The organism is Cupriavidus sp. OV096 (assembly GCF_900115455.1).
Lineage (GTDB): Bacteria > Pseudomonadota > Gammaproteobacteria > Burkholderiales > Burkholderiaceae > Cupriavidus.
Map to the genome: position 1 here is coordinate 228,283 of NZ_FOWM01000004.1, position 115,343 is coordinate 343,625.

Annotated in this window: 98 protein-coding genes and 2 pseudogenes (2 of these 100 only partly in view); 30 read left to right on the forward strand and 70 right to left on the reverse strand. The window is 67.2% G+C overall.

All coding sequences use genetic code 11. The features are described 5' to 3' along the window. From BM115_RS11255 to BM115_RS11265, 3 genes are all read left to right on the forward strand, one after another. Window positions 1-385, forward strand: the 3' end of a protein-coding gene (locus BM115_RS11255) for an MFS transporter (RefSeq protein WP_092293692.1). The gene continues 1,079 nt to the left of window position 1, outside the view; 385 of the gene's 1,464 nt are visible here — the last part of the coding sequence; its start codon lies beyond the left edge, outside the window; its stop codon occupies window positions 383-385. A 301-nt stretch (window positions 386-686) separates the two neighbouring features. Beyond that, the gene (locus BM115_RS11260) at window positions 687-986 is read left to right on the forward strand and encodes a BrnT family toxin (RefSeq protein ID WP_092293694.1); all 300 of its coding nucleotides are present in this window, start codon (window positions 687-689) and stop codon (window positions 984-986) included. Between the two features lie 26 nt (window positions 987-1,012). After that, window positions 1,013-1,354, forward strand: coding sequence for a hypothetical protein (locus tag BM115_RS11265; protein ID WP_092293696.1), 342 nt, complete (start codon window positions 1,013-1,015; stop codon window positions 1,352-1,354). A gap of 17 nt (window positions 1,355-1,371) precedes the next feature. Here the strand turns inward: BM115_RS11265 and BM115_RS11270 are convergent, their stop codons facing one another. The 3 genes from BM115_RS11270 to BM115_RS11280 all read right to left on the reverse strand — a co-directional run bounded on the left by BM115_RS11270 (window position 1,372) and on the right by BM115_RS11280 (window position 4,744). Further along, window positions 1,372-2,334, reverse strand: coding sequence for a D-2-hydroxyacid dehydrogenase family protein (locus BM115_RS11270; protein ID WP_092293698.1), 963 nt, complete (start codon window positions 2,332-2,334; stop codon window positions 1,372-1,374). Window position 2,335: 1 nt separating this feature from the next. Beyond that, window positions 2,336-3,706, reverse strand: coding sequence for an MmgE/PrpD family protein (locus BM115_RS11275; protein WP_092293700.1), 1,371 nt, complete (start codon window positions 3,704-3,706; stop codon window positions 2,336-2,338). Between the two features lie 63 nt (window positions 3,707-3,769). Further along, a complete protein-coding gene (locus BM115_RS11280) occupies window positions 3,770-4,744 on the reverse strand; it encodes a Bug family tripartite tricarboxylate transporter substrate binding protein (RefSeq protein ID WP_092293702.1) in 975 nt (324 codons plus the stop codon). A gap of 327 nt (window positions 4,745-5,071) precedes the next feature. Between BM115_RS11280 and BM115_RS11285 the strand changes: the two genes are divergently transcribed. From BM115_RS11285 to BM115_RS11320, 8 genes are all read left to right on the forward strand, one after another. Beyond that, window positions 5,072-5,944, forward strand: coding sequence for a metal-dependent hydrolase (locus BM115_RS11285; protein WP_092293704.1), 873 nt, complete (start codon window positions 5,072-5,074; stop codon window positions 5,942-5,944). Beyond that, complete coding sequence (locus BM115_RS11290) at window positions 5,944-6,777, forward strand: ABC transporter substrate-binding protein (RefSeq protein WP_092293706.1); 834 nt, start codon at window positions 5,944-5,946, stop codon at window positions 6,775-6,777. Before BM115_RS11285 ends, BM115_RS11290 begins: the two co-directional genes overlap by 1 nt. A gap of 78 nt (window positions 6,778-6,855) precedes the next feature. Further along, complete coding sequence (locus BM115_RS11295; RefSeq protein WP_092293707.1) at window positions 6,856-7,911, forward strand: GGDEF domain-containing protein; 1,056 nt, start codon at window positions 6,856-6,858, stop codon at window positions 7,909-7,911. Window positions 7,912-8,123: 212 nt separating this feature from the next. After that, the gene (locus tag BM115_RS11300) at window positions 8,124-8,444 is read left to right on the forward strand and encodes a hypothetical protein (protein ID WP_092293709.1); all 321 of its coding nucleotides are present in this window, start codon (window positions 8,124-8,126) and stop codon (window positions 8,442-8,444) included. Between the two features lie 79 nt (window positions 8,445-8,523). After that, window positions 8,524-9,753, forward strand: coding sequence for a helix-turn-helix domain-containing protein (locus BM115_RS11305; protein ID WP_092293711.1), 1,230 nt, complete (start codon window positions 8,524-8,526; stop codon window positions 9,751-9,753). Between the two features lie 37 nt (window positions 9,754-9,790). Beyond that, window positions 9,791-10,429 carry a Vgb family protein gene (locus BM115_RS11310; RefSeq protein ID WP_092293713.1) on the forward strand — a complete coding sequence of 213 codons (639 nt, stop codon included), beginning with the start codon at window positions 9,791-9,793 and terminating at the stop codon, window positions 10,427-10,429. Between the two features lie 332 nt (window positions 10,430-10,761). Beyond that, window positions 10,762-12,552: a putative bifunctional diguanylate cyclase/phosphodiesterase gene (locus BM115_RS11315; RefSeq protein ID WP_092293715.1), complete on the forward strand. Its 1,791-nt coding sequence runs from the start codon at window positions 10,762-10,764 to the stop codon at window positions 12,550-12,552. Further along, window positions 12,549-13,997 (forward strand): HDOD domain-containing protein, encoded by a 1,449-nt coding sequence (locus tag BM115_RS11320; RefSeq protein ID WP_255370779.1) that lies wholly within the window; start codon window positions 12,549-12,551, stop codon window positions 13,995-13,997. The genes BM115_RS11315 and BM115_RS11320 overlap by 4 nt, the downstream gene beginning before the upstream one ends. 10 nt (window positions 13,998-14,007) lie before the next feature. Here BM115_RS11320 and BM115_RS11325 read toward each other — a convergent pair whose 3' ends face one another. From BM115_RS11325 to BM115_RS11365, 9 genes are all read right to left on the reverse strand, one after another. Then, window positions 14,008-14,979: a GGDEF domain-containing protein gene (locus tag BM115_RS11325; RefSeq protein ID WP_092293717.1), complete on the reverse strand. Its 972-nt coding sequence runs from the start codon at window positions 14,977-14,979 to the stop codon at window positions 14,008-14,010. Window positions 14,980-15,122: 143 nt separating this feature from the next. Further along, the gene (mdcH, locus tag BM115_RS11330) at window positions 15,123-16,049 is read right to left on the reverse strand and encodes a malonate decarboxylase subunit epsilon (protein WP_092293719.1); all 927 of its coding nucleotides are present in this window, start codon (window positions 16,047-16,049) and stop codon (window positions 15,123-15,125) included. After that, window positions 16,046-16,708, reverse strand: coding sequence for a malonate decarboxylase holo-ACP synthase (locus tag BM115_RS11335; protein ID WP_092293721.1), 663 nt, complete (start codon window positions 16,706-16,708; stop codon window positions 16,046-16,048). Before BM115_RS11335 ends, mdcH begins: the two co-directional genes overlap by 4 nt. 4 nt (window positions 16,709-16,712) lie before the next feature. After that, a complete protein-coding gene (gene mdcE / locus BM115_RS11340; protein WP_092293723.1) occupies window positions 16,713-17,537 on the reverse strand; it encodes a biotin-independent malonate decarboxylase subunit gamma in 825 nt (274 codons plus the stop codon). Continuing rightward, window positions 17,534-18,388 (reverse strand): biotin-independent malonate decarboxylase subunit beta, encoded by an 855-nt coding sequence (locus tag BM115_RS11345; RefSeq protein ID WP_092293725.1) that lies wholly within the window; start codon window positions 18,386-18,388, stop codon window positions 17,534-17,536. The genes mdcE and BM115_RS11345 overlap by 4 nt, the downstream gene beginning before the upstream one ends. Further along, window positions 18,385-18,696 carry a malonate decarboxylase subunit delta gene (locus tag BM115_RS11350; protein WP_092293727.1) on the reverse strand — a complete coding sequence of 104 codons (312 nt, stop codon included), beginning with the start codon at window positions 18,694-18,696 and terminating at the stop codon, window positions 18,385-18,387. The genes BM115_RS11345 and BM115_RS11350 overlap by 4 nt, the downstream gene beginning before the upstream one ends. Further along, entirely contained in the window at window positions 18,696-19,577 is an 882-nt protein-coding gene (locus BM115_RS11355; protein WP_092293729.1) for a triphosphoribosyl-dephospho-CoA synthase, read from the reverse strand. Before BM115_RS11355 ends, BM115_RS11350 begins: the two co-directional genes overlap by 1 nt. Then, on the reverse strand, window positions 19,577-21,235 hold the full coding sequence (gene mdcA, locus BM115_RS11360) for a malonate decarboxylase subunit alpha (RefSeq protein WP_092293731.1): 1,659 nt from the start codon (window positions 21,233-21,235) through the stop codon (window positions 19,577-19,579). Before mdcA ends, BM115_RS11355 begins: the two co-directional genes overlap by 1 nt. 138 nt (window positions 21,236-21,373) lie before the next feature. After that, window positions 21,374-21,967, reverse strand: a complete 594-nt coding sequence (locus BM115_RS11365; RefSeq protein WP_218158026.1) for a cytochrome P460 family protein — start codon at window positions 21,965-21,967, stop codon at window positions 21,374-21,376. Window positions 21,968-22,232: 265 nt separating this feature from the next. Here BM115_RS11365 and BM115_RS11370 point away from each other — a divergent pair, with 265 nt between their 5' ends. Next, window positions 22,233-23,180: a hypothetical protein gene (locus tag BM115_RS11370; protein ID WP_369823409.1), complete on the forward strand. Its 948-nt coding sequence runs from the start codon at window positions 22,233-22,235 to the stop codon at window positions 23,178-23,180. An 8-nt stretch (window positions 23,181-23,188) separates the two neighbouring features. Here BM115_RS11370 and BM115_RS11375 read toward each other — a convergent pair whose 3' ends face one another. After that, window positions 23,189-24,367 (reverse strand): GGDEF domain-containing protein, encoded by a 1,179-nt coding sequence (locus BM115_RS11375; protein ID WP_092293734.1) that lies wholly within the window; start codon window positions 24,365-24,367, stop codon window positions 23,189-23,191. Window positions 24,368-24,500: 133 nt separating this feature from the next. Beyond that, window positions 24,501-25,382: a LysR family transcriptional regulator gene (locus tag BM115_RS11380; protein WP_092293736.1), complete on the reverse strand. Its 882-nt coding sequence runs from the start codon at window positions 25,380-25,382 to the stop codon at window positions 24,501-24,503. A gap of 133 nt (window positions 25,383-25,515) precedes the next feature. Between BM115_RS11380 and BM115_RS11385 the strand changes: the two genes are divergently transcribed. Continuing rightward, window positions 25,516-26,940, forward strand: coding sequence for an aldehyde dehydrogenase family protein (locus BM115_RS11385; RefSeq protein ID WP_092293738.1), 1,425 nt, complete (start codon window positions 25,516-25,518; stop codon window positions 26,938-26,940). A 27-nt stretch (window positions 26,941-26,967) separates the two neighbouring features. On the opposite strand, the gene BM115_RS11390 is transcribed toward BM115_RS11385, so the two are convergent. Further along, window positions 26,968-27,624: a LysE/ArgO family amino acid transporter gene (locus BM115_RS11390; protein WP_092293740.1), complete on the reverse strand. Its 657-nt coding sequence runs from the start codon at window positions 27,622-27,624 to the stop codon at window positions 26,968-26,970. 73 nt (window positions 27,625-27,697) lie between these two features. On the opposite strand from BM115_RS11390, the gene BM115_RS11395 reads away from it, so the two are divergent. Next, entirely contained in the window at window positions 27,698-28,594 is an 897-nt protein-coding gene (locus BM115_RS11395; RefSeq protein WP_092293742.1) for a LysR family transcriptional regulator ArgP, read from the forward strand. 25 nt (window positions 28,595-28,619) lie between these two features. Here BM115_RS11395 and BM115_RS11400 read toward each other — a convergent pair whose 3' ends face one another. The 5 genes from BM115_RS11400 to BM115_RS11420 all read right to left on the reverse strand — a co-directional run bounded on the left by BM115_RS11400 (window position 28,620) and on the right by BM115_RS11420 (window position 33,870). After that, a complete protein-coding gene (locus BM115_RS11400) occupies window positions 28,620-29,894 on the reverse strand; it encodes a GGDEF domain-containing protein (protein WP_092293744.1) in 1,275 nt (424 codons plus the stop codon). Window positions 29,895-29,927: 33 nt separating this feature from the next. Then, window positions 29,928-30,692: a substrate-binding periplasmic protein gene (locus BM115_RS11405; protein WP_177219896.1), complete on the reverse strand. Its 765-nt coding sequence runs from the start codon at window positions 30,690-30,692 to the stop codon at window positions 29,928-29,930. A gap of 133 nt (window positions 30,693-30,825) precedes the next feature. Continuing rightward, window positions 30,826-31,734: a LysR family transcriptional regulator gene (locus BM115_RS11410; protein ID WP_092293748.1), complete on the reverse strand. Its 909-nt coding sequence runs from the start codon at window positions 31,732-31,734 to the stop codon at window positions 30,826-30,828. Window positions 31,735-31,800: 66 nt separating this feature from the next. Then, window positions 31,801-32,421 (reverse strand): hypothetical protein, encoded by a 621-nt coding sequence (locus tag BM115_RS11415; protein ID WP_092293750.1) that lies wholly within the window; start codon window positions 32,419-32,421, stop codon window positions 31,801-31,803. 126 nt (window positions 32,422-32,547) lie between these two features. Then, on the reverse strand, window positions 32,548-33,870 hold the full coding sequence (locus BM115_RS11420) for an MFS transporter (protein ID WP_092293752.1): 1,323 nt from the start codon (window positions 33,868-33,870) through the stop codon (window positions 32,548-32,550). A 149-nt stretch (window positions 33,871-34,019) separates the two neighbouring features. On the opposite strand from BM115_RS11420, the gene cyoA reads away from it, so the two are divergent. The 4 genes from cyoA (at window position 34,020) to cyoD (ending at window position 38,232) form a co-directional block, all read left to right on the forward strand. Beyond that, complete coding sequence (cyoA, locus tag BM115_RS11425; protein ID WP_092293754.1) at window positions 34,020-35,081, forward strand: ubiquinol oxidase subunit II; 1,062 nt, start codon at window positions 34,020-34,022, stop codon at window positions 35,079-35,081. A gap of 67 nt (window positions 35,082-35,148) precedes the next feature. Next, complete coding sequence (gene cyoB, locus BM115_RS11430; protein ID WP_092293756.1) at window positions 35,149-37,152, forward strand: cytochrome o ubiquinol oxidase subunit I; 2,004 nt, start codon at window positions 35,149-35,151, stop codon at window positions 37,150-37,152. After that, window positions 37,145-37,804, forward strand: coding sequence for a cytochrome o ubiquinol oxidase subunit III (gene cyoC / locus BM115_RS11435; protein WP_092293758.1), 660 nt, complete (start codon window positions 37,145-37,147; stop codon window positions 37,802-37,804). The genes cyoB and cyoC overlap by 8 nt, the downstream gene beginning before the upstream one ends. After that, complete coding sequence (gene cyoD, locus BM115_RS11440; RefSeq protein ID WP_092293760.1) at window positions 37,801-38,232, forward strand: cytochrome o ubiquinol oxidase subunit IV; 432 nt, start codon at window positions 37,801-37,803, stop codon at window positions 38,230-38,232. Before cyoC ends, cyoD begins: the two co-directional genes overlap by 4 nt. Before the next feature lie 36 nt (window positions 38,233-38,268). On the opposite strand, the gene BM115_RS11445 is transcribed toward cyoD, so the two are convergent. The 3 genes from BM115_RS11445 to BM115_RS11455 all read right to left on the reverse strand — a co-directional run bounded on the left by BM115_RS11445 (window position 38,269) and on the right by BM115_RS11455 (window position 41,696). Next, window positions 38,269-39,810, reverse strand: a complete 1,542-nt coding sequence (locus BM115_RS11445) for a methyl-accepting chemotaxis protein (protein WP_092293761.1) — start codon at window positions 39,808-39,810, stop codon at window positions 38,269-38,271. Window positions 39,811-40,046: 236 nt separating this feature from the next. Continuing rightward, window positions 40,047-41,309 (reverse strand): MFS transporter, encoded by a 1,263-nt coding sequence (locus BM115_RS11450; protein WP_092293763.1) that lies wholly within the window; start codon window positions 41,307-41,309, stop codon window positions 40,047-40,049. Window positions 41,310-41,462: 153 nt separating this feature from the next. After that, the gene (locus tag BM115_RS11455; RefSeq protein ID WP_092293765.1) at window positions 41,463-41,696 is read right to left on the reverse strand and encodes a CDP-diacylglycerol pyrophosphatase; all 234 of its coding nucleotides are present in this window, start codon (window positions 41,694-41,696) and stop codon (window positions 41,463-41,465) included. 281 nt (window positions 41,697-41,977) lie between these two features. On the opposite strand from BM115_RS11455, the gene BM115_RS11460 reads away from it, so the two are divergent. Next, the gene (locus tag BM115_RS11460) at window positions 41,978-43,027 is read left to right on the forward strand and encodes a phytoene/squalene synthase family protein (protein WP_092293767.1); all 1,050 of its coding nucleotides are present in this window, start codon (window positions 41,978-41,980) and stop codon (window positions 43,025-43,027) included. Between the two features lie 69 nt (window positions 43,028-43,096). Here BM115_RS11460 and BM115_RS11465 read toward each other — a convergent pair whose 3' ends face one another. From BM115_RS11465 to BM115_RS11475, 3 genes are all read right to left on the reverse strand, one after another. Then, window positions 43,097-43,408, reverse strand: a complete 312-nt coding sequence (locus BM115_RS11465) for a hypothetical protein (protein ID WP_092293769.1) — start codon at window positions 43,406-43,408, stop codon at window positions 43,097-43,099. A gap of 190 nt (window positions 43,409-43,598) precedes the next feature. Continuing rightward, entirely contained in the window at window positions 43,599-44,375 is a 777-nt protein-coding gene (locus BM115_RS11470; RefSeq protein ID WP_177219906.1) for a 3-hydroxybutyrate dehydrogenase, read from the reverse strand. A gap of 22 nt (window positions 44,376-44,397) precedes the next feature. Beyond that, complete coding sequence (locus BM115_RS11475; protein WP_092293773.1) at window positions 44,398-45,789, reverse strand: GntP family permease; 1,392 nt, start codon at window positions 45,787-45,789, stop codon at window positions 44,398-44,400. Between the two features lie 257 nt (window positions 45,790-46,046). Between BM115_RS11475 and BM115_RS11480 the strand changes: the two genes are divergently transcribed. Next, entirely contained in the window at window positions 46,047-47,549 is a 1,503-nt protein-coding gene (locus tag BM115_RS11480; protein ID WP_092293775.1) for a sigma-54 interaction domain-containing protein, read from the forward strand. Window positions 47,550-47,562: 13 nt separating this feature from the next. Here the strand turns inward: BM115_RS11480 and BM115_RS11485 are convergent, their stop codons facing one another. The 24 genes from BM115_RS11485 to BM115_RS11600 all read right to left on the reverse strand — a co-directional run bounded on the left by BM115_RS11485 (window position 47,563) and on the right by BM115_RS11600 (window position 80,377). Further along, window positions 47,563-47,973, reverse strand: a complete 411-nt coding sequence (locus tag BM115_RS11485) for an FKBP-type peptidyl-prolyl cis-trans isomerase (RefSeq protein ID WP_092293777.1) — start codon at window positions 47,971-47,973, stop codon at window positions 47,563-47,565. A gap of 78 nt (window positions 47,974-48,051) precedes the next feature. Then, window positions 48,052-48,684 (reverse strand): DotU family type IV/VI secretion system protein, encoded by a 633-nt coding sequence (locus BM115_RS11490; RefSeq protein WP_092293779.1) that lies wholly within the window; start codon window positions 48,682-48,684, stop codon window positions 48,052-48,054. Continuing rightward, window positions 48,681-52,058, reverse strand: a complete 3,378-nt coding sequence (locus BM115_RS11495; protein ID WP_092293781.1) for a DUF6531 domain-containing protein — start codon at window positions 52,056-52,058, stop codon at window positions 48,681-48,683. Before BM115_RS11495 ends, BM115_RS11490 begins: the two co-directional genes overlap by 4 nt. A gap of 8 nt (window positions 52,059-52,066) precedes the next feature. Then, window positions 52,067-52,333, reverse strand: a complete 267-nt coding sequence (locus BM115_RS11500; protein WP_092293783.1) for a PAAR domain-containing protein — start codon at window positions 52,331-52,333, stop codon at window positions 52,067-52,069. A 76-nt stretch (window positions 52,334-52,409) separates the two neighbouring features. Next, window positions 52,410-54,977 (reverse strand): type VI secretion system Vgr family protein, encoded by a 2,568-nt coding sequence (locus BM115_RS11505; protein WP_092293785.1) that lies wholly within the window; start codon window positions 54,975-54,977, stop codon window positions 52,410-52,412. Window positions 54,978-55,031: 54 nt separating this feature from the next. Then, window positions 55,032-58,958 (reverse strand): type VI secretion system membrane subunit TssM, encoded by a 3,927-nt coding sequence (gene tssM, locus BM115_RS11510; RefSeq protein WP_092293787.1) that lies wholly within the window; start codon window positions 58,956-58,958, stop codon window positions 55,032-55,034. A 12-nt stretch (window positions 58,959-58,970) separates the two neighbouring features. Continuing rightward, window positions 58,971-60,284, reverse strand: coding sequence for a type VI secretion system protein TssL, long form (tssL, locus tag BM115_RS11515; RefSeq protein ID WP_369823411.1), 1,314 nt, complete (start codon window positions 60,282-60,284; stop codon window positions 58,971-58,973). Continuing rightward, window positions 60,281-61,630, reverse strand: a complete 1,350-nt coding sequence (gene tssK, locus BM115_RS11520) for a type VI secretion system baseplate subunit TssK (RefSeq protein WP_092293789.1) — start codon at window positions 61,628-61,630, stop codon at window positions 60,281-60,283. Before tssK ends, tssL begins: the two co-directional genes overlap by 4 nt. Window positions 61,631-61,635: 5 nt before the next feature. Next, window positions 61,636-62,193 carry a type VI secretion system lipoprotein TssJ gene (gene tssJ, locus BM115_RS11525; protein WP_255370781.1) on the reverse strand — a complete coding sequence of 186 codons (558 nt, stop codon included), beginning with the start codon at window positions 62,191-62,193 and terminating at the stop codon, window positions 61,636-61,638. Window positions 62,194-62,268: 75 nt separating this feature from the next. Continuing rightward, window positions 62,269-62,751, reverse strand: a complete 483-nt coding sequence (locus BM115_RS11530) for an Hcp family type VI secretion system effector (RefSeq protein ID WP_092293790.1) — start codon at window positions 62,749-62,751, stop codon at window positions 62,269-62,271. Between the two features lie 115 nt (window positions 62,752-62,866). Further along, window positions 62,867-64,369: a type VI secretion system contractile sheath large subunit gene (gene tssC, locus BM115_RS11535; RefSeq protein ID WP_092293792.1), complete on the reverse strand. Its 1,503-nt coding sequence runs from the start codon at window positions 64,367-64,369 to the stop codon at window positions 62,867-62,869. Between the two features lie 28 nt (window positions 64,370-64,397). Continuing rightward, entirely contained in the window at window positions 64,398-64,934 is a 537-nt protein-coding gene (tssB, locus tag BM115_RS11540; RefSeq protein WP_092293794.1) for a type VI secretion system contractile sheath small subunit, read from the reverse strand. 163 nt (window positions 64,935-65,097) lie between these two features. Further along, window positions 65,098-65,661, reverse strand: coding sequence for a fimbrial protein (locus BM115_RS11545; protein ID WP_092293796.1), 564 nt, complete (start codon window positions 65,659-65,661; stop codon window positions 65,098-65,100). A gap of 32 nt (window positions 65,662-65,693) precedes the next feature. After that, window positions 65,694-68,372: a fimbria/pilus outer membrane usher protein gene (locus BM115_RS11550; RefSeq protein ID WP_177219897.1), complete on the reverse strand. Its 2,679-nt coding sequence runs from the start codon at window positions 68,370-68,372 to the stop codon at window positions 65,694-65,696. 99 nt (window positions 68,373-68,471) lie between these two features. Then, window positions 68,472-69,212 (reverse strand): fimbria/pilus periplasmic chaperone, encoded by a 741-nt coding sequence (locus BM115_RS11555; protein WP_092294366.1) that lies wholly within the window; start codon window positions 69,210-69,212, stop codon window positions 68,472-68,474. A gap of 62 nt (window positions 69,213-69,274) precedes the next feature. Next, window positions 69,275-69,826 carry a fimbrial protein gene (locus BM115_RS11560; RefSeq protein WP_092293800.1) on the reverse strand — a complete coding sequence of 184 codons (552 nt, stop codon included), beginning with the start codon at window positions 69,824-69,826 and terminating at the stop codon, window positions 69,275-69,277. A 151-nt stretch (window positions 69,827-69,977) separates the two neighbouring features. After that, window positions 69,978-72,686, reverse strand: a complete 2,709-nt coding sequence (gene tssH / locus BM115_RS11565) for a type VI secretion system ATPase TssH (RefSeq protein WP_092293802.1) — start codon at window positions 72,684-72,686, stop codon at window positions 69,978-69,980. 50 nt (window positions 72,687-72,736) lie between these two features. Next, complete coding sequence (locus BM115_RS11570; protein WP_092293804.1) at window positions 72,737-74,113, reverse strand: GlcNAc-transferase family protein; 1,377 nt, start codon at window positions 74,111-74,113, stop codon at window positions 72,737-72,739. Window positions 74,114-74,138: 25 nt separating this feature from the next. After that, window positions 74,139-75,176 (reverse strand): fimbrial protein, encoded by a 1,038-nt coding sequence (locus tag BM115_RS11575; RefSeq protein ID WP_092293806.1) that lies wholly within the window; start codon window positions 75,174-75,176, stop codon window positions 74,139-74,141. An 87-nt stretch (window positions 75,177-75,263) separates the two neighbouring features. Next, a complete protein-coding gene (locus BM115_RS11580) occupies window positions 75,264-76,340 on the reverse strand; it encodes a type VI secretion system protein TssA (RefSeq protein WP_092294368.1) in 1,077 nt (358 codons plus the stop codon). A gap of 14 nt (window positions 76,341-76,354) precedes the next feature. After that, entirely contained in the window at window positions 76,355-77,380 is a 1,026-nt protein-coding gene (gene tssG / locus BM115_RS11585) for a type VI secretion system baseplate subunit TssG (RefSeq protein ID WP_255370782.1), read from the reverse strand. A 4-nt stretch (window positions 77,381-77,384) separates the two neighbouring features. Further along, window positions 77,385-79,265, reverse strand: coding sequence for a type VI secretion system baseplate subunit TssF (tssF, locus tag BM115_RS11590; protein ID WP_092293808.1), 1,881 nt, complete (start codon window positions 79,263-79,265; stop codon window positions 77,385-77,387). A gap of 1 nt (window position 79,266) precedes the next feature. Next, window positions 79,267-79,791, reverse strand: a complete 525-nt coding sequence (gene tssE, locus BM115_RS11595) for a type VI secretion system baseplate subunit TssE (RefSeq protein ID WP_092293810.1) — start codon at window positions 79,789-79,791, stop codon at window positions 79,267-79,269. Beyond that, window positions 79,778-80,377, reverse strand: coding sequence for a TagK domain-containing protein (locus BM115_RS11600; RefSeq protein WP_092293812.1), 600 nt, complete (start codon window positions 80,375-80,377; stop codon window positions 79,778-79,780). The genes tssE and BM115_RS11600 overlap by 14 nt, the downstream gene beginning before the upstream one ends. Before the next feature lie 242 nt (window positions 80,378-80,619). On the opposite strand from BM115_RS11600, the gene BM115_RS11605 reads away from it, so the two are divergent. After that, complete coding sequence (locus BM115_RS11605) at window positions 80,620-81,276, forward strand: LuxR C-terminal-related transcriptional regulator (RefSeq protein WP_092294372.1); 657 nt, start codon at window positions 80,620-80,622, stop codon at window positions 81,274-81,276. On the opposite strand, the gene BM115_RS11610 is transcribed toward BM115_RS11605, so the two are convergent. The 3 genes from BM115_RS11610 to BM115_RS11620 form a co-directional block, all read right to left on the reverse strand. Beyond that, a complete protein-coding gene (locus BM115_RS11610) occupies window positions 81,273-81,950 on the reverse strand; it encodes a LuxR C-terminal-related transcriptional regulator (RefSeq protein ID WP_092293814.1) in 678 nt (225 codons plus the stop codon). The two genes, BM115_RS11605 and BM115_RS11610, sit on opposite strands and share 4 nt — an antisense overlap. Next, window positions 81,947-82,228, reverse strand: a complete 282-nt coding sequence (locus BM115_RS11615; protein ID WP_143093877.1) for a hypothetical protein — start codon at window positions 82,226-82,228, stop codon at window positions 81,947-81,949. Before BM115_RS11615 ends, BM115_RS11610 begins: the two co-directional genes overlap by 4 nt. An 88-nt stretch (window positions 82,229-82,316) precedes the next feature. Beyond that, window positions 82,317-83,273 carry a dihydrodipicolinate synthase family protein gene (locus BM115_RS11620; protein ID WP_092293818.1) on the reverse strand — a complete coding sequence of 319 codons (957 nt, stop codon included), beginning with the start codon at window positions 83,271-83,273 and terminating at the stop codon, window positions 82,317-82,319. A gap of 94 nt (window positions 83,274-83,367) precedes the next feature. Between BM115_RS11620 and BM115_RS11625 the strand changes: the two genes are divergently transcribed. Next, window positions 83,368-84,249, forward strand: a complete 882-nt coding sequence (locus tag BM115_RS11625; RefSeq protein ID WP_092293820.1) for a LysR family transcriptional regulator — start codon at window positions 83,368-83,370, stop codon at window positions 84,247-84,249. An 18-nt stretch (window positions 84,250-84,267) separates the two neighbouring features. Here BM115_RS11625 and BM115_RS11630 read toward each other — a convergent pair whose 3' ends face one another. The 3 genes from BM115_RS11630 to BM115_RS11640 all read right to left on the reverse strand — a co-directional run bounded on the left by BM115_RS11630 (window position 84,268) and on the right by BM115_RS11640 (window position 88,127). Next, on the reverse strand, window positions 84,268-86,061 hold the full coding sequence (locus BM115_RS11630; RefSeq protein WP_255370783.1) for an IlvD/Edd family dehydratase: 1,794 nt from the start codon (window positions 86,059-86,061) through the stop codon (window positions 84,268-84,270). 55 nt (window positions 86,062-86,116) lie between these two features. Then, window positions 86,117-87,115 carry a Bug family tripartite tricarboxylate transporter substrate binding protein gene (locus tag BM115_RS11635; protein WP_092293824.1) on the reverse strand — a complete coding sequence of 333 codons (999 nt, stop codon included), beginning with the start codon at window positions 87,113-87,115 and terminating at the stop codon, window positions 86,117-86,119. 184 nt (window positions 87,116-87,299) lie between these two features. After that, entirely contained in the window at window positions 87,300-88,127 is an 828-nt protein-coding gene (locus BM115_RS11640) for an alpha/beta fold hydrolase (protein ID WP_092293826.1), read from the reverse strand. A gap of 193 nt (window positions 88,128-88,320) precedes the next feature. Between BM115_RS11640 and BM115_RS11645 the strand changes: the two genes are divergently transcribed. Both BM115_RS11645 and BM115_RS11650 read left to right on the forward strand, forming a co-directional pair. Beyond that, a complete protein-coding gene (locus BM115_RS11645) occupies window positions 88,321-89,019 on the forward strand; it encodes a dienelactone hydrolase family protein (RefSeq protein ID WP_092293828.1) in 699 nt (232 codons plus the stop codon). Window positions 89,020-89,166: 147 nt separating this feature from the next. Further along, a complete protein-coding gene (locus BM115_RS11650; RefSeq protein WP_092293830.1) occupies window positions 89,167-89,784 on the forward strand; it encodes a PAQR family membrane homeostasis protein TrhA in 618 nt (205 codons plus the stop codon). A gap of 13 nt (window positions 89,785-89,797) precedes the next feature. Here the strand turns inward: BM115_RS11650 and BM115_RS11655 are convergent, their stop codons facing one another. From BM115_RS11655 to BM115_RS11670, 4 genes are all read right to left on the reverse strand, one after another. After that, window positions 89,798-91,306: a tripartite tricarboxylate transporter permease gene (locus BM115_RS11655; RefSeq protein WP_092293832.1), complete on the reverse strand. Its 1,509-nt coding sequence runs from the start codon at window positions 91,304-91,306 to the stop codon at window positions 89,798-89,800. A gap of 10 nt (window positions 91,307-91,316) precedes the next feature. After that, complete coding sequence (locus BM115_RS11660; protein ID WP_092293834.1) at window positions 91,317-91,823, reverse strand: tripartite tricarboxylate transporter TctB family protein; 507 nt, start codon at window positions 91,821-91,823, stop codon at window positions 91,317-91,319. A gap of 269 nt (window positions 91,824-92,092) precedes the next feature. Next, window positions 92,093-93,106, reverse strand: a complete 1,014-nt coding sequence (locus BM115_RS11665) for a Bug family tripartite tricarboxylate transporter substrate binding protein (RefSeq protein WP_092293836.1) — start codon at window positions 93,104-93,106, stop codon at window positions 92,093-92,095. A gap of 115 nt (window positions 93,107-93,221) precedes the next feature. Beyond that, on the reverse strand, window positions 93,222-94,427 hold the full coding sequence (locus BM115_RS11670; protein WP_092293838.1) for a pyridoxal-phosphate-dependent aminotransferase family protein: 1,206 nt from the start codon (window positions 94,425-94,427) through the stop codon (window positions 93,222-93,224). Between the two features lie 250 nt (window positions 94,428-94,677). Here BM115_RS11670 and BM115_RS11675 point away from each other — a divergent pair, with 250 nt between their 5' ends. The 3 genes from BM115_RS11675 (at window position 94,678) to BM115_RS11685 (ending at window position 99,975) form a co-directional block, all read left to right on the forward strand. Continuing rightward, on the forward strand, window positions 94,678-95,370 hold the full coding sequence (locus BM115_RS11675; protein ID WP_092293840.1) for a GntR family transcriptional regulator: 693 nt from the start codon (window positions 94,678-94,680) through the stop codon (window positions 95,368-95,370). Between the two features lie 98 nt (window positions 95,371-95,468). Next, a complete protein-coding gene (locus BM115_RS11680) occupies window positions 95,469-98,513 on the forward strand; it encodes an FAD-binding and (Fe-S)-binding domain-containing protein (protein WP_092293842.1) in 3,045 nt (1,014 codons plus the stop codon). A 211-nt stretch (window positions 98,514-98,724) separates the two neighbouring features. Further along, window positions 98,725-99,975, forward strand: a complete 1,251-nt coding sequence (locus BM115_RS11685; RefSeq protein WP_092293844.1) for a right-handed parallel beta-helix repeat-containing protein — start codon at window positions 98,725-98,727, stop codon at window positions 99,973-99,975. Between the two features lie 22 nt (window positions 99,976-99,997). Here BM115_RS11685 and rfbA read toward each other — a convergent pair whose 3' ends face one another. From rfbA to BM115_RS11735, 10 genes and pseudogenes are all read right to left on the reverse strand, one after another. After that, window positions 99,998-100,885 (reverse strand): glucose-1-phosphate thymidylyltransferase RfbA, encoded by an 888-nt coding sequence (rfbA, locus tag BM115_RS11690; RefSeq protein ID WP_092293846.1) that lies wholly within the window; start codon window positions 100,883-100,885, stop codon window positions 99,998-100,000. A gap of 36 nt (window positions 100,886-100,921) precedes the next feature. After that, window positions 100,922-102,217 (reverse strand): oligosaccharide flippase family protein, encoded by a 1,296-nt coding sequence (locus tag BM115_RS11695; RefSeq protein WP_092293848.1) that lies wholly within the window; start codon window positions 102,215-102,217, stop codon window positions 100,922-100,924. A gap of 12 nt (window positions 102,218-102,229) precedes the next feature. Then, the gene (locus BM115_RS11700) at window positions 102,230-103,504 is read right to left on the reverse strand and encodes an oligosaccharide repeat unit polymerase (RefSeq protein ID WP_092294374.1); all 1,275 of its coding nucleotides are present in this window, start codon (window positions 103,502-103,504) and stop codon (window positions 102,230-102,232) included. A gap of 6 nt (window positions 103,505-103,510) precedes the next feature. Then, the gene (locus BM115_RS11705; protein WP_092293850.1) at window positions 103,511-104,779 is read right to left on the reverse strand and encodes a glycosyltransferase family 4 protein; all 1,269 of its coding nucleotides are present in this window, start codon (window positions 104,777-104,779) and stop codon (window positions 103,511-103,513) included. After that, the gene (locus BM115_RS27470) at window positions 104,776-105,549 is read right to left on the reverse strand and encodes a glycosyltransferase family 4 protein (protein WP_369823417.1); all 774 of its coding nucleotides are present in this window, start codon (window positions 105,547-105,549) and stop codon (window positions 104,776-104,778) included. Before BM115_RS27470 ends, BM115_RS11705 begins: the two co-directional genes overlap by 4 nt. Window positions 105,550-105,912: 363 nt before the next feature. Then, window positions 105,913-106,926: pseudogene (locus BM115_RS11715) on the reverse strand (glycosyltransferase family A protein); the annotation flags it as partial. 22 nt (window positions 106,927-106,948) lie between these two features. Continuing rightward, window positions 106,949-107,959, reverse strand: a complete 1,011-nt coding sequence (locus BM115_RS11720) for a glycosyltransferase (protein ID WP_092293852.1) — start codon at window positions 107,957-107,959, stop codon at window positions 106,949-106,951. After that, on the reverse strand, window positions 107,956-110,211 hold the full coding sequence (locus tag BM115_RS11725; RefSeq protein ID WP_092293854.1) for a GNVR domain-containing protein: 2,256 nt from the start codon (window positions 110,209-110,211) through the stop codon (window positions 107,956-107,958). The genes BM115_RS11720 and BM115_RS11725 overlap by 4 nt, the downstream gene beginning before the upstream one ends. A 54-nt stretch (window positions 110,212-110,265) precedes the next feature. Beyond that, a pseudogene (locus tag BM115_RS11730) lies at window positions 110,266-110,862 on the reverse strand (sugar transferase); the annotation flags it as partial. Window positions 110,863-111,163: 301 nt separating this feature from the next. Next, window positions 111,164-112,693 (reverse strand): mannose-1-phosphate guanylyltransferase/mannose-6-phosphate isomerase, encoded by a 1,530-nt coding sequence (locus tag BM115_RS11735; RefSeq protein ID WP_092293858.1) that lies wholly within the window; start codon window positions 112,691-112,693, stop codon window positions 111,164-111,166. Between the two features lie 533 nt (window positions 112,694-113,226). On the opposite strand from BM115_RS11735, the gene BM115_RS11740 reads away from it, so the two are divergent. The 3 genes in view from BM115_RS11740 to rfbB are tightly spaced (at most 21 nt apart) and all read left to right on the forward strand, a layout consistent with a single transcriptional unit that may run on beyond the window. Next, the gene (locus tag BM115_RS11740; RefSeq protein ID WP_177219898.1) at window positions 113,227-114,282 is read left to right on the forward strand and encodes a GlxA family transcriptional regulator; all 1,056 of its coding nucleotides are present in this window, start codon (window positions 113,227-113,229) and stop codon (window positions 114,280-114,282) included. 21 nt (window positions 114,283-114,303) lie between these two features. After that, window positions 114,304-115,104: a 2OG-Fe(II) oxygenase gene (locus BM115_RS11745; RefSeq protein ID WP_092293862.1), complete on the forward strand. Its 801-nt coding sequence runs from the start codon at window positions 114,304-114,306 to the stop codon at window positions 115,102-115,104. A 17-nt stretch (window positions 115,105-115,121) separates the two neighbouring features. Further along, window positions 115,122-115,343 carry the beginning of a dTDP-glucose 4,6-dehydratase gene (gene rfbB, locus BM115_RS11750; RefSeq protein WP_092293864.1) on the forward strand. The gene runs 843 nt beyond the window's last position, so only the first 222 of its 1,065 coding nucleotides appear in the window; it begins with the start codon at window positions 115,122-115,124; its stop codon lies beyond the right edge, outside the window.

The window sequence follows — 115,343 nt, forward strand, 5'->3', positions numbered from 1 at the left end:
GACCGTGACCGGCTACGCCTTCCAGCTCGCCGCGCTGATCGGCCTGGCGCTGGTCGGCAAGCCCCACGGCGCCCCCGAAGTGGTCGCCGCCATCGCCTTCCTGGCCGTGTTCCTGCTGGGCCAGGGCTTCGGCCCGGGCGCGCACACCATGACCTACGCCTCGCTGAGCTACCCGACGTCGCTGCGCGGCGTGGGCGTCGGCTTCAACCAGACGCTGATGCGCGCCAGCTCCACGGCATCGCTGTTCCTGTTCCCGGTGCTGGCCGCCGCGCTGAGCACCAAGGTGTTCTGGGTCATCGCCCTGGCCCCGCTGGCCGGCCTGGTCGCCCTGCTGGCCATCCGCTGGGAGCCGGCCAACTACGACGTGGACGCCGAAGACTTCTGATTTGCCGATCCGCCCGCCGATGGGGAGCCGGTAGGTTCCCCACAGGTCTGCGCCAAAAAGAAACCCCACGCTTGAGAGAGCGTGGGGTTTTTACATTTTGGACACACACCGTGGGGTGTTGCCGACAGTGGGCATAGTGGCCATTGCCCATATTCTGTATATACGACAAGATGCCAACACAGCATCACTTCAAACCAGATCATTCCCAAGAAATCGCGTAAAACGCGACGCCGCGCCCCCTGACCACACGGTTAACTCGCCCAACAAGCGTATTGCCGTATATACAAATAGGGGGTAGCATTTGAAGATCGTCATCTCACCAGCCATCGCAAAGAAGCTTGTGGCGAAGCACGGCGGCATTCGCGATGTGGAGATCCGGCAAGCCTTTGCAAACCGGGTGGGGCAGATCCTCGTGGATGACCGCGAGGAACACGCCTCGGACCCGCCCACGCACTGGTTCTGCGCGAAGACGGACACTGGCCGCATGCTCAAGATCGTCTACGTCAGAAGGGACGACACTATTTTTCTCAAGACCGCGTATGAACCGGCACTGCCCACCGTGGCGTTCTACCGGCGCATGTGCCTGGCCGGGCGGTCATGAATCAACCTTTGCAACAGGAGTAGCACATGAGCAACGCCAAGAAAATTCCGGGAACCGTCGAAGCGTGGGAGCAGGGTGACCTCGGGGAGGACGAGGCACACGCCGTCGTCGCACCCGACGAATCCGCGGCACTGGACCGGGCGCTTGGCCTGCAGGCAGTGTCGATCCGCCTGCAAAAATCGCTGATCAGCGATTTCAAGTTCCTCGCCGAAGAGCACGGCATGGGCTACCAGCCGCTCATGCGCGAGGCGCTGCGCCGCTTTGCGGAAGCAGAAATGAAGCGCCTCGCGGTCAAGTACGCCAACGAACGGCGGCGTGGCGCGGCCGAGCAGGGGGACAGCAAGCCCAAGCGGCCGAAGGCGGCCTGACCAAGGTTTGGCGCGCTCTACGAACCGGCCTGCGCCTCCAGCCACGACGCCAGCGTCCCGACCACGCCCTTGGCGAACATCGTGAACACCGGCTCGCTGACAAACCCCGTGTGTGGCGTAACAACCACATCCGTACGCCCGCGCAGCGGATGATCGGCGGGCACCGGCTCCACGTCGAAGACATCCAGCGCCGCCATGGCAGGGCGATGCCGGTCCAGCGCGCGCGGCAGGGCTTCCATGTCGATCAGGGCCGAGCGGGAGGTGTTGACCAGCAGCGCGTCGGCCCGCATCAGCGCCAGCCGCTCGGCGTTGATCAGCCGCGTGGTTTCCGCCGTCGGCACCAGATGCAGGCTGACCACGCGCGAGGTGGAGAGCAGCGCCTCCAGGCTCACCGCCGTCACCCCCTCTGCCGCCGCGCGCTCGGGCGTCATGCGCGGGCTCCACGTCACCACTTCCATGCCGAGCGCCTTGCCGACACGCGCCACGCGCTTGCCGATCTCGCCCAGGCCGATCAGGCCCAGCCGCTCGCCGTGCAGCACGCCGGGCAGCGGCAGCGCCTCCGCCGGCCGCCAGCCGCCGAGCCGCATCGTCGCCATCTGCATTTCCAGCTGGCGCGTGGCCGCCAAAATCAGCGCCCACGTCATCTCGCAGGTGGACTCCTTGGACGGCCCCCATTCCGTATTGGCGACGGGGATGCCGCGCGCGCGCAGCGCCTCCACGTCGAGCGTGGTGTTACGCGTGCCGGTGAAGACCACGTAGCGCAGCCGCTCGGCCATCCGCAGCGTGGCGGCATCCAGCGGGGTGCGGTCCCGCACCAGCACCAGCACTTCCACCTCGCGCAGCACGGCGGCCAGCGCCTCCCCGCGCAGCGGGGCGTGGTGGAAGGCCACGTCCGCCTGCGCCTGGATGGCCGACCAGTCCGCCAGCCGGGTCAGGGCGCGCTCGTAGTCGCCCAGTACCGCAATCCGGGGGCGCGTCATGTTACGGACGCGCCAGCGCGGTAATGGTGCCGACGTTGGCGGTCTCGCCCAGCTTCCAGCAGGCATCGATCAGCTTGGCTACCTGCGCCGCGCCGAGCACCGGGTCGGCCAGCGCGTGGAACTTGGCGTCCAGGTTGGCATCGGTCATCGGGCGTTGCAGCGAGCCGATGGCGTGCTCCACGGTCACCGCGATCTCGCGGCCGTTCTTGAGCACGGCCTTGACGATGGAAGCGGCCTCGTCGACGTTCGCGTCGGCCGTCGCCACCACCTTGCGGCGCAGCGCCACCACGTCCTCACGGGTGACGATGTGGTCCGAGAACTCCTCCTCGGCGGCGCGACCGAAGATCAGGCCCGCCGCGCAGCCGTGGTAGACGCTGAACTTGGCGAGCAGGCCATCGGTCGGCTCCTTCTTGCCGGTCAGCTCCAGCACCAGCGGGTGCACGCGCAGTTCGATGCGCTCCACGTCCTCGGCCTTCACGCCCTGCTCGCGCAGCTGCACGCAGGCGTCGATGCTCGGGTGGATCACGATGCCGCAGGCAAACGGCTTGTAGGTATTGAACGAGATCTCGAAGCGGCTGCCCAGCTCGTCGGTAATCTCGTTCCAGTCGGTCTTGGCCGAAATCACCTGCATGAAGCCGCGCGGTGCCTCCAGCGCCTTCGCGCTCGACGTGTAGCCGTGCCGCGCCATCAGCGCCGACATCAGCCCGGCGCGCGCCGCGCCGCCCGGGTGGAACGGCTTGGTCATGGTGCCGAACTGCTCGCGCAGACCCACCGGCTGGGAAGCGGCGATGCCCAGCGCCATCGTCGTACGGTCCTCGTCCAGCCCAAGCAGGCGCGAGCAGGCTGCCGCCGCGCCCAGCATGCCGGTGGAGCCGGTGATGTGCCAGCCACGGTCGTAGTGGTCCGGGTACATGGCGTTGCCCACGCGGCAGGCCACGTCGATGCCCAGCACCACGGCATCGGTCACGGCACGGCCGCTGGCGCCAGTGTGCTCGGCCAGCGCCAGCACGGCGGATGCCACCGGGCCGGCCGGGTGGATGATGGTCTTCAGGTGCGTATCGTCGAAATCGAACGTATGCGAGGTAATGCCATTCACCAGCGCGGCGCTGGCCATGTCCACCTTGTCGCGGCGGCCCAGCACGGTGGCTTGCGGCGCCGGCTGCAGTTCCGCCACGGCGGCCAGCGCGGCCACGGCGGACTCATGCCCGGCGGCGCCCACGGCGCAGCCCAGCCAGTTCATGAAGGTGCGATGGGCTTCGTGGTCCACCTCGCGGCTCCAGCCTTGCGACGGATGCGTGGCCACGAATTTTCCGAGGATGCGCGTGACCGGCGGGGCGTTGTGGTCGGCGGCGACATGGGTATTGCGTGCCATGGGATATCAGTCCTTGTTCAGTGAATCGAAAAACGGGGGCTGGCTTGCAGGCAGCCGAGCCGGTCAGGTATCGAGATGGATGCCGCGGTCCTTGGCGAGCTTGCTCCAGCGGTTCACCTCGTCGGCGATATAGCGGCGGAACTGGTCGGGCGTCATCGGCGTGGGCTGGAGCGCCTCGGAGGACAGCTTGTCAGCCAGGTCCGGGCTCTTGAGCACCGTGTTGAGCGAACTGTTGAGCTTGGCGACGATATCGGCGGGCATGCCGGCCGGGCCGACCACGCCGTACCACTGCTGGGCGTCGAAGCCCTTGAGCCCGGCTTCCTCCAGCGTCGGCACGTCCTTGAGCAGCGGGTGGCGCGCGTGGCCGGTCACGGCCAGCGGCCTCACGCGGCCCGAGCGGATATGCGGCAGCGCGGCGGAAAGCCCCGGGAACATCGCCTGCGTCTGGCCGCCAATCAGGTCGTTGAACGCCGGGGCAATGCCCCGGTACGCCGCGTGGGTCATCTTCACGTTGACCTGCTGGGCGAACAACTCCATCGACAGATGCGTCAGCGACCCCGGCCCGGACGAGCCGTACGCCACCGCGCCGGACTTCTTCGCATAGGCGATGAACTCGGCCAACGTGGACGCCGGCACGCCGGCGCTCACCACCAGCACATTGGGCGTGCCGCCGATCATGCCGATGGCGGTGAAGTCCTTGAGCGGGTCGTAGGGCACCTTGCGGGTGGCGGGATTGGTGCCGTGCGTGGCGACGTAGCCCTGCATCAGGCTGTAGCCGTCCGGGGCGGCCTTGGCGGTCATCTGGCAGGCAATCACCCCGCCGCCGCCGGCCTGGTTCTCGACCACGATGGACTGGCCGAGCACGCGGCCCCAGCGGTCCGCCACGGTGCGGCCGATCAGGTCCGAGCCGCCGCCGGCCGATACCGGCACCACGTAGCGCAGCGGCTTGTTGGGAAACGGGTCTTGCGCCTCGGCAAAGCCGGGCATGGCGAGCAGCATCGCGCCAGCCTTGAGCAGGCTGCGGCGGGTGGCATTCATGTCTCCTCCACTTGCATGACACCGCGGGAAGCGTACCGGGTGCCTTTTTTTCGGGATGGGGCCGATGGCCGGCTGGGCCGGCGGGGCCCTGGCTTTGGCTGAACGCATCATGGACGCCCGCCGCGCGTCTGTGAATTGCAAATTTCCTCTCGATTGATGCATGGTGTGCATCAATGGGGAGTCGTCATGGTGCACCCTGAGTTGACACGGACCGGCGGCCTGCGAATACTCCACATCGCCAGCCCGCGCCCCGATCATGTCCATGCTCATGGGTGGCAGGGTTAGAGACGTCATTCACCGCTGTCACACATCCAAGCAAGGACGACCATGAAAAGACTCCGCACGCTCCTCTGTGCCGCCGTGGTGGCGGGACTCGCCGGTTGCGCATCGACCCTCTCCGGCACGGGCGCCGACGCGCCCAAGCCCACCGCGCCGGGGCAGATCACCGCCGGCAAGACCGAAGTGCTCTGGCTCGGCCAGGCCGCCATGCGCATCACCACGCCGGGCGGCAAGGTCATCATGATCGACCCCTGGCTGACCGGAAATCCCAAGACGCCGGCCAACTTCAAGCAGCTGGGCGCGCTCGGCAAGATCGACCTGATCCTGGTCACCCACGCCCACGGCGACCACCTCGGCGACGCCGCGGCGCTGTCGCAGCTCAACAACGCGCCTATCTGGAACGGCGGCGGCATGGGCCAGACCCTGGTCGCGCTGGGCATGGTGCCGGCGGCGATGTCGCAGCGCTTCAACAAGAGCGGCACGGTGGCACCGTTCGGGCCGCAGGGGCCGAAAATCACCGCCGTCCACGCCGAGCACTCGTCCGAACTGGTCTGGAAGAACCCGGCCACGAACAAGGATGAAGTGCACTACGGCGGTGAACCGGTCGGGTACATCATCGAGATGGAGAACGGCTTCAAGGTCTGGCACATGGGCGATACCGGCCTGTACGGCGACATGCGCATGATCGGCGAGATGATCAAGCCGGACCTGGTGCTGATTCCGATTGGCGGGCACTTCACGATGGGGCCGAAAGAGGCCGCCGTGGCCGTGCGCGACATGATCAAGCCCAGGTACGCCATCCCGATGCACTACCTGACCACGCCGCAGCTGGCCGGCACGCCGGCTCAGTTCACGGCCGCGCTGGGGGCCACCGGCACGCAGGTGATCGTGCCGGAGCCGGGCCAGAAGGTGGACTTCTGATGAACCGGACGCGACGCCTGATCGGCACCGCCGGCGCCGCAGCCATCGCGCTGGCGCTGTCCGGCTGTGCCACGCCGGGCGGACCGGCAGCCGCCGGCAACCCGGACGCACGCGCCGCCGCCACGGAACTCGGCGGCACTGGCAAGCTACGCGCCGCCATCAACCTCGGCAACCCGATCCTGGCGGGCCGGGCGGCCAACGGCGAGCTTCAGGGCGTGTCCGTCGACCTGGCCCGCGAGGCCGCGCGCCGGCTGAACCTGCCGCTGGAACTGGTGGCGTTCCAGTCGGCAGGCAGCGTGGTGGAGGCGGTGAAGGGGCGGCAGGTCGATCTGGCCTTCGTCGCCATCGACCCGGTGCGCGCGGCGGACATGGAATACACCGCGCCCTACGTGATCATCGAAGGCGCCTACCTCGTGCGCAACGACGCCGCGCTGCAGCGTAACGAGGACGTGGACCGCCCCGGCACGCGCATCGTGGTGGGCCGGGGCAGCGCCTACGACCTGTTCCTCACGCGCGAGATCAAGGCGGCCACGCTGGTGCGCGCGCCGACCTCCCCCGCCGTGACGGACATGTTCCTGGCCGAGCGGCTCGACGTGGCGGCCGGCGTAAAGCAGCAGCTGGAAGCCGACGCACGGCGCGTGGGCGGCGTGCGGCTGCTGCCGGGCCGCTTCATGGTCATCGAGCAGGCCATGGGCGTGCCCAAGGGCCGCACCGCCGCGCGGGCGTGGCTGAGCAGCTATATCGAGGAGATGAAGGCCAGCGGCTTCGTGGCGGCGGCGCTGCAACGGCACCGCATCGAAGGGGCGGGCGTGGCGCCGCCCCGGCAGCCCTGACGCTATCGCCAGTTGCTATCGGCCTTAATCGATTCCCCACATAATTCCCGGCTTCCGCCACCGCCCTTTTCCCTCTCCATGAGCCAGCCCGACCAGCCCGATCACCCCGAACACCCGCTCCAGGCCGCCTTCCTGCGGCACGAACAATCGCTGGCGCCGGCCGGGCGCATGGTCGGCGAGGACGACAGCGCCGTGTACCGCACGCTGCTGGAGTCCACCAAGGCCATTCCGTGGAAGATCGACTGGGCGACCATGGCATTCGCCTATATCGGCCCGCAGATCGAGGCGCTGCTCGGCTGGGCGCCGTCGTCCTGGAAGACCGTCAACGACTGGGCCGACCGCATGCACCCGGACGACCGCGAGGCCGTGGTGAACTTCTGCGTGGCGCAGTCGCAGGCGGGCACCGACCACGAGGCCGACTACCGGGCGCTCACGCGCGACGGCGGCTATGTCTGGCTGCGGGATGTGGTCCACGTGGTGCGCAAGCCCAGCGGCGAGGTGGAGTCGCTGATCGGCTTCATGTTCGACATCAGCGAACGCAAGCGCACCGAGGAACAGCTCGCCCAGTTGCAGAAGGAGCTGGAGCGGCTCTCGTTCACGGACGGGCTGACCGGCGTGGGCAACCGCCGCATGTTCGACACCGTGGTCGAACGCGAATGGGCCGCCCTGCAGGACGCCGGCAAGCCGCTGTCGCTGATCCTGATGGATGTGGATTTCTTCAAGGCCTACAACGACTACTACGGCCACCTGCAGGGCGATGACTGCCTGCGCAAGGTGGCGGCGCTGCTGGCCGATGCGGTGGGCGCCGAGCACTTCGTGGGCCGCTTTGGCGGCGAGGAGTTCGTGGCCGTGCTGCCGGGCACCGACGCGGACACAGCCGTGACGATTGCCGAGCGCTGCCGCACGATGATCGCCGACGCGGCCATCCCCCACCTGCGCTCCCCCTACGAACAGCGCGTAACGGCCAGCTTCGGCGTGGGCACCACGCTGCCGGTGCCGGGCGCGGAGCCCACTGCCTTCATCAACCTCGTGGACGCGCAGTTGTATCACGCGAAGGACAATGGCCGGAACCGCATCGCCGCCGTGGATCGGGCCGGCATGCAGGGCGAAGGCTTCCGGACGCACTCGCGCTGAACCTACCCCCAACGGGTGTTGGCGCACGGCCATCGGCACGCGCCGCACCTGTTGGCTGGCACCCGCCAGCCAGGCGCCCGATAGCGCGGTTTTGCGCCAGCCACGGCACATTCGGGCGAGATTTTCGATTGGCACGGCCCCTGCGTAGGAAGGGAGGAACGCGCGATTGCGTTCCTTGCCCTTCCTACCCTGTCCCAATCGGAGTTCGACCCATGTACTACCGCTTTCTTCCCTTCCTCATCGGCGTCGCCATCGCCACCGCCCTTGCCGCCCAGCTTGCCCAGGCCGCCAGCCCGCGTGACAGCCTGTTCGCCGGCGACAAATACGGCTACAACTTCCGCGTCGATTCGCGCGATGTCTACAGCGACGGCGCCCGTGGCCGCTTCGACGTCTACACCGACGGCGCCCGCGACGTGACACCGCCCTCGCGCGACCAGGACAGCTCGCGTTTCCTGTCGGGCATGGACCGGCGTGGGGTGTCCGCCGAGCCGTCACGCCAGTTCGACGTCTACACGGATGGCGCGCTGGCTTGACTGCCCCCCGCCTGCGCCAGCGGCTTGCGTAACTTGCGTGATAGTGTGCCGTCCATGACCCATTTCCTGGCGGAACTGGATGGACGCACTGATTACCGCCGCCGCGCGGGCGCTGGCGGCGGGTGACCCGCTCGGCGCGCTGAACCGCGTGGCCCTGCGCGAGGACGCGCCGGCGCTGGCGTTGCGCGGCATCGCCATGGCCCAGCTTGGCGATCTCGCGCGTGCCCGGCTGCTGGTGCGCCGCGCCGCCCGCGCCTTCGGCCAGAAGGAGGCCGTGGCCCGGGCGCGCTGCGTGGTGGCCGAAGCCGAGATCGCGCTGGTTTCCCGCGATCTCGGCTGGCCAGCCAAATCGCTCGGCGCCGCGCAGGCCACGCTGGCGGCGCACGGCGACCTCGCCAATGCCGCCCACGCCCGGCAACTCGAAATCCGCCATCTGCTGCTGATTGGCCGGCTCGATGCCGCCGAGGCCGCGCTCGCCACGCTCGACCCCACCCCCTTCCCACCCGCCTCGCGCGCCGCGCACGAACTGATCGTGGCCGGCATCGCCCTGCGCCGGCTGCGCACCCAGACCGCGCGCGAGGCCCTCGCCCGGGCCAGTCAGGCGGCGCGCCAGGCCGCCATTCCCGGGCTCTCGGCCGAGGTCGAGCAGGCCGTCCGGCTGCTCGACGCCCCCGCCGCGCGGCAGATCACGCCGGACGGCGACTGGCCGCTGCGGCTCGACGAGGTGGAGGCGCTGCTAGCCTCCAAGGCGCTGGTGATCGATGGCTGCCGTCATGTCGTGCAGGCCGACGGCACGGCCATCTCGCTGGCGCGGCGGCCGGTGCTGCTGACGCTGGCGCGGGCGCTCGGCGAAGCCTGGCCGGCCGATGTGCCCCGGGACGCCCTGATCGCCCGGGCCTTCCGTACCCGCCATATCGACGGCTCCCACCGCGCGCGGCTGCGCGTGGAAATCGGCCGGCTGCGCGCGATGCTGGGCGCGCTGGCGCGGGTAGAGGCCACCCCGGACGGCTTCGCGCTGGTGCCACTGGAGCCACCGCCCGCCCGGCAGGTGGTGGTGCTGGCGCGGCCGGTCGAGGAAAAGCACGGTGCCGTGCTGGCCTTGCTGGGCGATGGCGAGTCGTGGTCCAGTTCCGCCCTCGCCCTGGCGCTGGGCGCCAGCCAGCGCACCGCCCAGCGCGCGCTGGACGCGCTGGCCGCCGACGGCAAGGTTGAGGCGTTCGGCCGGGGCCGCGCCCGGCGCTGGCTGAGCACCCCCGTGCCCGGATTCACGACGACCTTGTTACTCCCCACCCCGCTGCCGAATCACTAGGATGAAGGCATGTTTCAACCAACGAGGGAATCCACCCATGAAACGACAGCCCGCTGAAATCCTCCGTGAATACGGCCCCTTCCCCGGCGTCGAGGCCGTCCACGGCGTCACCTACGACGGCAAGCGCGTCTGGTTCGCCTCGGGCGACGCGCTCCACGTGCTCGACCCGGCCACTGGCCAGACGCTGCGCACCCTCGACGTGACCGCCAATGCCGGCACCGCCTTCGACGGCAAGCACCTGTACCAGATCGCCGAGCGCCAGATCCAGAAAATCGACCCGCAGACCGGGGAGGTTGTCGCCACCATCCCCGCCCCGGGCGACGGCAACGACTCGGGCATGGCCTGGGCCGAAGGCACGCTGTGGGTGGGCCAGTGGCAGGCGCGCAAGATCCACCAGATCGACCCGGAGACCGGCAAGGTCCTGCGCACCATCGAGTCCAACCGCTTTGTCACGGGCGTGACGTGGGTGGACGGCGAGCTGTGGCATGGCACCTGGGAAAGCGAGGAAAGCGAGCTGCGGCGCGTCGATCCGGCCTCGGGCGAGGTGCTGGAGCGGCTGGATATGCCGGCCGGCGTGGGCGTGTCCGGGCTGGAGTCCGATGGCGCCGACCAGTTCTTCTGCGGCGGCGGCACGAGCGGCAAGCTGCGCGCCGTGCGCCGGCCACGGAAGGGCTGACAAACGGGGCTGAAAGCCCGCGGCGCACAAAGCGCCATTTTCGTTGCGATGTCAATCCCCCCACCGGCGCCCACCCCCGGGCGCCGCGCGCCTGTTGTAGCGGCGCCGACGCCGCGCATTCCTTGCCCCGCGCGGCGTTCAGCCTGATGCCGGCTCGTATTAGAATCGCCGGTGTCGATCCGTTCGGCATGCAACAGAACCAGTGGTCATGTTCCGGGTGCGGGAAGGCCCCGGACTGGTTCCGATCTGCCTGCCAGAACACGCGTTACCCATCGAGACCCACTCAACAGTTATCAGGCCAGCGTCCAAGGGGATTCCGGGCTGAGGAAGACATGACCTCGTTTGCATATGATGTTGCCCTGGCGCCGGAGCCCGCGGAAAGCGGGACTGCCGGCGACCGCCCTGCCGGGCGCGAGGCCTGGGCGCTGCTGGAAGCTTCCGGCGCGCTGGCCATGCGGGTCGATGTCCAGGGTCGCATCCTCCAGGCCACCGAAGCCACGGCTGACCTGCTCGTATACCCCCACGAATACCTGCTGCGCACGTCGGTGCTCGACGTCATCGCCCCGGAATCGCGCGATAGCGTGGCCGCCCTGCTCCAGGCCTGCGCGCGCGACCGCGCCGCCCGCCGCGAGCGCGTGCGCTTTGCCGGCGGCATCGGCGGCGGCTGGCTGGACCTGCGCATCGCGCACCAGCCCGGCGAGGGCAACACCCCGGCGAGCCTGCTGCTGTTCGGCCATGACGTCACGGACTGGGTCGAGAACGAGCGCCAGCTCAACGCCCGCGCCTTCCTGGACCCGCTGACCGGCGTCGGCAACCGGGCCTTCATCCGTCGGCGCATCGAGCAGTACATGGCCGGCGCCGCCAGCGCGCGCGTGCCGTTCGCCGTGGCGCTGATGGACCTGGACGGCTTCAAGAACATCAACGATTCGCTCGGCCACGAGTTCGGCGACGCGCTGCTCAAGGAAGTCGGCGCCCGCCTGCAGGACACCGTGCGCTCCCAGCAGAGCGTGGCGCGCCTGGGTGGCGATGAATTCGTGCTGATGCTCGATGGCCTGGAGTCCGAGGCCGAGGCCATCCGCATTCTCGAGCGCGTGATCCACGTCTGCCGCCAGCCCTTCCTGCTGGGCGGCTGCCATGTGCGGATCACCACCAGCATCGGGCTGGCCTTCTCGTCGGCCGCGTCCGGCAACGTCCAGCCGGAGTCGGAGTCGCACTGGCTGCGCCGCGCCGACCTGGCCATGTACGAGGCCAAGGCGCTGGGCAAGAACCGCTATTGCGTCTACTCGCCCGAGCTGGACCGCCGGCTGGACGAGCAGTTCCGCATCGAGCAGAGCATGTTCGAGGCGGTGCAGAACGGCGAATTCCTGCTCCACTACCAGCCCATCGTCTGGCCCGCCACGGGCGAGGTCTGCGCCGTGGAGGCGCTGATGCGCTGGGACCACGCGGGCGAGTTCATCCGCCCCGACGTCTTCATTCCCGTGGCCGAGAAGAACGGCCTGATCAAGCATCTGGGCGCCTGGGCGCTGCGCTGCGCCTGCGCCCAGTTGGCCGCGTGGGATGCCCAGGGGCTCCAGGTCGGCCATATGTCGGTCAACGTCTCCGCCGTGCAGTTCCTGCACCCGGGGTTCTTCGAGAGCGTGCGCAACGCCATCCAGGACGCCGGCATCAGCGCCGACCGCCTGGTGCTGGAGATCACCGAAAGCGCGCTGATGACCGACCCCAAGGCCGCCGAGGACCTGCTGATGTCCCTGCGCGCGCTGGGCCTGCGCTTTGCCGTGGATGACTTCGGCACCGGCTATTCCAGCCTCTCCTACCTGCGCCGCTTCCCGCTGTCCGCGCTCAAGGTGGACCGCAGCTTCGTCGCGGACATGGTCGATTCCCCGCATGCGCGCACCATCGTCTCGGCGGTGCTGTCGCTGGCGCGCGAGCTGGGTCTGGTCGCCATCGCCGAGGGCGTGGAAACCGACGCGCAGGGCGAGCTGCTGGCCGCCCAGGGCTGCAACCTCGTGCAAGGCTGGCGCTACGCGCGCGCGCTGAGCCCGCTCGACTTCGAGCAGGCCCTCGCGGACGGCCGCCTGATGCTGGGCCGCGACGAAGTGTTCTCGCGGCAGGTGGCTGGATGACCATGCTGCCCAAGGAACAATTCTTCGAGTCGCTGTGGACCCGCATGGCGCAGCAGGGGGACTTCCCGACCCTGCAGTACTGTGTCGACAACATCTTCCAGACGCTCAACGGCGATCTCACCGTGGGCGAGATGGCCACCAGCGTGCTGTCCGACTTCAGCCTGTCGCAGAAGGTGATCCGGCTGGCCAACTCGGCGATGTACCGCTCGTTCGGCGGCGAGGTCACCACGGTGTCCCGCGCCATCCTGGTGCTCGGCGTGGAGGCCATCAGCCACCTGACGCTGGGCATCCAGCTGCTCGACTACTTCCACGGCGTGGCGTCGCAGCGCCCGCAAGCCACCAAGGGGCTCCAGCGCGCGCTGGTGGCGGGCGAGATCACCCGGGCGCTGTCGCATGCGCGCGGCATCAACGAGGGCGAGGAAGCGGTCGTCTGCACGTTGATGCACCACATGAGCCGGCTGCTGGTGGTGTTCTACTTCCCGGACGAGTGGGAGCGCGTGGAGGCGATGTGCGCCACGCACCCGATGACCGAGAACGAGGCCTGCCAGGAGGTGCTGGGCGTCTCGATGGAGGAGATCGCCGAGGCCGCCGCGCGCAAGTGGCGCCTGCCGGGGATCATCGCCCATGCCATGAAGCCGCGCCTGATGTCGCCGGACACGGTGCTGGAAACCCATGCCGACTGGCTGGCCGCCATCGCCCATGTCTCGGCCCAGGCCGCCGCTGCCATGGTGCGCGACGGCACGCAGGAGTCGGTGCAGGACCTGCTCACCGCCCACGCCAAGATGCTGGGCCTGACCACCGGCGACGTGGCGATTGCCGTGCGCCAGGCCGATTCGCTCAATACCTCGATCACCCGCGCCGAGGCCCCGGCCGAGGCGGCGGCGCCCGCCGGCGCCAGCAGCGATCCGGAAGACATGCTGCGGCGGCTGCGCCAGGGGCTGGACGAGGTGCGGCGCGAGGGCGCCGGGCTGTCGGTGTCCCAGCTGGCGCCGATGGTGCTGGAAACCACGATGCGCGCGATGAACTTCTCGCGCTGCTTCCTGATGATGCTGAACCCGGCCACCAAGCGCTTCCACGCGCGGCTGGGCTTTGGCGAGGGCATGCGTGACAAGCTGACGGCCCTGTCCTTCGAGGAAGGCTTCGTGCCCGACGTGTTCCACTTCGCCGGGCTGGCCGACAAGCCGCTGCTGATCGAGGATGCGTTCGACCCGAGCATCGCCCACCGGATTCCGCGCTGGTACCGCGACGCCATGCCGGACGCGAAGTCGATCCTGCTGGCGCCGGTGCGCATGCGCAACCGCTGCATCGCGCTGATCTATGGCGACTGGGGCGCCACGCGCTGCGCCTGGGAACTCGGCGAGCCCGAACTCAATGCCGTGGACGAGTTGATGCGCGAGATCGCCGCCGGCGTGCTGCGCGCCGCGCCGCAGCGCGCGGAGCCCTAACCAGCCTGAATCAGTGCCGCGTGGCCTTGCGCTGGGCCTTGTCGGCGTACATCGCCGCATCGGCCTGCGCCAGCAGCTCATGCACCGTGGCGTGGCGGGACGGATCGAACTCGGTCAGCCCCACGCTGAAACGCAGGCGGTAGCCACGCGCGTTCTGCGCATTCCACGCATCCACGTTTCGATGCAGGCGCGCCAGCGCCTCGCCACAGCCGGCGGCATCGGTATTGGTCAGCAGCGCGGCGAATTCGTCGCCGCCGAGCCGCCCCACCACATCCGAATCCCGGAACGCCTGCCGCAGCGCGGCACCGAACGCGGTCAGCGCGCGGTCGCCCTCGGCATGGCCGAACTGGTCGTTGATCGGCTTGAAGCCGTCCATGTCGAAGAACACCAGCGTGGCCGGCCGGTCCAGCCGGCGGCACAACTCGATGGCGTGCTGGCTCAGCACCGTGAAGCCGCGCCGGTTGGAGAGCGCGGTCAGTTCGTCCATGCTGGCCAGATGCACGGCGGCCAGCTCCTGTTCGGCCATGCGGGCCAGGTCGTGCAGCAGCGCGCGGTCGTCGTCGTCGAAGGTGCGCGGCTGGCGGTCGATCAGGCAGAGCGTGCCGAGCTTGGTGCCGTTGTGCGCCACCAGCGGGCAGCCGGCGTAGAAGCGGATATGCGGATCGCCGGTGACCAGCGGGTTGTCGTGGAAGCGCGGGTCCAGGCGGGCGTCGGGAATCAGCAGGATGCCGTCGCCGGCAATCGCGTGGCCGCAGAACGAGGTGTTGCGCGGCGCCTCGGTCTGGTCCAGGCCCTCGCAGGCCTTGAACCACTGACGGTTGGCATCGACCAGGCTGACCACCGCGATCGGCACGTCAAACAGCCGTTTGGCGAGCCGGGTCAGGCGGTCGAACCGTTCCTCGGCCGGGGTGTCGAGGATGTTGAGCGATCTCAGCGTGGCGAGACGCAGGGTTTCATCGGGCGGAATCGGGGGCGGCTGCATGGGCGGTTCCTGAGCGCGCGCCGGGCGGGTCCCGGCGGCTAGGGATCGTGCCTGTGTTAACGGCCAAATCGTACGCCGCCTGCAGGCTTGCCGCCCACGTGCACACCGATTGTTTCAATTTTTTGCGAGGTCGGGAGCACCTTCTATTCGCCCCGGCTGGCCCGGTCCATCAACACGCGCACACTGTCCGCCCGCGTCTCGGCACAGGCCACCGCCTCCGGCAGCACCATGCCGGCGAGCCGCGTCAGCACGTTGCCGGGCGGCATCTCCACCGCCAGCCGCACACCGCAGGCGCGCGCCAGCAGCATGGTCTCGTGCCAGCGCACCGGCAGCGCCATGTTGGCGGCGAGATCCGCCGCGATGCGTGCCGGGTCGCGTAGCTCGCGCGCGGCGCTGGCGCTGAACAGCCGCAGCGTGGGCCGGCGCAGCGTGACCGGCGCGAACGCCTGTGCGAGGCTCGCGGCGGCATCGTCCAGCAGCGGGCAGTGGGACGGCACGGCGATCGCCACCCGCTTGGCGCCATGCGCACCGGCCTCCTGCGCCAGCGCCGCCACGCGGGCCATCGCCACGTCCGCCCCGGCGATGACCAACTGCGTCGGCGCGTTGAAATTGGCCACGTAGACCGGCAGACCGGTCGCCCGGACCCGCGTCACGATGGCTTCCAGCGCCGGGGCTTCGAGCCCGAGGATGGCGGTCATGCCGAAGCCCTGCGGGTAGGCGTCCGCCATCAGCCGGCCCCGCAGCGCCACCAGCCGCACCGCGTCGTCATAGGCCAGCGCGCCGGCCACCACGGCCGCCGCGTAGGCGCCAATCGACAGCCCGGCCACGGCCTCCGGCCGGGCGCCGTCCGCCATCAGCGCGCGCGCCGTGGCCACGCCCGCCGCCAGCAGGCAGAGCTGGACCGATACGGTGGATTCCAGGCTGTCGGCGGTGTCGAGCGCCATCACGTCATGGCCCAGCGCGTCGCTGGTCTGGGCGAGCGTCTCGTGCACGGCGCGATGGTCGGGCAGGCTGTGGAGCATGCCGGGGCGCTGTGCGCCTTGTCCGGGGAAGGTCAGCAGCGTGCTCATGCCGTCTGCCACGGGTCCGTGCAGCGCACCGGGCCGGTGGCGGTCTTCAGCAGCACGCGGCCGCCGGTGCGCAGGCGCTCCAGCAGGGCAAAGCCGCCGTGAGGCGTGGCGATCTGGATATCGAGCCGCGTCTCCTTGCAATCGTCGATCAGCGCCGCCAGCCATTGTTCGTCGGCCTGAGCCAGCGGCGCGGCGGCGTCGATCAGCAGGTCCACATCGCTGCCGGGATGGAGCACATCGAGCCCGGACGCGAGCGTGAACCCGGCCGCGCCGGTCACGCCCCAGTGCAGGCCGCGCGCATCGAGCAGCGGGGCGATCCGCGCCAGCGTGCGCAGCGCCGGGAGCGCCAGTCGGCGCGGGTGATCCTGCCAGCGCGCCGCCCCGGCGATGGCGAACGGCGACATCACCCGATCGCACTGGGACGCATCGATCCACGTGGCGTGGCGCTCCTCGCGCCGCCGGCCGCGCAGCCCCACCGGGATGCAGCTATCGCGCGGCAGATCGCGCGGCAGATCGCGCCGCACCACTACGGGCGCCACCGCCAGCCACGTGGCATCGACCCACGCCGGCAGCGGCTGGCTGGCCGCGAACGCCGGGGCGTCGCGCAGCCAGATCAGGTCGTGCGGCTGGAGTGGGCGGGGGAGCGGAGCGTCCGGCACGGTGTCATCCCTGCCACTGCCGGGCGAGCACTTCGCGCACGCGCGCCGATGCCTGCCGATTCTCGCCGCCCAGCCGGCTGCGCAGGTCGCGCTCGGGGTCGGCGTCGATATCGGCCAGCGCAGCTTCCAGCGTCGTGCGCACCGTGGCGACGTCACCGGCTTCGGGCGCCTCGGCCCGGGCGACCGGCACGCGCCGCCACAGCAGGCCCAGCGTGGCGTAGTTGTCGATGTCGTAGGCCATCGGCGGTACGGTGGCCGCGAAGGCTTCGAGGTCCTCCACGCTGCGCATGGTGATGCGCGCCGCCGCTTCCTTGCCCATCGCATGCACCTGCACGCCGGGGTCCGCCAGCGCGACGATGCGGTTGGCCTGATAGCCGTGCGCGAGGAAGGCGCCCGACATGGCCTTGCCCACCAGCAGCGCGATCACCGGATGCCCCTGCAGGCGCGCGGTGGCGTAGGCATCCGCCGCGCTGGCCAGCGACTGGTGGATGCCGAACGCTTCCTCGCGCCGGCCGTAGGCCTGGCTCGGGGTATCCACCACGGCGACGATGGCGCGCTTGACCGGCGCGTCGCGGTCCGCCTGCACGGCGTCATGGACGGCGCGCGCGAGCGTCCAGCCCTCGCGCAGCCCCACCTCGCCATGGCGGGCGCGCGGGAACGGGCTGGCGGCATCGGGCACCACCGCGATCCAGCGCACGGGCCGGCCCGCCAGTTCGCCATCGGCCACCTGGATCGAGGCCGGATAGTCGGTCAGGCGCGATGCGCCCTGGCTCAAGGCGGCGAGCCAAATGGCGCCCCGGGAGTTCGATTCAGTCGATTCGGTCGTCATGACGGTTCTCCAAACACGGCGCGCACGGTGGCCGCATCGGCCTGCCGCGCGGGGTCATAGTCGGCCAGCCGCTGCAGATAGGACGCATACGCGGCACTGCGCGGCGGGGTGGGTGGCTGATTGGGCGGCTCGGCGACGAGGGCCGCCACGGTGGCGCGGATCGCCGCGCTGTCATCCTCGACATAGCGGTCCGCCAGCCCGGTAGCGATGCGCTGCTCGCCGCCGGTCAGGCTCCAGATCAGCGGCCGGTCGCGCGAGTCGTACTCGGCAATGCCGGCCTCCTGCTCGATCACGGCCGGCCCGTTCAGGCCCAGCCGCGCCTCACGCGTGACCACCAGCGTGCTGCACAGTCCGGCCGCAATCGACATCCCGCCGAAACACCCCACCTGCCCCGCAATCACGCCGATCACCGGCTGGTAGCGGCGCAGATCGACGATGCCCGCGTGGATCTCGGCGATGGCGGCGAGGCCGAGGTTGGCCTCCTGCAACCGCACGCCGCCGGTCTCGAACAGGATCACCGCGCGCGTCGGGGTGCCCTGTCGGTTGTCCTGCGCGGCCAGTTCCAGCGCGCCGGCAATCTTGGCGCCGCCCACTTCGCCCAGGCTGCCGCCCTGAAAGGCGCCTTCGATGGCCAGCACGACGGTGGGATGCCCGTCGATGGTGCCCTTGGCGACGATCACGCCGTCATCGGCCTGCGGCACCACGCCCTGACGCGCGAGCCAGGTCGAAGTCAGGCCGTCGAACGGCCCCGCCAGTTCGCGGAAGGTGCCGGGGTCCAGCAGCGCATGGGCGCGCGCGCGGGCGCCCAGTTCGACAAAACTCTCGCGCGACAGCAGTGCGGGCTGGCTCATGGCTGCCCCTTGCTGTCATCCAATGCCTCGAACGCCTCGGCCAGCCGCATGCCGACCACGCCCGGCGTGGCGCCGAAGTCGTGGATGCGGATACGCATGGCGGCGCGCGGCTCGGCGCTGAAGACGCGCGTGAGTTGGGCGTCCCAGACGCGGCCGTAGCCGTCCACCGAGGTGGTCACCTGGATCGAGGTCTTGCCGGCGTCGCCGGGTTCGATCATCACTTCAAGGTCGCCGGAACCGACCACGCCCACCAGCACGCGCTGGCTGGCCGGTGCGCCGGCGGGATATTCGAACTGGAGTTGTTCCATTATCGGTCTCCGTGGGGGAGCGCCGGCCCGGTGGGCAGGCGATCGAGAAATAACGTGGCGGCGAGCAGGTCGGCGGCGCCGCCGGGGGAGGCGTTGCGCGCCAGCATGCCGGCTTCGAGCCGATGCAGCAGCCGCCGGCCCGGCAGCGTGCCGATGCCGCCCGCCGCCAGCACGGCAGCGGCGCCGGCCTGCATCGTGGCCAGCCCTTCGCGGCCGGCGCGGGCCAGCACGCAGGTATCGTCGAGCCCGGCCATGATCGCCAGCAGCGCATTAACGCGCGCGGTGGGCTCCGCATCGCCGCGCGCGCGGCTGGCGCGCAGCGTCGGCAAACCCCGCTGCACGACATGCGGGAAGCCGGCCTCGGCCTGCCCGCGCGCGCCACCTACCTGATACGCCTGCCGCGCCAGTTCGCCCTTGTTGCCGGTGTGCGCGGGGCGATGCCGGTCTGGCAGCCGGGCGATGGCCCCGGCCGCGTCGGCCACGGCGTGGGCATCCGCACCCTCCGGCAGCAGCCCGGCGGCGCCGGCCAGCAGGCCCAGGCACCAGATCGCGCCGCGATGGGTGTTGACGCCGCCGGTGGCGCGCAGCATCGTCGCCTCCGCCGCGCGGCCCAGCGCGCCGAGTTGTTCGCGCAGGGGTCGATCGACGCCGGAGGATTCCCGCCCCGCCTCCGCCATCGCGGCGAAGCCGCCGCGCAGGCTGCGCGCGGACGCCACCATCAGCGCCAGCGTCAGGTCGCGGTGGGCGCCGCTGCCGCGCGCATCCACCAGCCCGGGCTTGGGCGACAACGTCGCCTCGTCGATCAACACCGCTTCGGCCAGCGCGCCGATGGCGCCGGCGCGGTCTTCGGTGAGCGCTACCGCATGGATTGGGACGGCCATCACCAGCTCCGGAAACGTGCCGGCGGCTCGTACAGCCCGCCCGACCACTCGACCAGATCGGCCATGCTCTTGGCCGCCAGCAGCGAGCGCGTGGCATCGGCGCGATGCACGCCGAGGTCTTCCGGCAGTGCGATCAACCCGTCGCTGCGCATCTGGCGCGTGGTGGCCGGATCGTGGCGCATGCCAATCGGCGTGACGCCGGCCACCGCCGCGATCATCCGGCGGCGCTGCTCGATCGACGTCGCCTTATATAAATAGGCGATGCCTTCCTCGGTCAGCACGTGCGTGACGTCATCGCCATAAATCATCACCGGCGCCAGCGGCATGCCGGCATCCTTGGCCACCTGCACAGCGTCCATGGACTCCACGAAGGTCGGCTTGCCGCCCGCCTGGAAGGTCTCGACCATCTGCACCACCAGCTTGCGGCCCCGCGCGAGCGGGTCGTCAGTCTCGATCAGGTCGAGCCAGGCCGGGGTGGCGTGGCGACGTCCGCCCGGCTGGTGGCCCATGTTCGGCGCGCCACCGAAGCCCGAAAGCCGGCCGCGCGTGACCGTCGACGAATGCCCGTCGCCATCGATCTGGAGCGTGGAGCCGATAAACAGGTCCACCGCATACTGGCCGGCGAGCTGGCAGAAGGCCCGGTTGGAGCGCATCGCGCCGTCCGCGCCGGTGAAGAAGACGTCCGGCCGGGCCGACACGTAGTTCTCCATGCCCAGTTCGCTGCCGAAGCTGTGCACGCTCTCGACCCAGCCCGACTCGATGGCCGGGATCAGCGTCGGGTGCGGGTTCAGCGTCCAGTGCTTGCAGATCTTGCCCTTGAGCCCGAGCGATTCGCCGTAGGTCGGCAGGATCAGTTCGATGGCGGCCGTGTTGAAGCCGATGCCGTGGTTCAGCGACTGCACCTTGTGCCGCTCGTAGATGCCACGGATGGCCATCATCGCCATCAGCACGTGCACCGGCTTGATCAGGCGCGGGTCGCGCGTGAACAGCGGCTCGCAGAAGAACGGCTTGTCGGCCTGCACCACGTAGTCGATCCACGAGCCGGGGATGTCCACGCGCGGCAGGTCGGCCGGGTCGTCCACGATTTCGTTGACCTGGGCGATCACCAGGCCGTCGCGGAACGCGGCGGCTTCCACCAGCGCGGGCGTGTCCTCGGTGCTGGCGCCGGTGTAGAGGTTGCCGGCGCGGTCGGCCTTGTAGCCGGCAATCAGCACGATCTGTGGTGTCAGATCCACATACAGCCGGGCGTACAGCTCGATATAGGTGTGGATGGCGCCGACTTCGAGCAGCCCATCCTCAAGGAACTGCGAGATCCGCACGCTCTGCGTGCCGGCATAGGCGAAGTCGAGCTTGCGCGCGATGCCGCGCTCGAACAGGTCCAGATGTTCGACGCGGCTGACGCTCGGAATGATCATGTGCAGGTCGTGCACGGTGGCCGGGTCTACCTCGGCCAGCGCACGGGACAGGAAGTCCGCCTGCTTCTGGTTGTTGCCCTCGAGCACCACGCGGTCGCCCGGGGCGGTCACGGCTTCGAGGAAGGGGACGATGTTGTCGGTGGCAACCACCTTGCCATCGGCCAGCCGGGCGCCAAGGCCCTGGCGGCGGCGCTTCTCAACGCGGCGGGTGTCCCATTGGCGGGGAGTGGGGGAATCTGGCATCGCGGCTCCGGACATGCGGCATGACTGTCGATGTGGGCCACGATACGCCGGGGGCCATGGTCAAACAATGACACCCGGCGGCGGATCGTTACGGTGAGAGAAATGACGGGGCCGCCACTTCCCTCTGTCCGGGCTCGGCTAGTTGCTGTTAGGCGGATCCGGGGCGAAGCGGTTGAACACATAGTCGCGGTTCTTGACGACCGTGTGGCAGGCGAAGCAGGCCTGTTGCTTGGTGGCGTCCGAGGGCTTGCCGTCATCGAACTGCACGTAGCCCCAGCCGCCGGTGGCGGCGTACTTGGTCGAATCCCGCACCATGAACTGGAGGCCGTTCTTCGGGTGCCCGGCCACGTGGGACTGGGCCTTGCCGAAGGCTTCCGCGCTCTCCGCCAGCGCGTCGTAGCTCCAGGCGAGCCGGGCGATGATGGCGCCGTCGGGCAGCGGGTACTTGCCGCTGCGCAGGGCCACGACCGCCGCCTCGTTGCCGAGGATGGCGCGCAGGTCGTCGGTGGCGCCTTCCTCGCGGGCCACCGAGATCAGCGTCCACGCGCGGTAGCCGGGCGGGATCTTGTCCGGCACGGCTACCTTGCTGAGGTCCTGATTGGCTATCTTGGCGACCGGCTTGGCCGCCTGCATGCTGTCTTTCCCGGCGGCTTCCTTCGCCGTCTCCGCCAGCCCAACGCCCGCGCCAGCCAACGCCGTCACGGCCAGCGCCATCCCTACGATTTTTTTCATGGTTTGTCCTCCAGTGTGCAGGCGCCATCGTCACGCCAATCCGCCGCGCGGCATTGAACAGGCGGTCGGATTTGTCCGGAATGAACGTTGCGCAGCGTCGCGCCGTTTGCGCCACATCAAGCACCGAACTTTCTTAACGGCCGCGCAAGAAGTTTTACTTCCGCCGACTGGGCGTTGCGGCGATCATGACCGCGTCCTTGAATCCGGCCAGGAAGAGGTAGCGATGCGCGCCCATGGCATCCTGAATTCCGCGCGATGTGTGGTGATGTTGGTGATGTTGGCGATGATGGGGATGGTGGGCCTCGCCCCGGCGCCGGCCCACGCCCAGACCGGCCCCACGTTCGGCATCGTGGGCGCCAACGTCCAGAAGCAGGCCAATGCGGTGCTGACGCTGATGTCGTTCGCCGTGGTGCCTGACCTCGCCTCCAGTTCGCTCTCCATCAGCAACACCAGCACCGACAACCCCGCCCTGACGCTCTGGCAGCTCGGCGGCGGTTTCACCTTGAGCCAGTCGTTCCCGCTCTACCTGGAGGGGTCGATTGCCTACAACCGCTACGACCCGACCTTCGTGGCCTCCAACGGCCAGGAGACCCGCAAGCTGCCGACCAAGTGGAATACCTTCGCGGGCACGGTCGGCGTCGGCTGGGATTTCCCGCTCATCGACAGCAAGGAACTGGTGTTCCGGCCGATCTTCAATGCCTCGATCGGCCGCGTGGCCAGCGACCTCTCCGTCGCCAAGTTCGCGGTGGAACATGTGACCGACCAGGAGATCGCCTTCCTGGACAACGGCGCCATGAACGCCTACGGGCTGGGCGGGTCGGTGATGCTGGACTGGGAAAGCCACCGCAACGAGCGCGATGTCGATGTGGAGCTGCGCTACACCAACATCTACCTGCGCAGCTTTGGCACCACGGGGGGCATGAACGCCTCCGCCGCCGCCCAGACCGCCAGCCTCTACGCCCGCTGGCGCGCGCCCACCGGCCTGCGTGCGCTGGACCGGCCGGTGCGCTATGTGCTCGAACTGTCCCACTCGCACTACTTCGGCAATCAGGCCGGCGCGCTGGGCTTCAGCCAGCTCACCACGGTCGGCACCGGGCTGGAACTCGACACCAGCGCACATGAAGTATTCGTCACCCGCATCCGGGGCGTGTTCCGCTACGTCTTCGGCAACAACGTGCACGGCCTGTCGTTCGGGCTGGCGGCCAGCTTCTAGGGCCCGGCTCAGCGCACGGCGGAGCCCTCGGCGGTCCGCGCCACTTCGAGCCGGTTGCCGCCGAGCGATTTGGCGCGATACAGCGCCTGGTCGGCGGCGGCCAGCGCGTCGGCCAGCGGCGGCACCTCGGTCTCGAAGTGGGCCAGCCCGATGCTGACCGTGGCCGGAATGCCGAGACCGAGGCCGTGGATCTGGTGCGGGATGGTGTCGGCGAAGCGCGTGGCCACGGCCTCGCCGAGCGCCCGGGCGCGGCGCGCGTCGTCGCCGGTCAGCAGGGCGGCGAACTCCTCGCCGCCGATGCGCCCGAGCAGCGCGTGCGGCCCCAGCACACGCCGGGCGATTTCCGCGAACGACTTCAGCACCTGGTCGCCAGTCTGGTGACCGTACACGTCGTTGACGGCCTTGAAGCGGTCGAGGTCGAACGCCAGCACGGCCACCGGCCGGCTCCCTTCGCCACCGAAGAGGCGGGCGCCCTGCTCGAAGAACCAGCGGCGGTTGCCCAGCCGGGTCAGGTAGTCGGTCTGGGCTTCCTGCAGGAGCTGGCCGTGGGCCTCGTCACGGATCAGCTTGAGCAGCGCCATCGGCAGGAGGACCGAGTACAGCACCCCTTCGTAGACCGTGAGCTTGCTGGCGGCGGCCTGCATCGCCGGCCCGTAGGCAGAAACCAGCCACGGCAGGATCAGGGCCCGCGCGAAATAGACCACGGCATGGATGCCCGCCACGACCACGATGATGTGGCGCGAACGGAGCGCCTTCATCGCCTCGCAACGCAGCATCTCGCGCGCTGTCATGGCGCTGATCAGCGCGATCGGCAGGGCGCTGACGTAGTTCCACATGAGGTCCAGCCGCTGCGCGCCCCAGCCGGCCCACACCAGCGCGTCCACGATCAGTATCCCCACCGACGCCACGCGATACTGCCGCCCGCTCAGCGAAGCGATGCCGCCGAGGACCAGCAGGTACCCGGTAAGGATGACGAGATTGCTGACGGCGGAGCCCATCGCCCCGGGCACGCTGCGCCGGACCAGCACCAGCGCGCAGCCGATGGCGAGCGTCGTGAAACCGGCCGCGAGAATCCGCAGCGTGCGGCTGCGGCGGGGATTGGTCCGATGCTCCCAGAACGTCATGCCGGCACTGGCCAGAAGCGTCCCGATGGCGAGGAGATAAAGGGTGAGGAGGTCTACGTACATCCCAAATGTAAAGACATTGCGCCGACGCATCGCGCCGGCTGCCGAATTTTACGTGGAAACCCGCCCGCGGGATGGTGCTTGATACGCCGGTGATTGGTGTCTATTCGGTGCCTGTTCGGTGCCTGTGCGGTGCCTACTCGCGGATCAGGTCGATGAGCGCGCGCAGGCCGGCCGGCACGTGGCGGCGGCCCGGGTAGTACAGGCACAGGCCATCGAGCGGCGGCGTCCAGCCTTCCAGCACGCGCACCAGCGTGCCGGCCTGCAGGTCGGCGGCCACGTTCCACTCGCTCAGGTAGGCCAGCCCCAGCCCGGCGCGGGCGGCCTGCTGCGTCAGGCCGGGCTCGTCGAGGGTCAGCGCGCCTTTGACGTCGACGCGCACCGCCTCGCCATGCCGCGCGAATTCCCACTGGTAGATCGCCCCGCTCGGCATGCGCGTGCGGATGCAGGCGTGCGCGTGCAGGTCGGCGGGCGTGCGCGGCGGCTTGTGCCGGGCGAAGTAGTCCGGGCTGCCGACCACGGCGAAGCGCTGGGTATCGCCGAAGGGCACGGCGATCATGTCCTGCGGCAGGGTTTCGGCGAGGCGGATGCCGGCATCGAAGCCGTCGGCGACGATGTCGATCAGCCGCCCTTCCGTGACGATATCGAGCGTCATGGCCGGATAGCGCTGCAGGAAGGCGATGAACAGCGGCATCACCTGCCGCGCGGCGCCCGCCGAGGTGTTGATGCGCAACTGGCCCGACACGGTGTCGCGCAGGCTCCCCGCCTGCTCGATCGCGCCCCGGATCGTGGACAGCGCCGGCGCGATGCTGTCCACGAACTGCGCGCCGGCCGCCGTCAGCGACACGCTGCGGGTGGTGCGATGGAACAGCCGCACGCCGATGCGCGACTCCAGCGCCGCCACCGCGTGGCTGAGCGCGGACGTGGAGACGCCCAGCTCCGCCGCTGCCGCCCGAAAGCTGCGATGCCGCGCCACCGCCAGCACCGCCTCCAGTTCACCGAGGCCCGAGGATTTCATTGTCCTGATTTCTTCATCATCACATCCCGCATTGTATGGCTAGTCAACACAATGGCGCAGGGCTATCTTGTGCTTCAGCCCGCGTTTTTCGCGCTTTGCTTAAGATGCTTTTCCGCTACCCCGGAGACCCACCATGCAGATCATCGACAAGATTTATATCGACGGTGCCTTCGTCACCCCGCACGGCGACGAGATGTTCGACCTGTTCAATCCCGCCACCGAACAGGTGATCGGCCAGGTGCGCCTGGCCGACGCGCAGGACGCCCGGGACGCCATCGCCGCCGCCAAACGGGCGTTCCCGGCCTTCTCCCGCACCAGCCAGCGCGCGCGCGTGGACCTGCTGAAGCGCATGCACGCCGCCGTGCTGGCGAAGGAAGACGAACTGTACGAGGCGATCACCGAGGAGTACGGCGCGCCGGTGTCCCGGGGCCGCTGGATGGCCCGGCATGCGAGCAACGTGCTGATCGACGCGGCCAATGTGCTCGAGCAGTACACGTTCACGCGCCGCGTGGGCGGCGCCGAGGTGGTGATGCAGCCGATGGGCGTGGCCGGGCTGATCACGCCGTGGAACAGCGACGCGGGCTTTATCTGCGGCAAGCTGGCTGCCGCCGTGGCCGCCGGCTGCACCGCCGTCATCAAGCCGAGCGAGATGAGCGCGATGCAGACCCGCATCGTCACCGAGGCGCTGCACGCGGCGGACGTGCCGCCCGGCGTGTTCAATATCGTCACAGGGCGCGGCGATGTGGTCGGCGCCGAGATCAGCACGCATCCCGATGTGACCAAGGTGTCGTTCACGGGCTCCACGGCGGTCGGCAAGACCATCCTGCGTGTGGCGGCGGACACGCTGAAGCGGGTGACGCTGGAGTTGGGTGGCAAGTCGCCCGTGGTCGTGCTCGACGATGCGAACTTCGACGAAGCCGTGCCGATGGCCATGGACGCCGGCTTTATGAACAGCGGGCAGGCGTGCATCGCCGGCACGCGGATTCTGGTGCCGGAACACCGGCTTGCCGAGTTCGAGGCGCACGTGCGCGACATCGTGGCGGCCACGCAAGCCGGCGATCCGCGCGATCCGCAGACGACGGTTGGGCCGATGGTCAGCCAGAAGCAGTGGGAGCGCGTGCAGCGCTATATCCGCATCGGCATTGACGAAGGCGCGCGGCTGGTGGCGGGCGGCGAAGGCCGGCCGGAAGGGCTCGACGCGGGCTGGTTCGTGCGCCCGACCGTCTTCAGCGATGTGACCAACGACATGACGATTGCGCGCGAGGAGATCTTCGGACCGGTACTGTCGATCATTACCTACCGGGACGAGGAGGAGGCCATCGCCATCGCCAACGACACCAGCTACGGCTTGCAGGCCTACGTGCTGTCGGCGGATGTCCAGCGGGCGCACGCGGTGGCATCGCGCATCGAGGCCGGGCGGGTCCTCGTCAACACGCTCGCCCACGACCCGGCGGCGCCGTTCGGCGGCCTGAAGCAGTCGGGCATTGGGCGCGAGTACGGCGTCTATGGGCTGGAAGCGTTCCTGGAGACCAAGGCGGTGCTGAACGTGCCGGTGTAGTCAGGGGCGCTGTCATGGCGGGCGGGCTCAGCCCGCCCAGGCATGGCGCACCAGCAGCGCCGACAGAACGAACATGGTGATGCCGACCAGCCCGTCGAGCACGCGCCAGGCCTTCGGCCGGGCGAACCACGGGGCGAGAAAGCGCGCGCCAAACCCGAGCAGCCCGAACCAGCACAGGCTGGCGGAACTGGCGCCCGCCACGAACCAGCCACGTAGCGCGGCCGGCTGCTGGGCGCCGATGCTGCCCACCAGCAGCACGGTATCTAAATAGACATGCGGATTGAGCAGCGTGAAGGCCGCCGCCTGCGCCAGGATCGCGCCTCGGCTAAGACTCTTCGCACCCTTCTCCCCCTCCGACGCCTGCAGCCGCTGCGCCTGCCCCGCGCGCCGCAGCGCCCGCCAGCCATAGACGGCCAGAAAGATCGCGCCGGCCAGCGCCAGTAAGCGCGCAAGGCCCGGGCGCTCGCCCAGCGCCTGGGCCATGCCCATGACGCCGGCGGCAATCAGCAAGGCATCCGCCACCGCGCAGAGCAGGACCACGCTGCCCACATGCTCCCGGCGCAGGCCCTGACGCAGCACGAACGCGTTCTGCGCGCCGATGGCGACGATCAGGCCGAAGCTCAGGGCCAGGCCCTGCAGGGCGACGGATAAAGGGAGCGAAGGAGTGGGCAGTGCGGAAATCATGCGCGCAGCTTGCCTGCTCTGGAAAATGTAGACAAACTATCTTTTCTTCATTCGATGTAGTTTCGCTAATCTCATGCTCGATTACGCCGCCCTGTCCGCCTTGGCCGCCGTGGTGCGCGAAGGCAGCTTCGAGCGTGCGGCCCGCGCGCTGCACGTGACCCCATCGGCCATTTCCCAACGCATTCGCCTGCTGGAGGAGCGCGTGGGCTGCGCGCTGGTGATCCGCGACCAGCCCTGCCGGGCCACGGAAACCGGGCGCCGCCTGTGCCAGCACGTGGACCGCGTGCGGATGCTCGAACATGAATTGCAGGGGACGTTGCCGTCACTTGCGGCGGAGGGGCTGGCGCGGGTGGCGCTGCCCGTCGCGATCAATGCCGACAGTCTGGCGACGTGGGCCGCGCCGGCGATTGCGACGTTTGCCGCGCAACATCCCGTCCTGATGGAGGTGGCGGTGGACGATCAGGACCACACCACCGAATGGCTGCGCAGCGGCGCCGTGCTGGCTGCCGTGACCGCCGCCGCCCGCCCTGCCGCTGGCTGCGAAAGCCGTCCGCTGGGCGCCATGCGCTATCTGGCGGCTGCCAGCCCGGCCTTCGTGCAACGCCATTTCGCCGCCGGCGTGGGTGCCGGCAGTCTGGCGGCGGCGCCGAGTCTGGTGTTCAACAACAAGGATGCGTTGCAGGCGACCTGGGTGCGGCGCCTGTGCCATCGGCATGTGGAACTGCCCCGGCACACGCTGCCCTCATCGCAGGCGTTTGTCACGGCGGCCGTGGCCGGCATGGGCTGGGGCCTGCATCCGCAGAGCCTGATCGCCCAACATCTCGCAGACGGCGCGCTGGTCGAACTCGTGCCAGACACCCCGCTGGACGTGCCCCTGCACTGGCACTACGCCCGCGCGGCATCGGCCTTGATCGACGGCCTGAGCCGGGAAGTGATGGCCGCCGCCCGGACCGGTCTGTTACCGCCCTGACCGGCCCGGCGGCGGCTTTCCGCTGTTACGGCGTGGTCACGCCATCGTCGGCGAACTCGACCCGATTCCGGCCGCGCTCCTTGCTGCGGTACAGGGCCGTGTCGGCGCGGGCGATCATGCCGTGGATGGTGTCGCCCGGCTGCACGCAGGCCACGCCCAGGCTCGCGGTCATCCGGCCCGTCACCGCGAAGTCCTGCTCGGCCAGCGCATTACGCAGCCGGTGGGCGAAGTACACGGCGTCCTGCAGGGCAGTATCGGCGCAGATCAGCAGGAATTCTTCGCCGCCCCAGCGCCCGAGGGTGTCCGTCGGCCGCTTGACCGCCATGATCAGGTCGGCGATCTCGACCAGCACGCGGTCGCCCACCTGATGGCCGTAGGTGTCGTTGACCGACTTGAAGCGGTCCACGTCGATCAGCAGGATCGAGAACGGCTTGCCTTCGACACGGCTGCGCGCCAGCGCGCCGGCCAGTGCATCGTCGAGATGCCGCCGGTTGAACACCCCGGTGAGCTGGTCGGTCTTGGAGAGCGCCTCAAGCAGGCGGTTTTTCTCCATCAATTCCAGTTCCGCCTCCGTGCGCAGGGCAATGATCAGCCGGAGCCGGCGCAGGACCGAGTTGAAGCCGTCGATCACGCTATCGAACTCGGTGCGACCCAGCCGGGCAAGTTCGTCGAGATGGTCGCCATGGCTGGAGGACAGTTCGAACAGCGCCTCCCGCAGATGCTCGAGCGGCCGGAACACCATCCGCAGGCCGAAGGTCAGCAGGATGACCAGCGCTACGTCGATCACGGCGACCTCGGTGATCCCCTGGATCATGGCCGCGCGCTGGGTCTTCTGCATGGTGTCGCGCGTGAAGCGGACCACGGCCGTGCCGATGGCCTGGCTGCGCCGCTCGGCGTCGATGTCATCCGGGGGATAGAGCGTGACTTCCGCCAGCACGTCATGCCCGCTGGCCGCGCAGAATGGCCCGGCCGGGGCGGCGGTGGCCGTGCGCTGCACCGCCGCGTACACCTCCTCCCGGTCCGGGGAGAAGACGCAGGCCTCGGTGACCTCGGGATGGATCAGCGTGGATTCCAGCTGCGTGCGCAGGGTCCCCACGTTCAGCGCCCAGGTGGGCGCGGCCAGGCTCTGCTTGAGGCCGTCCAACACCTCGCCACGGGTCCGCTCGAAGCGCTGCTCCAGGTCCTGGTGCAGCAGCCATTGCCGATGCATGGCGAACGCGCCCAGCGTTGTCGTGGTGGCAACGATGAACAGCACGATCATCCTGTTCCGGATCGAACGAACCGGTGGCAGCAGTGGCATGGAATGCGCAATCCTGAGGGGTCGCGGCGCGGGCTATTGGTCCGCCGCCTGGTCGAACAATTGCCGGAACCTGGCGAGTTCCGGGTGCGATTCCTCGTACTTCTTGCTGAATCCGACGTGCACGGTCTCGGTCTTGATGGTCATCGCCCGCCGGGACTTGTAGCGCATGCGCTCCGGAATGCCCTGCGCTTCCAGCGTGACCAGCGCCTCGTTGATGACCACGGTGGGATTCACCACGCAGTCGATCTCCTGCACCAGCATCTTCTTGACCAGGTCGTGGAACTCATGCCCCTCCACGAGCTGGATCTTGCCCTCACGCGCCAGCTGGAAAAAGCGCGGGCCGGGGGCGAGGTAGCCGCGCTGGTTGCCGAACTTCAGCCCGGCGAAGTCGTCCGGATAGCGATGGAAGGTGCGGCCCTCGATCGAATCGCGGTTGCAGTGCACCGCCACTTCCTCGCTATAGAACGGCTTGGAGTGATTCAGGAACGGCCGCTCCCTGGGCCGGTAATAGACGCCGAGCACGCCGGCGCTGTTGCCGTTCCGGGCCTCCTCCACCACCCGCGCCCAGGGGGCAAAGCGGACCTGCACCTTGAATTCGGGAATCCGCTTCAGGACGCGATTGATGTTGTCGATATAGGCGCCCTTGGGAATCCCGTTTTCCTCGTAGGACTGGGGTCGCTGGCCGGCCTCCGAGTACAGAACGATGGTGGTCTGCGCCTGGGTGGGCGCTGCAGGCGGCGCGGCGCGGGCCTGGGCGGCGGCCTGCGCGTGCCAGATCCCCAGCACCAATGGCGCCATTACGGCGATTCGTCGCGCAGACAGCATGATTTCCATGGGCACCAAGGGATTGACACGCCAGTACAACGGCATTCTCCCGTATTTATTGACGGCGGTGCGGCCCCCTCACAAGGGGTATTGCCTCCCGGAAACCCTAGGCTTTCATTAGCATCCGGCACACGGCGGCCAGGCCGAGCAGGTTCGGATCACGCTCCCGGCGGCGCAGGAAACTCAGGCCGATGGACTGCTTCATGTCGTATTCGGCGGTCAGGGGGACAAAGGCGACGTTCTTCGCGAACACGTCCCGCACGCGCCCGGGCAGCAGGGAATAACCGATGCCGCCGCCCACGAGGTTCATCAGCGAGAAGATGTCCCCGACCTTCATCACCACGTTGGGCGTGAAATCTGCGATGCGGAACGCCTCCATGAAGCCGCTCGATGTCACAAAGCCCTCGCCCAGCGACACGAACGGCTCGTCCCGGCAGACCCGCAGGTCGATCTCGGGCAGCGTGGCGTAGTGGGAATCGGCCGGGGCGGCGAAGAAGATGTCGTCCTCGAACATCGGAATCGACTCGATTTCGGCGTCGGGCTCGGGCAGGGCCATCAGCGTGGCGTCGATGGAGCCCTGGCGCAGCTTCTGGAGCAGGTCGGCGTTGGAGCCGAGCACGAGTTCGGTCTGCAGCTCCGGGCGGCGCATCTTGATGCCGATGACCACCTGCGGCACGGTCTTGATGGTCAGCGAATAGAGCGAGCCGATCTTGAGCTGGTCGGCGGAGTAGCCGGCGGCCTCGCGCGTGACGCGGATGCCGTCGGACATCGTCTTGAGGACATCTCGCGCCACATCGGCCAGCACGTGCGCGGCCTCGGTCGGCAACAGGTTGCGGCCCTCGTGGCGGAACAGCGCGCAGCGCATGCCGTCCTCGAGCGAATGGAGCGCCCGGTGCACGCTTACCGGGCTGATATCGAGCGCCTCCGCGGCCTTGGCCAGGTTGCCGGTCTCCATGAAGGCCAGCAGGGCCTCGAGCTTGCGGAACGTGATCTCTTCACTGATGCGCAGGGGCATGGCGGCGGGGGCGACGGGAGGGTCAGGGGGTCGATGACGCCACCATGATACGCCGCCCGCCTCGCGCTATTCGAGCGCCGTGCCCTTGGCCTGCGGCGCGTCCGCGGCATCGGCCGGGACTTCTGCTGCCGGCTCAGCCTGCCCTTCTGCCGGTCCCTCGGCGGCCTGCGCCGGCGGCTCGACCTCATCCTTCGGCACGTAGGACGGATCGCGCGCCCAGCGGTTCAGGTCCTTGGCCAGCGCCACCGCGCTGCGGTTCAGGATCGAACAGGTGCCCTTGAACCCGCCCCAGAATCCGCCGATGGACCAGCGGTTCAGCTTGACGTGGCGCGCCACCTTGCCGCCTTCGATCAGCTCGGCATTCACCGTGATGGCCTTCGGGCCGGTCCAGGCCCCGCCGCCCACGCCCAGGACGTGCGTGATCTGGAGCCGCATCACCTGGGCCTCGCCGGCCTCCGCGCCGGCGGCCAGCTTGCCGTCACCGCCCTTGTTGCGGCGGCGCAGGACGTCCGACACACGCGTGGCCAGCATCGACTCGATCTGGCATTCCTCGCGGACCTTGTCGACCACGCCGGCGCCGGGCGCATAGGTAACGGGGGTTTCCAGCAGGACTTGAGTGTTGGCGGCCAGGGCAGGCGCGCACAGCAGCGCGCCCAGGGACACTGCGCACAGGGACTTGGAAGACATGGAACGAGACTGAGGATGGATCGCGAGCCGAAGGGTATCAGCGCGCCGGCCGCCACGCCTCAGTGGTTAGTGGGGTGTCGGCGTGGCGCAACGGGTGGCGATGGGGCAGGTCGTGCCCCATCGGCGCTACACCTCGTCGTGCGTGCCCAGCGCCTTGTTGATCCGCAGCGCCACGAGCGTGCCGACGGCACCGGACAGCAGGTACAGGCTCACTGCCGCCAGCCCGAACAGGGACGACAGGCCCAGCGCCACCAGCGGCGCGAAGGCCGCGCCGAACAGCCAGCCGAAGTCCGTGGTCAGTGCGGCGCCCGTGTAGCGGTAGCGGCGGTCGAAATTCGACGTCACCACGCCCGCCGCCTGCCCGTAGGACAGCCCCAGCAGCGCAAACCCGACCAGGATGAACACGTCCTGCCCGGTCTGCCCGCCGTCGAGCAGCCATGGGGCGAACAGGCTGAAGATGCCGATCAGCACCGCCATCACCGCCAGCGTGGTGCGGCGGCCGATACGGTCCGCGATCCAGCCCGACAGCAGCGTGCCGATGAAGGCGATGAAGCCGCCCACGATCTGGATCGCCAGCATGTCCGTCACGCCCTGCGCCTTGTGCAGGAGCACCCAGGACAGCGGGAACACCGTCACCAGGTGGAACAGCGCGTAGCTCGCCAACGCCGCGAAGGCGCCGAGGAAGATGTTGAAGCCTTGCGCGTTCACCATCTGCAACGTGCTGATCGGCTCCAGCTCGCCTTCGTCGAGCAGTTGCGTGTACTCGTGCGTCACCACCAGCCGCAGCCGCGCGAACAGCGCCACCACGTTGATGGCGAAGGCCACGAAGAACGGATAGCGCCAGCCCCAGTCGATGAATTCAGCCGGTGTCAGGCTCGCGTAGAGGAACAGGAACAGCGCGCCGGCGATGATGAAGCCCGTGGGCGCGCCCAGTTGCCCCACCATCGCGTACCAGCCGCGCTTGTGCGGGGGCGAGTTGATGGCCAGCAGCGACGGCAGGCCATCCCACGAGCCGCCGAAGGCAATGCCCTGCAGGAAGCGGAAAAACGCGAGCAGGTAGATGGCGGCGCTGCCGAGCGTGGCATAGGACGGCAGGAAGGCGATGCCCACCGTTGCCGTGCCGAGCAGGAACAGCGAGGCCGTCAGCTTGACGCCGCGCCCCCATCGGCGCTGAATGCGCATGAACAGCGCCGTGCCGAACGGCCGCCCGATGAACGCGAAGGAAAAGATCGTGAAGCTGTAGAGCAGCCCGGCCAGCTCACTGGCGAAGGGGAAGTAGACCGATGGGAAGACCAGCACCGAGGCGATGCCGTAGACAAAGAAGTCGAAGTACTCCGACGCGCGGCCGATCACGACGCCGGTGGCGATTTCGGCGGGCGCCACCTGATGGTGACCTTCCGCCGGAGGTGCAGTCGGCGACGCGCGGTGCTGATGGGTCAGGCTGGCCATCCTTGAGATCTCCTTCGCGAGCGAGAGGCATGTCAAACTGCACTCAAAGTCATCCACTGACAAGAATAGCGCCTAAACTGCCATAGGAAATCGAAAAGATGATTGCGTCGAGCGGCGCTCGACGTTCCTCAAACGCCACTTCCGCAACCATGCGACCCTTCGATTCTGCGGCTCGGCCGCTCAAAGTGACGGGAAGACTGCTTTTGCGTGTTGGTGCGTTCGGCCTGCTGGCCGCGCTCGCCGGTTGCAACGCAGTGCTTTTTTCGCCATCTGGCGAGTTGGCCGTGCGCCAGCGCGACCTCATCATCATCGCCACCCTGCTGATGCTGCTGATCATCGTTCCGGTGATCATCCTGACGCTGCTGTTCGCCTGGCGGTACCGGGAGAACGCCAACAATCCCCACTACAACCCTGACTGGGACCACTCCACCGTGCTGGAGCTGGCCATCTGGGCCGCGCCGCTGCTGATCATCATCGCGCTGGGCGCCGTGACCTGGGTGAGTACCCACCAGCTCGATCCCTACCGCCCCCTCACCTTCATCGACGGCAAACGTGCCGTCACGCCTGACACCAAGCCGCTGGTCGTGGAAGTGGTGGCGATGGACTGGAAATGGCTGTTCCTCTACCCCGAGCAGGGCATCGCCACGGTCAACGAGATGGCCGCGCCGGTGGACCGGCCCATCGCGTTCAAGATCACGGCCACCTCGGTGATGAACACCTTCTTCGTGCCCTCGCTGGCGGGCATGGTCTATGCGATGCCCGGCATGGAAACCAAGCTGCACGCCGTCATCAACAAGGCCGGCGTCTATGATGGACTCTCGGGCAACTACAGCGGCGAAGGGTTCTCGCACATGCGCTTCAAGTTCCACGGGCTGTCAGACGGCGATTTCGACAAATGGGTGCAGCAGGTGAAATCGGGCGGCACCGCGCTCTCCAAGGATGCGTACGTGAAGCTGGCCGAGCCGAGCGAGCGCGTGCCGGTGCAGCGCTATGCCAGCGTCGAGCCCGATTTGTACAAGCAGATCCTGAACCGCTGCGTGCTAGGGGGAACCTGCATGGCGGACACGATGGCGCTGGACCGCAGCCGCGGCAAGTTCGACCCGTCCACCTATGTCTGCACGGCCGGCAATACGGCTGGCGGCGCGGCGGGCGAGGCGTCCATGTTCGCCTCGGAACCCGCGCTGAACGACGGCAGGCGCTTGCTGCGGTAGACGAAGCGCCGCCGGACTCGTAATCTTTCGCCAATACTCAGCGGCCTGCTGGCCCAGGTGACACAACATGCCCGAGCGTTCCGATCTCGCTTCGCCGATCTTTGGCCGCCTCTCCTGGGAGGCCATTCCGCTCCATGAACCGATCCTGCTGGCGACGTTCGCCGTGGTGGCGCTCGGGGGCCTCGCCCTCGTCGGCGCGCTGACCTACTACCGGGTCTGGGGCTACCTGTGGCGCGAGTGGTTCACCAGCATCGACCACAAGAAGATCGGCATCATGTACGTGATCCTGGGCATCGTGATGCTGCTGCGCGGCTTTGCCGACGCGATCATGATGCGCATCCAGCAGGCCGTCGCGTTCGGCGACAACCTCGGCTACCTGCCCCCGCACCACTACGACCAGATCTTCACCGCGCACGGCGTGATCATGATCTTCTTCGTGGCGATGCCACTGGTCACCGGGCTGATGAACTTCGTCGTGCCGCTGCAGATCGGCGCGCGCGACGTGGCGTTCCCGTTCCTGAACAACTTCAGCTTCTGGATGACCGTGGGCGGCGCGATACTGGTGATGATGTCGCTGTTCGTGGGCGAGTTCGCGCGCACCGGCTGGCTGGCCTATCCACCGCTGTCCGGCATCCTGCACAGTCCGGACGTGGGCGTGGACTACTACATATGGTCCCTGGAGGTGGCCGGGGTCGGCACATTGTTATCGGGGATCAACCTGCTCGTCACCATCGTCAAGATGCGCGCGCCGGGCATGACGCTGATGCGCATGCCGATCTTCACCTGGACCTCGCTGTGCACCAACGTGCTGATCATCGCCGCGTTCCCCGTGCTGACCGCCGCCATCACCATGCTGGCGCTGGACCGCTACGTCGGCACGAACTTCTTCACGGCGGACCAGGGCGGCAGCGCCATGATGTACGTGAACCTGATCTGGATCTGGGGCCACCCCGAGGTCTACATCCTGGTCCTGCCCGTGTTCGGCGTGTATTCCGAGGTGGTAGCCACCTTCGCGCGCAAGCGGCTGTTCGGCTATGCGTCGATGGTGTACGCCACGGTGGTGATCACGGTGCTCTCCTACCTGGTGTGGCTGCACCACTTCTTCACGATGGGATCGGGCGCCAGCGTCAATTCGTTCTTCGGGATCACGACGATGATCATCTCGATCCCAACCGGCGCCAAGATCTTCAACTGGCTGTTCACGATGTACCACGGGCGCATCAAGTTCGAGGTGCCGATGCTGTGGACCGTCGGCTTCATGGTCACCTTCGTGATCGGCGGCATGACCGGCGTGCTGCTGGCGGTGCCGCCCGCTGACTTCCTGCTCCACAACAGCCTGTTCCTGATTGCCCACTTCCACAACGTGATCATCGGCGGCGTGCTGTTCGGGCTGATGGCCGGCATCACCTACTGGTTCCCGAAGGCCTTCGGCTACAAGCTCGACCCGTTCTGGGGCAAGTGCTCGTTCTGGTTCTGGCTGGTCGGGTTCTACGTGGCGTTCATGCCGCTGTACTGGCTGGGCTTCCTCGGCGTGACGCGCCGCATGAACCATTTCGACGATCCGTCGCTGCAGCCGTGGTTCCAGATCGCCGCGCTGGGTGCGCTGCTGATCGCGCTCGGCATCGGCTGCTTCATCATCCAGCTGGTGGTCAGCTTCATGCGCCGCGAGCAGCTGCGCGACACCACGGGCGACCCGTGGAACGGCCGCACGCTCGAATGGTCCACTTCGTCGCCGCCGCCGCAGTACAACTTCGCGTTCACGCCGATGGTCCACGACGCCGACGCCTGGTGGCAGATGAAGCAGCTGGGCTACCAGCGCCCCGACCAGGGCTTCATCCCCATTCACATGCCGAAGAACACCGCCGCCGGGATCGTGCTGGCGGGCCTGAGCACCCTGTGCGGCTTCGCCCTGATCTGGCACATCTGGTGGCTCGTGGTGGTGTCCTTCGCGGCGACGATCATCTCCGCCATCGTCCATACCTTCAACTACAAGCGCGATTACTACATTCCGGCCGATGACGTGGTCCGGACCGAAGCGACGCGCACCCAACTGCTCGCGACCCATGGTTGAATCGACGATGCCCCTCTCGCACGGCGGCCCGGGCACCCACCCGGCCGCGCCGCTCGACCACAACTACCAGTTCTACGTCAAGGAAGAGGTCCACGCGGAGAACGGCACGCTGCTCGGGTTCTGGCTCTACCTGATGAGCGACTGCCTGGTCTTCGCGTGCCTGTTCGCCTGCTACGGCGTGCTCGGGCGGGAATACGCGGGCGGCCCCACCGGGGCGGAGCTGTTCGAGCTGCCGCTGGTGGCCCTGAACACCACCTTCCTGCTGCTGTCGTCGATCACCTACGGCTTCGCCATGCTGCAGATGCAGGTGCGGCGCAAGGCCGGCACGCTGATCTGGCTGGCCATCACGGGCGTATTCGGCCTGGCCTTCCTGTTCGTGGAGCTGTACGAGTTCGCGCACCTGATCCACGAAGGCGCGGGGCCGCAGCGCAGCGCTTTCCTGACGTCGTTCTTCGCACTGGTCGGCACGCACGGGCTGCACGTGACGTTCGGCATCATCTGGCTGGTCGTGCTGATGTTCCAGGTCAGCCGGCACGGGCTGATCACCGCCAACAAGCGTCGGCTGATGTGCCTGTCGATGTTCTGGCACTTTCTGGACGTCGTGTGGATCGGCGTCTTTACCTTCGTCTACCTGATGGGAACGCTGCAATGAGCGTGCACGACAACACCCTCGGCGACCACGCGGACGCGCATGGTCATGGTCACGAAGAAGAGATCGGGCCGCACGCCACGCTGGGCGGCTACCTGACCGGCTTCGTGCTGTCGGTCTTCCTGACCGCGATTCCGTTCTGGCTGGTGATGGGCGATGTGTTCGACAAGACTTCGACCACGGCCGTGGTGATCCTGCTGCTCGGCGCAGTGCAGATCGTCGTCCACATGATTTTCTTCCTGCACATGAACGCGCACTCGGAAGGCGGCTGGAACATGCTGTCCCTGATCTTCACGCTGGTGCTCGTGGTCATCACGCTCACCGGCTCGCTCTGGGTGATGTTCCACCTGAACAGCAACATGATGCCGTCGATGCAGCATTCGGAGAAGCTGCCGGGCCCGGGCGGCATCACGCCGCCCAAGGCCCCTTGATACTTCTGATACTCCTGCTGCCGCTCAGGTGTCCACTTAGGCGGCCAGGCGGAAGGTAGACACGGCTTCCTTCAGGCGCTGGGCCTGCTCTTCGAGCGAGCCCGCCGCCGCAGCGGCCTGCTCCACCAGCGCCGCGTTCTGCTGCGTCACGGTGTCCATCTGCGTGACCGCCAGGTTCACCTGCTCGATGCCGGCGCTCTGCTCGGCCGAGGCCGCGCTGATTTCCCCCATGATGTCCGTCACACGCTTCACGGCGCTGACGATCTGCTCCATGGTCTCGCCGGCGCGCGCCACCAGTTGCGAGCCGCGCTCCACACGATCCGCCGAATCCCCGATCAGCGACTTGATTTCCTTGGCCGCCGTGGCCGAACGCTGCGCCAGGCTGCGCACCTCGCCCGCCACCACCGCGAAGCCACGGCCCTGCTCGCCGGCACGGGCCGCTTCCACGGCCGCGTTCAGCGCCAGGATGTTGGTCTGGAAGGCGATGCCCTCGATGACCGAGATGATGTCCACCACCTTGCGCGAGGACACGTTGATCTCGTCCATCGTGTGGACCACCTGCCCCACCACGTCGCCACCCTGCGTCGCCACTTCCGACGCATTCACGGCCAGCGCGCTGGCCTGCTTGGCGCTGTCGGCGTTCTGGCGGACGATGCTGGTCAGCTCCTCCATGCTGGAGGCCGTTTCCTGCAGCGACGACGCCTGCTCTTCGGTACGCTGCGAGAGGTCCGTGTTGCCGGCCGCGATCTGGCTCGTGCCCGTGGCAATCGCCTCGGTGCCGTAGCGCACTTCGGTGACGATGCCGAGGATGTTGTCGTTCATCTCGCGCAGCGCTTCGAGCAGCTGGCCGGTCTCGTCGTGGCTATCCACCTCGATCTGGCTGGTCAGGTCGCCCGCCGCCACGGTGCGCGCAAAGCCCACCGCACGGTGCAGCGGGCGCGTGATGCCGATGGTCAGCCACCACGCAAACGCCACGCCAATACCCAGCGCCACCACGCCCAGCGTGATCAGGCCGTTACGCGCGCTGCGGTAGATGCCGTTGATTTCCTCGGCCGTGCTGTCGATGGCCGCGCGCTGGATGTCCAGCAACTTCTGAATCTCACCCAGGTAGGCATCGCCGGCCGGCACGAATTCGGTCTCGAGGACCTTGTTCGCCTCGTCGGTCTGCCCGTCCTTCTTGAGCTTGGTGATCTTGTCGCGCGAGTCGTTGTACGGGTTGCGCACAACAAGAATGCGCTGGAACGCCGCCTTCTCGGCCTCGGACGTCATGACCGGGTCGAGCTTCTCGCGCAGCTTGGCGATCGCCTCGACCGAATACTTGGTCTCGGCCGCGAAGAAGGTGCCGAGCGAGGGGTCGGCGCTACGCGCCACGGCGGTCGTGCGGCGCACGCTCGCGTACATCAGCCGGTACCAGTCACTGACCAGCCGTTCCTTGGCCAGCGGCTGCTGCATCATTTCGTGCGTGCGGCCGGCCACTTCCTGGAGGCGCAGCACGCCCACCACGGTCATGAGGGTGGATAGCATCAAGACCACGCCAAAGCCAATGCCAAGGCGAACACCAATACCAAGATTCTTCATTTCTTCTACCTGATTGCACACTGGTGGGTGACCGTGCGCGCCCGCATGGCGCCCGGCCGCTCTCTCTTCGGTGCCCCGTCGCGCGAATGAACGCACGACCGGACATTGGATGGCTTAACGGCATCGGGTAGCAGAAGCTTGAGAAATTTCTCAGGGAAAACGCGCATTGCGGACGTTGCCCGCCCGTGGGCAGAGGACATCCCACATCGCGGAACGCAGCGCGGTCCTGTCGGGTTCTAGCGCGGCTGGGCCGCGACCGAGGTCCGGCTGAAGGCGTACGGCACCAGCGCCAGCGCTACCAGTACGGCCGCCGTGAGAAAAATCGCGCCGTAGGTATCGCCTTCCGCCCATTGGCGCGTGTGGCCGACATTGGCGATCAGCCCGAAGCCCCAAGAGGTCAGCGCGGAACCAAGGAAGACAAAGGTATTGAGCACGCCCAGCCCGCGCCCGCGCGACGGCGCCGGAATCAGCGCGCGGCCCTGGGCCATGACCAGCGGATGCAACATGCCGATGGTCGACACCAGCGCCATCAGGCCCACGCCGGACACGATCCCGCTGTCCGGCCAGGCCCACAGCAGCAGCCCGCCCACCATCGACAGGGCGCCCCAGCCGAAGATGGTCGCCTTCAGGGACGTGCCGCGCACCAGCACCGGCAGCAGGAAGGCGGTCAGGAAGCCCGCCAGGCTCAACAGCGTCAGCGCCACGCCGCGCGTGCCCGCGTTGAGATGGTAGACATCGGCCAGATACGGCCCGCTCCAGGCATTCCGGAACGCCGTGCCGGCGGCCATCGCCACGCACATCGGAATCAGCAGCCACAGCGAGCCCATGCCGAGCAGCCGCGCGCTATCGGTCAGCATCGCGCCCATCGGCACATTGCGTGCCTCGGCGTGGCCTTCGTCGCGCACCACGCGCCAGACGCCGTAGCAGACGGCCGCCATGCAAATGGCCGAGAGCCCCATCGCCGGCCGCCAGCCCACATGCTGCGAGGCCCAGCCCAGCGGGGCCGTGGCGCACAACGCGCCAACCATCCCCAGCGCGTTGGATCGGCTGACCACGCGCATGTACTGTTTTTCCGAGAGTTGCTCGGACGCGTAGTGGAGCAACCCCATGAAGACCGGCGCGCAGGCCAGACCGAGGCCCATCTGGGCGAGCATGGCGACCGTGGCGTTGGGCGCCGCCGCGAACGCGACGCCGGACAACGCGCCCACGCCGAGCAGCCACGCCGTGGGGCGGCCCACGCCGAAACGGTCGAACGCCAGCCCGACCGGAATCTGCGCCACCGCGAAAGCCAGGAAAAAGCACGACGACAGGGCCCCGTAGCCCGCGGGCGACAGTTGGAAGTCGTGCTGGAGTTCAGGCGCGATCACCGCGAGGCAGCTGCGATAGAACTGGCTCAGGATGAAGGCGAACGTGAGAAACGTGATGCCGCGCCGGGTCGTGGCGTCGGGGGTCGTGCTGGGGCTTTCCTCGGGGAAAGTCGAAATATGAGGGCGATGCAACGCGATGACTCGTGGCTGTCGGGGGGCAGCCGGCCATTTTACGCGCGCGGTTCGCTCGGTATTCGCAGGAATGCAATAAATCGTGCGAACTACGGCACGCCATTCCGCCTGGCGAAACCTGGAGAGCAGCCTAAGGCCTCGGCGCCCTGGACATCAGCGGGCCGAGCGGCCGCCGTAGAACGTTCCCGTGCGCGGATTGGAGATATGGTACGCCTGGCTGATCGCCCAGCGTTGCGCGGCCAGAAAGGCTTCCGGCTCACGTTGTGTCCAGGCGCTGACCATCAGCGGCGAGGCGTCTTCCTCGGTGTTAGGGTAGACGGCCGCCCGGTGCACCGCCGCCCTGTCGGGCGATCCGGGAATCGTCGTGGTTCGAATCGTGACTTGCATCAACGCAGTTCCTAGAGCCCAGATGCCGAAAATTATGCGCGGATCGGCGTGACATTGCCATGACCACGTGATGACAGCCACGCGCACATGTATGGTGCACGCCCCATTGGTGGGGACTGCCGCGCCGGCGCTGGCTTTGCGGGTGGTGTGGCGCCGTGTTGACGTGGTGCGCGCGCCACGCCGACGCCATCCTGGTGTGGCCCGGGCGGCTACAATGCGCCTGCGCCGCATCCGGGCCCATTCGGCCCGCTCATCCCGCCTCCACCGCTTTATGCCGTTTTATGCCAATTCCTGACCGGGTTTTCCTGCTCGGCCCGCTGCTGAAGGGGGTGTCCCGCTCGTTCTACCTGACGCTGCGCATCCTGCCCGCCGGCATGCGCGACCCCGTGGGGCTCGCCTACCTGCTGGCCCGCGCGGCGGACACCATCGCCGATACCGCGCTGATTCCCCCGCCGCAGCGGCTGGACCTGCTGCTGGGGCTGCGCGCCCGCGTGAACGGTGCCGATGACGGGGGCGAACTGGTCCGCCGGCTGGCCGCCGAGGTCGCCAGCCAGCAAAGCCTGTCGGACGAAAAGGTGCTGCTGGAGTCGATCGGCCCGGCGCTGGACGTGCTCGACCAGTTGCCCGAGGCCGACCGCACCGCCGTGCGCGGCATCGTGACCACGCTGACCGAAGGCATGGAATTCGACCTGCGCACCTTCCCGGACGAAGGCTCCCGGCAGGTCGCGGCACTGGCCACCATGACCGATCTCGACCGGTATACCTATCTGGTGGCCGGCTGCGTGGGCGAGTTCTGGACCACGATGACCTACCGGCATCAGCCGGGCACGCTGCAGGCGCCGGCCGAACTGATGCTGCGCCGGGGCGTGCGCTTCGGCAAGGCGCTGCAGATGGTCAACGTGCTGCGCGACTGCGGCAAGGACCTGCGCATCGGGCGCTGCTACCTGCCGACTGAGTTGCTGGACCGGCACGGGCTGTCGTCGGCGGATCTGCTGGACCCGGCCAACAGCCGCCGTGCCCGGCCGATGCTGGCGGAGGGCGTGCGCGTGGCGCTCGACCATTTCCGCGAAGCCATCGCCTACACGCTGGCCATCCCGCGCACGGCCGTGCGGCTGCGGCTGGCCTGCATCTGGCCGATCCTGATCGGGCTGGAAACGCTGCTGTTGCTGGTGGACAACGACGCCTGGCTCGATCCGGCGCGCGTCTCCAAAGTCCCGCGCGGCAAGGTCTACCAGGTGCTGGCGGGCAGTCTTCCGTGCGTGATGATCGATACTGCGCTGCGGGGCTGGATGGAAGGGCTGGTCTCGCGCATCGAGGCTCGTCTGGCCTGAGGGTCGACGTCCCGCCAAAAAACAAACGGCCCGCACTCGGCGGGCCGTTTTCATCTGACGTGCAAGCCGTTACTTCGCGGCTTCGGCCGGCGCCTTCTTGGGCGCCTTGGTGGACTTCTTCGTGGTGCTCTTGGTGTCGGTCAGCGCCGACCCCGTGCTCTTGGCACCCTGGGTGTACGGATCGAACTTGTCGCCAGCGCGCGCGGTATCAGGTACGTAGCCATCCTTGTTGGTGGCACGAGCCGGATCCGGCACATAGCCGTCCTTGTTCGTGGTCCGCATATTGTAGTCGTAGCGATCGGCGGGATTCGCCGGACCTGCCGCGAGCACGACGCCCGGAACCAACGTTGCAATGGCCAATACCATGGTGATCGACTTCATCGATGCCTCCTGACGGAATGTGGAAGATCGCGCGTCCAGGACGCACGTGCCAAGGTTAAGCCTATCCCGATGGGCGCCAAAGCGCCATGGCATTCGCACGTGAATTGTTGTAAAGCACTGGCGCGGCGCAGCAAGGGCGCGAGCGCCCTCACGGCCACCGCCGCCCGCTTTTTGACCGCTTTTTGCCCCCTTATTGGGCAGTCCAGCCGCCGTCCGCCGCCCAGGCGGCGCCACGCACTTCGTCGCCCAGCGGCGAGCACAGCATCGTCACGATCCCGCCCAACTGGCGCGGCGTGACGAACTGCCCGGACGGCTGCTTGTCCGCCAGCAGCCGGGCCTGCGCCGCCTCGGCCGAGATGCCATCCCGCGCCGCGATGTCCGCGATCTGCTGCGCCACCAGCGGCGTCAGCACGAAGCCCGGGCAGATCGCATTGCACGTGACGCCGGTACCGGCCGTCTCGAGCGCGGTGACCTTGGTCAGGCCCACCAGCCCGTGCTTGGCCGCCACGTAGGCCGACTTGCCCGCCGAGCCCACCAGCCCGTGCACGGACGCGATATTGACGATGCGACCCCAGTTCCGTGCACGCATGCCGGGCAGCGCGTGGCGGATCGTATGGAAGCTGGAGGTCAGGTTGATGGCGAGGATGTCGTCCCACTTCTCCGCCGGGAACGCCTCCACTGGTGCCACGTGCTGGATGCCAGCGTTGTTCACCAGCACATCCACGCCGCCAAAGCGCGCCTCCGCCGCGGCCACCATCGCCGCGATCTCGTCGGGCTTGCGCATGTCGGCCGGATGGTGGATGGCCTGCACGCCGGTTGCCGCGAGGCTGGCCAGCGCGGCGTCCACATCGCCGAAACCGTTCAGGACGATATTGGCGCCAGCCTCGGCCAGCGCCTGTGCAATGCCCAGCCCGATGCCGCTCGTCGAGCCGGTCACCAGGGCGGTCTTGCCTTGCAAATGGGTCAGATTGTTCATGATCGCGCCTCGCTCAGACCAGGCCGGTCATGTAGTACACCGCGATGACGAAGAACACCGCCAGCGTCTTGATCACGGTGATGGCGAAGATATCGCGGTACGACTCGCGGTGCGTGAGGCCCGTAACCGCCAGCAGCGTGATCACGGCGCCGTTGTGCGGCAGCGTGTCCATGCCGCCGCTGGCCATCGACACCACGCGGTGCAGCACTTCCAGCGGAATCTGGGCGGCCTGCGCACCATGGATGAAGGCGTCGGACATCGCAGCCAGCGCGATGCTCATGCCGCCTGAGGCCGAGCCGGTGATACCGGCCAGTGTGCTGACCGAGATGGCCGCGTTGACCAGCGGGTTGGGAATGCTGCGCAGCGCATCGCTAACCACGAGGAAACCCGGCAGCGCGGCGATCACACCGCCGAAGCCGTACTCCGATGCCGTGTTCATCGATGCCAGCAGCGCGCCCCCGACGGCGCCCTTGGTGCCTTCGGCAAAACGCTCCCGCACGGCGCCGAACGCGGTGACGAGCACCACCACGATGCCCAGCAGCAGCGCGCCCTCGACCGCCCAGATGGCCGTGACGCTCGCCACCTTGGTCTCGATCGGCTTGGCCAGGCCCGGCAGCGACACGCTGTTGGCCGGCCCATACCAGAGCGGGATCATCCGCGTCAGCCAGAAATTCGACACGCCCACCACGAGCAGCGGCAGGATGGCCAGCAGCGGCGGCGGCAGCTTGCCGCCTTCCACGCGCTGCGGCTCGTTGAGCAGGTTGGTGCCGTAGCCCTCCCCCCGCGCAGCAGCCGAACGGCGGCGCCACTCGAGGTAGCTCAGGCCCACCGCGATGATGAACAGCGAGCCGATCACGCCGAGGATCGGGGCGGCCCACGCCGTGGTGTTGAAGAAGTTCGACGGGATGATGTTCTGGATCTGCGGCGTGCCCGGCAGCGAATCCATCGTGAACGAGAACGCGCCCAGCGCGATCGCCCCCGGCATCAGCCGCTTGGGGATGTTGCTCTGGCGATAGAGTTCGGCCGCGAACGGGTAGACGGCGAAGACCACCACGAACAGCGACACGCCGCCATAGGTCAGCAACGCGCAGACCGCCACGATCACTGCATTGGCCCGCGAGCGCCCGATATAGCGGATGGCCGCGGCGACGATGGACTCGGAAAAGCCGGACAGTTCGATCACCTTGCCGAACACCGCGCCGAGCAGGAACACCGGGAAATAGAGCTTCACGAACCCGACCATCTTCTCCATGAAGATGCCCGTGAACACCGGCGCCACGGCGGACGGATCGGTCAACAGTACGGCGCCAAGCGCCGCCAGGGGTGCAAACAGGATGACGCTGTAGCCGCGATAGGCGGCAAACATCAGGAACGCCAGGGCGGCGATCACCACGACAAAAGACATGAGGTCTCCAGAATTTGTTCTTGAACCGACGCTGCTGAGCGGCCATGGAAGAGCCGTCGCGCGCGGATTGCCCCTGGCTTGTCAGGCATCGGGGGCGGCTTGAGTTCGCAGGATGTGTGCCATACGCCATACGAGGCGAATGCATCACTTATTGACGTTTTTGTCTCGATTCATGGATTCATACCTGCTATCGACGCATGCAAATCTCGCTTGTGAGACACTCGCCGTCTCCCCATCGAGACAACGAGATCGGCAGCATGCAGAAAATAGCGGAGCCGGGCGGTGCCCTGCTGCTGGACTACGACTACGTGGCGCGTCGCGCCATGGCCTCGCTGTTCCGCACGTTCGAGAATTTCAGCGAAGGCACGTTCGTCGTGGACGACCACGCGCGCGTGGTCTGGATCAACAAGCGCTACGCGGCGCGCTTCGGGTTTTCGAACCCGCAGGAGGCCATCGGCCGCGACTGCGAGCAGGTGATTCCCAACAGCCTGATGCGCGAGGTGGTGACCACCGGCAAGCCGATCCTGCTCGACATCCTGGAGACGGACAGCGACACGATGATCGTCACGCGCCTGCCGATCAAGGACGACGATGGGCGCACGATCGGCGCGGTGGGCTTCGCGCTGTTCGACGAACTGAAGTCGCTGACGCCGCTGTTCGCGCACTACTCGCGCGTACAGGCCGAGCTGGCCGCAGCGCGCCGCTCGCTCGACCAGGCCCGCCGCGCGAAGTACACCTTCGCCAGCTTTATCGGCACCAGCCCGGCGGCGCAGGAGGTCAAGCGCCAGGCCCGGCGCGCGGCGCGCGTGGAGTCGCCGGTGCTGCTGCTTGGCGAGACGGGCACTGGCAAGGAGTTGCTCGCGCATGGTATCCACGCCGGCTCTACGCGCGCCGAGCAGCCTCTTGTCACCGTGAACGTGGCGGCCATTCCCGAGACGCTGCTGGAGGTCGAGTTCTTCGGCGCGGCGCCGGGCGCCTACACGGGCGTGGACCGCAAGGGCCGCATCGGCAAGTTCGAACTGGCGGACGGCGGCACGCTGCTGCTCGACGAGGTGGGGGACATGCCGCTGATGCTCCAGAGCAAGCTGCTCCGGGCGTTGCAGGACAAGGAATTCGAGCCGCTCGGCTCCAACCGCATCGTGCGCGCCGATGTGCGGATCATCGCGGCCACGTCGGCCGACCTGCCGGCGCTGGTCGCGGCGGGCAAGTTCCGCGCCGATCTCTACTACCGGCTCAACGTCCTGACGATCGAACTGCCGCCACTGCGCGAGCGGCGGGCCGACCTGCTGTTGCTGGCCAACGCGATCATCGAGGAACTGTGCATCAAGGCCGATCGCAACCCGCCCGGGCTGCGCCAGGACGCGTTGCAACTGCTTGGGGAATATGACTGGCCCGGCAACGTGCGCGAGTTGCACAACGTGCTGGAGCGTGTCGTGATGCTGTGCGACGAGGATTCGATCGACGCGACCACTCTCGCCCCGCTGCTGGACCGCCGCTTGCCGGCGACCCTGCCGTCAAGCGTACCAGCGAGCCTGGAAGCCCCCGTCGCGCCGGCGAAGGTGACGACGGTTGTGCCGACGGCACCCGAACCCCCGCCGCAAACCTACGCGGCGGCGATGGCCGGCTTCGAGGCCGCCTTCCTGCAACAGGCGCTGGACGCCTGCGGCGGCCGGGTGGCCGACGCCGCCACGCGGATCGGCATCAGCCGCGCCGCGTTCTACAAGAAGCTCGCGGCGCTGAAGCCGGCTTCGGTGACCTGATCAGGCGACCTGATCAGCCGCCGATGCCGAGCAGTTCCACTTCGAAGTTCAGCGTGGCGTTCGGCGGGATCGTACCCGGCACGCCGCGTGCACCGTAGGCGCTGGCCGACGGGCAGGTCAGCTTGGCCTTGCCGCCCACTTGCATCTTCTGCACGCCCTCGGTCCAGCACGGAATCACGCGATTCAGCGGGAACGAGATCGGCTGGCCGCGCTTGTACGAACTATCGAACTCCGTGCCATCGGTCAGCGTGCCACGGTAGTGCACCTTGACGGTATCGGAAGCCTTGGGCGAGGCGCCCGTGCCCTTGGTCACGTGCTGGATCACCACGCCGGACGGCAGCGTCTCGGAAGCCGGTGCGGCGGCCTGGGCAACGCCTGCGCCAGCGAGCGTGACGGCGGCAAGAATCAGGGAAAGAGTCTTCATGGGAATCTGTCGTGTCAGTGTGTTTGGAAATTGGCGCCGGCAGCGCGCGCGAGGCCAGCCGGCAGTGTACCCGAGGCATCATCCGACCACGAACAGCCCGACGATGAAGTACGCGAGCGAGAGCGACAGCGCCAGCGCAACCAGCACTACGGCAATTCCTCGCCATGGCATCGTGCGGCGGCGCCGCTCCGGGTTGGCGACCGAAGCTGGCATCGTCTCCTCCGCCTCTGCCGGTACGAGCGCCGGCCGGACGCGCGGCGCGGTGTCTGGCAATGGCGCGCCGTGCTCGTCCCGCAGCCCCCGGGCGACCAGCGCCGCGATCACCGCCAGTGCGTGCGTGCCCATGTCCGGCGCTTCACGCAAGCGCAGGATCCACGTCCGGCATTGCTGCCCGGTATCGGCGCTGCCGTAGTACTCGCGCAGCAGGCTGTCCTGCAGCCATACGCCCCGGCAACTGCCCGACGCGCCCTGCACACGACTGCCCGCCTGATCCAGCGCGGTGCAGAAGCAGTAGTGCACCGCCTGCACGGCGTCGACCGGCAGGTTCACCGCGTTGCCCGCCCGCCGCAGGTGGACGAGCTGTTTGCGGGACTCGCGCTTGAGCCATTCCATCCGCGCCATCGACTTCAGCTCCGGCGACAGTTCATCGAGGATGCGAAACAGCGGCTGGGCGAGATGGAGCAGGAGATTGCCTCCCCAATAGTGGGTCATCCCCAGTCCTTCTCTGCGCCGGAGGCGATCATGGCGTGCCGCCGCGCGGTATCCGCCACGGTCCAGTAGTCGTCCGCCATGGCCGGCCCTTGCGCGTGCGGCGATGGCGCCGGCTTCGCCGTGGGTGCCCGGTACGCATAGGGGTTGACGCCATCGCCGCCGCGACGGTCCGGGCTCAGGTAGCGGCCGATGTCGGGGTCATAGACACGCCGGCCGTGCCAATGCAGCCCGGTTTCGTCATCGGCGAACTGGCCCGCGAGCCGCAGCGGCTGCCCGCCGGCGACTGCCGGGCCATCTTGGGCCAGCAGCCGGCCCAGCGCCGTGTAGCGGCCAGACCAGACCTCCGCGCCCGCCTCGTCGGTCAACGCCACGGCGGTGCCGGCGACGTCGGTCTGGTAATGCAGGAACCGCATGGCCCCGGGCTGGCCGGCAGCATCGAGCGGCTGGTCGATGCAGGTCAAGGGCACGTCGCCGCCAGAGCCTTGCCCCGCCGGCACATAGAGATAGGTCCGTACGCGGTCTGCCTCGAGTATCTGCCGCAAGGTGTCGTCGTGCCAGACGAAGCGCGTGATGCGCGGCGGCGTGGCTGGCAACGCGCGGCCCGGCGCCTGCCGGACCGTCACAGTCCGCTCGATGCAACGGCCCAGCGCGTCGTACTGGTAGCGCACGAGCCGGTCGCGCACGCGCACGGCAATCAGGTGGCCTTCGCCGTCCCATTCCAGTGCCATCGCGTCGCGATTGCCTGACTTCGCTATGACCTGCCCCCACGCGTCGTACTCATACCGCCAGCCCGCAAATTCGGTCAGCCGGTGATTGTCACGCCGCACCGGACCCACCAGGCTCCGCGATGGGTCTATCTGCGTGCCCGCGCCGTCCCAGCTGAAGCGTTCAATGCCGAGATCGTCGGTCACGCGCCGCAGCAGGTTGCCGCTGCGGTCATAGTCGAGGTGGGTGGTGCCATATCGGTGATCGACGGTCTGTACTACCTTGCCGCCAGCGCCGTAACTGACCGCGCGCCAGAGCCGAAGATCTTCCGGCACGATCTCGCGCTCGGCGGTCTCGCTGTGCAGCACCGCGCGCCACCACAGCGGCGCGCCGATGGCGTCGTAGCCCGTATAGGTCAGCAGGTCGCCCTGCATGCGAACCACTTCGCGCTGCATGGGGTCGAAAGCAAACTCCGCGACGTGCTGGCCGTCGATCCCGATCAACGTCACCATCCCCGTGTCGTCGCGCGTGATCTGCACGGTCTGCTGTTGGGGCAGCAGCACCCCAATCAGGCGACCGGCGTCATCGTAGCCAAAGCGGAGCTTGCTGTGCGGGCCTTCCTCGGACAAGGGCTTGCCCATCTCGTCATGCGTGTAGCGGACGGCTGTCTCGACGATCCCCAGCGCCTCGCCCTCAGCGGTGGGCGTGCGCGACACGGCCTGGAGATGACCATCGGCGGCATAGTCGAACCGATACCGACTGTGCGTGGTGTCGCGCCCCACGAGACGGCCAAGGGGATCGTACGAGTACACCTCGCGCCGCACCTGCCCGCCGGCACTCGCTGTCAGCGTGGCGAGCGCGCCGCTGTCCGTGTAGGTGAAGTCCTGCGTTACGCCGTTCTCGTCGGTCGACCGGCTCGGACGGCCCACAGCATCCCATTCGAACGTCTGGACCGCCCCATTGCCGCTCGTGGTGCGCACGCGCCGGCCGTGCGCGTCGTAGGCATGCGCGATTGCGTGCCCCTCTTCGTTGATCTCGCGCAGGACACGACCGCGCCCATCTCGCTCCCACGCCCGGCCCTGGCCGTCGGCGCCGACATACTGGGTGCGCTGACCGAGCGCATTCCAGTCATGACGCTCATCGCTGCCATCGGCGCGCGTCAGCTGGAGCGGCCAACCGTGGCCGTTGCATTCGAAGCGTGTGATGCCGCCCGCCGCGTCGCACAGCGCGGTGACTCGGTTGTCCGCGCCATAGGTCAGGTCGAAGGTACGGCCCTCCGCATCGGTCTGCCGGATCACCCGACCGGCGGCGTCCCGCTCGAATTGAACCGTTGCACCGTCGGCGCCGGTGCGACGGATGATCCAGCCGTGCGCGTCGTACACCGTGGCCACTTTGCCTTCCGGCGTATTGTGCTGCGTCGGCTGGAGGCTGTCATCGCGAATCCACGACCAGTTCTGGCCGGCGGAATCTTTCACCATCAGCGGCTCGAGCGTGCTGAAGGTGTAGTGGGTCTGGCGCCATCGGCCGGCGGAATCGGTCTCCTTGACCACGCGCGAGAGGTTGTCCAGTGTGAGCACGATCCGACGCTCACCCGGCAGTTCCAGCGCGACTGGCCAGTGCGAGCGGCTGTACTGGAACGCATACTGCCGGCGATCGAAGTCACGGAAGCCGACCACGCAACCGCGCGCGTCGTAGCGCCAGCGCGCCGTGTGCCCGAACACATCGGTGACGTCGCAGGTGCGCGATGCAGTGTCGTATGTGAACTGTTCGCGTGCCCCGGCATCGGTGCTGCGCTCGACCACACGCGCGCGGTCTCCATCGGCCTCCCATACGTAGCGTGTCACGCCGCCGAGAGCGCCGACTTGCTCGACCATGCGCCCGCCGCGGTAGCCGTAACGCCGGGTCGTGGCACCCGTGCGGTCCTCGACCCGCGCGAGCCGTTCGTCATCATCGTAGTGATAGTGCACGAGCATGCCGGCAGGCCCTGTCCCTACACGCTCAATGGCGGACAGGCGCCGGCTGTCGCCGGCATAGTGCATCTGCAAGACGTCACCGCACGTGCTGCCAAGCCGGTCCAAGCGTCCCGAGGCATCCCGGATGCAGCCGATGCGTTCGCCGGCATAGTCCTCGATGTACTTCAGCCGCGCGATGCCTTGCGCGTCGAACTTCTCGAAGACGCGATAGCACGGCGTGAAATCGGCCACGACCATCGTGCCGTCCGACAGGCACGCCAGGTGCAGCCGTTCGGACAGCACTGTCACGCGCGTGCCAGGCTGCGGATCGGGCACGTCGATCGTGCGCCCGTGCTCATCGGCGTAGATCAGCCGATCGCCCTGCCGGTGCAGCGTCACCTCCCAACGCACGCGCCAGCCGACGCCCAGCGCCCCTTCCGCGGCCAGTGCGCCGGAATAGAAGCGCGACCAGCGCAGCGGCAGGCGCGCCGGCAGCGTGAAATCCGTCTCGTGCGCCGGGAGGCAGATCTTGTCGCCAGACAGGACATCGATCTCGCCCCACAGCAGGCCGGACAGCGCGCGACGAACACCGTACCGCGCCGCCATCTCCGCTTCGTGACCATGGAATCGCCCGGCAAAAGGACGCGTTGCCACGGCATCGAGTTCCTTCGCCCGGAGCAGGTCGAGCAGGCTGCCCAGTTCACTGATGGCCGACATGTCCGCCCTCAACCCCCGACGAATACGTTAGGGGAGCCATTCGCGACTGGCGCGCCGCAGCCGGACACGCCGCCGACCATGGAGGCCGGCATGTTATTGATGAATACCGTGGACGAGCCTTTCGCCAATGATCCGCCTCCGTGCAGCGAGCACGAACAACTGCTCCCGCACGCGATAGCGGCGGGCACCCCGTTGATAAAGACATTGCCGGATCCCGACGTGATCGACCCTCCGTGGCCGATCGCGTCACCCAATCGCGCAGCTGGCGTTCCCATATGTGCTTCCTTTCAGAATCGAGTGATGGCCCGGTGACGGATGTCACCGGGGCGAGCAGATTCTCGCCTTCCGCCGTTATGGCTCTGGCGTCGTTGGCGTCGGCGTCGGAATCGGCGGCGTCGGTGGGGGCGGGGTGGGCGTCGGCGACGGTGGCGTCGGTCCGGTTGGCCCAGTCGGTCCGGTTGGCCCAGTCGGCCCGGTTGGCCCAGTCGGCCCGGTTGGCCCTGTCGATCCGGTTGGTCCAGTCGCGCCAGTTGGCCCTGTCGACCCGGTTGGCCCTGTCGACCCGGTTGGCCCTGTCGACCCCGTTGGCCCTGTCGACCCCGTTGGCCCGGTTGGCCCGGTTGGCCCGGTTGGCCCGGTTGGCCCGGTTGGCCCGGTTGGCCCTGTTGGCCCTGTTGGCCCTGTTGCCCCGGTTACGCCGGTTGCCCCAGTTACGCCGGTTGCGCCAGTTCCCCCCGTTGCTCCAGTCGCCCCCGTTGCGCCACTCGGCCCCGGCGGTCCCGGTATCTGCTTGGCATTGGCGCGGGAGCCGAGGCCGAGCATGGGCACCACAATCGGTACCGACGGTGCGGCCAGGCCGATCGCGAAGAAGCCACCGCCACCGCCTCCGCCGCCGCTCTTCTTCTTGCCGTCGCCCGGGTTCAAGTCCAGTTGCGTGCCCTGGATGACAATCTTGTTGCCCACGAGCTTGATCGTTCCGTCGCTGGCCATCGACAGCGACGATTCCCCGCAGGTCAGCGACAAGGCCGAACCGGCACTGACGGCCATCGCCTTGCCGATGCTCACCAGATAGGCGCCGCCCACCGAATAGGTCGATGCCAAAGCCACGTTGACCGCCGATATGCCACCGATGCTCATGGAATAGGCAGCGCCGACGGTATGGACCGATCCGCCCGCCACGTTGGTGGCATACAGTGCGCCCACGCCAAGGTTGAAGTTGGCACCCACGCCCATCGCCAGGTCCATACCGACGGTTTTCGTCTCGTTCCGCTTCGTCAGGCTGACCATGTCGCGCTCGGCCTGCTGGTAGAACTCCTCCATGCCGGCCTTGTCCTCGAACCGGACGCCGTTGTAGTTGTCCGGCCCGCCACCTGGCGTCTGGCTTTTGAAGCCGCTCTTGGTGGCGCTGGCGGGCAGGTCCCAGGGCGGCTGCGTCGCATTGTTATAGAGACTGCCAGTGACCAGCGGCCGATCCGGGTCGCCATTCATGAAGTTGATAATCACCTCATGGCCGACGCGCGGGATATAGATGCTGCCGAACTTGGCGCCGGCCCAGGCCTGCACCACGCGCACCCAGCATGAGTCCGACTCGTCGTTGCGCGCGTAGCGGTCCCAAAGGAAACGCACCTTGATGCGGCCGAATTCGTCAGTCCAGACCGTGGAGCCCGGCGGGCCGACCACGATGGCCGATTGCGGACCGTGGGTATTGGGCTTGGCCGTCGTGCGGGGCATGCGGAACACCTCGCTGGTGGGCTGCACCTCAAGCTCGTTCCGGCATTGGTACTGATAACCGGCTCCCGATTCGTCGGCAACCTCCGTCAGCATCAGTGTCGATTCCACCACGAGATACTCGCGGTTCGCCCCACGGTGCGCATGACGGGCGAGCACGAAGGTCTCGCCACAAGCCACGCCACGGACGTTCCCATGGCCGAACGCGCGCACACCTTCCGCGCGGGCCTCTTCCATGCGGACACGACTGATCATGTCGCCATGACGCGCGTCAGTAAAGTCACTCGGCCATTCGAACACGTCCCGGTCGGCCCATGTCGTGCGGCGAGGCTGCTGATTGGCTTGCAGCAGCCTCGCCCGCGAACGTGTGAAGTCGTAGTCGTCCACTTCCACGCGGCCGGTACGCAGCGCCTCATGCACGGAGAACGCCGCGATGTGTTCGATGTCGATCTTGTCGTCGTTCGGGTGGTATTCGATCTGGTGATAAGACTCGCTGCGCACGCGGCGGTGCGCACCGATGTGGTCGCACAGCACGAGCCGGTGTTTGCCGTCCGAATGCTCGAAGAACCAGTAGATGCCCCATTCCTCCATCAGCCGCTGGATGAAGTTGAAGTCCGTCTCGCCATACTGGACCTGGAACTTGCGCGGGTCGTTGCGCTCGGATTCGCTCGTCAGCGCGTACTTGCCCACGTCGAGCCGCTTCTCCACCGGGTAGGGATAGTCAGCCAGAACGTCGTCGATGATCTCGAGTACGGTCTTGTCCTGGTATATCTTGAAGTCGTTGGTCAGCGTGGCCAGCCACAGCCAGGGCCGCAACACCACGCGATAAACGTTGTACCGCCCCTCCTGGTGCAGGTAGCCGGCAGAGACCACAAGCCCGCTGATCTCGCGCGTGCCGCGCCCCACCTGCTCGCTGGGCGCCTTCCCGCTTCCGTCGATCTGGATCGAGAGCGTCATCTCCTTGCCGACCAACGCCTTCAGGTCAAGGTTCGCGCTCGCCGCCAGCGGCAGCTGGTAGTCGTCCGGCGTGCGCAACTGCACCTCGTACTCAAACAATCGGCCAAGCCGCTCCGTGCCATGGACCTGCAGGAACTCAAGGGCCGGCAAGCCGGCCACCTTGGGCATGGCGGCGCTGCGGATCGCCACGGTACGATTCTGCGAGGCAACGCCGTTCAAGAATTCAGTAGCCATTTCTTCCCTATTGCAATCACCAGTCTGTTTCCATCGTCGTCGGCACGGCCGGCGCTACGCGCCTTTCGGGCAGGCGAAACCCCTGAGAAGCTGGCCGGACAACGCATTCGCGTGCCCGCCCGTCACGAGTTCCAGTGCGGCATGGCGGTCGTCGAATGTAAAATCCACGACCATGCGGCTGGCCGAGGCCGTGCCAACTGGCCGCCCTCGGTCGATCAGCCGGAACAGCGCCCACGGACCCGATGTCACGATCGTCGACGTGTCGGGCCGGATCTTCGGGCTGGCCGACATGCCGGCCACCGCCCCGCCGCGTGGGCCCGGCCATCCGAGCTGGAATGTCACGACCGGGCCATGTGCATAGCGAATCTGCTGGCCGTCGATGTCGAGCGAGAGTTCCAGAATCTCGGGGTCGAGATTGGCCACCCGGGCGTCGACCTTCCACGCCATGCGCTTCCCGCCCGATTCGCGGAAGAACGTCTCGCGGATGGCCGCAGCCCGTTCGAACGGCTCCAGGCTCGGCCCGTGGACGGGCGGCATGCCCGGGCTGAGCGCCTTGTAGCGCCAGGGCCGCGAACTGGTATCCACGTTCGGCGCGAGCGTCCGGGTGAAGAAGGCATCCAGCAGGCCATCGGCCGCGAAGATGTGGTGGAAGTCTTCAATGTCCACATCCTGGCTCGCCCCTGCCACGAACGGATACTTGCCCGCGATCGCCCGGCGGCACGCCGCACCGACCGATGATTCGAGTTGGGATGCCAGCAGCGTGCCAACGCCCGCGTTGACCTTCTGCGTCACCTGGACCGATATGCCGGCCAGCACGGCGCGGAATGGCGCGGGGAGCTTCTCGGCTTCCAGTTGCAGCATCGTGCCGATGTCGACCGCCGGCGGCATACTGTTCGCCGCAAGCGCGGCGCCCGCCACGGAAAGCCGGGTGTACTGCTCACCCAGCAGCGCCATGATGCCGCCCAGCTGGAGCGCATTGCCACCGGAACCGGCCGCCGCCACCGGCGCGCTGGCGGGTGTCGTGCCGGCACCCGAATCGGCGTGCCCGGTCACCACTTCGCGCAGCGCTGCAAAACGGTTGTCGACCAGATCGCGCTCCACGCGGCGCAGCCGGTTCGTGCCGCCAAGCGCGGATGCAGCACTGGCAGCCCGTGTCACCGTATGGAGCCGCGCGGACATGCCAGAGGCCGTGACGACCTTCTGCGCGGTATTGACGCCATCATCCTCGTCATCCGCGACCGACAGCGATGTCTCGCGTATTGCCGTACGGGCCAGTCGTGCCAGCGGGGAATCCGCTGAAGACAGAATGCGCAGGATCTGAAGATCGAGCACAGTTGAACCACCCTGCTCCGCCGCGTCCGGCATCGCGGGCCGCACGCTTTCCAGGAAACGCTGCCAGTAGTTGGCGTAGTCGATCAGGTATTGACGGCGGATGTCCTCCGCCAGCGGCGAACTGGCCATCAGCGTGGCGACGTCCTGGCCGTAGCCAGCCTTCGCCTGCAACTCCGTACGCCCCATGATCCAGGCATCCGCAGGCTGAGCCTTGACAAGGAAGTGCGCCAGCCGCCGCGCGAATACCTTGTGGTAACCATCGTATGTGTAGAGGCCGGGCACGCCCTGCTCGAGCAGCGCGCTGTCCGCGAGCGTCAGCACCGAACCGGCCTGCAACCCCGCAGCGCGCGCCAGGGTGATCGGCTCGGGCGCCTCCTTGGCCATCTCCGCCATGGCTCGTTCATAGAGCCGTCGCGGCGCCGGGTTGCTGCTCAGGTAGCGACGCGCGCGGTCCACGAGCAACGCGTTTTGTGGCGTGCTCGGCGACAGGTCGTCGCCATCGAACAGCGCCTGAAGGTGCTGGCGCATCCGATGGGGCTCGCCGAACGCCGCGCTGCTGTCCGACTGCTCCCAGTCCTTGAGCACCCACGCCTTGAACACTGCGGCGTCGAAGTGCTTCCTGTCGTACAGCATCAGGTAGGCCGTCAGGGCGCTATAGACGCCATCGGGGTCACCAGCCTCCATTCGCGCATCGAGCGAATCCTCCAGACGCCGTACGACATGCGGCAGCAGCATCTGGCGCAACAGGATGGCGTAGGTGCTCCCCGAGGCATCCATGACGGGGGGTGCGGCGTAGAGCCCGTACCGATAGTCGAAGCCAGGATTGGCGAGATCGAGCTGCCCGAGGTGCGGCAAATCTGCCGACGCATTCAGCATGCCGGGCAAGGCCGTCGGCTCGCGCCGCTTGCGATAGCCCTTGACCCGTTCGTCAAGCGCGGTCACCTTCGCCTCGATGGCTGTCAGATAAGCGTGATTGTTCTCAAAACTCGTGGTGAGCGCATAGACCAGCCAGCCACACACCACGACTGACGCCAGATAGCTCGCTGCGCGCATCGCCCGGAAGCGGAGTTCCCAGCGCTGGTTCGGCCGAACCAGGTGTGCTTCCGGCACGATCACCTGCTGGAACAGGTTGTGCAGGAAGTAGCTACGATAGCCGGACATCTCGGCGCCCGCGGCACGCGAGGCCTCCGCCTCCGCTCCGGTTTCACTGGGCACCGAGCGGACCCCGCCGCCGCGCAGCCGCTGGAGCAGCGTGGTCTTATCGGCGGCAATCGTTACGTCCGACTGCATTGCGCTCGAGAAGTACACGCCGCGCAGGGCACTGTCGATCTGCGTGCTGTCGTAGCGTGAGTCCATGAATACGAGCGACACCACATCGAGCACCACACCGGCCAGGCAGCCGAATTCCGCCGGCAGCGCGTAGAGACGCTTGCGACGTTCGGTCTCGTACTCCTCGATCAGCCGATTGTTGACGCCCGCCTCCAGGCGGTCGACAAGCACCCCGACTTCCTCGACGCACCGTTCACGCAGATCATTGACGCGACGTGCCGCACCGTCTTCCGGAGCGGAGACCGCGATGCCCCATACCTGGGCACGCCCTTCCGCCGTCAGTGACTGGAAGTACTCGCTGAAGCCTGGCAGCACATCGACCTTGGTCACGAGCACATACACCGGGAAGCGAATCCCGAGTTCCTTGCGTAGCTCGGTCAGCCGGGTGCGCAGCGTGGCCGCGAGAGCGATCCGCTCATCGGCCGACTTACCCAACAACTCCGAGGCGCTGAGTGCCAGCACCACGCCATTGACGGGCGCGCGCGGCCGGTGCTTGCGCAGCAGGCCCAGGAAGCCCATCCACTCCGTCTTGTTGCGCTCGGGGTCCTCCGTCTCGCCGGCGCGATGATCGGCATAGCGGCCGGCCGTATCAATCAGGACCGCCTCATTGGTAAACCACCAGTCGCAATAGGTCGTCCCCTCCGGCGCCTTCAGCGAGACGGCATTCATCTGGTCCGCCTCCGGGAACTCGAGCCCGGAATTCAGGGCGGCAATGGTCTTGCCCGCCTCCGGCGTGCCCAGCATCATGAACCACGGCAGGTCGTAGAGCTGGCGGTCACTTTCGAAGTACCGCTTCAGGCCAAGCCCGTGCCCGTGAATACGCCGGATATGCTGGACAGCCTTGCCGACAATGGCGCCAAGCACGTGCAGTTCCTCGCGCGGCCGCGCGGCCGCGTCATCGGACGAGCCGAAGATGCGCTTGACTAGGGCCTCGTTGTTGCGCAATGCGCCCCACAGACGCCAAGCGCCGTAAACCCCATAGGCAATGACGATCAGCACGATGCAGATCGTGCGCGTGCCGTAGGAGGCCAGTGGACGAACCTCGCCGAATGCGAGGAGCGGGCCGAGATGCCACAGCAGCACGCACAGGGCGGCCACGGCGAGCGGGCCATACGGCCAGCTACGCAGCCAGCATACGTACAGCGCGACCAGCATTACGATGGCCGTCACCCGTAATGACAGATCGCCAAGAGGATGATGGGCACCGAAGGCGAGCCAGGGGCCGAGGAACCAGACGGCGAGCCCCAGCGCCACGATGGCGAGGAATGCCAGCATCGCCTTCGAGAACAGGGGAGAGAAGAAGGTCTTCAAGTTATGCATGCTGCTTCCGCGCTACTGCGTCACCATGACTTCCACGCGCCGGTTGCGGGAACGTCCTTCCGCCGTGCCATTGCTGGCCACGGGTTGCGCATCGCCACGGCCATGCACCGCGATACGATTCGCGGGCGTACCGCCCGACTCCAGAATCTTCGCGACAAAGGCCGCGCGCTTCTCGGACAACTGCTCGTTGCTCGCAAAGTCCCGCGAACGGATCGGCAGGCTGTCGGTATGGCCGGTGACGACGACCTGGCCGCCCACGCGGGCCACCTCTTTCGCCACCTTCTCGAGGGTCGGGTACATGTCTGCACGAACTTCGTTCTTGCCGGAGGCAAACATCGAATCGCCCTTGAAGATGACCAGGCTGCGTCGCTCGTCCTCATCCACGCTCACGAGGCCGCGCGTGACCTCGTCCTTGAGCAGGATCGAGAGGCGGAGCCGCGCCGGAGCCTGCACTGATCCACGCGGAATGCTATGGATGCGCGCATTTAGCGCGCTGCCGGCCGTGAGCAACTGATATTTGTACCAGGCGAACAAGCCGAACACGATCACCGCGGCCACTGCGGCCAGGCTCCATGGCGGCACGCCGCGCAATGCGCGCAGGCGCCCCGCCTCGGCGGGCTTCCAGCGTGGGGAGAGTTCGACCGGCACTGCGTCGCGGGCGCCGGCGACCAGCGCAGCAAGGCGATGCCGCACCTGCTCCAGATGACGCCGGCCATCCTCGATCACGCTATACCGGCCCTCGAAACCCAGGCCAAGGATGCGGTACAGGATCTCCAGCACGTCAATGTAGGTTTGCGGATCAGCAGCCATCCGGCCGATCAGCAGGAATACCTTCTCACCACCGTCGTTCTCGCCTTCGAACGCAATCAGCAGGCTGTTACGCGCCCAGGCACCGCCGCCGCCCCATCGTGTACGGTTTGCGGCTTCGTCGAGCGCCGTGCACAGGCAGTAGCGCACCGCCGCCATATGCGTCCAGTGGAGGTTGGCACGCTCACAGAGGGTCTGGAAATGGTCCACTTCGCGCGCGAGCAGCAGGCGCAGCGCGCGGATCTCTTCCTGCGATGCCATCGTCGCTGGCATGTCGGCCAGCAACCGCAGTAACGGGCTCGCCGCTTCCATGAGCGGATTCCTGGCTAGCTGCACCGTCTCGAGCCGCCGTTCGGCGTCCACCGGCGGATCGAACGCGAACAGCACTTCGGCCTCCACCGGCGACGTACCATCGCGCGGCACCGCCACTTTTGCGCCCGATGCCGTCTGCACGTCAGTCACGCCACCCTCCGTGAGAAACGCGAAGTCGTCCGACGATTCAAGATTTCCGGCGCTCACTTATGACGCACTCCCCACAGTTCCAGCTTCAGCTCGGGGAAACTGCCGGCGATATGCATCGCCAGGGCACCCTGCTGAGCGATCTGGTCCCAGAACACGCCGGTCCGGGACAGCTCGAAGTAGACGTAATTCGCATTGAACGGAATCTGGCGCGGCGGCACGGGAAGCGCCAGCATCTGGAGCCCCGGCAGGTGCGAACGGATCAGTTCCGGCAGGCGCTGAGGCTGGCTGATCTTGGCCTGTGCGGCGAACTGTTGTTGCAGGACGTCTGGCGACATCTGCGCACCCACGGCAAGCACAAGCGTCTCGAAACTGGCCAACTCAGCGGGCAGCATTGTCGCAAGGCGAATGCCATGCGGCTGCTCCACGAGCGGAATCGGTTGCGCGCCACGTATCAGCACCTGGTTCAGCAGGTGATGGACCTCGGTTACTAGCGGATACAGGCTCTCAAAGAGTCGTGCATGGTCGTAGCCCGGCGCAAGCTCGGGCCGCCGCGTCTGCGGACGCACAAAGGTCGCGAGGTCGCCGGACAGCAAGAGCAGCGCGCGGTAGAGCTCGACGGGCGAGGTCTCGCCGATCTGCCCGATGTGTTCGAGCAACGGCTCATGGCGGTTGAGCACCTGCAACAGCAGATAGTCGGCGACTTCGGCTACGGCACCCGTGCGCCCATGGCTGCCTGACAGCCGGTTCGCCAACGCATCGGCGCGTAGCTTCGCCAGGCCATGCAGCTGCGTCACCCATTCCCGCAACAAGGCGTTGGCGCCAAAGTGCACAACGGGCGGGATATGGTCGCGCTCATGGAGGACGACAGAACCGTCGGGCTGCAAGCTCTGGATGCGCGCTACGGCGATGCCGATCCAGGACTGGCTCAGTTCCTTCTCAGGCAACAGCCGCAGCCGCAGGTTAGCCATCTGGACCGGCTTCGGACCTTGGCCGATCGCATTTGCATCGCGTAGCGCTTCGTCAAAGGCAAGATACCGCGCCAGCGACCCCGCCTGCTCCTCGAAGATCGTCTCCTCGGTGTTGGCAAGGCGTAGCGGCACGGCGAGGTAGATCAACTGGCCGAGATGCTCGGGAGTGATCGTCAGCGGCGGTGGCGGTGGCGCCTCCGTTGGCGTGTCGAACGGTGTGCCATCGGGAAAGATTCCCGATCCGCGTTTGATCGCCAGCTTGCCGAAGGACAATGCACTCTGATCGATCTCATACTGGCTGAATCCCCATGAGAACGGACTAAGCGTTGTCACACACCGCTGTGCGACATACTCGAGATAGCGCTCTTGCTGCTGAAACAGCTGAGGGCGCAGGAATAGTCCTTCACTCCAGACGATCTTATTGTGATAGCTCATGGCAATCAGTTGACCTCAGTAATCGAAACAGCTTGATCGCGTGCCTCGATCTTCAGGGCGACAGTCCTGTCGGGCACCACCGCGCGGTACCAGGCTGCATCGGGTGCCTCGGGCAGGCGCCACGTGGCGCGCCATACGGACTTGCCTAGTTCGCGGTAACCAACCAGCACGCCGATCGCTGTTGTGGCCGGATTGGATTTGCGTTCGATACGCTCGTCGGTGCCGGGCCGCATGATGAACTCGTCGACAGCAAGCAGGTCGGCGGCAAGCACCTTCTTGTCTTCGTTCTGAAGCGTAAAGAAGTCGGCGCTATCGAACGCCGCAGCGGACTTCAGTTCGTAGACGCGCACCATCACCGGCGCAGCGCGGCCTTGTTCATCGCTATTCAGGTTCCCGCTCGTCTCGATCAGGAGCTTCAACTGCAACGGCTCTTTCCGCGTCGGTGCAGTGCTGCATCCTTGCAAGACCAGGCATACCATCAGCAACAACCACCCGATCGCCATCCACCGAGTGGCGCGGGTGCCGGCCATTCCGGTGGGAGTCAGATCAAAGCGCATGGACATGTTCGATTCGGTTTGGCTGCACGCAGTGCAATCCGGCCGCCGAATCGCAACCGGATTGCACGACAACCAGGAGGGTCAGGCCGTGTTCTTCTTGACGTCGAACGTTGCGGTGATCACGCCGCCGCTGCCGCCCTGCGCGTTCTGCACCACGTATTCCTGCTTCAGGCGGGAGAACGACAGACGCACGATCTCGCGCGGACGAGCTTCGTCGGAGCTAAGGCCAGAAGGGCTCACCTGCGTCACCAGCAGGTCGTTCATCGTGAACTTGATGTACTCGAGCGGGCTGCCGCCGGCCTTGCGCACCACCAGACGAGCCTCGTCGATATGCTTGCCCAGCAGGCAGTACTGCACGAGATTCGGGCTGGCACGGTCGATATAGTGCTCGAACTGCAGGTCATCGACAGTGGCCTTGCCAGCGCCGCCGCCAGAGCCGGCGTGCATGTTCGATTGCTGGCTGACGCTCCACGACCAGCTCAACACCTCGATCTCGCTCTTGTGGACGCTATCCTCGGACTCGCCATCGATGCCGTTGATCTTCAGGAAGATGTCTTGTGCCATAGTGAGAATTTCCTTGTTCAGTAGATATGACTTACCCATGGCGGGCTTGTTTGACGAGCCCCCGCCCTGACTCGGAGTAGCGTTCGCAGGCGCGACGTACGCCGCGCCACGATGCTCAGGCGGCAGCCTTCACCAGCGGCAGTTTCGCGACGAGTCGCAGCGATACCGTCAGGCCCTCAAGCTGGAAATGCGGACGCAGGAAGAACTTGGCCTGGTAGTAACCGGGATTGCCCTCGACATCCTCGACCACCACCTCCGCAGCGGCCAGCGGACGGCGCGCCTTGGTTTCCTGGCTCGAATTTGTCGGGTCGGCGTCAACGTAGTTCATGATCCATTCGTTGAGCCATTGCTCCATTTCCTCGCGCTCCTTGAACGAGCCGACCTTGTCGCGCACGATGCACTTGAGGTAATGGGCAAAGCGCGAGCAAGCGAACAGGTAGGGCAGGCGCGCCGACAGGTTGGCGTTGGCCGTGGCGTCCGGGTCGTAGTACTCGGCAGGCTTCTGCAGCGACTGCGCGCCGATGAACGCCGCGTAATCGGTATTCTTGCGGTGAATCAGCGGCATGAAGCCGTTCTTCGACAACTCGGCTTCGCGGCGATCCGAAATAGCGATCTCGGTCGGGCACTTCATGTCCACGCCGCCATCGTCGGTCGGGAAGGTATGGCAGGGCAGGTTCTCGACCACGCCACCGCTTTCCACGCCGCGAATCAGGGTGCACCAACCGTAGCGCTTGAACGAGCGGTTGATATTCACTGCCATCGCGTAGGCGGCGTTCGACCACGCGTACTTCTGGTGATCGGAACCGTCGGTTTCTTCCTCGAAATTGAATTCATCTACCGGATTGGTGCGCACACCGTACGGCAGACGGGACAGGAAGCGCGGCATGGCCAGGCCGATGTAGCGCGAATCCTCCGAGGACCGCAGCGAATTCCACGGTGCATATTCGAGGTTTTGCGTGAAGATCTTGGTCAGGTCGCGCGGGTTGGCGAGTTCCTGCCACGAATCCATTTGGAGCACTGACGGCGAGGCACCGCTGATGAACGGCGCATGCGCGGCCGCAGCCACCTTTGCCATCGAGCCGAGCAGGTCGACGTCGGCTGGCGTGTGGTCGAAGTAGTAGTCGGCCACCAGGCAGCCGTAAGGCTCGCCGCCGAGCTGCCCGTACTCTTCCTCGTAAATCTGCTTGAACAGGGAGCTCTGATCCCACGCCACGCCCTTGAACCGCTTCATCGTGCGGCGCAGCTCTTCCTTCGAGATATCCATGAAGCGGATGCGGAGCTTCTCGTCGGTCTCGGTATTGGTAACCAGGTGGTGGAGCCCGCGCCAGGCGCTTTCCAGCTTCTGGAAGTCCTCGTGGTGCAGGATGAGGTTGATCTGCTCGGACAGCTTGCGGTCAATCTCGCCGATGATGGCCTCGATGCTCTTGTAAGCATCGTCAGACATCGTCACGGCATTGGCCAGCGCCTGCTCCGCAAGGGTCTTGACCGCGTTCTCGACGGCCTCGCGCGCCTGCTCGGTCTTCGGCTTGAATTCCTTCGTCAGCAGCGCATTGAAGTCGGATTGCCGGTCGAGCGTCTGCGCCGTCGCGGCCTTGTATTGCGTGTCACGTGTTGCCATGTCTTGTACTCGGTTGCGGTTGCGGTCCTTACTGCGCCTGGGCCTTGTCGTCGGCCTCGTTCGCCGCTTCGGGGCGCGGTGCCTTGGCCAGCGCGTTCAGCAGCGCGGGATCCTTGAGCACCTGTGCAACCAGGCCCTCGGCGCCGGACTTGCCGTCCATGTAGGTCTGGAGGTTGGCAAGCTGCGTGCGAGCCTCGAGCAGCTTGGCCAGGACATCGACCTTGCGGGCGATGGCAGCAGGCGAGAAGTCATCGATGCTCTCGAAGGTCATGTCCACCATCAACTGGCCCTGATCCGACAGCGTGTTCGCCACCGGGAAGGCTACACGCGGCTTCATCGCCTTCATGCGCTCGTCGAAGTTGTCGACATCGATGTTGAAGAACTTGCGGTCCGCCACTGGCGGCAGTGGATCCACCTGCGTGCCGGACAAATCGGCAAGCACGCCCATCACGAATGGCAACTCGATCTTCTTTTCCGAGCCGTAGATCTCGACGTCGTACTCGATCTGCACGCGCGGCGCGCGGTTCCTCGCAATGAACTTCTGTGAACTGTTGGATGCTGACATGGAATACTCCGTCGAATGCGTGATGATGTGGGACTTGCCGTGAGAACCGCGGCCCCCTTTCCGGCCACAGGGCCTGCGAGAAGCATGTTAGGTCTCGGGGCAGGCGCGGGATATAGGAAACGTTCGAAAGTTCCGAGTCTTGTCAGAAGTTTCTGAGCTAGCGTCAGCGCACCTCAATGAAGTACCAGGTGCCGGCCGTCACCGACCCCGGAGTTGTGGCTCCCGTCGCGTAGTACCGCGCAATGAATGAGAGCGACATCAACCCTGTCGAGGACATCGGAAACATCGGAGTCGTGGAGTCATCGCCTACCGCGATCGGCGTCCCGTCCGCCTTGAGCAGTTGCACCTGGACGTTCTGCGCGGTGCCACTGGATATCAGTCGCCCATCGATCTTCCTAAAGGTGACGAACGAGACTGCCACGGGCTCTTGGCCGCCCTCGCATACCAGGTTGATCGTGAACGCGGTGTCGCCCGCTGTGTCTCCGGCTTTTTTTAAAGCAGCGGTGGGGATGCTTGGCAGCGTGACGCTTTGCCGCACTGCCCCTGTGTGGCGGCAGGTTTGCGTAACGTACTTCCCCGTGAAATTCAACGCGACCGATGGTTTTGTGCCATCCGCGAAGGCAGGGAAACACAGCACGGTCAGGCTCGCAGCCAACGACGTCCGCAGCTTCCGTGGTGAGCACCTCAGCGTCTGCTGTGTGACGGGCAACTTCGCGTGCATCTTCATTCTCGGGGATCTCCACTCACATCGATTCCGCTTCAGCTCGCCGCTGCCACGCAGCGCAGTATCAGGCGCGTGGCCGAGTCACCGCCCCCGCCCGCACCCGCGCCAGCAGGCATCTCGTACGGGAGGTCGCATGACTCGTTCGTCAATTCGCCCCACCGCGCACGCAGTGCGCCCCTGCCCGCCAGACCGCGCAGGAACGCCAAACCACCCTGCCCCACGATCCCCATCGACTTTCCGTCGGCGGCGAACAAGGCGGTGCCCAGCGGCAGGGCCTTGCCGGCCGCGTCATGCATGGCCACCAGCGCCGCTTTGCCTGTGACGGTTGGCATCTTCACGAGCACAAGGGCGTTGAGGCGCGGTACGACCTTGTCACTGGAAGTCTCCAGTTCCACGTCATCTGGCAGGTCAGTCGGGTCGATCGCCACCCGGTTCACGCGGTAGGGCGTCAAGGACGGCAGCAAGGCATAGCCATTGCCGTCTATGCGCGCGCCTTGACCGTTGACAATCCGCCCGCCTTCCGCGCCCTTGGCTTCGACCAGTGCGGCAGCCTGGCCAAGCGGCGGCCCCAATGTGACGCCGCCAGCGTGCACGACCATGCTGCCGTCCGCGTTCAGGCCGAACTGGCGGCCCTGGTTCCCGATGGAGGCGTTCGCGGCGTATGTGCCATAGCGCGAGCGATAGGTGGCGTTGCCACCGAGCAGATTCGTTTTGTCGCCAGCGCTCGATGTCCGTTGGGCGTTGATGCCGTACGAAATGGGCGCTTCCCCTGCAGTGGACCCATTGAGGCTGGCCTGGAAGGCGCTGTCGCCGTTGGTGTCCACTGTCAAATTCGTCGACACGGAATCGAACGGACCGCGATCCACCGCGGAGTTGCGGCCGAGGGAGATCGTCAGGTTCACGCCGAACAGGGTATGTCTGGCGCGGTTTTGGTCGAACGACTGCTGCGCGTAGATCGTGTATCCAACCCGGCCGCGCCCGCCGCTGAACCCAGCCTGATACTGGGTATCTCGTCCGCGACGGCCATCCCAGTAGTCCTGCGTGCTGCCTGAGAGATACACGGAGCCCATCGTGCCGAGCGGCTGATTGATGCTGAGCTGCAAGCGGTTGCGCGTGCGATAGCTCATCAGGTTGCCGGCGGGATTCCGCACGTTCCGCGCGTAGATGGCGTCGCGCAGGCTGTAGAAGCCATTTGTCGAATATCGATAGGCACCTAGCAAGACATTCGTATCAATGCCGGGAATGCGTTTGCTGTAGCTGACGCGCCAGCTGCTGCCCGTATGCGAACTGCTCGGTAGTTCCGTACGCGCCATCGTCACATCCGCTGAGACTGCCCCGATCGGCGTGTTGACGGCGAGGCCAAGCAAGCCTGAGTTGTAACCCTCGGAGCCCAGGACACCCGTATAGCCGGTCAGCATATTGTTCAGGCCGCGCTGGATGGTTGCTTGCACCACCCATGGCTCATCCTGAACCAGCTGGTCGCGGTACTGGCCTGCGGACACGTTGAACTTCGTGAAACCGGGGCGCAGCAGGTTAGGGACGGCGGCAAAGGGCACCAGAAAGGTCTGGCGCCGCCCATCCGCTTCTTCCACCGTAACGCGCAGATCTCCGCCGTAGCCGATCGCCGGTAGGTCGGCGAGTTCGAACGGCCCTGGCGGGACGCTCGTCTCGTAGAGAATGTCGTTGTTCTGGCGGACGATCACGCGCGCATTGCTTTCCGCCACGCCACGTACGATGGGCGCGTAGGCACGCATCGAGTCGGGCAGCATCCGGTCTTCACTGGATACCTGAACGCCCCGCACACTGAACGAATCGAAAACTTCACCGGTCGTGAAGCTGTCGCCGAGCGTCAGGCGGCTGCGCCAGGACGTGATGTCTCGCTCGACGTAGGTCGCCAGGTTATTCCAGCGCATGCCGCCCTGGCTGCTGTTCCAGTCAAGCGTGGAGCGCTGGCGAAAGCGCCATTGGCCCAGATTCAAGCCCAGTTGCAGGCCAAGATACGCACTGCTCATGTCGGCGCCAGATTGATTGGCGCTGTATGTACTGAAGTTGTACTGGAGAAGCCCCGCCTTGATGCCGGCGTCCCACAGGGCGGGGCTCACGTACCCGTATGGCGTCTGCACCATGCTCGCCTGGGGCACGGTGATACCGAGTTGCAGTTCCGCGATGTCGAGTTCGACCTGTGCGTCAGGCACAAGGTCCGTCAGTCGGATGCATTGGTCCGCTTCGCTGAAGGCAGCGTCTTCTGCTGCGTGACGGGATTGGGCGCCGGCGTCGTCCGCGCTAGATCGAAGCGCCTTGTCAACATCGACGCCAAGACCGCGCAGCGCCGCGATGGTGAAGCAAGGCTCCGCCACGTCACTGTCTGCCACGGCGACAAACTGAACTTCGCGCTGCCCCTGCGATTTTCCATTGAGCGACAGATCCACGTCGTATACGCCGGGCGGCACGGGGTTGCCATTCGTGAAGCGGGAAATGCTCACGACCTGGCCGTTCAGGAACGCTGGATTGAACTGCACCGAGGCGAGCTTGGGCCGATGACGCCGCTTGCTTCGCTCCCGCGGTCCCGTCTTGAGCGTTTCAATTTCCTCGATCGGTACGCCACCTGGCTTCGATTGCACTGCTTCTGCATCCAGCCCGTAGCACACAAATGCGCCAAGGACCATCATCGTCCGTGCCAACGGACGCACAGCCAAACGATGCCTGGTGCTCATAGAAACATTTCGCCTTGCTTTGATGTGATCACGCCTACTCAGCGGCAGCATCAGCGGCTGACGGCGACTACGAGAAGCGCCCTGGGTTGCCTGCTGGCGTTACTGGACCGCGGCGACGTCTTCGACCGTCGCGCCGAAGTCGTTGATTAGGGAATAGGTGATTGCCGTACCGCTTGGTGGGGAGACATTGCGGTCCCCGACTTGGGAAAGCTCGACACTGCCAAATGGAGGGACCATCTGGGGCTGGTAGCTGATGTCGGCGGTGCCGGCTTTGGCCGACACGCTGTCGAGTGACACGTGGTAGCCGGTTGGATTCCCAACCCGCAGCACCTGCTTGCCTTCGGCATTGCGCGCGGCCGTCCAGGTCAACCCAGCACGCCCGGCGGATGGGTCGTCGCGCAACGCGGCAGGTCGATAGAAGAGCTTGATGCGCGTGCCAAACGCAAGCTGGAGCATGTTCCTGCTATCGGCATCCACCGGCTTGGGCGGAATTTCGAGGATGTTGAGCCAGTAGACCGTCTCACGGTCCGCGGGCATCGCCTTGCCCGTGAACTTCACCCGCAGCGTCTGGCCCTTGCCGCCTTCTGCACGGAATACCGGCGGCGTGATGATGAACGGTACGTCGAGCTTCTCAACTGGAACGGACGTATCGCCATCGTCGATCCATGCCTGCACCAGTACCGGCGTGTCCTCGACATTGTTGAGCCGCACGGAGACTTGGCGACTCTTTTCCGGGTAGATCACCCGGGTACCGGTAATGACAATCGCGGCTTGGACCGGTATCGACACCAGTCCCACTGTGGCCGCAATCAGGAAGGAGAGCCATCGCCAGACATGCATCATTGATCTCCACGCGCTTGAGCGGCTGGCCCGCGAGCGGGCCAGCCAATCTGCCGCATGCCTTAGTTGTAAGCCAGGGTAAAGTTCGCAGTGGTCGAAACCATGCCCGCAGACGTTGCACCGGTCGCGTAGTAGCGGCCGCCGTAGTGCAGCGTTGCGGTACCGACGGCGTCTGCGGCCGTCCGCGCTACCTGAATGGGCTTGCCGCTGTCGCCCAGACGCAGCACCGCGCCGTCGTGATCGAGCAACTGCACCTCAACGTTGCCTGCGGGCGTGGCGGTGGCGAGATTGCGGGCGTTCCCGGTTTCAGGATTGAGGTTCGTGATCTCCCAGTGCGCCGATACGCTGTTCACCCCGACCGGGCAGTTCTCGACATTGATGCTGAACGGCCTCGAGCCGGCGGTATGACCCTTTGTTGTCAAGCTGGCAATCGAGATGGCTGGCAACGTCACGGTCTTGTTGCGATCACCGGCAGTGATCGAGCAGGTCTGCCCCGTCAGCCGGCCAGCGAAATTCACCTGACCCTGCGCGACAACGGCCTGCGCGACAGCGCTCGATGCGGCGCCCATCGCGAGCAATGCTGCGACGGCAACCTGGAGTACTTGCTTATTCATGAAACGTCCTTCCAATTGAGATGCGGATTCAGTCCTTCCGCTGTTGCTGCAAACCGGCGTCGACCAACCTCGGATCCCGCCTCACTTCACGACGAACGCATCGTACAAGCCAGCATTTCCGGCGCATATATGACTCGTACGAAAGTTCCTGTCAGTTCTGCGACAGACCTTCGGCCGCACGCGCGTTCAGGCAAAGCGCCTTCGCCGGCGCCAGCTCGGCGTCGACGATATCGACTTCGATATGCGTCAGCACGGACCGCGATGCGACCGATTCCAGCCAGAGCGCAGACAATCTCGGCAGGATGTGCTGGTCGATGAAGCCGATCAACGCACGCGCGCCCGTCTCCTGTACGAGGCAACGCGCGATGACGTAGTCGACGACCGTTGGGCTGTAGTGCACCGCGATGTCGTGATGGTCCTGCATGCGCTGCACGACGCGGTCGAGGTGCAGGCGGACGATGTTCGACAGCGACGCATGCGCCAGCGGGCGATACGGCACCACGGTCACGCGGCCCAGGAAGGCGGCCGGGAAGGCGCTCAGCAGCGCCGGCATCAGCGCGTCGCGCAGCGCATCGGGTTCGGGCACGTCAGAGGCATCGGCATGAAGATGCGAGATCAGTTCGGCGCCGACATTGCTTGTCAGCAGGATCGCCGTGTTCTTGAAGTCGATGTAGCGGCCATCGCCATCCTCCATGTATCCCTTGTCGAAAACCTGGAAGAACATTTCGTGGACGTCGCGATGCGCCTTCTCCACTTCATCAAGCAGGACCACCGCGTAAGGCCGCCGCCGCACCGCCTCGGTCAGCACGCCACCCTCGCCATAGCCGACATATCCAGGCGGCGCACCCTTGAGCCCGGAGACGGTGTGCGCCTCCTGGTACTCGCTCATATTGATCGTGATCAGGTTTTGCTCGCCGCCGTAGAGCGCTTCCGCCAGCGCCAGCGCCGTTTCGGTCTTGCCGACGCCGGACGGGCCCACCAGCAGGAACACGCCGAGCGGCTTGCCGGGGTCGGTCAGCCCGGCGCGTGCGGTCTGCACCCGTTCGCTGATCCGATGCAATGCGCTCTCCTGCCCCATCACCCGATTGGCGAGTGTGGCCGGGAGGGCCTGTACGGCGGCGACCTGGTTAGTCACCATCCGTCCGGCGGGGATGCCGGTCCAGTCGGAGACGACCTCGGCGACAATCGCCTCGTTGACCTCGGCAAACACGAGTGGCGCCTCGCCCTGGAGTGCTGCCATGGTTGCTTCGCGTTCGCGCAGCACCTCCATCGAAGGCAGCGGCTCCCACTCGCCATCGATGCCTGCCTCCGCTTCCGCGCCGCGTTCGATCCGTTCGCGCGCGGACAGCAACGCCTGCGCGGCCTCCCGCTGTGCATCCCACCTTGCGGTAATGGCGGCTTCCTCGGTTTCCAATCCGTCGATGCGAGCCCGTACGTCGTCCAGATTCCCGTCGACTTCGAGCCCGATGCGCGCTTCGCTCTCCAGCAGGTCAAGTTCGGCGCGCGCAGCCAGCAACTGCTGCTGCACGTCCTGCAACTCCCGTGGTCGCGTTTGTTGGGAAAGACCAACCCGCGCACACGCCGTGTCGAGCAGGCTGATGGCCTTGTCGGGCAGTTGGCGGGACGGAATGTAGCGGTGCGACAACGCCACCGCGGCGCGGATCGCGGCATCGAGTACCACCACGCCGTGGTGCCGCGAGAACGTCTTCACCAGCCCGCGCACCATGTCGATGGCCGCCGGCTCCTGCGGCTCGTGGACCTGCAGCACCTGGAAACGCCGCGTCAGCGCTGGGTCTTTCTCGATATGGCGCTTGTACTCGGCCCACGTCGTCGCCCCAATCGTCCGGATCGTGCCGCGCGCGAGTGCCGGCTTGAGCAAGTTCGCGGCATCGCCAGTGCCAGCCTGCCCGCCCGCGCCGATCAGCGTGTGGATCTCGTCCACAAACAGGATCACGGTCCCGGCACTCGTCTCCGCCGCGGCCAGTACGCCTTTGAGGCGTGCCTCGAACTCGCCCTTCATGCTCGCGCCAGCCAGCAGTGCGCCCACATCCAGGCTCAGGACCCGCGCGTCGGCCAGCTTCGACGGCACATCAGCCCTAACGATGGCCAGCGCCAGCCCCTCCACGACAGCGGTCTTGCCGACACCGGCCTCACCTGTCAACAGCGGATTGTTCTGCCGGCGGCGGACCAACACGTCGATCATCGTGCGGATCTCCAGTTCCCGCCCGATCACCGGATCCACCTCCCCGGCGCGCGCGCGGGCAGTCAGGTCCACGCAGTACTGCTCCAGGGGGGAGCCGGCCACCGAGGCGTCTCCGATGGCGCCGGACGCGACGCCAGGCATCGCCGCCGGGAAGTCGGAGCTTTCGTAGGCCGAGTCCCCTTCCTCTGGCGAGTCGATGATCCAGGCCGGCAGCATGGCATTCAGATCGGTCACACCGATCTTCGCGAACTCGGGGGAAATCGACAGCAGTACGCGCCGCAACTCCGGCGACTTCAGTAGCGCCGCCATGAGCCAGGCGCCGCGCACGCGCAGGTCACGGAACTCGAGTGTCGCAACCACCCACGCGCGCTCGATGGCGATGTCGATATGGTTCGAGAAATCGCTGATCGAGCTGGCGCCGGAAGGCAAGCCGGCGAGTGTTCGGACCAGATCCGCGTCGAGCTTCTCGCGGTCCACGCCGCCATGGCGGCAGATGCGGTGCATGTCACTGTCCGGCAGCGCGAGGATCTGGTGCAGCCAATGCGCCAGTTCGACGTAAGGGTTGCCGCGGAGCTTGCAAAACGTTGTGGCCGACTCGATGCCGCGAAACATCGTTTCGCCGAGCTTGCCGAACAGGGTCTTTCTGGATGGGGTCATGGTCTAACGGCAGATGCCGGGAAGGGAATGGGTCCGCCGATGGGCGGTGTTCAGGTCGAGGCGGGGGCGCCGTAGGGCGGCACGTCGCGCGCCAGCTCGTGCACGGTGACGTCGTCTGCATTGACGAATCTGGCGATGTAGCGGACCGGGGTGCCGTCGGCGCCGGACTGGAAGAGGAGTCGCCGGGACAGCCAGCCGTTGTGCTCGGCGAGGAGCTGCGGTAATCCCGTGGCGGGCTGGAGGTCGTCGTGGAGCGTTCCGCCATCCGCCGCGAGCACCGTGAACGCGATGTGCTTCAAGCCAGACAGGCTGTCGAGGTCGCCGAGATAGAGTTCGACGGCCACGTCATGGGAGCAGCGCAGGAGTGCGAGGTCAGTTTCAGGATGTGCCGCACCGGGCGAGGGAGGATCGCCACGCAACGCTTCCGGCGTGGCGGCGCGCCGATCGAAGCTGACGCCCACATAGGCCTCGTACTCAGCCAGTGTTCGTACTTGTCCGAATCCATACGGACCGAAATCGGTGCCCTCAGCGCTCGCGCCGTCCACGCCGAGCAGGGCGCGATTGCGCGCCTGTGAGAGTCTGTCACGCTCGAACCACGCAGTCTTCACCAGCCCAAGCGCCTGGTTCTCGGGCGTGTGGTCATCCCACATCTTGGCGCGATAGTCGCGCGTGTACTCATGCCAGGCGAGCACACGATGCGGGTGATACAGGTCATACCCATGGGTGAAGGCCCGCGCGGCAATCGAGATCTCCTCGCCGTGAAAAAAGTACTCGGGATCATGCTGGACAGTCGTCGAGAAATTCCCGTCGGCAAAGGCAAAGTGCGCGCTATAGAAGCGAGCCTTGAGCGGTTTGGTCTGCGCCTGCCAGTCCGGCATCCGGCGCGACGCCACAAGCAGCGCCCCGGCCGCGACGAAGCGGTCGAAAATGAGGGAGGTGGGATGCTGGCCGCGGCGCGACGGGTCATCGTCCGCCGGCTCGAAAGCTGGCAGATAGGCAGTCAGCACCGGTTTCTCGCTTTCATCGCGCAGCGACTCGAGCATGTCGATGGCCATCCTGTCCCATCCCTGGACGAAACGATGGTGAGAGTCGATCTGCAAGGTATAGGCTTCGCCGGCGTACTGCTGCTGGATCAGGTTCCGCGCCCAGCAGGCGCCCTGGCTTTCCATGGCGGGCACATCGATCAGTTCAACCGTCGCCTCCGCCAGCACAAGCCGATGCACGGTGAGCCCTTCATGCATCACCACTTGCCAATGCGAGAAGCCATGCGCGAAGAACTTGCCGATCATCTCGTCGAGGCCGTGCTGCCAGCACACCACCACGCGCAGGCGTTCCGGCCGCGACGCCTGCCTGATCAGGCTGTGCAAGGTCGGGATCAGTTGCGGATCCCGATAGCTCGCCACCTGCACGAAAATGCTCTCCTCCATCACGTTGCCGCCCTCACCGTCGCCTTCAGTTGACCGCCATGGTGAACACGGCAGTGGCATTGATCAGACCAGCGGTTGGCGTCTGCGTCCCGGTTCGCAGCACGGTGGCATCGAGGTTGTATGTGAAGAGCTTCGTGTTACCTGGCTTGTTGATGACGCTGGCGTTGTCGTTGGGCCTGAGCACGGTATCGCTATCGCGATCCTTGATCCGGATGCCGAGGTGCTGCGCGCCGGTATTCCTGAGCAGCGAATGATTTTCCGTGTCCGGGGTGCCGGTGAGCTTGGCCGTGATCGATCTGGGCGACGCGGGGCCGATGCATGTCACTTCAAAGTTGATCGGTCGCGTGGGCCCCGTTATCTGCGAGACACTGTTGGCACCAAATGTACCGAAATCGACATTTCGGCTGGGTGTACTTGGGCTGCAACTGGGCAACACGTTGATCCGCGTACTACCGTTGGATACCCGGATAACCGGCCCGCCCGAACCATCGCCGGCGACCGTGGCGATGTTCGCGGCGCTGAACGTCGACGAGGCGTCCATCTCTCCTGTCTTCACAAAATCGACCACCATCCGCAGCCCTGAACGGAAGCCCGGGAAGTACGGCTGATTGGGTTCCGCCGGCCCAAAGTTCACGATGAAGGGAAAGGTGCTGACTGTCCCCGAGCTTCGGACGTAGCTGAGGCGAATGCCGATCCCCTTGAGACCGGATTCCACCACCCCCGGAAAGGCGGTTTGCTGCTTCGCGCTCACGAATGCATAGCGAACCTGTCCGCCCGAGCGCCAATCGCAATTCAATAGCGCCGTGCTGCGTCCCAAGCTCTCGGACGCCCCGCTGCCGAACGTCTCGCCAACTGCAAGATCTGGCCTGACCTCAATCGCCGAGGGAAACGTCACATGGAAGCTGACTTCCCTCTGGATGACATCGATGTTCGGCAGTCCCTTTGCGGTCCACTCATCGATGTCCGCCTGTGTCACCTGACTACATGCCGCCATTGCGCCACCCGCCGGCAGCAGGAGCCCAAGCCCCAGCAACGCGGCGAAGCCCTTGGTATAGCCTTTCATCACAGTACCTGTCGAGATTGCGGGCGACACCGCCGGCTGACCGGCTTGTCGTCCGATGCGTTAATGGGAGTGCCCGTTGGGGCCATTTCAGTTGTCCACGGCGTCCCACTTCGACAGCAGGTCGAGGGGAATGCTTTGAGCGAGTTCGGAGAACCGCTTGCCGACCATGCGCTCCGCCTCGCGCAGCATCACGGTCACGGGGCTGCTTGGCTCGTTGTCTTCGAACCACTCCCGCACTTGCCGTATGGTGGCGAGTGCGGTCCATCGGTCCATTGCCGGGGCGGTGGGGACGGTGGTGGCGGTGGGTGCGGCGTGTGGCGGCGGCGTCGTGGCACGCGGAACGGGGTTGGGAAGGTCGGGCGCGCTCGCTCGCCCAGCCTGCATCTCAGCCACGGGTGCCGGCGGCTGTGCCGCTGGCGCGGGCTCGACCAGCCGATCGATCTCGCTGAATGGCTGCAGCAGTCGGGAAAGCGGGGCGAGGTTGGGCGCGTCGGCCTTCAGTCCGCTCGTGGCCCATGCAGCAATCTGCGCCAACCGGCCGTGGGCTTCGCCAAGCGCCAGCACGACCGCTTCGCCGCGTGCGGCCAGCTCCTTGAGCATGCGCGTCACGCTTTCGGGCGCCAGTGCGTCCTTCTGGCGCGGCATCGCCAGTGCTTTCTCGATATCGCGCAGCTGCAACTGCGCGCCGGCCGCCTTGGGTAGCGGAATCTCCCGCACATCGGCCAGCGCACCTTCCGCGTCCGCCAGCGCGGCGAGCGCATTGGCGAACGTGACGGGATCCCACTCGCCGTCGAAGTACGGTAACGGATGCAGACGGCTGCCATATCGTTCCAGCAGGGCCTGGAGGAAGACCATCCCATCGCGCAGACCTGCCGCGCCGCGCAGCCGCACGGCGGCGCGCAGCAGGATGATGGCCACGCGGAGATCCTTGGTTCGGGCCAGCAGCGCTTCGCACTCGCGCTCGGCCTCGGCCCAGTTGACCGACGCTGGCGTCTCGACGAAGTCACCGTATTGCACGGGCGCCGACGGCGCCACAGCGGCCTGTAGCATGATGAAGGCCGGATCGTATTCCAGGTCATCACCACAGGCGGCTGCGTCCGAAGCCGGTTCGAGCAGGTCGTCGTAGCGCGACGTCGCGGCGGGTGCCAGGTTCTGGATTGTCATGGGGAGGTTCTCGGTCATGCCGCGTAGGCCTCCGGCTCGAAGACCATGCCGGACACGGGTTGCGCCGGGTCGCACTCGCCCAGCCAGATCGAGTGCCCAAGCCGCTGACGCCCGTCCACGTGCGGCGCTGGCACCTCTTCTGGCTTGATCAGCAACTGGATCTCCCAGTCGTACTCGTAGCCGATGAAGGCACGCACCCATTCGACCAGTGTGCGCAAGTCTTCGCCACGCGGCGCAAGCCGCTGGTAGTGGAGGAAGTCGAGCGGGCCGATCACAAGCCGGAACTTGTGCTGCCGGTCAGCAATCTGCTCGCCGAGCATCGCCGCCTCGCCCATGAAGGACGAAGCGCCCGGGAGCCCCAACCGGCAATGGCCGGACGCGTCGACGCGAATCCAGTGCGGCACGTACTCCTCGACCGCAATCGGCACATCGAAGTACTGCGACAGCGTGGCCGCGATGCCCTCAGGGTTCCGGGCCTCGCGCACAATGTGCGCCGACGCGCCGTAACGGGCGTGGGTAGGCAGGCAGCTCTGGCGCGCTTCGTCCTGATCCGTTCCCATCAGGCTGGCGACGTAGAACGAGAACCGCTCCTCGTCAGGCCGGTCGAGTGCGGCGGTGGACTGGCCCGCAGCCCAGGCGCGATAGAACAGCGACAGTGCGCGATGGTGGAACAGGTCGGCGAAGTGCTCGAGAGTCCGGTCCTGGAGCGCGACGGACCGGTGATACGCCAACTCGGTGACATGCAGCGGCAGCGGACCCTGCGGGCCCCAGATGCCCAGGCCGAATAGGCGGATGTCGAGCCGTCCGTGCCGCGTGTCGAGCGACGCGACTTCCCGTGGCGGGAAGGCGAGCACCGGGCGCTGGCCGATGCGGTAGGTCTCCTGAGACGGCAGGTCGGCAGACCCCGGCGCAGGACGGTTCCGGTCGCGCGCGGCAATCGCGCGCATCAGGCTCATGAAGCCCGACTTCCACGGACGGCCGTGGTCGAACCATGCGCGCAGGGCATCCGGCTGCAACGCCGCATTCGGGGACGCTTCCACGGCCCTATACCGCACCGCGACCTCCCATCCGGGGCGCCCAGCGCGTGATCAGGCCCCGCTGCATCGAGTGCAGTTCGGTTTCCGAAAAGACGTTGATCGCCACGTGGCGCGCGAGATAGTGCTCCAGGATCAGGCCGAACAGGTACGGGCTGGCGCCGGAGAAGCCGTTCTCGTCCACCGTCAGCTCGCAGCGTACGCCGCGCCCGTACACCAGCAGGCCATGGCCCGGCAGGCGGCTCACCACGGGTTGGGTCTTCGCGCCGACCAGACTCTCGACTTGCGCGATCTGCTCGCGCTCGCTGCTGGTCACGAAGAGGCGCAACATGTTGCGCAGCGCCTGCGCGCCTTCGCCATGATCGAGTTCCGACAGCGGCATGTAGTTGAAGCTGAGCTGGCGGATCAGCCGCCACGCGGCTTCGTCGCTCGCGTAGGGTGCGCGCGGAGCGCTCGGCGCATGGACGAGGCTGACGGCCTCGAGCGGCACCGCATCAGGCATGGTCAGATGGCCGCCCACGCCGCGCGGCATCAGGCGCGGCAGGTCGCGGTTAGTCACCCACGCCTCCACGGACAGGTAGCGGATATCGTCGGCATATGGCGCTTCGGCCTGGTCCACCAGCGACAGGAACACCTCCGTGCCGATATAGGCCGTGCGCGTGCCGTACTTGCGGGCATCGCCGGACAGCATGCGCTGCTCTCGCCGCACCGAGAAGTACCGGCCATAGTTGCCAAGGTCGCTGTGGAGGGTCTGGTACAGCGGATTGAACTGGATCTCCGTCGAGGTCTCCGCCCTCTGCCCAAACACGCGCGAGACCGAGTAGACCTCGTAGTCACGCGGACGTGCGCGATCGACCACTAGATGGAAATCCGTCAGGCTGCGGTCGACCTCCACACGGTCCGTGCGTCGGGGGAACAAGTTGACGATTGGCGTACAGAACAGCAGGAAGCGGCTGCCATCGACATGCACGCCCAGTTCGTCCGGCATACGGTCCAGCAGCAGCACGATCTCCGCTTCCTTGCCGTCCACGTGCGACAGGCCCTTCGCCAGATCCGTCAGCACGAAGAAGTAGAAGCGTTGCCGGCAAGAGAAGTATTCCTGGAGCAGGTTATGCCCGCTGAACTTGTTCCAGCGCAGCGGCAGCAGGCTCTGGTCCGGCTCGAAGCCTTCGAACGCGACCGGTGCCCTGGACACGACATGGCATCGCACATGATCGGTGACGCCCTCCGGCCGCACCACGGACGCGACCGCGCCCGCATGGATCAGCTCGAACAAGTGCGAAGCAATGCGTTCGTCGCCGTCGATATAGAGCGGAAGCCGATCCAGCCCCTTGATCTCGTTGAATCGAATGTCGCCAACCGTACGCAACCGCAGTCGCAGCGCGCCGCGCAACTGGCGGTGCCGGAGCAGATGCCCCGTTTCCGGGAGATCTGGCGGTACGGCGGTCAGCCGCGCATCGACGATCTCGATCGGCCAGAGCGTGACGTCCTGCCCGGTGCGGAACTCGCACGCAGTCTGCTCGCCGGGCGGGACTGCGGAGCGCATGACGCTATGGCGTGCCACCTTGAATCCCTGGCTGAACTCGCCCTCGCGCAGGCTCGGATGCAGCCGCGCCACCGCCATCGAAGGCGTGGGCGCCACGTAGTTCGGGTAGACGACTTCAAGCAGCCGCTGGGTGAAGCGCGGGAATTCCGCATCCAGTTTCAGGTGCGTGCGGGCGGACATGAAGCAGAACGCCTCGATCATCCGCTCGACATAGGGGTCGGCGACTTCGATGCCCTCCATGCCCAGCCGGCGCGCAATCTTCGGATGCTGTGCGGCGAACTCGCCTGCCGATTCGCGCAGGTAGGTCAGCTCGCGGTTGTAGTACTCGAGAAACTTCGGATCCATGTCAGCCTGCCGATCCCGGGGTATGGCCCGATTGGAGCGAGACCTTGCTCAGTTCCAGGTCGAACACGCTCTGGATGCGGAATTCGAGCGGATAGGGCGTCCACTGCATCAGCGCCTCGATTTCAAACATCATCTTGTTGTAGCGCCGTGCGGAAGTGTCGCGCAGCGGGCGTAGCCGTACCGTGTCCGGAATCAGCCGGGGCTCGAAGCGGGCGATCGCGGTACGCACCCGCTCCTCAAGCCGCTCCCAGGTCATTTCCGTGGCGAACCCGCCGGAGAGCGGCGGAATGCCGTAGTTGACGACCGAGTTCGCCACCTCGGGGTAGGCCTCGGCGTCGAGTTCCTCGTTCAGGTTGGTGGTATTCAGCAACAGGCCCAGATCGCGCTGGATGATGCGACGCATGCCGCGCTCGTCCGGGGCGTAGGCCTCGGCCGGCTCGCTGCGTTGCTGCGGGGCATCGTCCTGCAGGCGATCCAGCAGGGAGGGGAGGTACGCGTTGCGGAACCCGCCATCACGTGGTGGCATGGCGTTCTCCCGTGTCGTCGGACGTGTCGGCCGCGATATCCGGCATGGCGAGGCAGCTATCCATGCTCGATGCATGGTGCTCCTGGCGTGCCAGCAGCGCGAACTGGCCTGTGCGGCGTGTCTGTTGATGGCGGGCAGCGAAGAGTCTCAGGATCTCGTGCCGGGGCGGCGGCGAAAACAGTTGCTGCGCGCCGAAGCTGTCGAGGCTGTCCAGCACGCGGTCGATGCGGCGCGGCCCAAGCAGATCGTCGAACAGGCAGACGGCGGAGGTCGCCTTCGTATTCAGACGAAGCGGATCGGGGGGAAGCGGACCGGACGCGCACCCGGCTCCCAGGCGCTTGAGCCGCTTCGGCACCTGCCCAACGGACATCAGCGCCTCGCGGTACTCGACAGCAAGCTGCCCGAGCACGTCGGAGGCGTCGAGGTCGGCGAGTGGCAGGCTGGCGTCGGAAGCGTGCCGTACCAGCGCGGTATCCGGCAGCGGCGGCACATCCTGCGCGCCGCCCATGGCCAACGCGACCAAGTCGCTGTAATCGGAGGACATGGACACCGCGCCCTCCTCGCGTGCTGCATCTGTTTCGTTCATGGCGCCGTTCGAGGCTGGAAAGAGTTTTCCAGAGAACGAAGACTAGCAAGCCGGCGCCGGGCAATCTATTGAACTAGTCCGATTTTTCCAATGCGTTCGCGCGCCTTTCGACGCCACGCCAGTGACGCATGGGGCGTATCAGGAGAAGTGGTCGCATTTCTCGGAGAATTCCGATGTGCGAGCGCGTCGCGGCCCTCTACAATCCGGCCGTTTCAGACCTTCCATATCGGACACACATCGCCATGCATCAACTGAACTTCGCGTCAGGTCAGCGCATCCGGGTCGTGTTTGCGGGCGACCGGCCCTTGGCCAGACTCGGCGTGGAGCACATCACCAGCACGTCTCCGCAGCTGGAACTCGTGGGCATTCACGCGACTGCCGAGGAGTTCGAACGGTCGTCGCGTGCATTCGAATGCGACGTGGTGCTCGTCGATTACTCGATGCGCGGCCGGGATGACATGGATGGCATGGCGTTATTGCGATACCTGCGGCGCACGTATCCGAGCATTGCCGCCGTCGTGCTGCTGGCGCAGGAGAACCCGGTGCTAGTCCGCGCCATTCTTGCGCGCGGCATGACGGGCATCGTCAGCAAGTTCGACGAAGTGGGGCATATCGTCACGGCGATACGCGAAGCCCGGCGCGGTGTGGCGTACCTTTCGCCAGCCATCGGCCGGTTGCTCGCTGCGCCGGGCGGCGGGCTATCGGCGCGGGAGATGGAGGTGGTGCGGCTCTATGTGTCCGGGATGACGATCAGCGAGATCGCCGCCAGGACGCACAAGGCGAAGCAGACGGTGAGCACCCAGAAGAACCGCGCCATGCAGAAACTGGGGCTCCGGAACGACATGGAGTTGATCCGCTGTGCCGCCTCGCTCGCGTTGCTTGACGACGTTAGCCACTAGGCCGCGCCCGACACGCTCGCCACCAGCCCGACCTCGTTCGCGTATCGGTACAGGTCGCCGTCACGGTCGATGCCGAGCTTGCGCATCGCGTTGAGCTTTTGCGTGCTGATGGTCTGCTTGGTCCGCCGCAGGACGGCCGCGATCTCGGAGACGGTCATGCCGGAGACGAACAGGCGCACCACCTCGAGTTCCCGCTGGCTGAGTGCCCGCAGCCGTGCGTCGTCGCCGCTGCCTTCGGTGACCGGCCAGGCCTCCAGCAGCGATTCCACGCGCGGCGAGGCATAGCGATCCCCACGGAATGCGGCATGGATGGCCGGCACCACGTGGCCCGGGTCGTCGGACTTGCTGACGACGCAGTGGATGCGCTGGCTGAACAGCGAGCGCAGCACCATCGGGTTGTCCATCATGGTCATGACCACGAGCTTGAGCGCTGGATAGCGGCGCGTGAGGAACGAGATCAGCGTTCGCCCGTCGCCGTATTCGCCGCCGGGCATGGCGTAGTCCGTGACCAGCACGTCGCAGGGCGTACGCTGTAGCAGATCGACGAGTTCGGTCGAATTGCGCGCGTCGCCCACACAGGCAATGGTGGGAACGGCGGCGACGACATGGCGGTTTGCAAGCGTGAGCACAGGATGGTCATCGGCAAAGATGACCCGGATACCGTAGCGACTCATAACAGGCCTGATGTATTGCAATCCCCCGCTGGGCCGGCGGTGGGCTTCCTGTGGCCCTCGGCATGCTCGCGCCATTCTTCCACGATGCGCTGCCGGATCTTCGGGGAGGCCAGCAGGAATTCGTTCATCTGCGAGATGAAGACCTTGCGCTCTGCCTCACGCAGGAGTGCGAACGATACGAGCGTGCGCATCAGGTTAGCCCTGTCTCCCATTGCCGAATCCCCAAAGTAAATCCATCCTGCTTCATATTGATTGCGACGAGCAAATGCGAATGGCATGCCTGGCAGGCACGTATCGCGTCACATTACCAACCAATGCGGCTTAGCGATATAGGACGAGTCCGAGAATCCTTGGGGAAAGCCTGCTTCAGCCGAGCGCCGCAGCCGCGCGCGCGTCGTGCCGTGCCAGACGCACCAGCAGATGGTCGACCTCCGACCTGGCGGTAGGCGTCATCGCCGCCGCCGGCTTGCGCTGGGCGGCCGAGGTCAGCAAGCCGCGCCGCATCATCACGTACTTGCGCACCGCCAGCCCCGCGCCGGGCTGCTGCTCGTAGCGCAGCAGCGGCAGGTGGGCATCGAACAGGTCGTGCGCGGCCTCGCGCTGGCCGGCTGCGGAGAGGCGCACCACGTCGCAGAGCATGTCCGGGAAGCAGTAGCCCGTGTTGGCGCCGTCGGCGCCCCGCTCCATCTCGTAGTCGAGGAACAGGCCGTTGTTGCCGCAGAGGATGGAGATATGGCGCATCGAACCGTCTTTCTCGAAGCCGCGCAGCGTCGAGATCTTCTCCAGCCCGGGCCAGTCCTCGTGCTTGAGCATCACGCACGAAGGCAGTTCCTGCACGATGCGGCGGATCACGCCGGGCGTCATCTGCACCGAGAAGGTCAGCGGGTAGTCCTGGATCACGAACGGCACGTCGGCGCCGATGGCCTCCACGGCCTGGCGGTAATAGCCGACGATCTGGTCATCGGTGCGCAGCGTGTTGGGCGGGGCGATCATCACGCCGGCCGCGCCGCGCTCCATCACCTCGCGGGTCAGCGCGCGCATGGCGGCAAACCCGGGCGCCGACACCCCCACCACCACCGGCAGCCGGCCCGCCCGGCGGATCATCTGCGCGGCCACCTCCACGGATTCCGCGTGCTCCAGCTTGGGCGCCTCGCCCAGCTGGCCCAGCACGGTGATGCCGGTGGCGCCGCAGGCCAGGTAGAAGTCGGTCAGGCGGTCGATCGAGGCGATGTCGATCGTGCCATCGTCGAAGAACGGCGTCGGGGCGATGGGGAAGACGCCGCGTGCGTCAGCGGTCAGCGCGGTGAAAGCGGGGGAAGGCATGGTGGCTCCTGGGGGGGTAGTCAGGGAAAGCGAGCGTCAGGGTAGCCCCAAGCGGCGTCCCCTTCAAGGTCATGGGATTTGTTAGCATCACGGCATGGATGTCAGATTTCTCCAAAGCTTCGTGACGGTGGTGGATGTCGGCTCGCTCGCGGAAGCGGCGCGCCGGCTCGACCTCACGCCGGCCGCCATCGCGGCCCGGCTGCATGCGCTCGAGGAGGAGATTGGCGTCCCCCTGGTGCGGCGCGCTGGCCGCTCGGTGGTGCCGACCGAGGCCGGCATCCGCATTCTGGAGCGCGCGCGGCAGGTGATCCGCGATGTGCGCGACATGAGCACCGTGGCCAGCGGCGACGCCTCGCTGGGCGAATTCCGGCTCGGCTCGTTCGTGACGGCGATGGGCAGCATCGTGCCGCCGCTGCTGGGCCAGCTCTACCGGCGGCATCCGGACGTCAACCTGTTCGTCAAGCCGGGCCGGTCGATCGAATTGTGCGAAAGCCTCGTGCGCGGCGAACTCGATGCCGCCATCGTGGTGGAGCCGCAGTTCGCGGTGGCCAAGGGCTACCAGTGGGCCGAATTCATCGCCGAACCGCTGGTGGTGGTGGCGCCCGCCGCGCTGGCCGGGCAGGACCCGCACGTGCTGCTGGCCACGCAGCCGTTCATCCGCTACGACCGCTCCGTACTGGGCGGGCAGCTCGCGGACCGCTACCTGCGCGACCACGATATCCGGCCGCACCAGCGGCTCGAGGTCGATGGCCTGATGGTCATCGCCGCGCTGGTGAGCGAAGGGCTCGGCGTGGCGCTGGTGCCGGACTGGGCGCCGATGTGGGACGGCCCGCTCAAGATCGCCCGCCTGCCGCTGCCGGACCGCGCGCCGGTGCGCCGCGTGGGCCTGATATGGGCCACGCACGGGCCCCGCGCCTCGCTGGCCGAAGCCCTGCTCGACGAGGCCCGCGCGCTGTTCCGGACCACCCGGACCTGACACCCCCCGGACACCCCCCTACTCCGGCGTCTTGCCACGGGTCTCCGCCGCGCGCAGGAAGTCGAAATCCACCCCCTGGTCGGCCTGCGTCACCGTCTGCAGGAACAGCTTCAGGTAGCCGCGCGGCGCGCTCGGTTCGATCCAGTCCGATGCCGCGCGCCGCTGCGCCAGTTCCTCGTCCGATACCAGCAGGCTCAGCTCACGCCGGCTCACGCTCAGGCGGATACGATCGCCGGTGCGCACCAGCGCCAGCGGGCCGCCCACGGCAGCCTCGGGCGTCACATGGAGCACCACCGTGCCGAACGCGGTGCCGCTCATGCGGCCGTCCGAAATCCGCACCATGTCCTTCACGCCGGCGCGGGCCAGCTTGCGCGGAATCGGGATATAGCCGGCCTCGGGCATGCCGGGGGCGCCTTTCGGGCCGATGTTGCGCAGGACGAGGATGTCGTCGGCCGTCACGTCGAGGTCATCCGAATCGATCCGCTCGACGAGGTCCTGCGAGTCCTGGAACACGACCACACGGCCCTCGTGCTCCATCAGGCGGGCATCGGCGGCCGACTGCTTGATGATGGCGCCGCCCGGCGCCAGGTTGCCGGCCAGCACGGCGATGCCGCCCTGTGGATAGATCGGCGCGGCCATCGTGCGCACCACGTCCTGGGCGAAGCCGGGGCCGGCCGCCTCGATCTCCTCGCCCAGCGTGCGGCCGGTGACTGTCAGCGCGTCCAGCCGCAGCAGCGGCTTCAGCTCGCGCAGCAGCGTGGCCATGCCGCCGGCCTTGTGGAAGTCCTCCATATAGTGCTGGCCGCTCGGCTTCAGGTCGAGCAGCACCGGGGTCTCGCGGCCCATGCGGTCCAGCGCCTGCATGTCGATGTCCAGCCCCACGCGCCCGGCGATGGCCGCCAGATGGACGATGCCGTTGGTCGACCCGCCGATGGCCAGCAGCACCCGCATCGCGTTCTCGAATGCCGCCGGGGTCAGGATGCGGTCGATGGTCAGCCGCTCGCGCGCCATCTGCACCGCGCGCGCGCCGGTCAGCTCGGCAATGCGGATGCGGTCTGCCGTCACGGCGGGCGGCGTGGCCGCGCCGGGCAGGCTCATGCCCATCGCCTCGGTCAGGCAGGCCATGGTGCTGGCCGTGCCCATCACCGAGCAGGTGCCGACGCTGGCCACGAGCTGGTTGTTGACGTCGGCGGTCTCCTCGGCGTCGATCTCGCCCGCGCGGAACTTGCCCCAGTAGCGGCGGCAGTCCGTGCACGCGCCCACGCGCTCGCTGCGGTGCGAGCCGGTCAGCATCGCCCCGGTCACTAGCTGGATGGCCGGCACGCCGGCCGAGGCGGCGCCCATCAGCTGGGCCGGCACGGTCTTGTCGCAGCCGCCGATCAGCACCACCGCGTCCATCGGCTGGGCGCGGATCATCTCCTCGGTGTCCATCGACATCAGGTTGCGCAGGTACATGCTGGTCGGCGCGGCAAAGCTCTCGTGCACGGAGATGGTCGGGAAGGCCATCGGCAGCCCGCCCGCGAGCATGATCCCGCGCTTCACGGCCTCCAGCAGCTGCGGCATGTTGCCGTGGCACGGGTTGTACGCGCTCCCGGTGTCGGCAATGCCGATGACCGGTCGATCAAGCGCGCTGTCCGTATAGCCCGAGCCCTTGATAAACGCCTTGCGCAGGAACAGCGAGAAGCCCTGGTCGCCATAGTTGGTCAGGCCCTTGCGCAAGCCGGTGGCGCCGGGCTGGCCCTGGGTCGAATCCGTCGATGGGGTCGATTCCGTCGATTCGGGGGAGGAGGAGTCCTTGGGTTTCTGAGTCATGGATGCGGCGTGTGCGAACAACAATCAAAAAGAATTCGGAAATCGGCGATGGCGGTCAACCATCGGATTTGATCTGGGCATCGGTAATCACCTTCTCCCAGCGCGATACCTCGGTGCGCAGGCGGTCGGCGGCCTTGTCCGGGGAGGTCGGCGCCAGCGCGTAGACGCCCTGTTTCAGGAACTGCTCCTTGACGTCCGGCGCCTCGAGCATCTTGGCCAGCGCGGCGTTGAGCCGATCGACCACGGCCGGCGGGGTGCCGGTGGGCGCCAGCACGCCGAACGTGGAACTGACGTCCAGCGCGGGCATGCCGGCCTCGGTGGCCGAGGGCACGTCCGGCAGCATGGAGATGCGAGCCGGCGCGGCCACGGCCAGTGCGCGCAATTGTCCGGACTTGATGAACGGCAGCGAGGCCGGCGCGGTTTCCACCATCATGTTCACCTGCCCCGCCACGAGGTCGGTCATCGCCGGGCCGCTGCCCTTATACGGCACGTGCACCATGTCGATCCCGGCCTCCTTGCGGAAGATCTCGGCGGCCATGCGCTGCGGCGCGCCGGCGCCCGACGACGCATAGTTCAGCTTGCCCGGATGCGCCTTGCCGTACTGGATCAGTTCCTGCAGCGTGTGCACCGGCAGCTTGGGGTTCACCACCACCACCAGCGGCACCGAGCCCACCACCATCACCGGTGCGAAATCCTTCACGAGATCGTAGCGCAGCCGGCCCTTTTCGAGCGTGGCCATGGTCGAGTGCGAGGTCAGCGCGCCCATCAGCAGGGTGTAGCCATCGGGCGCGGCCTTGGCGACGGCCTCGGCGCCGATATTGCCGCCTGCCCCGCCCCGGTTGTCCACCACCACCTGCTGGCCCAGCGCCTCGGTGAGCTTGCTGGCGATGATGCGGCCGATCACATCGGTCGCCCCACCCGGCGGATAGGGCACCACCAGGCGGATCGGCTTGTCCGGCCACGCAGCCAGCGCGCTACGCATCGAGACGGCCAGCGGCGCGGCAAGGCCGGCCAGCAGCAGGCGGCGCCGGACGGCGCGGTAGGTGGGGGTCATGTTGTCTCCGGTGTCTTCTTATATAGGTAGGGGACAGCGCGGAGGGGCGAGGCCTCGGGCAATACGGCGGGGGACGCGCTGCTGCCGACAGTCTGGCGGCTGTCGAAAGCAGAAAAAAGCGCTTTTCAGACCGATGAACGCAAAAATTCTTATGGTTCGACCGGTCTGCCCCCCGGGCCTGCGGTCAGGTCGACTGTTTGACGAAGGCCAGCAGGTCGGCGTTGATCACATCGGCATTGACCACGCACATGCCGTGCGAGAAGCCGGGATACGTCTTCAGCACCGCCCCCTTGACGATCTTGGCCGACAGCCGCCCGGCGGCGTCGATCGGCACGATCTGGTCGTCCTCGCCGTGCAGGATCAGCGTGGGCACGTCGAACTTCTTCAGGTCCTCGGTGTAGTCCACCTCCGAGAACTGCTTGATGCACTCGTACTGGCCCTTGATGCCGCCCGCCATGCCCTGCGCCCAGAAACTGTCGATGGTGCCCTGCGACGGCTTGGCGCCCTCCCGGTTGTACCCGTGGAACGGCACCGCCAGGTCCTTGTAGAACTGCGAGCGGTTATCGGCCACGCCCTTGCGGATGCCGTCGAACACGTCGATGGGCAGCCCGCCCGGGTTGGCGGCGGTCTTCAGCATGATCGGCGGCACCGCCCCGATCAGCACCGCCTGCGCCACGCGCCGCGTGCCGTGGCGGCCGATGTAGTGCGCCACCTCGCCGCCGCCCGTGGAATGGCCGACCAGCGTGGCCTGTCCGACATCGGCCTTCTCCAGCACGGCCGCCAGGTCGTCGGCATAGGTGTCCATGTCGTTGCCACCGGACGGCTGCCCGGAGCGGCCATGGCCCCGGCGGTCATGGGCGATCACGCGGAAGCCCTGCTGCACGAAGAACAGCATCTGGGCGTCCCAGGCGTCGCCGCAGAGCGGCCAGCCGTGCGAGAACACGATGGGGCGGCCGTGCCCCCAGTCCTTGTAATAGATCTCCGTGCCGTCCTGCGCGATTGCGAAAGCCATGATGCGTGCTCCTTGAAGGGGGTGGGACAGGGGGGGTGAGCGTGAACTGCCAGGCGGGAACGTTTCATCAAAGGCGATGGCGGCGGCAAACGCAAGCCGTGGGACGCGCGCTTCACAACATTTCACGCCACATGAACGATGAGCGTTTGCTAAGCTTCGCGGACCTATCCCCCCACGACCACCGGAGACAACCATGGGCCAGCGCATCACCCTTTCCGTACCGGACGGCAGTTTCGCCGCCTACCTCGCCACGCCGGACGCCGCCAACGCGCGCGGCACGGCCATCGTGGTCATCCAGGAAATCTTCGGCATCAACGCCGACATGCGCGAGACCTGCGACAACTTCGCGCGCGAAGGCTTCGTGGCGATCTGCCCCGACCTGTACTGGCGCCAGGAACCCAATGTCGAGCTGACCGACAAGACCGAGGCCGAGTGGAAGCGCGCGCTGGAGTTGTACAACGGCTTCAACGTGGACAAGGGCGTGGCGGACATCGACGCGGCCATCCAGGCCGTGCGCCAGCAGCCGGGCGTGACCGGCGGCGTGGGCACGGTCGGCTTCTGCCTGGGCGGGCTGCTGGCCTACCTGACGGCCGCGCGCACCGGGGCCGATGCGGCGGTGTCGTACTACGGCGTCGGCATCGACAAGCACCTGGACGAGGCGCCCCGCATCGCCAAGCCGCTGCTGATGCATATCGCCGAGGAAGACGAATTCGTGCCGGCCGAGGCCCGCGCCAAGATCATCGAGACGCTGGAAGACAGCCCGCACGTGGAGATCCACACCTACCCGGGCTGCCAGCATGCCTTCGCCCGCAATGACGGCGTGCACTACGTGGCGGATGCAGCACATGAGGCCAACGCGCGGACGCTGAAATTCTTCCGGGCGATGAAGTAACGGGATGGGTTTCTCCCCGCAGCCGCCAGCCGGAGCGGGGAGAAAAAAGGGCGTTTCGTACTAGTCCGATTTGCGGCGACGCAACATCCCCCCGCCTGATCCATGCCAAAATGCCGGCTGGTCCAACGCGGAAACGGAGCTTCGGGGATGTATCGCGGCGAACGGTTCAACGGCTACAGCCACCTCGCGGGGGCGGTCCTGGCGGCCGCCGGCATGGCAGTGCTCGTCACTTCCTCGGCCCTGCACCACGATGCCTGGAAGGTGGTCAGCTCGGTGGTCTACGGCACCACGCTGGTCCTGCTCTACACCATCTCCACGGTCTACCACAGCATCCGCGGCCCGGCGAAGGACATCTTCCGCCGGCTCGACTACTGCGCCATCTACCTGCTCATCGCCGGCAGCTACACACCGTTCGCGCTGGTCACGCTGCGCGGCCCCTGGGGCTGGACGCTGTTCGGCGTCAACTGGGGCCTCGCGGTCATCGGCATCATCCAGGAACTGTGGATCGGCCACCGCACGCGCATCCTGTCCCTGTCGATCTACGTGATCATGGGCTGGCTGGTAGTCTTCGCGTTCGACCCGCTCACCGCCGCCCTGCCGCGCGCCGGCCTGTACTGGCTGGTGGCCGGCGGCGCCACCTATACCGCCGGCATCGGCTTCTTCCTGTTCGACGAACGCGTGCGCCACTTCCACGGCATCTGGCACCTTTTCGTCCTGGCGGGCAGCTTCTGCCAGTTCGTCAGCATCCTCTACTACGTCGGCTGACGATGTTGGCCGATCAAGTCGGCTGCACCTTCCGGCGCCGGCCCTTTTCCACCAGCCCGCCGATCACCGGCCACACCAGCACCGCCACGGCCAGCGCCATGATCGTGCCGACCAGGCCGTTGGACCAGAACACGTCCATCTGGCCCTGGGACATCAGCATGGTCTGCCGGAACGAATCCTCGGCGCGGTCGCCCAGCACCAGCGCCAGCACCAGCGGCGCCAGCGGGTAATCGAGCTTCTTCAGCACGTAGCCAATCACGCCGAAAATCAGCATCAGCCAGACGTCGAACATGGCGTTGTGCACCGTGAAGGCGCCGATGGCGCACACCACGAGGATCAGCGGCGCGATGATCGCGAACGGAATGCGCAGGATGGCGGCGAACAGCGGCACCGTGGAAAGCACCACGATCAGCCCGGCGATGTTGCCCAGGTACATGCTGGCGATCAGCCCCCAGACGAAGGTCTTCTGCTCGGTGAACAGCAGCGGCCCCGGCTGCAGGCCCCAGATCATCAGGCCGCCCAGCAGCACGGCGGCCGTGGCGGAGCCGGGAATGCCCAGCGCCAGCATCGGCAGCAGCGCGCTGGTGCCAGCCGCGTGCGCGGCGCACTCCGGCGCGATCACCCCTTCCACATTGCCGCGCCCGAAGCTCTCGCGGTTGCGCGAGAAGCGCTTGGCCACGCCGTAGCCCATGAATGACGCCGCCGTGGCGCCGCCCGGCGTCACGCCCAGCCAGCAGCCAATCACCGACGAGCGGATCAGCGTCATCCAGTAACGCGGCAGCTCGGCCCAGGTCTTGAGCACCACCTTGAGGTCGATGCTGGCGCGCTTGCCGCGGAAGGCCACGCCCTCCTCCATCGTGATCAGGATCTCGCTGATGCCGAACAGGCCGATCACGGCGACCAGGAAGTCGAACCCGCGCAGCAGCTCGGTGGAGCCGAAGGTCATGCGCAGCGTGCCCGAGACGGTATCCATGCCCACCGCCGCCAGCGCAAAGCCCATGCACATCGCGATCACGATCTTGGCCTTGGCTTCCTTGCCCATGCCGACGAAGCTGCAGAACGTGAGGAAGTACACCGCGAAGAATTCCGGCGGCCCGAAGCGCAGCGCGAACTTCGCCACCAGCGGCGCCAGGAAGGTGATCAACAGGACGCCGGCCAGTGCGCCGAGGAACGACCCCGTGAAGGCCGAGGTCAGCGCCCGCCCGGCCTCGCCCTGCTGGGCCATCGGGTAGCCGTCGAAGGTGGTCGCCACGGACCAGGCTTCGCCGGGGATGTTGAACAGGATCGAGGTGATCGCCCCGCCGAACAGCGCGCCCCAGTAGATGCAGGACAGCATGATGATGGCCGAGGTCGGCTCCATCGAAAACGTCAGCGGCAGCAGGATGGCCACGCCGTTGGGGCCGCCCAGCCCGGGCAGCACGCCCACGACGATGCCGAGCAGGATGCCGACCAGCATCAGCCCCACGTTGTGCCACGACATGGCGACCGCGAAGCCGCCCATCAGTGAGTTGAGTTCTTCCACGCCCGTCCCCTCAGAAACCAAACGCCGCTTCGAGCGGGCCCTTCGGCAGTGGCACGCGGAACTGCATCTCGAAGATCCAGAACAGCGCGGCGTTGATGGCAACGCCGGTCAGCACGGCACGCCACCAGGCAAACTTGCCGATGACCCGCATGAAGCCGGCGATGAAGATGGCGCTGGCCACATAGATGCCGAGGAACTTGATCAGCGCGATGTAGATCGTCAGCGGCACCAGGATCACCGCCACCTGGCGCAGCTGCGGCCAGGTGACGAAGGTGGCGTCGGACGCGGTGCGCCACGCCTGCCACAACACGGCCAGGCAGGCCACGAAGATGATGGCCCCGATGCGCAGCGGGAAGTAGCCGGCCTGCGGGCCGTCCGGCGCCCAGCCCGCGCCGATCTGGTAATTGCTGACCATGACTACGACCGCGCCGGCGGCGATCAGCAGCGCCACGGCGATCTCCGCCGTGCGCACCGTGATGGCCGCCGGCGCGGCCGTGGCGTCGGTATGCTCGCTCATTAGAACCTCCCAATTGAAAGGGCGACGCCACCAGCGACGCCCAAGTGGATCATTCCGTGCCGCGGTTTCTCCCTCTCCCCTCAGTGGGAGAGGGCCGGGGAGAGGGGTGGTCTAGCACCGAGCCACAATCGATGAAGCCGTCGGTGCGCTCCAGCGCTACAGCTCCGGCCAGCGCCGCCCCTCTCCCCCGGCCCCTCTCCCGCAAGCGGGAGAGGGGAGCAACCCGCCCCCCCGAACCGCACTTTCTCGCGGGAGAGGGGAGCAAACCATCACCGTGCTGCCACGAAGCCCGCTTCCTTGATGATGTCCTTGTGGCGGGTCTCGTCCGCCTGGAGGAACTCGGTCAGCTTGGTGCCGGTCAGGAACTCGTTCTTGAGCGCGTTCTTTTCGAGGTACTCGTTCCACTCGGGCGTGGCGGCCACCTTCTGCATCAGCTCGACGTAGTACTTCTGCTGGTCCGGCGTGACGCCGCCCGGCAGCATGAACACGCGCAGCATCTGGTATTGCACGTCCAGCCCGGCTTCCTTGCACGTGGGGATATCGCCCCAGCTCTGCGTGGCCGTGACCTTGCCCGTGTACTGCATGCGCGACGGCGCGAACACGCACAGCGCGCGGTGCTCGCCGGCGCGCCACTGGCCGATCGATTCGGACGGGTTGTTCACGTTGGAGTCGATGTGCTTGCCCGAAAGCTGCGTAGCGGCCTCGCCGCCGCCCTTGTACGGGATGTAGATGAAGCGCACGCCGGCCTTGCGCTCCATCTGCGCGGTGATGATCTGGTCCTCGCGCTTGGAACTGGTGCCGCCCATCTTGAGCTTGCCGGGCTGCTTCTTGGCTTCGGCGATGTAGTCGGTCGGGGTCTTGTAGGGCGCTTCGGCGTTGGTCCACAGCACGAATTCGTCCATCGCCACCATGGCCACCGGGGTCAGGTCGCGCCAGTTGAACGGCAACTGGCTGACCATCGGCACGGTATAGAGCGCGGACGAGGTCACCAGCAGCTTGTGCGGGTCGCCCTTGGACGCCTTGGTGTCCATCAGGCCCTCGGCGCCGCTGGCGCCAGCCTTGTTCACCACGATGACCGGCTGGCCCATCAGCTTGTGCTTGGCGATGATGCCCTGGATCGAGCGCGCCATCTGGTCGGAGGCGCCGCCGGCACTGAACGGGACCACGATCTCGACGGGCTTGGTGGGCTCCCAGGCAAACGCGGGAGCGGCAAATGAAACACTGAGGGCAATACCGAGCAGCGAAGCACGCGCGGCGGCGCGTGCGGGGGAACGCAACGTCATGGTCTGTCTCCTTTGGTGTGATCCGTGCGCTCTGCTGGCGCATCGGCGGTACGGCCGGGCCGTCCCGGGAATCCCGGGCGGTCCGTCTTTTTCTTCTACGTCGATGGTGACCGGATCAGGCGGCGCGCAGCGCCGGCTTCAGCGCGGCCGCGCGCAGGCTTTCCATCGCCGCCAGCACGCCGCCCGCATGGTGCGGCACGCCGGCCAGCGCCAGACCCATCTCCACGCCGGCGAGGGTGCCCATCAGCGTCAGGTCGTTGAAATCGCCCAGATGGCCGATGCGGAAGACCTTGCCGGAGAGCTTGGACAGCCCCTGCCCCAGCGACATATTGAAGTTCTCCAGCACCACCTTGCGCAGCGCGTCGGCGTTGTGGCCGTCCGGCATGACCACGGCGGTCAGCGCCGGGCTGTACTCGGCCGGGTTCTGGCACAGGATCTCCAGCCCCCAGGCGTTCACGCAGGCGCGCGTGGCCTCGGCATGGCGGCGATGGCGCGCGAACACGTTCTGCAGGCCCTCTTCCTGGAGCATGTCGCACGCCTCGGACAGCCCGTAGAGCAGGTTCGTGGCCGGGGTGTACGGCCAGAAGCCATTCTTGTTGGCTTCGATGATCTCTTCCCAGCCCCAGAACGCCTTCGGCAGCTTGGACCTGGCCGACGCCGCCACGGCCTTGGCGCTGACCGCGTTGAACGACAGGCCCGGCGGCAGCATCAGCCCCTTCTGCGAGCCGGAGACGGTCACGTCCACGCCCCACTCGTCGTGGCGATAGTCGATCGAGCCCAGCGAGGAGATGGTGTCCACCAGCAGCAGCGCGGGGTGGCCGGCCGCATCGATCGCACGGCGCACGGCGGCGATGTCGGAGGTCACGCCGGTGGAGGTCTCGTTATGGACCACGCAGACCGCCTTGATCTCGTGGCTGCGGTCCTCGGCCAGCCGCGCGCCGATGGCGGCGGCGTCCACGCCGTGGCGCCAGTCGCCCACCAGGAATTCCGGATTCAGGCCGAGCTTGTCGGCCATCTTCTTCCACAGCGAGGCGAAGTGGCCGGTCTCGAACATCAGCACGCGGTCGCCGGCGGAGAGCGTATTCACCAGCGCCGCTTCCCATGCGCCCGTACCGGATGCCGGATAGATCACAACCGGCTGGGCGGTCTGGAAGATCTTGCGGATGTCCGCCAGCACCTTCTTGCCGAGTTGCTGGAACTCGGGGCCGCGGTGGTCGATGGTCGGGTAGTCCATTGCGCGCAGCACGCGGTCGGGCACGTTGGTCGGACCCGGGATCTGCAGGAAGTGCCGGCCGCTGGGATGGGAGTTCAGTCGGATCATGTCGCCTCGTGTTCTTCGGTTTGAATTTTGTATTCAAAAATCGGGGATGCACTGCGCGTCCGGCATGCGGGATAATGTTGCCCGGCGCAAGCGCCTCGCATTCCGCAAAAAGTCCTTATAAATCAGTACTTATCAGGATTTCAGACCGTTCGTCGCGCTGTTCCGGACGTGGCCAACGACACCGGAATGCAGTTCGTGCTTGCCCCAGAGTAGGTTTTGAATACAATACTGTCAAGCCACACGATCCCTGATGACCGCCAATCCGACCACTCCCTCGCAAGCCGTAGACCGCCAGATCCTGCATGTGGCGGTGGCCCAGCGCCTGCGCACCATGATCATGGAAGGCGAGCTGGCGCCGGGCACCCGGCTCAATGAGCGCGTGCTGTGCGACCTGCTCCAGGTTTCGCGCACGCCGCTGCGGGAAGCCTTCAAGGTGCTCGCGGGTGACGGTCTGGTCACTCTGCTGCCAAACCGGGGCGCCGAGGTGGTGGTGCTGTCCAAGGAAGCGATCGACCACCTGTTCGAGATGATGGGCGCGCTGGAAGCCACCAGCGGCGAGCTGGCGTGCCAGCGCATCACCGACGCCGAGCTGGTGGAGATCCGTGCCATGCACTACGAGATGCTGGCGTGCCACGCGCGCCGGGACCTCCCTAATTACTACGCGCTGAACCGGCGCATCCACGACGCCATCAACGCCGCGGCGCGCAATCCGATCCTCGAGGAGACCTATCGACGCATCAACCTGCGTATCCAGGCGCTGCGCTTCCGCTCCAACTTCGACCAGGACAAATGGGATCTGGCCGTGCGCGAGCACGGCGCCATGCTCGATGCCCTGGCGAAGCGCGACGGCGCCGCCCTGCGAGACATCCTGCGCGCGCACCTGCAACACAAGCACGACGCGCTGATCGCCGAACTAGAACGCGCACAGGACGCCGCCGCCTGACCCCCGCGCGCGCCGCGCCGTCTCCGGACGGCAGGCCGGCGCGCCACGGGCCAGGGCGACGGCGTCTCCAGTGCATGCACACGGAGACATCCCCGCCCATGGCCCTGCCTACCACCCCCACGCCGCCCGGCGTGCAGCCGCTGCGCTTCATGCCCGGCGCCGCATCGTCACCCGCCACGCAGTCGCCGCTGTACCGGCGGCTCGCCGCCGAGCTGCGCGGCGACGTGCTGTTCGACACCGCCAGCCGTGGCCGCTACGCCACAGACGCCTCGATCTATCAGGTCATGCCGATTGGCGTGGTCGTGCCGCGCGACGAAGCCGACGCCCGGCTGGCGCTGGACATCGCCCGCGACTTCAAGGCGCCCCTGCTGCCGCGTGGCGGCGGCACCAGCCAGTGCGGCCAAACCGTGGGCGAGGCGCTGGTCATCGACAACAGCAAGTTCCTGAACCAGGTGATCGACTTCGACCCGGTGGCGCGCACGGTGACCGTGCAGCCCGGCATCGTGCTCGACCACCTCAACGCCTGGCTCAAGCCGCACGGGCTCTGGTTCCCGGTGGACGTCTCCACGGCGGCGCAGTGCACGATCGGCGGCATGGCCGGCAACAACTCGTGCGGGTCACGCTCGATCCAGTACGGCAACATGGTGCACAACGTGCTGGGCATCCAGGCGATCCTGGCCGGCGGCGAGGACGTGCGCTTCGACGCCGGCTGGCCGGCGGACGGCGCCCCGCACCGCGCCATCGCCGATGGCGTGCGGCGCATCGCCGAGCGGGAGCGCGACGCCATCGCCGAGATGTACCCGCACGTACTGCGGCGCGTGGGCGGCTACAACCTCGACCTGTTCCATCCCCAGAACGAACGCCCCTACACTGCCGACGGCAGCGTCAACCTCGCCCACCTGCTGGTCGGCTCGGAGGGCACGCTGGCCTATTTCCGGCACCTGACGCTGCAACTGGCGCCGCTGCCCACGCACAAGACGCTCGGCGTGGTGAATTTCCCGACCTTCTACCAGTCGATGGAACTCACCCGCCATATCGTCGGCCTGCAGCCGGCGGCGGTGGAGCTGGTCGACCGGACCATGATCGACCTCGCGCGCCACAACCCGGCCTTCCGCCCGGTGATCGAGCGCGCGCTGGTGGGCGAGCCCGAGGCCATCCTGCTGGTGGAATTCGCTGGCGAAGACCGCGAGACCACGGTGCGCGGCCTGGCCCGGCTGGTGGAGCTGATGGCCGACCTGGGGCTGCCCGGCTCGGTGGTGGAGATGCCGGATGCCGGCCCGCAAAAGGCGCTGTGGGAAGTGCGCAAGGCCGGCCTGAACATCATGATGAGCATGAAGGGCGACGGCAAGCCGGTGTCCTTCATCGAGGACTGCGCGGTGCCGCTGGAGCATCTGGCCGCGTACACCTCCCGGCTGACCGAGGTCTTCCACAAGCACGGCACGCGCGGCACGTGGTACGCCCACGCCAGCGTCGGCACGCTGCATGTGCGCCCCATCCTAGACATGCGCCGCGACGGCGCCACCAAGATGCGGGCGATTGCCGAGGAAGCCGCCGCGATGGTCCGCGAATACAAGGGCGCCTATTCGGGCGAGCATGGCGACGGCATCTGCCGGGGCGAATGGGTGGCGTGGCAGTTCGGCCCCGCGCTGAACCAGGCCTTCGCCGAGGTCAAGGCGCTGTTCGACCCCGAAAACCGCTGCAACCCCGGCAAGATCGTCGGCACGCCGAAGATGGACGACACCGCGCTGTTCCGCTTCCCGCCCAGCTATACGGTCAAGCCGATCACGCCGGCGCTCGACTGGTCGGCGTGGAATGTCACGCGCGACCCGGTGACCGAGGCCGAGAGCACGCCCGGCACCGGGCTGGACCCCGCGCGCGGGCTGGCGGCGGCCGTGGAGATGTGCAACAACAACGGCCACTGCCGCAAGTTCGACGCCGGCACGATGTGCCCGAGCTACCGCGTCACGCGAGACGAGCAGCACCTGACCCGTGGCCGCGCCAACACGCTGCGGCTGGCGCTGTCTGGCCAGCTCGGCCCGGAGGGGCTGCTGGAGCCAGCGGTCAAGGAGGCCCTCGACCTGTGCGTCTCCTGCAAGGGCTGCAAGCGCGACTGCCCCACCGGCATCGACATGGCCAAGATGAAGATCGAAGTCCGCGCCGCCCACGCCAAGGCCGGCAAGCTGCGCGCGCGCGACCGCATGGTCGCCTTCCTGCCGCGCTACGCCGGGCTGGCCAGCCGCCTGCCGTGGCTGTTCAACCTGCGTGACCGCGTGCCGGGACTGCCGGCGCTGAGCGAGCGCCTGTTCGGCCTGTCCGCCCGGCGCTCGCTGCCGCGCTGGCAGGCGGCTTTCCTTGGGGGCGACTACACGCCGAAGGCGGCGGGCGGCAAGGAGGTGGTGCTGTTCGTCGATACCTTCAACAACCATATGGAGCCCGAGAACGCCCGCGCGGCCCAGCGCGTGCTCGAAGGGGCCGGCTACACCGTGCACCTGTCGGCGGTGCCGGGCGAGCGCCCGCTGTGCTGTGGCCGGACCTTCCTGGCGGCAGGTCTGGTCGATGAAGCCAAGGCCGAGGCCCGGCGCGCGCTCGACGTGCTGCTGCCCTTCGTCGCGCGCGGCGTGGCCGTGGTGGGGCTCGAACCGTCTTGTTTACTGTCGATGCGCGACGAATTCCTCCAGTACGGCTACGGTGACGCCGCGCGCCAACTGGCGGACAACGCGTTCCTGTTCGAGGAATTCCTGGTCCGCGAGCACGCCGCCGGCCGCTTCGCCCCATCGCTCCAGCCCATCGGCACGGCCCGGGCCCTGCTGCACGGCCACTGCCACCAGAAGGCGTTCGATGCCGTACGCCCCGTGGAACAGGTGCTCGGCTGGATTCCGGGCCTGAAGACCGAGCTGGTGGAGTCGTCGTGCTGCGGCATGGCCGGCAGCTTCGGCTACGAGGCCGAGCATCACGAAGCCTCGATGAAGATGGCGGAGCTGTCGCTGCTGCCGGCGGTGCGCAAGGCCGATGGCGACACTCTCGTGGTGGCCGATGGGACGAGTTGCCGACATCAGATCCACGATGGTGCAGGCCGGGAGGCGCTGCACGTGGCGCGGGTGCTGGAGCGGGCCATGGCGACGGCGGCAACGGCAGCCGGATAGCGCACACCCAACGCCCACGCAACAGATTCTCCGTCCAAATCCGCCAAGTTCCCGGTCCTGGCGGACAAAGCGGCCGGCCCGGGCCAGCGCAGCGCCTATGATGCAACGGCGAACCAGCGGTCTGGACGGAGAGTGGACGGAGAACCAAAGCCATGGGCACTATCGCAATCGAGTTGGAGGTCTCGCCTGATGCCCCGGCAGGCCGGGCGACATGACGGGGCGCCAGCGCAAGGGCGCTGCGGCCAGCGTACTGACAGCGGTGGCGCTGGCGGCGCTCGTGCTGTGGCTTGGCAGCCGCAAGGCGCCGGGCGGCTCGATCGACGCGGTCGGCGCCACAACCGATGTGGCGGTCCAGCCGATAGCCGGCGGGGCCGACCAGGCCGCTGCCCTGCAGGCGGCCCTGGATAGCCTGCAGCCGGGCCAGCGCCTCGTGCTGGCGCCGGGCAACTATCGCGTGGGGAACGTGCTGGCCATCCGTGGCGAGCAGGTCGTGGTGTCCGGCTACGGCGCCACGCTCACCGCCACCAGCCCGGACGCGCAGGCGGTGGAGATCACCGGCCGCAACGCCACGCTGGTCGGCGTCACGCTGGTCGGCACCGGCACGCAGCGGCTCGAATCGTCCACCTCCGCCAAGGTCTCCGTGGACGGCTACGGCATCCAGGTGCTCGACGTCACCATCCGTGGCGGGGCGAGCGCCGGCATCTTCGTCTCGCGCGGCAACAGCATCGCGCTGGTCGGCAACAAGGTCAACGGCACGCTGGCCGATGGCATCCACATCACCGGCGGCTCGCGCGACGTGCTCGTGCAGGACAACTCCGTCACCGCCACCGGCGACGACATGATCGGCATCGTCAGCTACCAGCGCGACGGCACGATCAACCAGAACATCCTCATCAGCGCCAACTACCTGGCCGGCAACGCCTGGGGGCGCGGTGCGTCCATCGTCGGCGGCACCGACGTGACCCTGGCCAACAACTGGATCGAAGGGGTGCAGAAGGCGGCGGCGGTGCTCATCGCGCAGGAGGACGGCTACCGCACGACAGGCGTGACCAATGTGCAGGTGACGGACAACATGATCTCGGATATCGAGAACGCCACGCAGCCGGGCAACAACCGGCTGGCGGCGGGCCACGCGGCCATCGACATCAATACGGGGACGGGCAGCGTCGCGCGGGTGCTGGTGGCGGGCAACCAGGTCACGCGCGCCACTTACGATGGCTTCCGGGCGGTCGGCAATGTGTGCAACGTGCGGGTCTCGCGCAACCGGTTCGTGACGATTGGCGGCGCGGCGCTGTCCCTCCAGGTGCGCAACTGCCCGACGGACGCCTGGACCTGCGACGGCAACACGCTGGACGGCACTGGCATCGCCCTGACCGGCTGCAACGGGACCGGCGCGCCGCAGGTGTCGGGCGCGGACCGGACCCGGATGCCGCAGGTGCGCACGGCGCTGCGGCAGCAATGAGCCCTCCTCGGACGTAGCGGACTCACCGCACGCGCGGCGTCTCGGCGATCAGCCGTTGGAGGTACTTGCCATAGTGGCTCTTGCCCAGCGGCTTGGCCAGCCGGCCGAGCTGCTCGGCATCGATCCAGCGGCGCCGGTAGGCGATTTCCTCCGGGCAGGCCACCATCAGGCCCTGCCGCTTCTGAAGCGTCGAGACCAGCAGCGCCGCCTCCACCAGCGAGTCGTGCGTGCCGGTGTCCAGCCACGCGTAGCCGCGCCCCATGATGTCCACGGCGAGCTTACCGGCTTCCAGGTAGCGCGAGTTGACATCGGTGATCTCCAGCTCGCCGCGCGCCGAGGGCCGGATGTCCGCCGCGATGTCGCACACCGCGTTGTCATAGAAGTACAGCCCGGTCACCGCGTAGCTGGAGCGCGGGACGGCCGGCTTTTCCTCGATCGACAGCGCGCGGAAGTCCTCGTCGAACTCCACCACGCCGTAGCGCTCCGGGTCGTCCACGTGATAGGCGAACACGGTGGCGCCTTCCTCGCGCCGGTTGGTGCGCGCCAGCAGCCGGGCGAGGTCGTTGCCGTGGAAGATGTTGTCCCCGAGGATCAGCGCCGAAGGGTGCTTGCCGACGAAGTCCCGGCCAATGATGAAGGCCTGCGCCAGCCCGTCCGGCGAGGGCTGCTCCGCGTACTGGATGTCCAGCCCCCACTGGCTGCCGTCGCCCAGCATGGTGGCGAAGCGCGGCAGGTCCTGCGGCGTGGAGATGACCAGGATCTCGCGGATGCCCGCCGTCATCAGCGTGGAGAGCGGGTAGTAGATCATCGGCTTGTCATAGACCGGCAGCAGTTGCTTGGACACGCACTGCGTGATCGGGTACAGCCGCGTGCCGGACCCACCGGCCAGGATGATGCCTTTGCGGTTCATGTCTGAATCTCCCAGGTCGATGGTGGTGAAGTCTGTTCAGGTCGCTCTTTCAAGCGGTGCGGGAATGGGCGCCACAGGGTCCACGCCCCGGGCCGTGGCGCGGGCAGTCGCCTCGCGCCGGTAGCAGATGAAGAAGGCCAGCGCGCCGAACACCTCGGTCAGGATGATCGAGATCACCGTGCCCCGGGCGCCCATCAGCATCACCAGCGGCACCACGTAGAGCAGGTGGAGCACGGTCACGGCGGCGTAGATGTTCTGCACCAGCCGGTGGCGGCCCAGCGCCAGCAGGCCGAGGTTGCCGAAGACGAAGGCCACGCTGGTCACCGGCAGCAGCACGCCTTCCAGGCGCAGCAGCAGGATGGCGTCGTGGAACGGCTCGCCCAGCCACATGCGGATGCCGACATCGGCAAACAGCTCGATGCCGATGGCCAGCGCGCCGGCGCAGGCAAACACCGCCAGCGTCGCCTTGCGCAGCAGGGCGCGCGCCGCCTCCGGGTCCGTGACGTTGTACTGGCTGATGCGCGGGAAGAAGGCCGTGCCCACCACCGTGAAGATGGTCTGGGCCGCCACGCGGATCTTGTCCGCCATGGAGAACTGCCCCACCGCCACCGGCCCGTGGAAGTAGTTGAGCAGGATGGCGTTGAAGGTGACGTAGAAGCTCACCAGCACCAGCGAGAGAAACACCGGGAAGCCTTCGCGGAACGAGATGGCCACCTCGCGCACCGACACGGCCACCAGCGACGCCAGCCGCTGCCGGTGGATGCCCCACAGCGCCGCCACCGCCAGCAGCACCGTGCCAACGCTAATGCCCAGTGCCGCCAGTGCGGCGTCCCCCGGCCCGCGCACCCACATCAGCACGCACCCCAGGCTGACCGCGCGGGCGATGCAATTCGGCACCACCAGCACCTTCATGCGCTCCAGCCCCTGGTACAGCCAGATCGGCGTGAAGGCGTTGGCCACCACGCCGACGAAGGCCGCCGCGAGGATGGTCCAGTGCTCGCGCAGGCTCGGCACCAGCCCGAGCGTGCCGGCCATCAGCAGCGCGGCGGCCAGCGTCAGGGTCAGCTTGGCGGCCATCGTGGCCGAGAACACGCGGTCGACCACCGTGCGGTCGTCCCGCCCCAACGACACCAGCCGCGTGGCGGTGAGATTGTGGCCGTAGTCGGTCAGCAGGATCAGGTACTGCGCCAGCGCCTGGCAGTAGGCCAGCACGCCGAACTCCTTCACCCCGAGCACCCTTCCGAGCAGCGGCAGCAGGAGCAGCGGGAACAGGTAGTTGCCGGCCTGTATCAGCAGGAGATAGGTCGCGGTGGCGCGGATGGAGGTCGGCATGGCGGCGTAGCGTCAGCGGGGACCGGGACGGATCACACCACGCGGCACCGGCGGCAACCGTCGTCGCACCGGCTGGCCGGCCATCTGGAAGATCAGCCACAGCAGCGCCAGCGGCACGAAGTTGCGCCCGCTGAACAGGTTGGGCACGCGCAGGATCTCCAGCAGCGACACCAGCAGCACAGCGTGCGCGCAGCACCAGAAGCCATCGCCCGCGCGCCAGCCCGCGTAGCTGCGGGACAGCAGCCAGCCCATGCCCGCCGCCAGCAGCAGCGCGAACCATCCCCACTCGTGGAAGTGCACGTAGATACCGGACGGATTGTTGAACTCCGGGTCGCCGAAGTCGCTCAGGAACATCGTGTAGCTGTCGCCATTGCCGACCAGCGGGCGCATGAACTCGCCCACCACCGGGAACTTGACCAGCCAGTCGAAGGTGAACACCGCGTCGCCGGCGCCCCAGCCCATGATCGCCAGCAGCCCGGCGCCGTTGTTCAGCGAGGTGGAGTAGTACATGCCGAGCCGTTCCAGCGCGAACTCGAAGATGTTGTCGTAGAGATTGACGTAGTGCGTCTCCCAAGACCGGTTGTACTCGTTGGCGATAAAGAAGCCGATCAGCGGGCCGATGGCCGCGAACGGCCCGAGCCGCAGCAGCCAGTTGCGCCGGGGCACGTTGCGGAACCGCATCACCATCAGCACCCACGGCAGCACCAGTTCCACCAGCGCCAGCCGCTCGGCGAAGATGAAGCTGCGCAGCACCGTCAGCACCAGCAGCACGGCCAGGAAGACCTTGTAGCGGTTCAGGCCGCGCACCGGCTGGCGGAAGATGTAGAAGTAGAGCGGCACATAGGCCACGCCGGCCTGCGTGAGCGTGCTGATGCCGGCGATGCGGCCCTTCAGTTCGAGGACGTCGTAGGTGCTGGCGGAGCCGGTCAGGAAGGAGATCAGCACGGCGGGCCGGGCAATCACGCCGCCCATCATCACCAGATAGCCGATCAGGGCGAGCCAGAACAGCGCGTCGAGGATGTGCACGGGCATCTCGGCGCGCGGCCGGGGCGCCAGCGGGGCCAGCGAATCGCCCGCGTAGGACGCCACCGTCAGCACCACCAGGAACAGCCCGCCGGCCAGCGCGTAGAAGCTGGTGAAATAGACCCGCTCGATGGCCTTCTGGTCGCCCAGCAGCGACACCGAGATCAGCACATAGAGCGGCAGGATGAAATACAGCAGCAGCCGGGTGGGGTCTTCCCACCAGTAGCCGTCATGGAAGTCGCGGGGCGGGGTCGGATGTGGCATCGGCATCTATCTGGGGACGACCGCGAGGTCATCGGTGTGGAACGGTTCCGTGGGCACCGGGGGTTCCGGCTCGGGCGACGCGGTGCGGGGCCGGCCGCCCTGCCCGGCCATGGCCTGCCGCACCACGGCCAGGAACTCGCTGCGGAAACGCTCCGGCGTGAAGCGCAGCGCGTTCTCACGGCAGACGGCCGGGTCGAACCAGCCGCTGTCCTCGAAGCGGCAGACCGCGCGCACGATGTCCTCCACGGTCTGGCGCGGGAAGAACACGCCGGTGCGGGTGCCGGCGTTGCCGGCGTCGACCACCGTCTCGCTGGCACCGCCCCGCCCCAGCGCGATCACCGGCGTGCCGCAAGCCTGCGCCTCCACGGCCACAATGCCGAAATCCTCCTCGGCGGCGAACACGAAGGCGCGTGCGCGCTGCATGTGGTCGATCAATATCTCGGTCGACTGGTAGCCCAGCATCTTCACGTTGGGGGGCAACATGGCCTGGATGCGCGCGAAGTCCGGCCCATCGCCAATCACGACCAACCGCTTGTCCGGCATGGCCGCGAAGGCTTCCACGATCAGCGCGACCTTCTTGTACGGCACCAGCCGGGAAGCGGTCAGGTAGAAGTCCTCGCGGCACTGGCCGAGGCCGAAACGCTCCACATCGACCGGCGGGAACACCACCGTGGCCGGGCAGCCGTAGACCTTGCGGATGCGCCGCGCCACGTAGGCCGAGTTGGCCACGAGCAGGTCCACGCCATGGGCGGTGCGATGGTCCCAGATCCGCATGTAATGGAGGATGGCCCGCGCGATCCAGCTCTTGAGCCCGCGCGTCAGGCGCGATTCGTCGAGGTACTGGTGCTGGAGGTCCCACGCATAGCGGATCGGCGAATGGATGTAGCTGACGTGGAGTTGCTCCGGCCCGGTGATGACCCCCTTCGCCACGGCATGGCTGGACGAGATCACGAGGTCGTAGTCGGAGAGGTCGAACTGTTCCACCGCCAGCGGCATCAGCGGCAGGTAGTTGCGGAACGACTTCCGGGCGCGCGGCAGGCGCTGGATGAACGACGTCTTGGCGTGCTTGCCCTGCAGCACGTGGCGCTGGTCGTCCGGGAAGAAATCGACCACGCTGAACAGGTCGGCGTCGGGCCAGATCTTGAGAATCTGCTCCAGCACGCGCTCAGAGCCGGCATAGGTGGTCAGCCAGTCGTGCACCACGGCCACCCTGCCGAACTCGCCGGGAAAGGGAGTCGGGGCGAAATTCGGGGCGAAATTCGGGGCGGGGGTCATCGCTGGGGCAGCCATGGGGAAATCTCGGTGAGAAGCCGGTCGGCGGTCAGGCGCCACGAGCGGCGCTGCACGTTGGCGAAGCCCTGCGTGCGCAGGCGGTCACGCAGGGCGCTGTCGTGCATCACGTGCATCATGGCTTCGCCGCACTCCGCCGCACTGGTCGGGCGGAAGTAGATCGCCGCATCGCCGCAGGCCTCGCGCACCGAGGGCAGGTTGGACGCGATGACCGGGCAGCCCAGCGTCATCGCCTCCACCGGCGGCAGCCCGAAGCCCTCGTACAGCGACGGAAACACGAAGCAGGCGGCCTGGCGGAACAGGGCCTTGAGATCGCCATCGTCGACATAGCCCACCCGTTTCACGAAGTCTGGCGACACCTGTTGCACCGCCTTCAGCATCGGCATGCCGCCGCCGACGATCACCACGTCGTAGTCGGTGGCCTTGAGCAGCTCGATGGCCTCCACCACGAGCCGGAAATTCTTGTGATGGCTGGCACTGCTGACGGCGAGGATGTACGGCCGGCCAGACAAGTGGAACTTCTCGCGGACGTCCGCCTCCTCCGGCAGCCGCAGCATGTGGTCGCCGCTCATCGGCAGCACGCCGATCTTGCGGCCCGGGATGTGATACGCCTGGATCAGCTCGCCGCGCGAGAACTCGGACACCGTCAGCACGCGCCGGGCGATGCGGCCGATCCACGGCGCCATCATCCGATACCAGGCCCGGAAGGCCCGCGTGTACGCCTGCGGCACGCGCATCGGCGCGGCGTCGTGCATGACCGTCACCTGATTCCGATAGAGCAGCGGTCCGGCGTTGCACAGGTTCAGCAGCAAGGTGCCGCGCGCCGCCAGCGGCAGGCAGACCTGCTCCCAGTACTGGCCGTTGCCGCCCGGCACGGTGCGGATGCGGAGGTTGGGAAAGCGTTCCGGCTCGACCTGCACCGACGGCGGGATCAGCAGCTCGAACGACAGCCCCGCCACGGCGGGTGCCTGCGTGGCGACCAGTTCGTCGATGCTGCGGATCACCTCGTTCGCAAAGCGGTCCACCCCGGTCGGGCGCCGGCCCAGATAGCGGCCATTGATCGACACGATGGTCGGGTCACCGCCCGCTGGCGCCACCGGCCGCACCGGCGCCCCGCTGCGCGCGAGCGGGTTGGCGATATAGCGGATCGCGCGGTCGCCGACCGCCCTCACCGGCACCAGCGCGAGCGCCGTCAGGCCGGACACCGCCAGCTTCTTGCGCAGGCTCCAGTACGGGTTCGCGGTGACGGTATGGAAGTAGCGGCCGGACTCGCGCAGGAACCAGCGCCAGCGCTGCCCGAGCGGCGCCCCGTACAGCGCGGTGGCGAACAGCGCCTTCTCCAGCGCGAAGTCGAGCGGCGCGGCCGGCAGCGTGATGCCGAGCCGCTGGCGCGCAATCTCGCGCAGCAGCACCCAGCGCCGGGTGGACTGCCGGGCCCCCGCCAGCGCGTCTTCCGCATTGGCCAGCGACAGCCCGCCGTTGTCCTGCCGGTGCACCCGGTAGCGGCCAAGCGGCCGATCGATGGCGAACACGTCGCCGACCAGCGCGGTGCCATAGATCGCATAGAAATCGGCGCCGTGGATGTTGTCGGCGGTCACCGGCACAGGAAAGATGCGGCGCAGAGCTTCCACGCGATAGGCGTTGCCGGAACCCGGCGGCGACGGGTAGAGCCAGCCCTGCCGCAGCAGCGCGCCACAGTCGGCCACGGCGTTCGATTGCGGCACCTGCACGCCGGTCAGCGTGCCATCGCCGGTCATCACTTCCAGCCGGAACTGCACCTTGGCGTAGTCGCCGGCGGCGAAGGCGGCCAGCACCGTCGCGGCGGCGTCCGGCTCCAGCAGATCGTCGGCGTCGAGAAAGATCACGTAGGGCGTGGTCACGCGACGCAGCGCGTGGTTGTAGGCCGAAACCTGTCCGCCGTTCGCCTGGCAGATGGCCTCGATGCGGTCGCCGTAGCCGGGCAGGATCTCGCGCGAGCCGTCCGTCGAGCCATCGTCGATGACCATGACCTTCACCGCCGGCGCGGTCTGGGTCTGGGCCAGCGCCGAGTCGATCGCCCCCCTCAGAAACCGCGCGTAGTTGTAGTTGCAGATGACGATGGTCAGGCTCGCGGATTCCGGGTGGGACGGCATGGGGGTCTCGGTGGGGGAGCGACTACAGGGAATAATCGGCATGAAAGCCCAGGCGGTTCGCCTCGCCATCGGCAATGGCGCGTTCGAGCAGGCTGAGGCGCGCCGCCGCGCTGCGGCGCTTGCCGTAGAACCGCAGCAGGATCAGGAACACCAGCCGGTTCAGCCGATAGGTGAAACCGGACGTGGACCAGTAGTTCTTGTCGAACCACGCCTGGTTGCGGCTGCTGTAGTACGCGCGGAAGTCCGAGCCGCTCAGCAGCAGGCACTCGAAGTGGTTCTTCCAGTTGCGCTTGACGTTCCAGGAGCCCTCCAGATCCTCCAGCTGCGCGCCGGTGACCAGCGCGATGCGCCCGCCCCGGGCGGTCAGCCGCCAGGTGTATTCGATGTCGTCCGCGTAGAGCACCAGATTCGGGTCCGGCAGGCCGAGGTCGGTGTAGACGTCCCGGTGAGCCAGGAAGCCGCCATACGGCGCGAACGGCATCGACACCACCGCAGGCAGCGCGCGCGGACGCGGTTTTCCCCACGGCGTGCGGCGCCAGATCTTGTAGGGGATGCGGGCGACGTGGAAGCCGAAGTAGCTCGAACGCGGCGGCGAGGCCAGCGCGCCCGGCACGCCCATGGCGATGTCGCCCTGATGGTCGGGCCGGAAGCCGAGCACCGCCGCGCGGCCCCGGCCGGTTTCGCGGGTCAGCACGTCCAGCTGATGGCAGAGCACGCCCAGCGCGCCGGGGCACGGCGCGTTGTCGTCATCCATCAGCCAGAGGTAGTCGGTATCGCCGCGCAGCGCGGTCTCGATGCCGACCGCGTAGCCATTGGCCGAGCCGGTGTTGGTCGGCAGGTGCACCACGGTGATGCGGCGCCCCCAGCGCGCTTCGAGCAGGCTCAGGTCCGATGCCGAGTTGTTGCTGACCACCACGGCGTGCCGCACGCCCTCTTCGTCGAAGGCGCGGCGCAGCAGTTCCACGCAGTAGTGGAGCCGGTCCCCGTAGGTGACAGTGACCAGTGTGATGCGCTTGTTGTGGGAGAAAGTCATGACGGCTCGCTTGGGGAGGAGCCCGGCGTGGCCGGGCGGGGCGCTTGGGGCTCTGCGTTGGTGCCATAGGCATAGCTGTAGCGATGCAGGGTGCCGGTGAAGTCGTTGAAGATCACGCCCTGCACGGCGACGTTGGCCTGGGCCAGCCGGCGCGTGCTTTCGTCGATCTGGTCGACCGTGGTCACGCGGTGGCGCGCCACCATCAGCACGGTGCCGGCCAAGCGGCCCAGCACCAGCGCGTCCGCCACGGGCAGCAGCGGCGGGCCGTCCAGCACCACCATGTCGTACTGGGCCGCCACGCGCTCGATCAGCGCGGCCAGCTCCGGCTGGAGCAGCAGCTCGCTCGGTCCCGCCATGTGCAGGCCGGTGGACAGCAGGTCCAGCCCGTATGAGACATCGCGGCGCACCACGTCCTCCAGCCGGTGCGTGCCGGCCACCACCTCGGACAGGCCGGGCCCCCGGTCGACGTGAAAGCGCCGGTGCAGCGCGCCGTTGCGCAGGTCCGCGTCGATCAGCAGCACGCGGCGCTTGGACGCCCCCGCCAGCGTCGCCAGGTTCGCGGCGACGAAGGACTTGCCGATGCCGGCGGTCGGCCCGGTAATCAGCACCACGCGGTTGGGCGCTTCGCTCAGGGCGAAGTGCAGCGTGGTGCGGATGGTGCGCAGGCTTTCGATGGCGGCATCGGGCAGCACGGCGCGCTCCGCCGGGCTGGCCAGCCGGAGCGGCCAGTTGGCCCGGCCGGGCTTGGTCTCGCTGGTCAGCCGGCTGCGCGGCACGGTGGCGTACACGGGCAGGCCCGTGGCGATCTCGATCTCCTCGCGGTCTTGCACGGCGCCGGCCATGCGGCGCCGGAACGTGGCCAGCACCAGCCCGGCGAACAGGCCCGCCAGCAGCGAGCCACCCACGGCCACGCCCCGGCGCGGCATGAACGGCGTCTCGGGCGGCGTGGCGGGGTCGATCAGCCGCACGTTCGCCACCTTGCCGGCGCGCACCAGCGCCAGTTGCTGACGGGCGTTCAGGCGATTGGTGTACAACTCGGTGTCCACCTTCATCTTGCGCTGGCGCTGCAACAGCGTCTGCTCGATCAGCGGCAGGTTGCGCGTGCGCGCCTGGTTGATCGCCAGCGCGGCGGCACCCTCCTGCAGCTGGGCGTCCAGCGCGCGCACGTAGCGGTGCTCGTCCGTATAGCGCGTGATCAGTTCCCGGCGCTTCTCCTTCAGGTCGAGCTGGCGGGTTTCCATGGTGACGGCCTGCTCCAGCAGCGTGCGCGCCTCCTCGCTGGTATCCACGGCACCTTCCTTGGCCCGATAGGCGTTGTAGGCGCTCTCCGATTCCTCCACCTGCTGCTTGAGCTGCGGCAGCTGCTCGTCCAGGAAACGGATCGACTTGTCCGCCTCTTCGGAGCGCCGCCGCACGTTCTGCTCGACATACTCGGTACCCACCACGTTCAGGATCTGGCTGGCGCGCACCGGATCGACGCTATCGAGCGCCACGCCGATGATGCTCGACTGCTTGCCGCGCTCCGAGATCGACAGCGAGCGTTGCAGCCATTCCGTGGTGGCGATCTCCGAGTAGCGCTTGATCGTGAAGGTGGCGCCGGGCTCCCCGTCGGCGGTCTTCACCAGCAGGTCCACCGGCCCGCGCGCGGTGTCCGCGTGCAGCGGCACGCCGACCTTGCCGCGCAGCGTCAGCAGCGGCTCGCCCCACATCTGCGACAGCGTGAGCACGTAGGACCCGTTCCTCCCCAGCGTCATCACGAAGGTCTTGCCCTGCCAGCCGGCCGGCACATCGAAGCGGGCCACGTCGATGCGCTCCGCGCCATGCACGTAGCCACCCGGCAGCGGCTGGGACAGCCCGTCCGTGCGCGCGGCCAGCCACCAGCCGATCACCGGCACGTAGCGCGGCGCGGCATCGATATACAGCTTCAGCGTCTCCACCGCCCGCGACACGACCATGCGCGAGTTCAGCACCTGGATTTCCGAGGTGGTGTCCGGCTTCAGCTCCTGCATCGGCCGCACGTCACCGGAGGGGGAGCGCGACTCGGAGGCGCTCGGCTCCACCTGGATCAACAGGTCCGAGCGGTACACCGGCCGGGTAAACAGCGCGTAGGCCACGCCCCCGAGCAGGCACAGCGCGGTGGTGCCGGCGATCAGCCAGCGCGAGGCCAGGATCGTCGTGCGGATGTTCATCGAGCGGGCAAAGTGCCGCCCCGGCATGTCGTGGCCTGCGTGAAAGATCTGAGGCGAATTCATGCCGTTCTCCCGTATCGCCCCCGCCCGCGCGGGCGAGGGTCGTTTTTGTGTATGTCAGTACGCGCCACGGCCATGCAGGACGACTCCGACGGTCTTGAACAGAATCACGATGTCCCCTACGAACGTCCAGTTGCGCACGTAGGCCACGTCGAGCGAAATGCGCGTGCCGTAGTCGGTCTCGTTGCGACCGCTGACCTGCCACGGGCCGGTGATGCCGGGCAGCACGCGCAGGTAGTAGGCCGCTGCGTCGCCGTAGCGCTCCAGCTCCTTCTCCACCACGGGGCGCGGGCCGACCAGGCTCATGTCCCCGCGCACCACGTTCCATAGCTGCGGCAGTTCGTCGATGCTGGTGCGGCGGATAAAGCGGCCCAGCCGGGTAATGCGCACGTCGTCTCGCAGCTTGAAATCGCGCTCCCACTCGGCACGCGCCACGGGGTCCGAGGCCAGCAGCTCCTTCAGCACCACGTCGGCGTTCATCACCATCGAACGGAACTTCAGGCACTTGAACTTGCGGCCGTTGGCGCCGATGCGCGTATGGCCGAACAGGCAGGGGCCGCCATCCTTCATCACGATCAGCGCCACCGTCAGCATCAGCGGCGAGAGCAGCAGCAACAGGGTGAGCGCGGCCGCCGTGTCGAAGGCGCGCTTGACGCCCAGCCCCAGCGCGGGCGGCAGCCGCATCGACATGTCCGCCGGGCCATCGAGCGCAGGCGGCACAAAGGTCGCCATGGCGCCGGGCAACTCGCCCGTCCTCCCGGCACTGCCCGCGCCGCCGGGCACGGGGGGCGTCAGGCGGCGGGTGGCGACGCCGGACTCGGTGAACAGCGATTTGAAAGCTTGGAACATGGCGACTCTCCCGTGGCCAGGGTTAACTTGCGATCGATGTCTCCAGGAGGCGCGCGTCGGCCGGCTGGGCGGCCGCGCGGCGACTGTTTTCAGGTGGTCAGGGGGTCTAGGCGCAGCGCCCGTAGGTGTCCTCGATGCGCACGATGTCGTCTTCGCCGAGATAGGCGCCGGACTGCACTTCGATGATCTCGAGCGGCAGCTTTCCGGGGTTCTCGAGCCGATGCGTGGTGCCGATCGGGATGTAGGTGGATTCGTTTTCGCTGAGCAGGAACTGCTCTTCGCCACGGGTGACGAGCGCGGTGCCGCGCACCACGGTCCAGTGTTCGGCGCGATGGTGGTGCAGTTGCAGCGAGAGCTTGGCGCCCGGGCGCACGACGATGTGCTTGACCTGGAAGCGCTCGCCGGTGTCGAGCGAGTCGTAGCAGCCCCAGGGCCGCTGCACCTTGCGGTGGGAGTCCGCCTCGGTGCCCCGCTGGCGCGCGATCCGCTCGACCAGCCCCTTCACGCCCTGCACATGGGAGCGGTCCACCACGAGCACGGCGTCGGCGGTCTCCACCACGATCACGTTGGTGGTGCCCACGCACGCGACCAAGCGGCCCTCGGAATGGGCGTAGCAGGAGGTGGCGCCCTCGAACAGCACGCGGCCCCGGGCGGCGTTGCCTTCGCCATCCTTGTCGATGGCGTCCCACACGGCGTCCCAGGAGCCGAGGTCGGACCAGCCGGCATCCAGCGGCACCACCACGCCCGGCACGCCATCGGCGCGGGCCAGTTGCTCCATCACCGCGTAGTCGATGGAGTCCGACGGCACCGCCGCGAACGCCGCTGCATGGGGATGGAACACCGCGCCGTCGCTGCGGCCGGTGGCGAAGGCATCCGCGCAGGCCGCGTGCATGGCCGGCTGGAGCTGTTGCAGCGTGCGCAGCCAGGTGCTGGCGCGCACCACGAAGATGCCGCTGTTCCACCAGTACTCGCCCGAGGCCACGTACTGCGCCGCCAGTTCGGCGGCGGGCTTTTCCACGAAGGCGTCGATCCGGCGCGCGGCATCGTCGAGCGACGCGCCCAGTCGGATGTAGCCAAACCCGGTATCGGCGCGCGTCGGCGGCACGCCGAGCGTGACCATCGCGCCCTGCTCGGCAAACCCCGCTGCGCGCAGCACGGCCTGCTGGAAGGCGCCGTTGTCGGCAATCACATGGTCGGCCGGCATGGCCACGAGAATGCAGTCGTCGCCCTCCGCGCAGGCAAGCAGCGCGGCCAGGGTCAGGGCCGGAGCGGTGTTGCGCCCGGTCGGCTCCACCACGATGCGCGCCACCACGCCGGCTTCGGTCAGCTGCTGGGCGGTCATGAAGCGGTGCGCTTCGCCACAGACGATGATCGGCGCCATCTCACCCATCGCACCGCCCCCCTCCACCAGCCCGGCCAGCCGGCGCGCAGTGGTCTGGAGCAGCGTGTCACCGCCAAGGACGTCGATCAGTTGCTTGGGAAAGTGCTTGCGCGAGAGGGGCCAGAGCCGGGTGCCCGAGCCGCCGGCGAGCACCACTGCGGCGAGCCGCGTGCGTACGGCGGGCGCCGCTATCGCGATATCCGCGGTGTCCTTGATGAGGTCCGTGGATTCGATCGTGGTGTCCGTAGTACGCATGTCTGCTCCTGTCCGGGGGGCTGCAACTGGCGAAAGGCCGTTTGTTGCAGCGAAGCATAGATGCCTGAAAAAGCAGATCTGACCGCGCGGCGGAAAATGCAGAATCTTTGTCCGAATAATGAAGGCGTAACACTTTTGAAAGTAATTAAGCCTCCACTTTGATCAGACAAAACACTGGCCGAATATCAAAATGATGAATCGGCACGGCATATTTACAATATCCCGCACCAATATGCGGCGATGCATGTATTTAGTTCATCGCAATGCCCTAAGCCCGTGCACACAAGGGATTGCGGCTATTCGGCGACAGCGCTTCGTGCGTTTCCGCGCATTCAAATGAAAATAGTGATTCACCTTGGAAACATCGGATGGCGGCGGCGCCGCTTATTCTCCTTTATGCGACGGCGTACACGTCATGTTCCGCCAACATCGCGCAGTTATCGGCCAGCCGGATTTTCCCGCCAGGTTATATTCGTTATGATGCAACGCAGCAGATGCGGTTTTCTTATTCGACATCAGGGGAGCAAGTGGCTATGGAATACCTTGTCGAGTCGCCAACGCCGATGCGCACCATCGGCCCGATCCCGATGACCGGCCAGCGCGAGATCCGGCGCATCGGCCTGATGCTGTTCGATGGCTGCTCCCTGCTGACCGCCGGCATCATTGCCGAGGCGTTCCGCATGGCGAACGAAATCGCCCTGCAGCGCACCGGCCGACCCGCCTACCAGTTGTCCCTGCTGTCCCACCGGGGCGGCATCGTCGCCTGCTCATCCTCGGTGCGGGTCTGGACGCAGGGGCTGGACGTGCTGGGCCAGCGTGGCTTCAACGCCATCTTCATCGGCTGCAGCGAGCGCGAGCCGTCCGGCGAGCGCGATGCCCGCCTGATGAACGCCATGATCGAGGTGAGCGCCTCCGTACTGGAGCGCAGCCCACGGAGCGGCCAGCGCACCCAGCCCGCCCAGCCCCGCGTATCGCGCGCCATTCCCCAGAAGATTGTCGAGGTGGACGAGGTAGCCGGGATCAGCCACGTCACCTCGTCCGTGTTCTGGTGCCGCGATGGCGCCGTCTCCGCGCCGGACGTGATGCCCTCGGCCGCCGACATGGCGCTGGCACAGATCGAGTTCGACCTCGGTTTCGTGATGGCGACCGAAGTGGCCCGCCGCCTGGCCCCGCAGCGCGACACCCCCCTGGCCCGCCAGGAAACCCCCGAACCCGACGACGTCCCCGACATCGCCGCCTCCTCCGAAGCGCTGGAGAAAGTGCGCGCCTCGGCCCGCTGGATCACCGCGCACTACGCGGAAGAGATCTCCGTGGCCGACGCCGCCCGCATCGCCGCCATGAGCGAGCGCAACTACCTGCGCCGCTTCAAGTGCGCGCTGGGCATGACGCCGTCCGAATACCTGATCCGCGCCCGGCTGGAGATGATCTGCCGGCTGCTTAAGGAAACCGACCTGCCGGTGGACAAGATCGCCCGCCGCTGCGGCATGGGCAACGGCGACCGCCTGGCCAAGATCTTCCGAAAACGCTTCGAGCTGTCCCCCACCGCGTACCGCAATCTCGACAAGACCGCGCTGCCAGACGCAGCCTAGCCACAGGAGGAGGCAAGAGTCATGCACCAAGATCTGCTGGATGTTGCAAAGCTGGACTGGATCTCGCGCGAGCTTTCTGAGTCGTACAGTGCCGCCGCGCCGTTTCCGCATGTCTGTATCGATAACTTCCTGGACGACGGCATCTACCGCGAGGCCAGCGCCGCCTTCCCCAGCGCCGACGAGAAGGTGTGGTTCACCTTCCGCTCCGCCGCCGAGAACCTGAAGCTCCAGATCCAGGACTTCTACGCGATTCCGCCCGCGCTGCGGTCCCTGATCGTCGAGTTCAACAGTCCCGGCTTCATCCGCTTCCTGGAGCAGCTTTCGGGCATCCAGGGGCTGGTGCCGGACCCCCACCTGCACGGCGGCGGGCTGCACCAGACGCTGCCGGGCGGCCGCCTCGGGCTCCATATCGACTACAACTACCACCTCGAATGGAAGCTGGACCGGCGCCTCAACGTGCTGCTGTACCTGAATGACGAGTGGGACGACAACTGGGCCGGCCATCTCCAGCTATGGGACGAGGAAGTCCAGCACTGCGTGCAGAACATCTCGCCCATCGGCAACCGGCTGGTGGTCTTCAGCACCAACGAGTGCTCGTGGCACGGCCACCCGGTGCCGCTGGCCTGCCCGCCCGGGGTCACGCGGCGCTCGATCGCGCTCTATTACTACACCAACGGCCGCCCGGACCAGGCCTCCGAGGAACACACCACGCGCTTCCACGCCCGGCCGGGCGAGCGCTTCACCATCACCGCGCGAGACATCCTGCATGGCATGACGCCCCCGTACGCCAAGGCGCTGGCCAAGCGGATCGTCGGGCGATAGCAGACAGGCGAACTACGATGGCAACCCTCCTCGTTACCGGCGGCGCCGGCTTCATCGGCAGCAATTTCGTGCTCGACTGGCTGCGCCGGCACCACGCCGACCGCATCATCAATGTGGACAAGCTGACCTACGCGGGCAACCGCCGCAGCCTGGCCGCCGTGGAAGGACAGCCCCGCCACGTCTTCTCCCAGACCGATATCTGCGACCGGGCCGCGCTGGACGCGCTGCTGGCCACCCAC

Coding starts and splice junctions, on each gene's coding strand:
- BM115_RS11265 (WP_092293696.1), top strand. CDS start 1,013: ATGAGCAACGCCAAGAAAATTCCGGGAACCGTCGAAGCGTGGGAGCAG.
- BM115_RS11270 (WP_092293698.1), bottom strand. CDS start 2,334: ATGACGCGCCCCCGGATTGCGGTACTGGGCGACTACGAGCGCGCCCTG.
- BM115_RS11275 (WP_092293700.1), bottom strand. CDS start 3,706: ATGGCACGCAATACCCATGTCGCCGCCGACCACAACGCCCCGCCGGTC.
- BM115_RS11280 (WP_092293702.1), bottom strand. CDS start 4,744: ATGAATGCCACCCGCCGCAGCCTGCTCAAGGCTGGCGCGATGCTGCTC.
- BM115_RS11285 (WP_092293704.1), top strand. CDS start 5,072: ATGAAAAGACTCCGCACGCTCCTCTGTGCCGCCGTGGTGGCGGGACTC.
- BM115_RS11290 (WP_092293706.1), top strand. CDS start 5,944: ATGAACCGGACGCGACGCCTGATCGGCACCGCCGGCGCCGCAGCCATC.
- BM115_RS11295 (WP_092293707.1), top strand. CDS start 6,856: ATGAGCCAGCCCGACCAGCCCGATCACCCCGAACACCCGCTCCAGGCC.
- BM115_RS11300 (WP_092293709.1), top strand. CDS start 8,124: ATGTACTACCGCTTTCTTCCCTTCCTCATCGGCGTCGCCATCGCCACC.
- BM115_RS11305 (WP_092293711.1), top strand. CDS start 8,524: ATGGACGCACTGATTACCGCCGCCGCGCGGGCGCTGGCGGCGGGTGAC.
- BM115_RS11310 (WP_092293713.1), top strand. CDS start 9,791: ATGAAACGACAGCCCGCTGAAATCCTCCGTGAATACGGCCCCTTCCCC.
- BM115_RS11315 (WP_092293715.1), top strand. CDS start 10,762: ATGACCTCGTTTGCATATGATGTTGCCCTGGCGCCGGAGCCCGCGGAA.
- BM115_RS11320 (WP_255370779.1), top strand. CDS start 12,549: ATGACCATGCTGCCCAAGGAACAATTCTTCGAGTCGCTGTGGACCCGC.
- BM115_RS11325 (WP_092293717.1), bottom strand. CDS start 14,979: ATGCAGCCGCCCCCGATTCCGCCCGATGAAACCCTGCGTCTCGCCACG.
- mdcH (WP_092293719.1), bottom strand. CDS start 16,049: ATGAGCACGCTGCTGACCTTCCCCGGACAAGGCGCACAGCGCCCCGGC.
- mdcE (WP_092293723.1), bottom strand. CDS start 17,537: ATGACGACCGAATCGACTGAATCGAACTCCCGGGGCGCCATTTGGCTC.
- BM115_RS11345 (WP_092293725.1), bottom strand. CDS start 18,388: ATGAGCCAGCCCGCACTGCTGTCGCGCGAGAGTTTTGTCGAACTGGGC.
- BM115_RS11350 (WP_092293727.1), bottom strand. CDS start 18,696: ATGGAACAACTCCAGTTCGAATATCCCGCCGGCGCACCGGCCAGCCAG.
- BM115_RS11355 (WP_092293729.1), bottom strand. CDS start 19,577: ATGGCCGTCCCAATCCATGCGGTAGCGCTCACCGAAGACCGCGCCGGC.
- mdcA (WP_092293731.1), bottom strand. CDS start 21,235: ATGCCAGATTCCCCCACTCCCCGCCAATGGGACACCCGCCGCGTTGAG.
- BM115_RS11365 (WP_218158026.1), bottom strand. CDS start 21,967: ATGAAAAAAATCGTAGGGATGGCGCTGGCCGTGACGGCGTTGGCTGGC.
- BM115_RS11370 (WP_369823409.1), top strand. CDS start 22,233: ATGTTGGTGATGTTGGCGATGATGGGGATGGTGGGCCTCGCCCCGGCG.
- BM115_RS11375 (WP_092293734.1), bottom strand. CDS start 24,367: ATGTACGTAGACCTCCTCACCCTTTATCTCCTCGCCATCGGGACGCTT.
- BM115_RS11380 (WP_092293736.1), bottom strand. CDS start 25,382: ATGAAATCCTCGGGCCTCGGTGAACTGGAGGCGGTGCTGGCGGTGGCG.
- BM115_RS11385 (WP_092293738.1), top strand. CDS start 25,516: ATGCAGATCATCGACAAGATTTATATCGACGGTGCCTTCGTCACCCCG.
- BM115_RS11390 (WP_092293740.1), bottom strand. CDS start 27,624: ATGATTTCCGCACTGCCCACTCCTTCGCTCCCTTTATCCGTCGCCCTG.
- BM115_RS11395 (WP_092293742.1), top strand. CDS start 27,698: ATGCTCGATTACGCCGCCCTGTCCGCCTTGGCCGCCGTGGTGCGCGAA.
- BM115_RS11400 (WP_092293744.1), bottom strand. CDS start 29,894: ATGCCACTGCTGCCACCGGTTCGTTCGATCCGGAACAGGATGATCGTG.
- BM115_RS11405 (WP_177219896.1), bottom strand. CDS start 30,692: ATGGCGCCATTGGTGCTGGGGATCTGGCACGCGCAGGCCGCCGCCCAG.
- BM115_RS11410 (WP_092293748.1), bottom strand. CDS start 31,734: ATGCCCCTGCGCATCAGTGAAGAGATCACGTTCCGCAAGCTCGAGGCC.
- BM115_RS11415 (WP_092293750.1), bottom strand. CDS start 32,421: ATGTCTTCCAAGTCCCTGTGCGCAGTGTCCCTGGGCGCGCTGCTGTGC.
- BM115_RS11420 (WP_092293752.1), bottom strand. CDS start 33,870: ATGGCCAGCCTGACCCATCAGCACCGCGCGTCGCCGACTGCACCTCCG.
- cyoA (WP_092293754.1), top strand. CDS start 34,020: ATGCGACCCTTCGATTCTGCGGCTCGGCCGCTCAAAGTGACGGGAAGA.
- cyoB (WP_092293756.1), top strand. CDS start 35,149: ATGCCCGAGCGTTCCGATCTCGCTTCGCCGATCTTTGGCCGCCTCTCC.
- cyoC (WP_092293758.1), top strand. CDS start 37,145: ATGGTTGAATCGACGATGCCCCTCTCGCACGGCGGCCCGGGCACCCAC.
- cyoD (WP_092293760.1), top strand. CDS start 37,801: ATGAGCGTGCACGACAACACCCTCGGCGACCACGCGGACGCGCATGGT.
- BM115_RS11445 (WP_092293761.1), bottom strand. CDS start 39,810: ATGAAGAATCTTGGTATTGGTGTTCGCCTTGGCATTGGCTTTGGCGTG.
- BM115_RS11455 (WP_092293765.1), bottom strand. CDS start 41,696: ATGCAAGTCACGATTCGAACCACGACGATTCCCGGATCGCCCGACAGG.
- BM115_RS11460 (WP_092293767.1), top strand. CDS start 41,978: ATGCCAATTCCTGACCGGGTTTTCCTGCTCGGCCCGCTGCTGAAGGGG.
- BM115_RS11465 (WP_092293769.1), bottom strand. CDS start 43,408: ATGAAGTCGATCACCATGGTATTGGCCATTGCAACGTTGGTTCCGGGC.
- BM115_RS11475 (WP_092293773.1), bottom strand. CDS start 45,789: ATGTCTTTTGTCGTGGTGATCGCCGCCCTGGCGTTCCTGATGTTTGCC.
- BM115_RS11480 (WP_092293775.1), top strand. CDS start 46,047: ATGCAGAAAATAGCGGAGCCGGGCGGTGCCCTGCTGCTGGACTACGAC.
- BM115_RS11485 (WP_092293777.1), bottom strand. CDS start 47,973: ATGAAGACTCTTTCCCTGATTCTTGCCGCCGTCACGCTCGCTGGCGCA.
- BM115_RS11490 (WP_092293779.1), bottom strand. CDS start 48,684: ATGACCCACTATTGGGGAGGCAATCTCCTGCTCCATCTCGCCCAGCCG.
- BM115_RS11495 (WP_092293781.1), bottom strand. CDS start 52,058: ATGTCGGCCATCAGTGAACTGGGCAGCCTGCTCGACCTGCTCCGGGCG.
- BM115_RS11500 (WP_092293783.1), bottom strand. CDS start 52,333: ATGGGAACGCCAGCTGCGCGATTGGGTGACGCGATCGGCCACGGAGGG.
- BM115_RS11505 (WP_092293785.1), bottom strand. CDS start 54,977: ATGGCTACTGAATTCTTGAACGGCGTTGCCTCGCAGAATCGTACCGTG.
- tssM (WP_092293787.1), bottom strand. CDS start 58,958: ATGCATAACTTGAAGACCTTCTTCTCTCCCCTGTTCTCGAAGGCGATG.
- tssK (WP_092293789.1), bottom strand. CDS start 61,630: ATGAGCTATCACAATAAGATCGTCTGGAGTGAAGGACTATTCCTGCGC.
- tssJ (WP_255370781.1), bottom strand. CDS start 62,193: ATGTCCATGCGCTTTGATCTGACTCCCACCGGAATGGCCGGCACCCGC.
- BM115_RS11530 (WP_092293790.1), bottom strand. CDS start 62,751: ATGGCACAAGACATCTTCCTGAAGATCAACGGCATCGATGGCGAGTCC.
- tssC (WP_092293792.1), bottom strand. CDS start 64,369: ATGGCAACACGTGACACGCAATACAAGGCCGCGACGGCGCAGACGCTC.
- tssB (WP_092293794.1), bottom strand. CDS start 64,934: ATGTCAGCATCCAACAGTTCACAGAAGTTCATTGCGAGGAACCGCGCG.
- BM115_RS11545 (WP_092293796.1), bottom strand. CDS start 65,661: ATGAAGATGCACGCGAAGTTGCCCGTCACACAGCAGACGCTGAGGTGC.
- BM115_RS11550 (WP_177219897.1), bottom strand. CDS start 68,372: ATGAGCACCAGGCATCGTTTGGCTGTGCGTCCGTTGGCACGGACGATG.
- BM115_RS11555 (WP_092294366.1), bottom strand. CDS start 69,212: ATGCATGTCTGGCGATGGCTCTCCTTCCTGATTGCGGCCACAGTGGGA.
- BM115_RS11560 (WP_092293800.1), bottom strand. CDS start 69,826: ATGAATAAGCAAGTACTCCAGGTTGCCGTCGCAGCATTGCTCGCGATG.
- tssH (WP_092293802.1), bottom strand. CDS start 72,686: ATGACCCCATCCAGAAAGACCCTGTTCGGCAAGCTCGGCGAAACGATG.
- BM115_RS11570 (WP_092293804.1), bottom strand. CDS start 74,113: ATGGAGGAGAGCATTTTCGTGCAGGTGGCGAGCTATCGGGATCCGCAA.
- BM115_RS11575 (WP_092293806.1), bottom strand. CDS start 75,176: ATGAAAGGCTATACCAAGGGCTTCGCCGCGTTGCTGGGGCTTGGGCTC.
- BM115_RS11580 (WP_092294368.1), bottom strand. CDS start 76,340: ATGACAATCCAGAACCTGGCACCCGCCGCGACGTCGCGCTACGACGAC.
- tssF (WP_092293808.1), bottom strand. CDS start 79,265: ATGGATCCGAAGTTTCTCGAGTACTACAACCGCGAGCTGACCTACCTG.
- tssE (WP_092293810.1), bottom strand. CDS start 79,791: ATGCCACCACGTGATGGCGGGTTCCGCAACGCGTACCTCCCCTCCCTG.
- BM115_RS11600 (WP_092293812.1), bottom strand. CDS start 80,377: ATGAACGAAACAGATGCAGCACGCGAGGAGGGCGCGGTGTCCATGTCC.
- BM115_RS11605 (WP_092294372.1), top strand. CDS start 80,620: ATGCATCAACTGAACTTCGCGTCAGGTCAGCGCATCCGGGTCGTGTTT.
- BM115_RS11610 (WP_092293814.1), bottom strand. CDS start 81,950: ATGAGTCGCTACGGTATCCGGGTCATCTTTGCCGATGACCATCCTGTG.
- BM115_RS11615 (WP_143093877.1), bottom strand. CDS start 82,228: ATGCCATTCGCATTTGCTCGTCGCAATCAATATGAAGCAGGATGGATT.
- BM115_RS11620 (WP_092293818.1), bottom strand. CDS start 83,273: ATGCCTTCCCCCGCTTTCACCGCGCTGACCGCTGACGCACGCGGCGTC.
- BM115_RS11625 (WP_092293820.1), top strand. CDS start 83,368: ATGGATGTCAGATTTCTCCAAAGCTTCGTGACGGTGGTGGATGTCGGC.
- BM115_RS11630 (WP_255370783.1), bottom strand. CDS start 86,061: ATGACTCAGAAACCCAAGGACTCCTCCTCCCCCGAATCGACGGAATCG.
- BM115_RS11635 (WP_092293824.1), bottom strand. CDS start 87,115: ATGACCCCCACCTACCGCGCCGTCCGGCGCCGCCTGCTGCTGGCCGGC.
- BM115_RS11640 (WP_092293826.1), bottom strand. CDS start 88,127: ATGGCTTTCGCAATCGCGCAGGACGGCACGGAGATCTATTACAAGGAC.
- BM115_RS11645 (WP_092293828.1), top strand. CDS start 88,321: ATGGGCCAGCGCATCACCCTTTCCGTACCGGACGGCAGTTTCGCCGCC.
- BM115_RS11650 (WP_092293830.1), top strand. CDS start 89,167: ATGTATCGCGGCGAACGGTTCAACGGCTACAGCCACCTCGCGGGGGCG.
- BM115_RS11660 (WP_092293834.1), bottom strand. CDS start 91,823: ATGAGCGAGCATACCGACGCCACGGCCGCGCCGGCGGCCATCACGGTG.
- BM115_RS11665 (WP_092293836.1), bottom strand. CDS start 93,106: ATGACGTTGCGTTCCCCCGCACGCGCCGCCGCGCGTGCTTCGCTGCTC.
- BM115_RS11670 (WP_092293838.1), bottom strand. CDS start 94,427: ATGATCCGACTGAACTCCCATCCCAGCGGCCGGCACTTCCTGCAGATC.
- BM115_RS11675 (WP_092293840.1), top strand. CDS start 94,678: ATGACCGCCAATCCGACCACTCCCTCGCAAGCCGTAGACCGCCAGATC.
- BM115_RS11680 (WP_092293842.1), top strand. CDS start 95,469: ATGGCCCTGCCTACCACCCCCACGCCGCCCGGCGTGCAGCCGCTGCGC.
- BM115_RS11685 (WP_092293844.1), top strand. CDS start 98,725: ATGACGGGGCGCCAGCGCAAGGGCGCTGCGGCCAGCGTACTGACAGCG.
- rfbA (WP_092293846.1), bottom strand. CDS start 100,885: ATGAACCGCAAAGGCATCATCCTGGCCGGTGGGTCCGGCACGCGGCTG.
- BM115_RS11695 (WP_092293848.1), bottom strand. CDS start 102,217: ATGCCGACCTCCATCCGCGCCACCGCGACCTATCTCCTGCTGATACAG.
- BM115_RS11700 (WP_092294374.1), bottom strand. CDS start 103,504: ATGCCACATCCGACCCCGCCCCGCGACTTCCATGACGGCTACTGGTGG.
- BM115_RS11705 (WP_092293850.1), bottom strand. CDS start 104,779: ATGACCCCCGCCCCGAATTTCGCCCCGAATTTCGCCCCGACTCCCTTT.
- BM115_RS27470 (WP_369823417.1), bottom strand. CDS start 105,549: ATGCACGACGCCGCGCCGATGCGCGTGCCGCAGGCGTACACGCGGGCC.
- BM115_RS11720 (WP_092293852.1), bottom strand. CDS start 107,959: ATGACTTTCTCCCACAACAAGCGCATCACACTGGTCACTGTCACCTAC.
- BM115_RS11725 (WP_092293854.1), bottom strand. CDS start 110,211: ATGAATTCGCCTCAGATCTTTCACGCAGGCCACGACATGCCGGGGCGG.
- BM115_RS11735 (WP_092293858.1), bottom strand. CDS start 112,693: ATGCGTACTACGGACACCACGATCGAATCCACGGACCTCATCAAGGAC.
- BM115_RS11740 (WP_177219898.1), top strand. CDS start 113,227: ATGGAATACCTTGTCGAGTCGCCAACGCCGATGCGCACCATCGGCCCG.
- BM115_RS11745 (WP_092293862.1), top strand. CDS start 114,304: ATGCACCAAGATCTGCTGGATGTTGCAAAGCTGGACTGGATCTCGCGC.